Consider the following 111044-nt stretch of genomic DNA (forward strand, 5'->3'; position numbering starts at 1 on the left):
TGCGTTGCAGCACTCATGCTGTTCTGGCAGTTCCTGCCCGCCATCGAAGCCTGGTTCAGCCCGCGCCAAGCCGCTGAGCGCACCGTCACGCCGCGTGGCGATCTGGCCGCTGACGAACAGGCCACCATCGAACTGTTCGAGAAATCGCGCGGGTCGGTGGTTTACATCACCACGGCACAACTAGTGCGTGACGTCTGGTCGCGCAATGTCTTTTCCGTGCCGCGCGGCACCGGCTCCGGCTTCATCTGGGACGATGCCGGCCACGTGGTGACCAACTTCCACGTGATCCAGGGGGCATCGTCTGCCACGGTCAAACTGGCCGACGGTCGCGATTATCAGGCTGCGCTCGTTGGCGCCAGTCCTGCGCACGACATCGCGGTACTCAAGATTGGCGTCGGCTTCAAGCGCCCGCCGGCGGTGCCGGTGGGCACCAGTGCCGATCTCAAGGTGGGGCAAAAGGTCTTTGCCATTGGCAATCCCTTCGGGCTCGACTGGACGCTCACCACCGGCATCGTCTCGGCGCTTGACCGCACCCTTTCCGGCGACGCCAGTGGCCCGGCCATTGACCACCTGATCCAGACCGACGCCGCTATCAACCCCGGCAATTCCGGTGGCCCGTTGCTCGATTCGGCTGGGCGGCTGATCGGCATCAATACCGCCATCTACAGTCCGTCTGGCGCCTCGGCCGGCATCGGCTTTGCGGTGCCGGTCGATACCGTCATGCGCGTGGTGCCGCAACTCATAAAGACCGGCAAGTACATCCGTCCGGCGCTGGGCATCGAGGTGGATGAGCAGCTCAACGCGCGTCTGCAGGCGCTGACCGGCAGCCACCGGACTGAAGGTGTTCGGTGAAGGCGAATGGAAACAACGCAAGCATGGCAAGGATAAACGCCGGGTCTGGCGCAAGTTGCACCTAGCCGTGGATGCCCGGACTCACGAAGTCATCGCCGCCGAGGTCAGCCTGGAGAATGTGGCCGATAACGAGGTCTTGCCTTGCTCAACCCGTTGCGGCGTCAGTTACATCATGTGTCGGGCGACGGCGCTTACGATACTCGGGAATGTCATCAACTCCTGCTCAAAAAAGGCAGCAAAGCGACCATCCCACCGCGCAAAAATGCGGGCTACTGGGAAGAAGGACATCCAAGAAACGAGGTGGTCACGGCACTGAAATCAGGGAGTCTGTCCGAATGGAAAAGCACATCAGGCTACCATCAGCGTTCGCTGGCAGAAACGGCGATGTCCCGTTACAAGCAGCTGGTGAGCCCCAAGCTCAGCCTGCGTAAATACAACGGTCAGGTCGGCGAAATCCTTGCCGGGGTGAAGGTTATGAACAAAGTCATCGGGCTCGGTATGCCTGTTCGCCAACCGGTCAGTTAAGGGCACAAAATCCTGTAGGAACAGGCTGCCCCAGCTCTGATTTGATCAACAGCGCCGGGGAGAGGTTAACATTACCGTGGAAAAGCTGTATCAGCTTGCTCAGACGCTGGAATGTGATCCTGCTTCATTGCTACCTGACTTGATAGAATCATAGTAGGTTTCAGCTAAGCCACTGAACTATCTGTTTAAATTTCAGTGGCTTATGATTTAGTGTGCAAACTTTATTGTCACAATCGTCATTAGTGTACAAACTTTATTGTCAGTGCACATGTGAGTGGTATCGGGCCGGACGTCGATCAGGCCGTAGCCCCGCTGCGTCCGCAGGCTCAGTGACTCCAGCCCGACCAGCATGCCGCCCTCGATCAGGTGGTCGACCAGGCCCTTCCAGCCCATGCCGACCCCGATGCCGCCTGGATTCGGGGCGTGGTGCTGTTCATTCATTATGCTTTTGATTGCATCCCTGCCCCGCTCGCCCCTATGATATAGGCAGTCCATAACCATAGGTTTTAACTCGCTTTATGAGTTTATTGATAGCTTTTGCTATACTTTCAATCGGTGTTTCCTTCCTCTGTTCCATCCTTGAAGCCGCGCTCCTGTCGATAACCCCCAGTTACATCGCCCAGCTCAAGCTCTCCAATCCGAAGCTGCACGAGAGCATGAAGGTGCTCAAGGACAGGATCGACCAGCCCCTGGCGGCCATCCTGACCCTCAACACCGTCGCGCACACCGTGGGCGCCACCGGGGTCGGTGCCCAGGTCACAGTCGTCTTTGGCGACGGCTATCTTGGGGCGGCCTCGGCGATCATGACGGTGTTGATCCTGGTGTTGTCGGAGATACTGCCGAAATCGATCGGTGCCCGCTACTGGCGCACGCTGGCGCCCGTACTGCCGCGGTTGCTGAACGGCATGATCTTTGTCCTGAAGCCCTTTATCTGGGTCTCGGACCAGATCATGAAGCTGTTCGGCGGCCATGCACCCGAGCATGACTTGCGGCAGGAGATCAAGGCCCTCTCGGTGCTGGGCCGTGAACTGAACAAGCTGGACGAAGACGAGCAGCGGGTCATCGCCAATATCCTGGATCTGCACGATATCACCGTCCGCAGCATCATGACCCCCAGGACGGTGTGTGAAGTGGTCGCACCCGGCGCCAGGGTGGCCGACTTTGCCGAGCAGGTGAAATCCGGACAATTTTCCCGTTACCCGGTGATCGACAAGGATGAAACCCCGCTGGGACTGCTGTTCCGCTACGATATCATCCACGCCGACCCGGAACAGCCGGTCACTTCGCTGATCAAGCCGGTCACCATAGTGTCGGACAAGCTCAACGCCGAGAACCTGATGAGCCAGTTCATGCACGAGCGTCAGCACATGTTCCTGGTGTATGACGAATATGGCAGCTGGCTGGGCCTGGTGACCATGGAGGACGTGATCGAGACCATCATCGGTAAGCCGATCATGGACGAGACCGACGATATTCCGAATATGCGCCGGTACGCCAAGCGGCGCTGGAAACACCGCCTGAAGAACCTGGCGGAAGACTGAGCTAGCAGGTCCGGTCATCGGGCGGGCTCCTTGCCCGGCCGATTCGGTCATATCTCCGCCAGAACCGATTAATCTTGAGAAACATGAACAATGGAAAGACTGATTGAAAAACTGATGTATTCGTCGCGCTGGATCATGGCGCCGATCTACCTGGGGCTGAGCCTGGTGCTGGTGGCACTGGGCATCAAGTTCTTCCAGGAAATCCTGCATATCCTGCCCAATATCCTGGCGATGAAGGAAGTGGATCTGATCCTGGTGACCCTGTCGCTGATCGACATCGCCCTGGTGGGCGGCCTGATCGTGATGGTGATGTTCTCCGGCTACGAAAACTTCGTGTCCCGGCTGGACGTGGAGGAGAGCGACGACAAGCTGGGCTGGCTGGGCAAGCTCGACGCCGGTTCGCTGAAAAACAAGGTGGCGGCCTCCATAGTGGCGATTTCCTCCATCCACCTGCTGAAAATTTTCATGAACACCGAGAATATCCCCAACGACAAGCTCAAGTGGTACCTGCTGATCCACATCACCTTCGTGCTGTCGGCCTTCGCCATGGGCTACCTGGACAAGATCACCAGAAGTAAATGAGGCGGGCGGGCTGGCGTCTTGGCCCGCCCGTGGCTATGCTGCCGGACACCCGAGGCTGTTGAGTCGATACCCTTGAGAACCTTGCCCGACAACCTGATTTCCCGCTGGCTGTTGATCTTCCTGCTGCTGGTGGCGGTCTATTTTTTCCATGACTTCCTGGTCCCTGTGCTCGGCGCCCTGATCATCGGTTTTGCGAGCTGGCCCTTCTATCGCCGGTTGCTGCGGCTGTGCGGCGAACGGGAGCTACTGGCCGCCAGCATTGCCGTGCTGACGGTGATGACGGTGCTGGTCGTACCCCTGTCGTTCGCCTTCACCTATGCCTTCGGTGAAATCAAGCACTGGGTGGAGTGGTTGATCGAGGTGAACCGGGAAGGGGCAGCCATGCCGGGCTGGCTGCACTCGCTGCCCGCGCTGGGAGAATGGCTGGAGCCTTACTGGCAGCAGTATGTGGCCGAACCCCATGCCCTGAGCGAACTGGTACAGTTATTCAGCGGCGAGCAGCTGGGCAATATCTACCGCTGGTTGCTGGCGCTGGGCAGCAGGGCCTTCCATCTGTTTCTGATCCTGGTCTTCCTGCTGATCACCCTGTTCTTCGTGTACAAGGACGGTCATGCCCTTGCCGTCCAGCTGGATCGGGTGGGGGAGTCCGTGCTGGGCGGGCATTGGGCCCGGTTTTCCCGCATGGTGCCGGCCACCGTCAGCTCCACCGTCACCGGCATGGGGCTGATCGCCCTGGGCGAGGGGGTGGTGCTGGGCATCGCCTACTGGGTTGCCGGCGTGCCGTCCCCGGTAGCGCTGGGGGTGTTGACCGGTTTTATGGCCCTGATCCCCGGCGGCGCGCCGCTGTCCTTTACCCTGGTTTCGCTCTACCTGGCCGGCACCGGAGAGATGGTGATGGCGACGGGCCTGTTCCTGTGGGGGGCGATCGAGCTGTTCATCGTCGACAAGACCATCAGGCCGCGGCTGGTGGGCGGGCCCATCAAGCTGCCTTTTCTGCCGACCTTCTTCGGCCTTGTCGGCGGGGTGACCACCATGGGCATTGTCGGACTTTTTGTCGGTCCGGTGCTGATGGCGTTGCTGGTGGCGATCTGGCGTGAATGGCTGCACAGCCTGGACCCGGTCGCGCAGCCATGAGGAGCAAGGCGCTTCCCGAGCGACCAGGATGATGAAGCGGGGCGTTTCAGACCGGCTTTTTCAACGGCGTGCTCGCGATTGAGCCGGCCTCCCGGCGGCAGCGGCTCCCCGGCTCAGAGGGACTCGTCGCCGGCCGGTGCCTGCCCGGTGGCGTCGGCCAGCGGACTGGCCAGCACCTTGTCGATGCGGTTGCCGTCGAGATCCACCACTTCCAGCCGCCAGCCCTCCCAGTCCAGGTATTCACCGGTGTCGGGAATGCGCCCCCACAGCCACAGCAGCATGCCGCCCAGGGTGTGGTAGCGGCCGCGTCCGTCTCCCGGCAGCCGCTTGAGGCCGAGCCGGTCCTGCAGCTCGTGCACAGGAAGCAGGCCGTCCAGCAGCCAGGAGCCGTCTTCCCGTTGCACGGCCCAGAACTCCCCGGGCTCCGGCGAGTGGAATTCCCCCGCCAGGGCTTCCAGCAGATCCTGCTGGGTCACCAGCCCCAGGACGTCGCCGTATTCATCCACCACGAACACCATGCGGATGCCGGAGCGGCGGAACTGCGCCAGCAGCTGCATGCCGGTCTGGGACTCGGGCACGAACACCGCGGGTTGCAGCAGCTCGTCCAGCGCCGGTGGCGAGGTACTGAGCTGCTGGCGCAGCAACTGCTTGGCGGTGACCACGCCCAGCACCTCCTGGATGCCGCCCCGGCACACCGGGAAGCAGGAATGCTCGGAGTCGTTGACCCGCGCCAGCATGAGCTCCCGGGGATGGTCGATGTCCAGGAAGACGATGTCGCTGCGCGGCGTCATCAGCGAGAGGATCCGTCGGTCGTCGAGGCGGAAAATCTTGCGCACCATGTCGTGTTCATAGGGTTCGATCACCCCGCTGAGGGAGCCTTCCACCAGCATGGCGTCGATGTCCTCCTCGGTCAGGTGGCTGCCGCTCGGCGCCTGCTGGCCGATCAGCCGCAGCAGGCCGTCGGTCGAGACGGACAGCAGCCAGACGAAGGGACGCGACAGCTGCGCCAGCCAGGACACGGGCCGGGCCACGCGCCGGGCGATGCCCTCGGCATTGAACTGGGCGAGCCGCTTGGGCACCAGTTCGCCGACGACGATGGAGACATAGGTGATGCCGGCCACCACCATCACGGTGGCCGCGATGGCGCTGGCGCCCGGGCTCAGGCCGGACTCCCGCAACAGCCCGGCGAGGGGACCGGCCAGGACCGCTTCCCCCACTATGCCGTTGAGCAGGCCGATGGCGGTGATGCCGATCTGCACGGTGGACAGAAACTGGGTCGGCTCCCGGCCGAGGCGGACCGCCACCGCCGCCGCCCGGTCGCCCTCGTCGGCCAGCCGTTGCAGGCGGCTCTTGCGGGCGGTGACCAGGGCGATCTCCGCCATGGCGAAGAGGCCGTTGCACAGGATCAGGACGATTAACAGAACGAGCTCCATACGGCCTCCTCGGCGTTCCGGCTCAGCCGGCGGTGGAAGAACGGTAGCGGGCCCAGAGCCGCAGGATCAGCTTGGCTGCCTCGTCCAGCAGCAGCACGCTGGACGCCACCAGGGCGCAGCGCAGCCAGTCGCCCGGGCCGAGGGCGACGGTGGCGAACACCTGCTGCAGCGGCGGCCAGTGCACCACCAGCAGTTGCAGCAGCAGCACGGCCGCCAGCGCCAGCCACAGCTTGCCGTTGGCCAGGAAATGGCGGTTGAAGGCCGAACCCTGCTCCGCCCGGGCGTTGAACACGTTGAAGAACTGGTACAGCACGAAGGTGGTGAAGGCCAGGGTACCGGCCCGCTCCGGCGCGTCCTGCACCAGGCCGTAGACGAACATCGCCAGGGTGCCCGCCGTCATGGTCAGGCCATACAGCGCCAGCCGGCCCAGGCGCCGGCCGGACAGGATCTGCGCCCCGGGCGGGCGCGGTGGCTCCCGCATCAGGCCGGGCCGGGGCGGCTCCACCCCCAGGGTCATGGCGGGCGGGCCGTCCATGATGATGTTGATCCACAGCAGCTGGATGGCGGTAAAGGGCATCGGCAGGCTCAGCAGGGTGGCGGTGAGCACGGTGAGGATGGCGGCGATGTTGGTGGACAGCTGGAAGCGCACGAACTTGACGATGTTGTCGTAGATGGTGCGGCCTTCCTCCACCGCCTGCACTATGGTGGCGAAGTTGTCGTCGGTCAGCACCAGGGTCGCCGCCTCCCGGGTCACGGCGGTGCCGGTGATGCCCATGGCGACGCCGATGTCCGCCGCCTTGAGGGCGGGGGCGTCGTTGACCCCGTCGCCGGTCATGGCGGTGACATGGCCGTCGGCCCGCAGCGCCCGGACGATCTTGACCTTGTGCTGGGGAGAGACCCGGGCGAATACCGTGATGTCGTCGATGCGGCGGGCCAGCTCGGCGTCGTCCATGCGTTCCAGCTCGGCACCGGACAGTACCCCGCCCGGCAGCCCCAGCTCCCGGGCGATGGCCGCCGCCGTGGTCTTGTGATCGCCGGTGATCATCTTCACCTGGATGCCCGCGGCCCGGCAGTGGGCGATGGCCTCGGCCGCCTCGGGGCGCGGCGGATCCATCAGCCCCACCAGTCCCAGGAAGGTCCAGTCGCCGACCCAGCGCCAGAGATCCTCGCCCGGATCGAAATCGCGGGCGGGGATCTCCCGCTGGGCCACGGCCAGCACCCGCAGCGCCTGGCCGGCGAGGTGGTCGTTTTCCCGGGAGATGGCGCGGGCGGCGGCGGCGTCCAGCGGGCGGGGGCCGTCGCCGTGCTGCCAGTGGCCGGCGTGGCCGAGCAGGATGTCCGGCGCCCCCTTGATGTACATCAGCACCCGGTCGCCCCGGTGGTGGAAGGTGGCCATGAACTTGTGGGCCGAATCGAAGGGGATCTCGGCGAGGCGAGGTGCGCGCTCCTGCTCCCGCTGGGGATCCAGGCCGCCCTTCTGGGCCAGCACATAGAGGGCACCCTCGGTCGGATCGCCGATGAGCTTGCCGTCGCGCACCCGCGATTCGGTGCACAGCGCCATGGGCGGCAGCATGGCCGCCGGCCCGGGGCCGCCCTCGCTGTGGATCCGGCCGTCGCTGCCATAGCCCTGGCCGCTGGCGCTGAAGCGGTGGCCCGCGTGCCAGCCGGCCCGGGCGGTCATCTGGTTGAGGGTGAGGGTACCGGTCTTGTCGGTGCAGATCACCGTGGTGGCGCCGAGGGTTTCCACCGCCGCCAGTTTCTTCAGGATGGCCTTCTTGCGCGCCATGCGCCACATGCCGATGGCCAGGGTCACGGTGACCACGGCGGGCAGGCCTTCGGGCACGGCGGCCACCGCCAGGGCGACCGAGGTCATCGCCGCTTCGGCCCAGGGCGTGCCGCGCAGCAGGGTCATGGCGAAGATGGCCACCACCACCACCCCGGCGATGGCCGCCAGCCGCTTGCCCAGCCGATCCAGCTGCCGCTGCAGCGGGGTTTCCCCTTCCGGGGCTTGGGCGATCAGCGTCGCTATGCCGCCCATTTCGGTGTTCATGCCGGTGGCCACCACCAGCATTTCGCCCCGTCCCCGGGTGACGGTGGTGTTCATGTACAGCATGTTGCAGCGTTCGCCCAGAGGCAGCTCGTCCTCCGCCAGCGGCGGGGCGAGCTTGCCGACCGGCTGGGACTCCCCGGTCAGCGCCGCCTCCTGCACTTCCAGGGCGTGGGCGGCCAGCACCCGGCCGTCGGCCGGCACCTGGTCGCCCGCCTCCAGCAACACCAGGTCGCCGGGCACCAGCTCGGCGGCGGCCAGTTCCTGTACCTGGCCGTTGCGCCTGACCCTGGCCCTGGGCACCAGCATGCCCTTGAGCGCGGCCAGGGTGCGTTCCGCCCGGTGCTCCTGGTAAAAGCCGAGGGCGGCGTTGAACAGCACCACCAGCAGGATGACCACCGCATCCTTCAGATCGCCGATGGCCCAGGCCAGCCCGGCGGCGAACAGCAGCACCAGCACCAGGACGGCCTTGAACTGGTCCAGGAACCGGAGCCAGGGGGGGCGGGGCGCCGTTTCGGCCAGGCGGTTCTCACCGTGCTCGGCCAGCCGTTGCCGGGCGGCCCGGTCGCTCAGGCCACGGCTGGCGTCGGTGCCCAGCGCCGAGGCGGTTTGCTCCGTGGTCAACCGGTGCCAGCGTGGTGCCGGTGTCTGCATGATGGTGTTCCCTCCCGTGGTCGGCTCCGCCAGCCGCTACCCCTTCCACCATAGGGCCGGAAGGGGCGGGATGGCAACCACAAATAATGATAACCATCTGTTTTCAAATGGTTAAATGGGAGGGCCAGAGCACCGATCAGTTTGGAAGTTAACCAACCGGTGGCTTGTCTGTTGCAACCTAGATGAAGAGGCAACAGGGCCGCCTCCGCCGACACGCTTCAAGTACATCCCTGTGATGCTCGTCACATGCCATCCTTGGCATGTGACGGTCGGCGGAGGCAATCCCTGTTGTCTCTTTACAAGTCCCGGCGCCGCCTGATGGTGGTGCCGGCAGCCTGACGGTGCAGCTCCCCGAGCAGGGTGACCGCCTCCCGGCTGAGGCGGGTCACCCGTTCCCAGTCGCCGGCCGCGATGGCGTCGGCGGGCAGCATCCAGCTGCCGCCCACCGTGGCCACGCAGCCGAGGCGGGCGTAGCCGGCCAGGTTGTCCGGGCTGATGCCGCCGGTGGGGCAGAAGCGTATCTGGGGCAGGGGGGCGGACATGGCCTTGAGCGCCGCCGCCCCGCCGTTGGCTTCGGCGGGAAAGAACTTGAGCCTGCTGTAGCCGAGCTCGAGTGCCTGCATGATCTCCGAGGGGGTACTGACCCCGGGGATCAGGGGGGCGCTGCCCCGGGCGGCGTGCTGCAGCAGGCGGGGAGTGCAGCCCGGCGAGATCACGAAACGGGCGCCGGCGGCCACAGCGGTATCGTATTGCTCGGGGGTCAGCACGGTACCGGCCCCCACTAACGCCTCGGGCAGGGCTTCGGCGATAGCGGTGATGGCGGCCAGGGCCGCATCGGTGCGCAGGGTTACCTCGAACACGTCGATACCGCCGGCCAACAGGGCGCGGGCCAGGGGCACCGCCTGCTCGGGCCGGTCGACGACCATCACCGGCATCAGGGGGGAAGCGGCGAAGACCGCGTCGGGTTGGAGTTGCCACGTCATCTTGGTTCTTCCTCTTGTGAGCGGGCCGGTCGTGCCGGCGCCGGGGGTGAAAACAGGCTGGCGCCGTGCTCCGCGTCGGACACCAGCGCCCGCAGGGGGGCGAACAGCTCCCGGCCACAGCCGGCGTCGTTGTCGCTCAGGTCCGGGGTGGCGGACGGGCGCTCCTGGAGGGGGGCGTCCACCGTCAGGGTGCCGCGCTCCGCGTCCAGGGTGATCAGATCCCCGTCGCGCAGCCGGGCCAGGGGGCCGCCCCGGGCGGCTTCCGGGGTAAGGTGCAGGGCTGCCGGTATCTTGCCCGAGGCGCCCGACAGGCGCCCGTCGGTGACCAGGGCCACCCGGTGGCCGGCCTGTTGCAGGTTGCCGAGCAGCGGCATCAGCTGGTGCAGTTCGGGCATGCCGTTGGCCGCCGGACCGTTGAAGCGCACCACTATCACCCCATTCTGATGCAGTTCGCCCGCCTGGTAAGCCTCGACCACCGCCTGCTGGCTGTCGAATATCCGGGCCGGCGCCTGGATCAGGCGATGTTCCGGCGCCACGGCACTGACCTTGATGACAGCGCGGCCCAGATTACCATCGAGTACCCTGAGGCCGCCGCTGGCGCTGAAGGCCTGGCCGCGGGGGGCGATCACCGTCGGATCCCGGGTCTCGGTACGGGGTCGCCATAGCAGGCGGCCGTCCGCATCCAGGGCGGGGGCGCTGAGGTAGTCCCGGTAGTCGCCGTAGACCGGCAGGGCGTTGGTGTGCAGCAGCCCCCGTTCGGCCAACAGGCGCAGCAGCAGCGGCACGCCGCCCGCCTCCTGGAAGGCATTGATATCGGCCGGTCCGTTGGGATAGATCCGCGCCAGCAGGGGTACCACTGCCGAGAGTTCACTGAAGTCGTCCCAGTTCAGTATCCAGCCCGCTGCCCGGGCGATGGCTACCAGATGCAGGGTGTGGTTGCTGCTGCCGCCGGAGGCGAGCAGAGCCACCACCCCGTTGACCACCGCTTTTTCATCCAGCACCCGATACAGGGGGCGGCTCGCCACCCCCGTCGCCTGGGCCGCCAGGCGCAGCGTCGCCTCCGCCGTCAGCGCTTGGCGCAGCGGGGTGCCCGGGGCGATAAAGGAGGCGCCCGGCAGCATCAGGCCCATGGCTTCAAAGACCAGCTGGTTGCTGTTGGCGGTGCCGTAGAAGGTGCAGGTGCCGGGGGCGTGGTAGGCCCGGTTTTCCATTTCCTGCAGTGCCTCGCGCCCGACCTGGCCGGCGGCATATTGCTGGCGGACGCGGACCTTCTCCTCGTTGCCGATGCCGGTGGGCATGGGGCCGGCGGGGATAAAGGCGGTGGGCAGTTGGCCGAAGCTGAGCGCGCCGATCAGTTGGCCGGGGGCGATTTTGTCGCAGATGCCGAGCAGCAGGGTGGCATCGAAGGCGTTGTGGCTGAGCGACACGGCGGTGGCCTGGGCGATCAGATCCCGTGAAAACAGGGATAGCTCCATTCCCGGCTGGCCCTGAGTGATGCCATCGCACATGGCCGGCACGCCGCCGGCCACCTGAGCGCTGTGGCCGTGCTCGGCCAGCGCCGCCTTGATGGCGGCGGGGTAGGCATCGTAGGGCTGATGTGCGCTCAGCATGTCGTTGTAGGCGGTAACGATGGCCAGGTTGGCCCGGGTCATGTCCAGCAGCCGTGCCTTCTGCGCCGAGCAGGCGGCGGCCACCACATGGGCCAGGTTGCCGCAGGCCAGGCCGGCCCTGGCCTTGCCCTGTGCGGCTTGGTGTTCCATACGCTGCAGGTAGGCGGCCCGGCTGGCGCGGCTGCGGGCCAGGATCCGCGCAGTGACGTGTTCAAGGGTATGATGCATGGCTGACTTCCTGTTCGGTTGTTTTGGTTGCCGTTCTGTTTTTAGTGATGGGTGATTACGCAACTCAGGCGGTCGGGATGCGCAGTCGGTTCACATAGCCGCGGGTAACTGCAGCCAGATCGTCCCCCAGCAGCGGCGACTCGATGCCGCGCGGCACCGTCGTCGGCAACAGGGGCAGCAGCGGGGCCCAGGTATCCGGCGCCTCGTCGAGGGCCACGGCATGCACCTTGCCGTCGCGCTCCCGGCTGGCTTTGACGTGGATATATTCGACAAAAGACGCCAACTGCGCGGCGGCCTGGGCCTTGTCCTCCCCCAGCCAGTGCCAGTTGGCCATGTCGAAGGTCATGCCGATGGGGGCGCCTTGCTGCTGTACCGCCTGGAAGAAACGGAGCAGGGGGGCCGGGGTACCACCCTCGGAGGTCTGGTCGTTTTCAATTAACAGCCGGATGTCGCCGGCGCGCAGCAGGCCCTCGAGGCCGGCCAGTCCGGGGTTGTCCGGAGCATGGCCGAGGGGCAGCTTGAGCAGCCGGGCGCCCAGCTGGGCGGCCTCGTCCAGCCGTTCCGTCAGCCCGTGCAGATCCGGCGTGCCGGTGGGGTCGAACAGGGGCGTGGGAGAGGAATAGACACAGCTCAGGTGGCATGCGCGGATCTGCTCCGCCAGGCCGGGGAGCGATTCGTCCCGGTTGAGCAGTTCGCGGCGTATTTCCACGCCGTCCGCGCCGCTGGCGGCGATGATCGGCAGCAATGCCGCCTGGCCGCCCATGGCGCGCACGGTGTCGTAGCCGTAGGCGGAAGTAACGACGATAACCTCTGCTTGCATGTGGTGATTCCTGTAGTCGGATACGGCAGCCGTATCCGGGATAAAAGTGGTATCGGTGCCGTTGTCGGACGAAAAAGGTCCCCGGCTGTCAGCCCTGTGGGGGGAACACGGCCGCCGCATTGGCGCAGTTGCGGCCGAGATCCCCGTCGAGGGCGGCGATCAGGTTGTCGACGGCGCAGCGCACCATGGCCAGCCGGGTTTCGTGGGTGGCGGAGCCGATATGTGGCAGCAGCACGGCATTGTCCAGCCGGCACAGGGGCGAGCTGCCCGGCAGCGGCTCGACCTCGAACACGTCCAGGCCGGCGGCGCGGATGCGGCGCTCCTGCAGGGCCTGGATCAGCGCCGGTTCGTCGACCACCTTGCCGCGCGAGCCGTTGATAAAGATGGCGTCGGGCTTCATCAGCGCGAACTGCTCCCGGCCGATGAAGCGCTCGGTCCCGGGCGTGAGCGGCAGCACCAGGCAGACGAAGTCGGCCTCGGCCAGCAGGGCGTCCAGCGACATCCGGGTGGCGTCCAGCTGCGCTTCCGCCTGTTGGTGCGGGCTGCGGTTGTAGTAGTTGATCTTCATGTCGAAGCCGAGTCGGGCGCGCTTCGCCAGGGCGTAGCCGATGCGGCCCATGCCGATGATGCCCATGGTCTTGCCGTGCACGTCCACGCCGAAATGCTCGGGCCCTATGCTGCCCTGCCAGCGGCCGTCACGCACCAGGTTCGACAGCTCCACCACCCGTCGGGCGGTGGCGATGACCAGGGCGAAGAGGGTGTCTGCCGTGGTTTCGGTCAGCACCGAGGGGGTATGCATCAGCGCGATGCGGCGTTGGTTGAGGGTGGCGAGATCGAACTGATCGATGCCCACCGAAATGGTGGACACCGCCCGCAGCCGGGGCGCCTGCGCCAGCATTTCAGTGGTGACCGGGGCGCTGGCGCCGATCAGCCCCTCTGCCTCGGTAAGGGCTGCCATAAAGTCGGCCCTGTTGTGGGGGCCGATGCCGTCGAAGGCGCTGACCTCGAACCGGTCCCGCAAGCGGGCCAGCTCCGCCTCGGGAAGGGCTTTGTACAACACGATTTTCGGTTTCATGCGCTTTCCTTGTCGGCGAGCAGCCGGTCGAGGGTGGAACGGTCGGGCAGGCCTTCGCTGTCGCCGGCCACCTGGACCGCCAGCGAGCCCAGCAGGTTGCCCCGCCGCGCAGCCCGGGCCAGGGGCAAGCCTTCCAGCAGGGCGGAGATCACGCCCACGGCGAAGCTGTCGCCGGCACCGACGGTGTCGACCACCCTGGCCACCGGGAAGGGCGCCGCCGTGCCCTGCTCGCCGCGAGCGGTCTTGTAGTAGGCGCCTGCGGGGCCCAGCTTGATCACCACGACGCCGACCCCGCGCTCCAGGTAGAAGTCGGCGATGCGCGCCGGCTCCCGCTGACCGGTGAGAATTTCGCCTTCCTCGATGCCCGGCAGCACCCAGTCGGCCTTGCCGGCCAGGGCGTTCACTTCGCCCACCATGGTCTGCGGATCCGGCCACAGGCCGGGGCGCAGGTTGGTGTCGAACGATACGGTGCGTCCGGCCTGCTTCATGCCGTCGAGCGCGGTATGGCACAGGGCGCGCAGGCTGTCGGACACCGCCGCCGCCACCCCGCTCAGGTGCAGGTGCCGGCCGGCGGTGAAGAAGCCGGCGTCGTAGTCGCCGGTTGACAGGGTGCTGGCCGCCGAGCCCCGGCGAAAATACTCCACCCGGGGATCGCTGCCGTCGTCCGTTCTGGCCTTCAGTTGAAAGCCGCTGGGAAAGCGTGGATCCGTGATCACCTTGTCGGTATTGATCCCTTCCCCGGCGATCTCGCGACGAATGTACTCGCCGAAGGCGTCGGCCCCAACCTTGGTGACGTAGCCCACGCCGAAGCCGAGCCGGGCCAGGCCGATGGCCACGTTCAGCTCGGCCCCCGCCAGGCGGCGGATGTAGCTGCTGGCATCCGCCAGGGCGCCGCGCTGCTGGGCCGTGAACATGGCCATGGCTTCGCCGATGGTCACCACATCCAGATTCTGTACCGATGTCATGGCATCCTCTCGCTTGTGAGGTTGAAGTTCGCGTCCGGCCGGTCAGCCGGTCGACGGGAAATGATTATGGGACCGGTTCCATAACGTGTTAAAGTCGCTTGGCCCAATTTTGTGAAACGGCGCAGAAAAAAAGCATAATATGACAGTGTCACGGCGGGGACTGCCGAAGCCGGGGGCAAGCACGGCGCAAGGCCTCCGTCACTATGGTTGCCGTGCCCGAACAGGATGGTATTGATTTGAAAAAAAGCATTAAAAAACAATCTCATGCAACTATATCCGACGTGGCCCGGCAGGCCGGGGCCGGCAAGACCAGCGTGTCCCGCTACCTCAACGGCGAGCTGGGCCTGCTGTCGGAGGATCTGCGCACCCGCATCGGCGCGGCGATCAAGGCGCTGGATTATCGTCCCAGCCAGTCCGCCCGGGCGCTCAAGGCCGGCCGTTCCAGGCTGATCGGCCTGGTGCTGGCGGACATCACCAATCCCTACTCCATCAGCGTGTTGCGGGGGGTGGAAAGGGTCTGCAACGAGGCCGGCTATATGCTGATGGTGTGCAACACCAACAACGAGCCCGAGCAGCAGAACCGCTATCTTGCCCTGCTGAGCAGCCACCGGGTCGACGGTGTGATCATCAATTCCGTGGGCATGTCCGACGAGTCGCTGGGGGCCTTCGCCGACATCGATTGCCCCTTCGTCTTCGTGGACCGGAAGGGGGCCGGCATCGAGTGCGACGTGGTCGGCCTGGACAACCGCCAGGCCATGAACATCGCCGCGCGGCACCTGGTTGAACAGGGGTATGAGTCCATCCTGTTCCTCACCCAGTCGCTGGCCATCGATACGCGGCTCGAGCGGTTGCGGGCGCTGCAGGAATACGTGGGCGAGGTGGCGGGCATGAGCTGTGATTTCTTTGAACTGACCCGGGATGAACAGAGCCTGGAACAGGCGATTACTGACTTTGTGGCCAGCCACCGTGGCCTCAAGAAGGCGATCGTCACGGGGAACGGGGTGGTCACCATGAGCACCGCCAAGGCGCTGAAGCGGCTGCGCATCGACTGGGGCGCCCAGATCGGCCTGCTCAGCGTGGACGACCCGGACTGGGCGGAACTGCCGGGTTCGGGCATTACCTCGGTGCGCCAACCCAGCCTGCTTATCGGCGAGACCGCCTGCCGCATCCTGCTCCGGCGCATTGAGGGCGACAGCGATGCGCCCCGGCATCACCGGTATCCCGCCGAACTGGTGATCCGCGGCTCTACTGGCATGTAGTGGCGAGAGTCCTCAGCCCCAAAGCATAAAAAATCGCCGCGAGGCGATTTTTTATTCAACCTCCCCCTTTTTTATGATCTTTGTCACATGTCGTTTACCAATATGCAGGCAGCATCACAAAAACCACGAGATCCCATTTCTTTTTTTGGGAACCGGTTCCATTATTCTTTCGTGCCACATGGCGGTGCCTTGCACACGGAACATGACTCAGGATATTGGAGGACGGAATGAAAAAGGTATTGGCGTTATTGGTAGCGGCGGCATTGGCGGGATGTGGCGAGCAGGAGGCGGACTCCGGCGCCATCAGCATCATCGCCGCGCACAACCAGACCAACATCTCCAGCCCCTATCAGACAGGGATGTTGAAGCTGAAAGAGGTGGCCGAGCAGGGCGGGGAGTTCAGCGTGGAGGTGCATGCGGGCACCATCGGCACCAACGAAAACGAACTGATGGAAAAACTGGTGCTGGGAGGGGCCGACCTGGTGCTGGTGTCGCCGGGCTTCATGACTTCCGCCGGCATCGATGAGGTGGACCTCTTCTCCCTGCTGTATCTGTTCGACGACTACGAGCACTGGGAAGCGGTGGTCGATGGCGAGGTCGGCGACAAGATGGCGGACATCATCTTCGCCAAGTCCGGCGAAAAATATCGCGTCGTCGGTTATTGGTCGGCCGGGGTGCGCCACTGGTATGGTAAAAAGCCGGTCAACAGCCTGGAGGACCTGAAGCAGATGAAGATCCGCACCCAGACCGCCGGGGTGGTGTCCCAGTTCTGGCTCGACGCGGGGGCGGTTCCCACCTCCGTGGCCTGGGCCGAGCTGTATCAGGCACTGTCCAGCAACGTGGTCGATGCCTCCGAGAACGCCTACCCCTACCTGGTGCCGATGGAGCATCACAGGACCGCCAACGGCAAGTACATCTCGGAAACCGGCCACGACTACACCACCCGGCTGCTGCTGCTGCGCAACACCACCTGGGAAAAGCTGGGCGACGAGCAGCGCGAACGCTTTATGGCGGCGGTGCACCAGGCGACCCGGGCCGAGCGCCAGGCCATCTATACCGAGGAAAGCCAGTACAAGCAGCAGGCCATCGAGGGCGGCGCCATCGTCAACACCCCGGACCGCCAGCCGTTCATGGCGGTGGCACAGCGAATCCAGCAGCAATGGGCCGAACAGCACGGCATGAGCGAGCTGGTCGAGCAGATCCGGCAGGCCCGGTAACGGCCGCCGGGGCGTGAAACTTCAAGGAATCGGCTGCACTCCGGGTGCAGCCCCATACAACGGGTAGTGACGATGGAACGATTTATCACCTGGCTGGCCAGGCTCCAGCTCGCGATCGGGACCCTGGCGCTGGTCATCTTTGTGGCCGCCACCCTGCTGCAGGTGTTGGCGCGCTACATGAACATCTCGGTGCTGTGGACCGAGGAAGTGGCGGTCAACGCCTTTATCTGGGCGATATTTTCCGGCGCCGCCGTCATGGTGCGGGAGAAAAAGCACTTCAGCTTCAACGCCCTGGCGATGAAACTGAGCGGTCGGGCCCGCCTGGCGCTGGTGCTGTTCGAACAGTCGGTCATGCTGGTGTTCTGCGTGCTGTGCACCTTCTACAGCGTGGAGATTACCGACACCTTCTGGCATTCCAAGTGGGTCACCCTGCCGTCGTTGCAGCAGGGTTATGTCTGGCTGGTACTGCCGATTACGTTTGCGACTTCTTCGCTTTACCTGCTCGAGGGCATGTTGAAGGAGATCCGGGTCTGCATTAAAAGGGAGAAGCCGGCATGGAGCTAGGGCTGATAGTGGTACTGTTCGTCGCCTTGATTATTCTCGGCATTCCGATTGCCTTCGCCATCGGCATCGCCGCCCTGGCCGGGGTGGCCAGCATCGGTGGTATTCCCAATACCATGATACCGATGAAGATGTTCTACGGGCTGAACTCCTATGTGCTGCTGGCGGTCCCCTTGTTCATTTTGACCGCCAACCTGATGAACAGCGGCAGGATTTCACGCAAGCTGATCGACTTTTCCATCGCCCTGGTCGGGCGCAAGCCGGGCGGCCTGGCCCATGCCAACGTGATGGTGTCGATGATGTTCGCCGGGGTCAGCGGCTCGTCCACCGCCGACACCGCCGGGGTGGGCAAGATCCTGATCCCCAGCATGACCAAGAAGGGCTACAGCCCTGAGATGTCGGTGGGGGTGACGGCGGCCTCGTCCACCATCGGCAGCATTATACCGCCCAGCATCACCATGGTGATCTACGGCGGACTGACCAACACTTCCGTCGGCCAGCTGTTTATCGGCGGCCTGCTCCCCGGGCTGCTGATCGGCTTCGGCATGATGGCGATGATCAGCTACTTCGCCAGGAAAGACGGGCTGCCGGTGGCGGACAAGGTATCGCGCGGCGAATTCATGGCGCTGCTGAAGGACGCCCTTCCGGCGATGATCACCCCGCTGATCATCATCGGCGGCATCGTCGGGGGCATCTATACCCCCACCGAGGCAGCGGCGTTCTCGGCGGTGTACGCCTACCTGATCAGCGCCTTCTACTACAAGACCATCAGGTTGAGCGATCTGCCCGAGATCTTTATCGACACCCTCAAGCTGAGCTGCCTGTCGCTGTTCGCCCTGGCGGCGGCCTCGGCCCTGGGCGAGTTCCTCGGTTACTACCAGATCAACAGTCTGGTGGCCGAGTTTTTCGCCGGGCTGGGCGGCAACAAGTACCTGTTCATGTTTGTGGTGGTGCTGCTCTTCCTGTTCATCGGCACTTTCATGGACGCGATACCGGCCATGGTGCTGTTCGTGCCGGTGGTCTACCCGACCGCCCTGCTGCTTGGGGTGGAGCCGGTGCAGATGGGGATCATCGTCATCATCACCCTGTCCATCGGCCTGATCACGCCACCCTACGGCCTGTGCCTGCTGATCGCCGGCACCATAGGAGGTTTGCCGCTGAACAGGTCGTTCAGCTCGGTACTGCCCTATATCTCGGTGATCATCCTGGTGCTGCTGGCGGTGATCGCCTTCCCCATCCTGCTGCTGGTGTAGCGTTACACGATATCCAGCGGTTCCTTGCGCCGGGGCGGCGGGAAGGCGGCGTCCAGCCGGGCCAGGACCTCGTCGTCCAGCCGCAAGTACAGCGCCCCGGCGTTCTGTTGCACATGTTCGGGCTGCACCGCCTTGGGGATGGCGATGACGTCGCGCCGGCCGTTTATCGGGCGGATGGCCCAGGCCAGCAGCACCTGGGCCGGGGTGGCGCCGAGCTCGGCGGCGATGGCCTGCAGCTCCGGATGGCCGAGCAGCTCCCGGCGCAGCCGGCCGCCCTGGGCCAGGGGGCAGTAGGCCATGGTCGGCATGCGCTGTTGGCGCTGCCAGGGCAGCAGCGAATGTTCAATGCCCCGGGAGTCCAGGTGGTAGAGCACCTGGTTGACCGCGCAGCGCTCGCCGCCGGGCAGGGACGCCAGTTCCTGCATCTCGTCGATATCGAAGTTGGACACCCCGAAGCGCCGGATCTTGCCCTGCGCTTGCAGCCGCTCGAAGGCCTCGAGGGTTTCGTCCAGGGGCACGCTGCCCGGCCAGTGCAGCAGGTAGAGATCCAGGTAGTCGGTGCCCAGGCGTTTGAGGCTGCGCTCGCAGGCCTGGATCGCGCTCTGCCGGCCGGCGTTCCAGGGGTAGACCTTGGACACCAGGAACGCCTGCTCCCGGCGGCCCTTCAGTGCCTGGCCCACCACTTCCTCGGCACCGCCGTCGGCGTACATCTCGGCGGTGTCGATAAGCCGCAGCCCCAGCTCCAGCCCCTGTTGCAGGGCCCGGACCTCGTCCTGCCGCGGGGCCAGTCCTTCGCCCATGTACCAGGTGCCCTGGCCGATGGCGGGCAGCTCGATGGCCGGCTGGCCGGCCATGGCCTTGAGTGTGACGGTGGCGTCCATCTGTACCTCTCACTTTTTGGAAATTAATTCCGCATTATGGTGGCGCAGCGGGCCGGGCTTTGCAACGGTTGTCGCTGGCCCTGGCCGGTGGCGGCAAGGCTTGCTTTTGGCGGTCCTTTGCTCTTAACTCGGTCAGGAACGGAACGACTAGAATAAGAGCAGAGCACAGGAGCAGGCCATGACATCACCGACCTCACCGGCCCAGGACGAGCGCGCCCTGGTCCGACGGCACCTTAAACTCGACCATATGAACCAGCTGCAGATAGAGCGGCTGGCGGAGGTGTTCGGCGCCGAGCCGGGCGTGGTCAAGGTGGTGGTGCGCAAGCACTGGCTGGATATCGACTACGACGCCGCCGTGCTGACCCTGGATCGGGTGATCGCCCTGCTGGAGGCTCACGGCGGCGAGCTGTCCCACGACTGGTGGACGGCATTCAAGGCCCACTGGTATCGCCGCCGGGAAGAGAAGCTGCGCGCCCGTCTGGCCCAGGACGACGAGTCGTCCTCCGGTGAACCCTAATCCTCCAGCGCCCGGCGCAGCACGCCCTGGCCCCGTTGCAGCCGGGCCCGGGCCTCGGCCTTGCCCAGCCCCGACAGCAGCATCAGTATCGCCAGCTTGACCTCACGTTCGGCGTCGTCCAGCGCCCGGGCGGCGGTACTTTCGTCCGTGCCGGTGGCCTGCATCACGATGCGGATGGCCCTGGCCTCAAGCTTCTTGTTGCTGGCGTTCAAATCCACCATCAGGTTCTGGTACACCTTGCCCAGGCGGATCATGCTGGCGGTGCTCAGCATGTTGAGCACCAGCTTCTGGGCGGTGCCGGACTTGAGCCGGGTGGAGCCGGTGATCACCTCGGGCCCTACCTCGGGCTCGATGGCGATGGCCGCCTCCCGGCCGATGAGGGAGCCCGGATTGCACGCCAGCGCGACGGTGCCGGCACCCAGGGCACGGGCGTAGCGCAGGCCGCCGAGCACATAGGGGGTGCGGCCGCTGGCGGCGATGCCCACCACCACGTCTTTATCGGACAGGTCGATGTCCCGCAGATCCTGCTCGCCCCGGGCGGCGTCGTCCTCCGCCCCCTCCTGGGCGCGGAACATGGCCGCCTCGCCGCCGGCGATGAGCCCCACCACCATGCCCGCCGGCACGCTGAAGGTGGGTGGGCATTCGGACGCATCCAGCACCCCCAGCCGGCCGCTGGTGCCGGCGCCCAGGTAGACCAGGCGGCCGCCCCGGCGCAAGGCCGCGACGATGAGATCCACGGCGGCGGCGATCTCGGGCAGCACCCGGGCCACCGCCTCCGGCACCCGTTGGTCCTGGGCGTTGATGGTGGTGACGATGTCGAGGGTGCTCTTCAGATCGATATCCAGGGTGTCCGGGTTGCGCCCTTCCGAGGCCAGCCGGGCCAGATCGTTGAGCAGGTCGTGGTGTTGCATGGGGATACCTTCGGGTTCAGCCGGGCAGATGGATGGCGCCCAGTATGGCGGGCCGGCGGGCGCCGGTCACCGCCGGCAGGTTGCCGGCCAGGCCGTGCAGGGTCTGGTGGGCCAGCCAGGCGAAGGCCATGGCTTCCATGGCGTCCATGTCCACCCCGGCGGCGTTGGTGGTGTCCACCCGCCAGCCGGGCAGCTGGGAGGCCAGCCGTTCCAGCAGCAGGGGATTGTGGCCGCCGCCGCCGCACACCAGCAGCTCGCCTGCAGGCCACCGTTGTGCCTCGCGGGCGATGGCGGTGGCGGTGAACTCGGCCAGGGTGGCCTGCACGTCGGCCACCGCCTCGTCGCCGGCGAGGTGCCGGTCCAGCCAGGCTTGGTTGAACAGCTCCCGCCCGGTGCTCTTGGGGGCGGGCAGGGCCAGCCAGGGCTCGGCCATAAAGCGCGACAACAGCTCGGGCAAGACCCGGCCGCGGCGGGCGAGGGCGGCGTCCCGGTCGAAGGGGGCGCCGGTGTGGCGCCGGCACCAGAGATCCATCAGCATGTTGCCGGGGCCGACATCGTAGCCCAGCACCGGCGCCTCGGGCGCCAGCACCGTGATATTGGCGATGCCGCCGATGTTCACCACCAGCCGCACCTTGTCGGTGCCGCCCAGCACCTTCTGATGGAAGGCGGGCACCAGGGGCGCGCCCTGGCCGCCCAGGGCCATGTCCTTGCGGCGAAAGTCGTTGACGGTGGTGATGCCGGTTTCGGCCGCCAGCCGGTTGCCGTCGCCCAGCTGCAGGGAGAAGGGCAGGGGGCCGCCGGGCTGGTGCCAGACGGTCTGGCCGTGGCAGCCGATGGCGCGGATGTCGGCGGCCTGCCGGCCGGATGACGCCAGCAGTTGCAGCACCACGCCGGCATAGGCCCGGCCCAGTTCGGCATCGAGCTCGCCCCATTGCCGGGCGGTGACGGCGCCACCGCCGGCCAGGGCCAGCAGCCGGTCGCGCAGCCCGGGATCGAAGGGGGCCGTGGTGCGTTCAAGCAGGCGGACTCGTTCGCCGTCGGTCTCGACCAGCACGGCGTCGATGCCGTCCAGGCTGGTGCCGGACATGATGCCGATGTAGTTGTCCATGATCACCAGGTGCCGGGAAGCTCTTGCACCGGGCTGACCGGTACGCTGATCACCCCGTTTTCAAAGGGTTGCGGCTCGGGCTCGGCTTCCACCACCGGGGTGGGTTCGGGGGCGGGAGGCGGGGGCGTGGGACTGCCGCCACAGGCGGTAAGCAGCAGCGCCAGGCCGAGCCACAGCGGTTTGTGCATTGCGTATTTCTCCGTGAAAGGCCACTATTTTCAACCCACAAGGTTGCCATAGACCTGCAATAGCCGCCAGCGGGCGGCACAAATAAATGACGAGGGAGCACCATGGCCTACTGGCTGTTCAAGACCGAGCCCGACACCTTTTCCATCGACGATCTGGCCCGGGCCAATACCATCTGGGAGGGGGTGCGCAATTACCAGGCGCGCAACTTCCTGCGTGACGAGGTACAGGAAGGTGACGAAGTGTTCATCTACCATTCCAGCTGCAAGCAGGTGGGCATCGCCGGCATCGGCCGGGTGGTGCGGGCCGGCTTTCCCGACCCCTTCGCCTTCGATCCCGACAGCGCCTATTTCGACCCCAAGTCGAGCCCGGACCAGCCTACCTGGTATGCGGTGGAGCTGACCTTCGAACGCCGCCTGCCGCTGCTGCCGCTGGCGGCGCTGAAGGCCAACCCGGCCCTGGCCGGGATGCCGCTGGTGCAGAAGGGCAGCCGGCTGTCGGTGATGCCGGTCACCCCGGCGCAGTGGCGGGCGATACTGGCGATGGCCTGAGTCAGAGTCCGAACACCCCGGCCAGGTAACGGGCCACGCCGTCTTCGTCGGCGCTCAGGGTGCGTTCGTGGCGGGGCAGGGCGTCCTGCAGCCGGGAATGGGCGTTGGCCATGACCACGCCGCGGCCCACGCCGGACAGCATCTCGTAGTCGTTCATGCCGTCGCCGAAGGCGATCACCCGCTGTAGTGGCATGCCCTTGAGGCCCATCAGCGAGGCCACCGCCGAGCCCTTGTTGACCTCGCCGTGCATCACCTCCAGGCATTGGGGCAGGGAAAAGGTGATGTTGAGCCGGTCGCCGAAGTGGTCCAGCAGCAGTTCTTCCATTTTCAGCAACTGCTGGTGATCGCCGGCGTAGAACACCTTTTCCACCCCCTGCTTGGCGGTGGCGCGCAGATCGGTGAGCCGGTAGCGGAAGTCGCTGTCGGGGCTGAAGTCGAGCATGCCCGGCATTTCTTCCTCCACCAGCCAGTGCTCGCCCCGGTACACGTTGAGGTGTACCCCGGGCAGGCGGAAGCGGCCGACCAGATCCTCCACCATTTCGGCGGGAATGGTCTGGTTGTAGATAAGCTTGTCGTCCGGGTTGTGCACCATGGCGCCGTTGCTGGTGATCAGGCTGACGTTCAGCCCCAGCTTGTCGCGGATGGAGCGTACGTCCACGTAATGGCGGCCGGTGGCGACGATGAATTCGATATCCCGGGCCACCAGCTGGTGCAGCACCTCCCGGGTGTAGTCGGAAACCTGGTGATGGCTGTTGAGCAGGGTGCCGTCGAGATCCGACACTATCACGTTGTACATAGGACTGTCCTGTTGGCTGGGAACGGGCGACCCGTTCAGGAATGTTGTTCGAAGAACGACAATGCCGCTTCCAGTGCTTGCCGGCGCAGCGGGTCCTGCTCGATAAAGAGCTCGTGGGACGCGCCCTCGATCACCAGGGGATGGTCGTCCCGGCAGGATCCCAGGGCCTGGCAGAAGGCCCGCTGCGCCTCGTTGTCGACCACCACGTCGGCGCCGGCCTGCAGGACCAGCAGCGGCGTGGTGATGCGATCGGCCTTGGCAATGGCGTCGTCTCCCGCCATCAGTCCCTGCCGCAGCCATTGCAGGCTGGCCCCGCCCAGCTGCAGGGCCGGTTGTTGCCGGTACAGCTCGCGGAACAGCCGGTAACGGATTTTGCTGTGGGTCAGATCGTTGTCGGCGAAGGCCACCTCCATGTAATCCCCCTGGCCCGGCGCGTAGCAGACCGCCTTGCCCAGCCAGCGGCAGCCGGTCTGCAGCACCGCCACCAGGGCGTCGGCCAGCCAGCGCGGCAGGGGGCCGAGGAAGATGCCCATCATGGGGGAGGAGAGCACTGCCGCCTCCAGCTGCACCCGGGTTTCCGCCAGCCAGAGGGCGGAGACGGTGCCGCCCATGGAGTGGGCCAGCAGGTAGAGGCGCTGCGGTTGCTCCGGCAGCACCTGTTGCTGCACGAACTGCTCCAGATCCTGCACATAGTCGTTGAAATCGCCTACATGGCCCATGTGCCTGTCGGTCAGCAGCCGCGGCGCCAGGCCCTGGCCCCGGTGATCGTAGAGGTAGACATTGTAGCCGTTGCCGAACAGATCCCGCGCCAGCTCCTGGTATTTGAGGTAGGCCTCGGTACGGCCGTTGACCAGGATCACCGCCTTGCCGTGCTCCGCCTTTACCAGCTTGGCGTAGGGCAGGCGCAGGCCGTCGTCGGTGCGGAAGTGGCCTTCGCTCGCGTGTGTCCGCCAGAAGGCCTGCAGGCCGGCCAGCCCCAGCCGGTTCAGTTCGGCTTCGGTGGTCAGGTGCGGCGAGGCGGCGGTGGCGACATTCATAACGAGGCAGATCCCGAGCAAGAGCAGACGAGCGAGCATGGTGGTTGAGGGCAGTTTCCGGGTGGATGGAATGCCGCCCAGTTTATCGTGAAAGCCGGGCAGATAACATCTCTGGCGTGAGGCGTGGCGGCAGGCCGCCCCCAAGCCCCGCACGGTATTCATTTGCGCTGGCGGTGAACCTTGAGCACATTGGGGGTGACCCGGATCTTGCGCATGATGTTGGCCAGGTGGATCCGACTCTTGGTGGTGATCAGCAGCTCTACCACATAGACCCGGCCGTCCTTCTCCTCGGTGCTGATGCTGTGGATATTGGCGCCGGTGGCGGCGATCACGTTGGCCAGCTCGGCCAGGGCCCCTTGGTGGTTGACGATCTCGATGCCGATCTCGGTCTTGAACTCGAAATCGAAGTCCTGCTCCAGATCCCACTGCACCGGCAGGTACTTGTCCGGCTCCTTGGCGTAGCCGCGGATGTTCTTGCACGACTCCAGGTGCACCACCAGGCCCTTGCCCGGGCTGATGTGGGCGACGATGGGATCGCCGGGGATGGGACGGCAGCAGTTGGCGAAGTTGAGCAGCATGTCGTCGGCGCCGCGGATCGGCATCTTCTTCACCGCCCTGTTGCGTTCGGCGGGGATCTCGTCCAACTTGCCCAGCAACCGGCGGGCCACCACCACGCTCATGGCGTTGCCCAGGCCGATGTCGGCCAGCAGGTTGTTGAGGGAACCGTGCTTGGTGTCTTTCAGCACCTGTTCGACGCGTTCGACCGGAATGTCTTCCAGGTTTTTGGCGCCCAGGGCGTGGTTGAGCAGCCGCTTGCCCAGCAGCACCGATTCTTCGGTGCGCAGGTTCTTGAGGAACTGGCGGATCTTGGTGCGGGCGCGGGAGGTGACCACGAAGTTGAGCCAGGCGGCGTTGGGACGGGCGCTGGGGGCGGTGATGATCTCCACGCTCTGGCCCGAATGCAGCGGCTGGCTGAGCGGAAAGGGCTGGCGGTCCACCCGGGCGCCGACGCAGGCGTGGCCGATGTCGGTGTGCACCGCGTAGGCGAAGTCGACCGGGGTGGCGCCGGAGGGCAGCTCCAGGATGCGCCCTTCCGGGGTGAACACGTAGATCTCCTCGGGGAAGAGATCGGTCTTGACCCCTTCGATAAACTCGAAGGAGGAGCCGGCGCTCTGCTGCAGCTCCAGCAGGCTCTGCATCCAGCGCTGGGCCCGCACCTGGGCGGTGGTGCCGGAGATCTCGCCGTCCTGCTTGTAGGCCCAGTGGGCCGCCACCCCCTTGTCGGCCATCTGATCCATGTACTCGGTGCGGATCTGCACTTCTACCGGCACCCCGTGCGGCCCCACCAGGGAAGTGTGCAGCGACTGGTAGCCGTTGGTCTTGGGAATGGCGATGTAGTCCTTGAACCGGCCGGGACGGGGCTTGTACAGGGTGTGCATCTGGCCCAGCACCCGGTAGCAGGTGTCGATGTCCTTGACGATCACCCGGAAGGCGTAGATGTCCATCACCTCGTGGAACTGCAGCTCCTTCTTCACCATCTTGTTGTAGATGGAGAACAGGTTTTTCTCCCGGCCCTTGACCAGGGCCTCGATGCGGGCGTCGTCCAGCCGGCCCTTGATCTCCTCCAGAATGGACTGGATGATCTCGCGCCGGTTGCCCCTGGCCCGGCGCACCGACTCGCGCAGCACCCGGGTGCGCATGGGATAGAGGGCTTCCAGGCCCAGCTCTTCCAGCTCGTTCTTGATGCTGTGGATGCCGAGACGGTTGGCGATGGGGGCGTAGATCTCGAGGGTTTCCCGCGCGATGCGGCGGCGCTTGTCCGGGCGCAGGGCGCCCAGGGTGCGCATGTTGTGGGTGCGGTCGGCCAGCTTGATCAGGATGACCCTGATGTCCTGGGTCATGGCCAGCACCATCTTGCGGAAGTTCTCGGTCTGGGCTTCCTTGCGATCCCGGAACTTGAGCTTGTCGAGCTTGGAGACCCCTTCCACCAGGTCCGCCACCGGCTTGCCGAACTGGTGTTCGAGCAGCTCCTTGGTGACCGGGGTGTCTTCGATCACGTCGTGCAGCAGGGCGGCCATCAGGGTTTCGTGGTCCAGGTGCATCTCGCCCAGGATGCGGGCCACCGCCACCGGGTGGGTGATATAGGGCTCGCCGCTGGAACGGGTCTGGCCCTGGTGGGCATCCCGGGCCAGGATATAGGCGGCCTTCAGCTGTTCAACCTGCTCGGCCGGCAGGTAGCTGGAGGCCAACTCCTTGAGTGATTCAAACAGATACAATCTATCTATACCCCGACAGTCAACGCCGTTTACGCAGTCCAGAGATGAGGCCCGCTCAGGCCGGGAACGGGCCCGCGGCGCGGGCCTGAAAGGCAAAGCTGCGTGTTAGCTGCGGCCTTCGGCGATGGCAGCCACGGCGGCCAGTTCGGCGGCTTCCAGCTCCTGCTGCTCCTGGCGGTCCTGCACGTCCATCACGGCGTGGTTGACCAGGCCGTCTTCGATTTCGCGCAGGGCGATCACGGTAGGCTTGTCGTTCTCTTCATCGACCAGCGGCTCCTTGCCCTGGGTGGCCAGTTGGCGGGCGCGGCGGGCGGCAACCAGGACCAGATCGAAGCGGTTGCCAATCTGTTCTACAGCATCTTCAACAGTAACGCGGGCCATAACGGACTCCAATGATTAAAAAAGGTGCAAAATTCTAATGGATCTTAGCTTATTCCGCCAGTAGCCGGGAAAGCAAGTCCTGGTAACGGGCCGCCTGCTTGCCGGTGTTGGCGCGCTCGGCCTCGATGATGGCACTGAGCTGGTTCAGGGCGTGCTCGAAGGTGTCGTTGACCAGCAGGTAGTCGTATTCGTCGTAATGGGACATTTCCGATACCGCCTTGGCCATGCGCGCCTGGATCACCTCGGCGCTGTCCTGCTGGCGGGCGTTGAGCCGGCGCTCCAGCTCTTCCCGGCTGGGCGGCAGGATGAAGATGGACTTGGCGCTGGGGGACTGCTCCCGGATCTGGCGGGCGCCCTGCCAGTCGATGTCGAGCAGGATATCGATGCCCTGGGCCAGTTGCTGATCTATCCACTCGCGGGAGGTGCCGTAGTAGTTGCCGAACACTTCGGCCCATTCGTAGAAGGCGCCCCGGGCGATCAGCTGTTCGAACCTGACCCTGTCCACGAAGTGGTAGTGCACTCCGTCTTCTTCGCCCGGGCGCATGGTTCTGGTGGTGTGGGAGACCGATACCTGCAGCCGGCCGTCGGCGCTGGGGCGCTCGAGCAGGGCCTTGATCAGGCTGGACTTGCCCGCGCCGCTAGGGGAGGAAATGATAAAGAGGGTACCGATGTGCGCCATAGTCTCTGCCCGTTCGAGGTTGTCTGCCAGCGCCGAGCATGGCGGCTGGAATCAGGGGCGGCAAAGCTTACCAGAAGCCGGCGGATAAAAAAATGGCCGTTGTAAACACAACGGCCAGTCAAAAATAACTATAGCTTGCTGCGGAAGTGCCCTCCACGCAGATTTCATTATGATCAGGTGACCGCTTCGGCTCTATCAGTTTTTACCTGCCAAAAACATCGTAAATACCGAATTATTATGCGTGCCAGCCGGGGCCGGGGCTCGGCTGTTGCCGCTGCTTGACCGGCACCCGGACTCAGCACTGGAACACCATTACCTTGTCCCGCAGCCGGCCGACCTGTTGGCTCAGGTGCTGGCTGGCGACGGCGGCCTGCTGCGCCATGGTGCTGGCCCGGGCGCCCTGTTCGGCCAGGTGCTGCAGCCCCTCGTGGATCTGGCCGATGGCGTCCTGCTGGGCCCGGGTGCCGGTGCTCATGCTGCTGTTGATGGCGAACACTTCCTCCAGGCGCCGGCTCATCTGCCGCAACTGCTCCCGGGTGCTGGTCAGGCTGGCCAGGCCGTGCTGGCTGCTGCCGGCGCTGATCTCCATCTGCTCGGCCACCTGGGCGCCGGCGTTGCGCAGGTTGTCGATCATGTTCTGGATCTCGGTGGTGGAGCTCTGGGTGCGCTGGGCCAGCTGGCGCACCTCGTCGGCGACCACGGCGAAGCCCCGGCCGTGCTCGCCGGCCCGCGCCGCCTCGATGGCGGCGTTGAGCGCCAGCAGGTTGGTCTGATCCGAGATGCTGCGGATCACCTCCAGCACGTGCAGTATGTCGTCGCTGTGGCGGCGCAGGGCTTCCATCCGTGCCTTGGCATCCAGCATGTCCTGCTCCAGCCGGCCGATGGCGCCGTAGCTCTGCTCCAGCTGCCGCTCCGCCGCATCCAGCACGGCGCTGCCTTCTTCCGAGTAACGGCCGGCCTCGCCGGCGTTGGCGGCGATGTCGGCCACCTGGGTGGTGATGCCGTGCATGACCCGGGTGATCTGCTCGAGTGCCGACTGCTGCTGATGGAAGGAGTCACTCGCTTCCCGGGCCCCGCCGTGCAACTGCTCCACCACCACTTCGGTTTCGTCGCTGACATGGCGGACTTCGCTCAGGGTCTGGCGCAGCTTGTCCATCAGCAGGTTCAGCTGCCGGCACAGGTGGCCGATTTCGGCCTGATCCCGGGTTTCGAAGCGTACCCGCAGGTCCAGGCTGTCGGCGGTGTCGCTGATCTGGCGGCGCAACGAGGCCAGGGGGGCAATCAGGGCACCGGCCATGGGATAGAGCAGCACCAGCCCGAGGCACAGCAGCAGGCCGGCGATGCCCAGGGTGGTCAGCTGGTTGCGGCGGATTTCGCCCAGGATGTCGGCGGTGGGCACTTCGGCCACCAGGAAACGTTGCAGGGCGGGCATCCAGATGGCGCCGATGAATTTTTCTTCCCCTTGCCAGTGCAGGCGGAGGATACGGCCCTGCTCGCTCTTGCCGGACAGCAGCCCGGCCAACTCGGGCTGGCTGCCCAGGTCGAGCCTTCCGGCCTGGCTCATGTCCGGATGGATGTCGACCAGACCGGAAGGCTGCACCAGCATCACCTGGCCGCCGGCCCCGATGCGAAACTCCCGGATAAGGGCGCCGAGCTGACTCATGTTCATGGCGCCGCCGGCCACGTTCAGCGGTTGTCCCGCCGAATTGGTGCGGCGGCTGCGCAAGTTGACGAACATCAGCAATTGCTCGTCGCTGAAGGCGTTGGTATCCAGGTTCAGCTCGAAGGGCCGACCGCCGTTCAGGTAACTGAAGTACCAGGCGTCGTCGGGATTGTCGGCGGACATCCGTCGCCAGTCGAGCTTGCCGTCTTCGTAGTGGTGGTAACGCACCTCCCGGCCGTCGTTGGTGGCCATGAACACCGCCGTGGCCTGCAGCGAGTCCTGCACCTGGGCCAGGACCGCCTGCATCTGCGGCAGTTGCTCCACAGGGGCGCCGGCGGCAATCCAGTCCAGGACAAAGGGGCTTTTGGCCAGGGCTTCGGAGCCGGCGATGACGGTATTCAGCCGGGCCTGAACCTGGGCCGCGATGGCCGAGAGCGCGGTGGGCAGTTCGTCGTGCTGCAGCCGGGACAGCCGGTCCCGGCCGTTGAGGGTGGACTGCAGTATCACCACCAGCAGGACGAGAACGGCCAGCAGCAGGGCCGTGGCGATAAACAGGCGGGTGCGCATGCCGAGGCGATGCCAGCGGTTCATATTCTTCTCCCTAAGATGCGCCGGCCTGCGTTCGTTGCCGGCGGTGCTCTACGTTATTGGTTGTTAGTTTTTTTTTGGTGCGTGCGGTGACGGTTCGGGTAAGGGCGTCGTGCTCCGGCGAGACTGGGATGGAATCAGCTTAATGCCGTTTTGAGTCCCTTTGCCAGCGTCGGCGAGGCCTTCACCGATAAATAGCAGGAAATGTTGAAGATATTGTGTCGTACACCAATAAATCGCGGGATATATGGAAAATATCATGGCGAATGGCGGGCGCGAGGGGCCGTGATATTTTAAATGCACCTTATCCGTGATCCCGATCAAGGGCGAACCCGGGGCTTTATGCGGCAATGGATGCCTGTCTGGCGCTTGATACCGGCATGCTGCCGCCGGTGGTGACAAGAAGGAGCCACAATGGCCGATAAACCCCAAAGTGACTGGGATCCCAGGGCCGAAGCCGTGCTGCAGGATCAGATCGCCGCCTATGATGAGTTGCGCCGGCGATGTCCCGTTGCCTACAGCGACTATCTGCAATGGTCGGTGTTCGGCCACCGGGAGGTGCGTCGCATCCTCGAGGAGCACCACGGTTTCAGCAATGCCGTATCCCGCCATCTGTCCGTGCCAAACGGCATGGATCCGCCGGAGCATGGCCGGTACCGGCGGCTGATCGAGCCTTACTTCGATGAAAACCGCATGGCGGCCTTCGAGCCGGCCTGCCGGGCACTGGCCCGTCGTCTGGTCGCTGCCCTGCCCTGGGGGGAGTGCGAGATGGTAGCAGGCCTGGCCCAGCCGTTCTCGCTGCAGGTACAATGCGCCTTTCTCGGCTGGCCGACCTCGTTGCACGAGCCGCTGCGTCAGTGGACCCTGAACCACCAGCGGGCGACCCTGGCCGGCGACCGGGCCCAACTGGCGGCGGTGGCAACCGAGTTCGACGGTTATATCCGCACCCTGCTGGCGGAGCGCAGAGCGCTGGGCGCCGAGGCCCCGGACGATCTGACCACCGCCCTGCTGCGGGAGCGGGTATCGGGGCGGCCGCTGACCGACGAGGAACTGGTCAGCCTGCTGCGTAACTGGACGGTGGGCGAACTCGGCACCATCACCGCCAGCATCGGCATCCTGATCCACTATCTGGCCGAGCATGGCGAGGTGCAGCGGCAATTGCGCCAGGATGCCTCGCTGCTGCCCGCCGCCATCGACGAGATCCTGCGCATTCATGCACCCTTGATCAGCAACCGCCGGGTGACCACCAGGGAAGTCGAGGTGGGGGGCCGAACGCTGGCGGCGGGCGAGCGGATTTCCATCATCTGGGCGTCGGCCAACCGGGATGAGGCGGTGTTCGGCGATCCGGACGAGTTCCGCCTGGATCGGGATCCGGCGGACAACCTGCTCTATGGCGCCGGCATCCACGTCTGCCCGGGGGCGCCCCTGGCCAGGCTGGAATTGCGGCTGGTACTGGAGGCGCTGCTGCAGGCGAGCGACGGGTGGTTTTTGCCTTCCGGACGAGAGCCGGTCAGGGCCCGCTACCCGGGCAGCGGTTTCAGCACCCTTTGGGTCGGACTGGAATAAGCCGCTCCGGGCGACCGGAGCGGGGGGTTACTGTTGCGGGGGCTCCTGGCGGACCACGCTCACCTTGTGCTGCTCCTTGGTCCACTTGCCCTGGGGCTTGTCGATGTACTGGAAATACTCGTTGGTGAAACTGCCCTGGCTGCAGGTGTAGCGATAGAAGGTGGTGGGCACCTGACGGTGATCCAGTACTTGGTTGAATACCCCCGGTCCGGTCAGGTTGTAGACCCCTTCGATGGTGTTTTCCCGAATGTTTTGCAGCACTCGGGCGATCAGCCTTTCCATGTTGGGGTTGTCCGGCCGGCTGGCGATAAAGTAATTGGTCAGTTCGTCACCCTTGCGGATGATGTACAGCTCCTGATGATCCGGCTTGATGATAAAACCGAGCGGCCACACCGCGTGGGCGTCGATATCCAGGTAGACGCCACCGTGTTTTTGCAGTACCAACAGCCGCCAGAAGTCGGCCTGGGCGGCCCCGATCTGCAGCCTGGAATACTGCTCAAAAATCTCTTCCGGGTAATTGGCCCTGATAAAGTCGGCCCGGGCTTCGGTGATCATGAAGCGGTACTCGAAGGTGGGCGAGATCAGCCGGTTGAACAGGTAGTTGAGGTAGACCGGCAGGGTCACCTTGTTGGTGAAGTTGGTCTGCCAGATGATGCGCGGTATCGGCCTGTCCTTGCCCTTCAGCAGGGCACCGGCGCGCTCCGGCAGGGTAAAGCGTTGGTCGGGGAAAAGGGCATGGAAGCCGTAGCACAGCACCTTGGTGATGTTGGCGAACAGCTTGATCAGGCGGCTGGTCAGCAGGATATGGGCCTTCACGGAGACTCCTTTAGTGGATCGGGTAGAGTGCCGAACCCATAGTAGCATGGCTTGATGAGCGGACCGAAGCCGATGAGTGGCGGTGGAGAGCGCCATATTCGGCGCAGCCAATTTTGGTTGAGTTGCCGCCAGTTCGGGCGGTGGGCTGCATAGCGGAGCCAAGGCGGGTTATCAGGAGGCTTCTGCTGCTAGATCAGAGAGTTGGACGATATTAATTATCATTTATTAAAGACGTTAGACTCATTTGTTTCTCTTGGTTGAATATCCTTTTTTATTTTTAATTCCTGAATTTACATTCCTTTTTCTTCCTGGTTTATAGGTTTTTTGTCCAGTTCTCTGCCGTTTGTGCATTCTTGTTTGTTGCGGCGCAAAAAAGAGCCGCTAGCACAAAGTGCGAAGAAAGCACGGATTAAATTGTATCGACGGCCAAGCCCCACTTTCTTGCCGACTCTACTAGACTAGTTTTACACAAGTTCGATAAGGATTTCGACTTGAATGAACAATATAACCTTGGCCATCCGCCACCTGCCTCGGGAGCTCCGGCTGCTCAGCCATGGTGGCCTGTACTGGCTGGCGGTTGAACATACCGCCGATGCCGAAATGCTGGCCAGGCAGTGCTTGGAAGCGCTGCCTGCCGGCCAGCCCAGCACCCTGATCTGTGCCGATATGCCGGTAGCGGGGCTGCTGGCGCCGCTGGCGTCGGACGCGGGCCCGGCACAACTGCGGTTGTTTGAGCTGGAAACGGGCCAGATCACCCTGGCACTGCGGCACTTTGTCTCCGAGCTCAAGCGGCTGGGCGGCGTGCGCGACGGGGTTATCCTGTTCATGCTGCCCGCCTCGGCCTGGCGTGTGTTCGGCCCCGATGCGGTGATCCGCTGGGCCACGGAGCTCAACGAGTGGCTGCGCAAACAGCATGCCAAGCTGCTCCTGCTCAGCCACGGACCCGGCTGGGAAGAGCAGCACGCCGCGCTGCCGGCGATGGCTCGACACGTCACCGGCCTGAGCCGTCTCTACCGCCGGGAGGGCGATGTCTTCTTTCATCTCTACCATCTGCACAATGCGCTGGGCATGCACCTTGCCCAGTGTCATAAGCTCGATCTCCGGCAGAGGGCTTTTGCCGTGGACGATGCTTCCCCGTTCGTTCCCGAATTCGTCCAGGCCGAGGACAGGGAGCGCTGCCTGATCCTGCGCACCGCCCTGGAGGGACTGCCGCGGCTGTCCCCTAACTGGTCGATATTCGATACCCCGGCGGCGCTATGGTCGGCGGCGGCCGATGCCAGGGCAGCCACGCTGGTCCTGGCCATCGACGACAACCGGCAGGTCGAGGCGCTGGCACGGCAGCTCCATGCCGCGCGCTCCAGCTGCGGCAAGGCCCTGAAAATCGCGGTCCGCGAGCTGAGTGCCTGTTTGCGCCATAACGAGCGGCAGCTGCTGCTGGCCTGCGGCGCCAATATGATCATTCCCAGCCGGACGCCCGCGGAGCACTTCCTTATTTTGATCGACGGCCTACAAGGCCAGCTCTGGTTCAGGACGAGCGCTGCCGACGTCGAGAGCCTGGTGGGGCGCCTGCGAACCCCCCGGGTTCGTGGTCTGCTCAGCCCGCGGGATTTCCTGCGCCAGGTCGACGAGTTGTACCAGACCCGGGTGACGGAAATCTGCCACCAGCTGCTCGAGCTGCCCATCCGGCGCATGCTGACCGTGGAGCAGTGCCTGGGGCAGTTGAGCCTGAGCCGTTTTGGGGACATGGCCTGTGTCCTGGACGACCATCTCTACCTGCTCCTGTTTACCTGCCGGAGCGACGGGCTGGACGCGGCGCTGGCGCACATCTGCCGGCTGCCCTGGCAGGATCTGTTCAGCGATCGCCGGTCGCTGGAGAGTCCCGATGCCTTGCCGAGGGCCGCCCTGGAGCAGGCCACGGCGGTGCCCGTTTTCGATGACAATGGCGATGCGAATGAATCCGCATCCTTTGCATACAGTCCGGTAACGAAGCTCACTCCCAAGCGCGTCACCCTCAAAAGAGCGATCTAACAGCATGATGTACCAGGAAATCATCCAAGTCGCCGCCCTCAGTAGCCTGCTGACCCTGGCACTGGTTGTGGTGCTGTGGTGGGGGGGGAGGCGGCTCCTGAACTGGTGCCGCCGCCGCCTCTCCCCCCGCTACCTGAAGGCGCGCGGCGTCAGGGTGACTCGCGGCGGCACGGCAGTGAAAGGGGGGCAGGATGCACCACGGTGAGCCCGCTGCGGCACCGGGCCGGCCAGGTGGCTGGAGCGGTCTCGGCGCCTGGAATCTCTATTTCTTGCTCAAGCTGGCGCTGTTCTGGCTGGGTTACCTGAATCTGCAGCCGCTTCCCAACCTGGTGCTTGCCGCCGTGTTGTTGTTCCCCCTGGGCCCTCGGTCGCTGCGGATGCTGCGCAATCTGATCGCCATCCCCGTCGCGATAGCCCTGCTCTACCAGGACACCTGGTTCCCCCCCTTCACCCGGCTGCTTAACCAGCCCGGAGTGCTCGATTTCAGCGGCCTCTATCTGCTGGAGCTGCTGGGGCGTTTTATCAACTGGCAGCTGTGCGGCCTGCTGTTGTTGCTGCTGCTGGCCTATATCTACCTCCGACAGTGGCTGCGGCTGACCACCCTCAGCCTGCTCGGCCTGGCCTGGCTGGGGATCCAGCCGGTACTGGAGATGGCGCAACCGGTGGCCGTGGCGCAGGTGGGTACAGAGGCGTCCGAGCCCGTGGTGCGGGCGAATGCCGAGCCGGACAGCCCGATGCTCGACGGCTACCTGCAGGACTTCTATCGCCGGGAAGCGGAACGGAGCGTGGATTTGGGGACGACAACGGCACCGCAAGCCCCTTTTGATCTGGTGATTATCAATATCTGCTCCATGGCCTGGGACGATCTCGAGGCCGTGGGGCTCAGGGATAACCGTTTGCTGCAGCAGATGGACGTGGTGTTCGATAATTTCAACTCGGCGACCTCTTACAGCGGCCCGGCCGCCATTCGCCTGTTGCGTGCCAGCTGTGGACAAGGCGCGCACGACAGCCTGTATAAAGAGGCCCCCGCCCAGTGCCTGCTGATGGATCAGCTGCAGAGCCTGGGCTATAGCAGCGAGGCGCTGCTCAATCATAACGGGCAGTTCGACAACTTCATCGGCGATATTCGGTCTCAGGGCCGGCTGCCGGTGGCGGCGCTCGATACCAGGGGACTGCAACGTTCGGTGATAGGATTCGACAGCTCGCCGATCTGGCGTGATCGAGACGTGCTCGGTGGCTGGTGGCAACGACGGCTCGACAGGGAAGATGCCAGGGTAGCCATGTTCTACAACACCACCACCCTGCACGATGGCAACCGCACCGTATTGCCGGACGGCGGCACTCGCCGGGGTGATTACGGGGAACTGGCGAGCCGGCTCATCGATGACTTGACGGCCTTCTTCGAGCAACTGGAGCGCAGCCAGCGCCGGGTGGTGGTGGTGGTGGTGCCCGAACACGGTGCCGGTCTGCACGGCGACCGGATGCAGATAGCCGGCATGCGTGAAATTCCCAGTCCCTCCATTACCCATGTTCCCGTTGGCATCAGGCTGTTTGGCATGGGTGTAGAACGTGGCCCTGCGCCGCTGCGGGTGAGCGAGCCCAGCAGCTACCTGGCCCTGTCGGCCTTTATTGCCCGGCTGCATGAACGGCCGCATGGCGTCGCCGACGACCCCGCGCTGCCCGTATTGCTCGCCGACCTGCCCGTGACGCCCTGGGTGGCGGAGAACGCCGGTACCGTGGTCCTCGACTATGACGGCACACCCTATGTCCGCCTGAAGGAGAAAGGAATATGGCTACCCTATCCGGCCCGTTTCAAGTAACCCCGCGCAGCCGTGCGCGGGCTCGAGATGTGGATGATACCACCCTGCTGAGCCTCGAATTGCAAGGGCTGGCCTATGTCGATACCGCCCGGGAGCGGCAGTGGCTGCAGGCGTTGAACCGCTGGCCCTTGCTGGCCGAACTGGAGCAGCCGGCTGCCGAGGAGCCCGGGATGCTGGGGAGGGTATCTTGATTTCGCTGAGCCTGTGCGGAATACGGGGCGGAGTGGGCACTACCTCCTTGCTGGCGGCCATGGGGCATGCGCTCAACCGCCTGAACCAGCGGGTACTGCTGGTGGAGTTGTGCCCCGAAAACGTGCTGGGCCTGCATTTCAATCTGGCCGCCCGCGAGACCGAAGGCTGGGCCCGAGCCATGCTGGATGGGCAGGACTGGCACCGGCAGGCCTGGCAGCTGTCGCCGGGCTTGTGCCTGTTGCCCTATGGCCGGCTGGATGAGGCCGAACAGCTGAGGGTGGAGCAACGGTTGTTGGCCAACCCGTGGGAGTGGAACAAGCGACAGGCGCAGCTGGCCGGCCAGTTCGACTGGGTGCTGTTCGACCTGCCCCAGCGCCTGCCCGGGCATGTCGGCAGCATTCGGGGCGATTTCTCGATCCGGGTGCTGGCTCCCGATATGGCCTGCCATGTTCTGCTGCAGCGGCAAGGGAGAGAGGGCTTCCTGTTGGTGAATGGTTACGACTCCGCCAGCCGTTTGCAGCAGGATCTGCTGTTGGTGTGGCGGCGGCATCATGGTGAACGGGTGGTGCCCGTGGTGGTACACCAGGATGAAGCCATGGGGGAAGCCCTGGCCTGCAAGCAAAGCGTCATCGGCTATGCGCCCCAGAGCCTGGTGACGGAAGATGCCATCAGCCTGGCTACCTGGTGCCTGAGCCGACGGCGGGAGGTGGCATGTTAGCCCGGTATTTCCCTTATGGCGATTTGCGACGGCAGCGGGGCGCCGGGCCCGCCACGGCCCTGTTATTGGCCGGCTGTCATGCCTTGGCCTGGCTGTTTTTGCGCCTGGAACAACCGGGGTGGCGCCAGGTGAGGGAGCAAATGAGCCTGTGGTTTCCGCATCTGAGCCGGCAGCGGCCCCGGCCGGGCGATCCCCTGCGCTATCTGATCCAGGGGATCTGGTTGCTGCTGGTGGCGCCGGGGCCGGAGCGGCGCCACTGGCCGTTCCGCCCCGGCTGGCGTCGGCTGACGGCGCTGTACGGGCGCCTGGCGACGGCCGTGCGCACAGGGATGACATCCATTCCTACGCCTGCCGCCGGCCATCTGCCGCGGCGAGGTGACCGGTACGGATGGCCCGAGTTACCCCCCAGGATGCGGCCCTGGCTTTACGGCGCTCTGGGCATGGTCGCCGTGCTGCTGGCCGGGCTCTGCGTGACCCAGCCGCTCGGTTATGCCGCCCAGTTGCTCTTCGTGGTGCTGTTGTGGGGGATGGCCATGCTGGTACGGCATCTGCCCGGTCGTTTCCCGACTCTGCTGATGATAGTGCTGTCGACGCTGATCTCCTGCCGCTACCTGTGGTGGCGCTACAGCTCGACCCTGAACTGGAACAGCTCCCTGGACTTGACGCTGGGTCTGATCCTGCTGGCGGCGGAAACCTATTCCTGGCTGTTGCTGGTGCTCGGCTATGTGCAGACCTGCTGGCCGTTGCGGCGCAAACCGGCGCCGCTGCCGAGTGATACCCGCCGCTGGCCCAGCGTCGACGTGATGATCCCGACCTACAACGAGCCTCTGGCGGTGGTGCGTACCACGGTGTACGCCGCGCTGGGGATCGACTGGCCCGGGGACAAGCTGCGCATCCACATCCTGGATGATGGCCGGCGTGAGGAATTCCGCCGTTTCGCCGCCGAGGTCGGCGTGGGCTACATCACCCGGCCCGACAACCGTCATGCCAAGGCGGGTAACCTCAACCATGCCCTGGGCTGTACCGACGGTGAACTGGTGGCGATATTCGACTGTGATCACGTGCCGGTACGCTCCTTTCTCCAGCTGACGGTGGGCTGGTTTTTGCGTGATCCTCGGTTGGCGCTGGTGCAGACGCCCCACCATTTTCTGTCGCCGGACCCCTTCGAGCGCAACCTCGGGCTGTTCCGGCGGTCGCCCAACGAAGGGGAGCTGTTTTACGGTCTGGTACAGGACGGCAATGACATGTGGAACGCCACCTTTTTCTGTGGCTCCTGCGCCGTGTTGCGCCGTACCGCCCTGGAGGAGGTCGGCGGGGTGGCGGTGGAAACCGTGACCGAGGATGCCCATACCGCCCTGCGCATGCATCGGCGGGGCTGGAATTCGGCCTATATCCGCATCCCCCAGGCAGCGGGACTGGCGACCGAGAGCCTCTCTGCCCATGTGGGCCAGCGCATCCGCTGGGCCCGCGGCATGGCCCAGATTTTCCGGATCGACAACCCGTTGCTGGGGCGGGGCCTGAGCCTGTTCCAGCGACTGTGCTATGCCAATGCCATGCTGCATTTTTTGGCGGGCCTGCCGCGCCTGGTGTTTCTGCTCGCCCCCTTGGCGTTCCTGCTGCTGCACTCCTACATCATCTACGCTCCGGCGTGGATGATAGTGCTCTACGTATTGCCGCACATGCTCCACTCCAGTCTGACCAGCGCCCGGATGCAGGGCCAGTACCGCCGGACCTTCTGGGGCGAGGTCTACGAGACGGTGCTGGCCTGGTACATCGCCCGGCCGACCACGGTGGCCCTGTTCAACCCATCCAAAGGCAAGTTCAACGTCACCGCCAAGGGCGGGCTGATGGAACACAACCAGTTCGACTGGGTGATTGCCCGGCCTTATCTGGTACTGGCGATGCTCAACCTGTTCGGCCTGGGATTCGCCGTCTGGCGATTCTATAGCGGACCCCAGAACGAACAGGGAACGGTGCTGCTCGCCTCGCTCTGGGTGCTGTATAACCTGCTGATCATCGGCGCGGCCATGGCCATTGCCGCCGAGGTCAAGCAAGTCAGGCAAAGCCACAGGGTGCAGATCAGGCTGCCCGCCGGGATAAGGCTGACCAGTGGCCACCTTTATCCCGGGGTGCTGCTCGATTACTCCGACGGTGGCGTGGCCGTGGAACTCCCTTCCGCCCTGCTGTTGCCGGTGGGCTCGGTGGTGTCGCTGCTGCTGTATCGGGGCGAGCAGGAATTCCAGTTTCCCGGCGTGGTGAGCCGGGAGCGGGGCGGGGTGGCCGGGATCAGCCTGGGAAGCCTGAGCCGACAACAGAAGATCGATTTCGTCCAGTGTACCTTCGCCCGGGCCGATGCCTGGCTTAACTGGCTGGACGACAGGGGGCCGGAACGCCCGCTGCAGAGCTTTATGGCGATGATCCGGGTCGGTGGCCAAGGCTACTGCCGTCTCTACCAGTTCATGCCGTCCTGGCTGCACCTGCTGCTCAGCCCGTTGCTGCGGCTGTTGGCCTGGCTGGGGAGCTACCTGCCGCGCTGGCCCGTGCCCATGCCGTCATCATCCACCTCATCAAGGGAAAGCCACTCATGAGCCGATATCGTCACGCTTCGCTCCTGCTCCTTGGCCTGCTGGCCATGGGCCGCCTGAATGCCAGTGACACTTCCGCCGGCGTCGAGCCGCCGGCCCCGGGAACGGTACCCAGCTGGACGGTATCGCGCACCTTCGGGCAGTTGGATCAACCGAAAGACCAACTGCTGTTCGGGCACCAGAACAGCCGGCAGATAGAGTTCACCCTGCGCCGGGATCGCATCGCCAGCGAGGCCCAGTTGACACTCGATTATACTCCGTCCCCCGCCTTGCTGCCGAACCTGTCGCACCTGCGCGTTTACCTGAACGAGGTGCTGATGGGAACGGTGACGATTGAAAGCGAGCAGCTGGGAACCCGGAACCGTCACCAGATGGCGCTGGATCCCCGGCTGATCAGTGATTTCAACCGGGTGCGGATAGAGTTTGTCGGCCATTATCAGGACCTCTGTGAAGATCCGGGACACAGTGCCCTGTGGTTGAACCTGGCGCAGGACAGCCACATCAGCCTGCGTGAGCAGGCCCTGGTATTGAGCAACGATCTGGCGTTCTTCCCGCGGCCCTTCTTCGATGAATGGGACGGCGACAAGACCAGGGTCAATATGGTGTTTGCCGCCGATCCCAGCCTGGGGGAGCAACGGGCGGCCGGGATCCTGGCCTCCTACTTCGGCAGCCTGGCGGGCTGGCGGGGGACCGAGTTCCCGGTGTGGTTCGATGATCTGCCGGGCGCCGGCCCGGAGCCCGGGGTGACCCCTTCGGTGGTGTTTGCGACCAACGACCGGCGACCCGCCGCGGTGGCGGTGCTGGAGCGCTTCCTGCCGGTGACGGCGCCGGAAGTGGCACTGATCGATCATCCGGCCGATCCCTTCAGCAAGGTATTGCTGGTACTGGGCCGCCACGACGAGGATCTGGCCGTGGCGGCCAGGGCCCTGGCGCTGGGCGGCAAGCTGTTGCGCGGTGACCGGGTGAGGGTGCATGAAGCCCAGCCGTTGCAGCCTCGCCGGCCTTATGACGCGCCGAACTGGATAGCCACCGACCGGCCGGTGAGCTTTGCCGAGCTGATTTCCTATCCGGAGCAATTGCAGGCCCATGGCCCTCGGCCCCGGCCGATCACCCTGGAGGTCAACTTGCCGCCGGATCTGTTCGTCTGGCGCAACCAGGGGATACCGCTGGAGACCAAATATCGTTACACCCCGCCTACGGTGGAGGACGAGTCACGCCTGAGCATCAGCCTCAATGAACAATTCATCACCAGCCTGCCGCTGTCGGACAACAGCCACGGCCGGCTGGAGAGCCTGGGCCTGGCGGTCGCCGCCCGGGAAACGGCCAATGCCAGCAACAAGCTGCTGGTGCCGGCGCAGAACATGGGGGCGAAGAATCGACTCCGTTACGACTTCAGCTTTGCCAGCACCTTCGGCGGCGCCCAGCCGGATCGCTGCCAGACGGTGCTGGCGGTCGATACCCGGGTGCTGATCGACGAAAGCTCGACCATCGATCTGTCCGGTTACCATCATTTTATCGCCATGCCGGATCTGGCGGCCTTCGCCCGTGGCGGCTTTCCGTTCAGCCGCATGGCGGATCTGTCGGAGACCCTGGTGCTGATGCCGGCAACAACGACCGCGACCCGGCTCGGTACCTTGCTGGAGACCCTGGCCGGGATCGCCGCCGAAACCGGCTACCCGGCCCTGGCGCTCAGGCTCAGCGACGACTGGAACGAGGCGCGGGAAGCCGATGCGGACCTGCTGGTATTCGGGGCCCTGCCGGAGGCGCAGGGGGCCGACGTCGAGCTGGCCGACGTGCTGCAAAAGCCCGGTGCCTGGCTGTTGCAGGGCGCGACATCGGCCCCGCAGGCAAGACAGCAGGGAAGGGGACGCCTGGAGCAGGATGGGTTTCCGCCCGAAGCCCGAGTGGAGGTCAGCGCCCGGGGGCCCCTGGCGGCCATCGTCGGTATGCAATCCCCCTATGCGGCGCAGCGCAGCATAGTGGCCCTGCTGGCCAACGACGAAGCGGATTTCCGGTTGTTGCGTGCCACCCTGGGCGACAGCAGCCGCCTGGCGGCGGTGTCGGGCTCGGTGGCGCTGATCCGCGCGAGTGGGGTGGAGAGCCAGCTGGTGGGGGGGCAGTACTATGTGGGCTATCTGCCCTGGTGGCTTAAGATCTGGTTCCTGCTGTCCAATCACCCGGTGCTGTTGGCCGGTTTGACGGTGCTGTGCACCCTGCTGGCGGCCTTCCTGCTGTGGCGAGCCCTGCGCTGGGCGGCGCACCGCCGTCGGCATGAGGCGTAAGTCATGAAAGCGGCGCTGCTCCTGCTCATGCTGCTGGCGATGCCGGTCTCGGCACAGGAGCCGCGATGCGTCTGGCCGGCCTGGGAGCGGTACAAGGCGGCCATGATGACCGAGGATGGCCGCATCATCGACCATTCCTCACCTCGGGCCATCACCACTTCCGAAGGGCAGAGCTATGCCATGTTCTTTGCCCTGGTGGCCGATGACCGGCACAGCTTCCGGCGGTTGCTTGACTGGACCATCGACAACCTGGCCGGCGGCAACTTGAGCCGGCGATTACCGGCCTGGCTGTGGGGCCGGGACGAAGCGGGACGGTGGAGGGTGCTGGATGACAACAATGCCAGCGACTCCGATCTGTGGATAGCCTACAACCTGCTGGAAGCCGGTCGCCTCTGGCAGGAGCCGGAATACAGCCGGTTGGGCACCGAGTTGTTGTGGCGTTCGGCCGCCCAGAGCCTGCGCATGCTGCCCGGACTGGGCCTGGCATTGCTGCCCGGCACCCTCGGCTTCGAGTCGGCGGAGGGCTGGCGGCTCAATCCCAGCTACCTTCCTCCGCAGTTGCTACAGCGCTTTGCCGCCCAGTCCCGGATCTGGGCGGAACTGGCAGAGACCAGCCGCCGGCTGCTGCTGGAGGGGGCTCCCCGGGGCCTGGCGCCGGACTGGCTGCGGTGGCAGGCCGGCGGGGGAGTGGCGGAGGCCGCCGATCTGGCCGTCGGCAGCTATGATGCCATCCGGGTTTACCTGTGGCTGGGCATGCTGGATGAACGCACCCGCGGCGCGAGCGAGTTGCTGGCGCATTTCACGCCGATGCTGGAGCACACCACCGCCGCCGGGTGGCCACCCGAGCGGGTGGACCGGCTGAGCGGCCGGGCCAGCGGTACCGGCCCGGCGGGGTTTTCCGCCGCCCTGTTGCCGATGCTCAGCCGCGACGGGCGTTTCGAGTCGGTATTGCAACGCCAACTCGAGCGGCTGCGTACCGCACCGCCGGAAGCCGATGCCTACTATAACCAGTCGTTGCTGCTGTTCGGCCTGGGCTGGTACCAAGGACGTTACCGTTTCGACCAGGAGGGCCGGCTGCAGCCGGCGTGGGACAGCCTATGCGAACAATAGCCCTATTCCCCGCTTGTTTGGTACTGCTCAACACCCTGGCGGTGGCGCAGCCCGTTTCACCGGAACAGCAGCGGGACTGGCTGCTTGAGCGGCTGCGCACCGGCCAGGCGATCTATCGGGACGACATAGTGCGCGATGCCCTCGGGCGGCTCGAGCTGATTGCCCCGGACCATCCCGACGTGGTGCTGACCCGGCTGTCGATGCTGTTGCAGGCCGGAAACCGGCAGGAAGCCGAGCAACTGCTGCATGATCTGCGCCGGAGGGGCGCGGATGGCCGCCTGCTGAGCCGGGGCGAGGCGCTCCTGACGCTGCACGACCGGGATGGCCAGCTCCAGTTGCAGCAGGCGCGCCTGCTGGCGGCCAGCGGCCAGACGGACAAGGCCGTGGCACAGTATCAGGCCTTGTTCGGGGGCGAGCCGCCCGACTTTGCGCTAGCGCTGGAGTATTGGGGGGTATGGAGCGCCGTGGAAGGTCGGCGGTCCGCTGCCGTGGCCGAGTTGCAGGCACTGGAGCAGCGTTATCCGGGCAACATAGAGCTGCGTAAGTTGTTGGTCAGACTTCTTTTTTCTGAAGAGCGACCCGACGAGGCCCTGGCCCTGCTGGGGAAACTGGCGACGAATCCGGATGCCCGCGACAGTGCGGCGGAAACCGAGTTCGGTTACCTGCAAGAGTTACCGATCGGCCAGGAAAGCGTGCAGGGGTGGGAACGCTTTCTGCGGCGTTATCCCGATTCCCCCCTGGTGTCCTCGGCCAGCGAGCGGCTGCAGCAGCAACAACGCCTGCTGGCCGATCCGGCCTGGCAGGCTGGCCTGCGGGGAAGGACACTGGTGGAGGCCGGGCGCCATGCCCAGGCCGAGGCGCCGTTGCGCCAGGCCCTGCGTCGCTACCCCGAGGAGGCCGGTCTGCACGGCGTCCTGGGACAGGTGCTGATCCAGCAAGGCGACTATCAGGCGGCCGCCAGCGCCCTGGCCGAGGCGCTGCGGCTGGAACAGGACGGCTCTCTGATCAGCAAATGGCAGGATCTGCACAACTATAGCCAGAGCCTGATCTGGCTGCAGCGGGGGGATGCGGCGCTGGCCGCGGGCCAGCATGAGGAGGCCCGGCAGGCCTACCAGCGGGCCCGTGGACTCAGGCCCGGGGATATCGAGGGCCTGCTCGGCCTGGCCGATATCGCCCTGGCCCAGGGCGACGACCGGGCGGCGGAGCGATGGCTGCAGCAGGCGCGGCGGGAGCGGCCCGACCATGACAAGCTGCTTTATGCCCTGGTCGACTTTTACCGGGAACGAGCGCCCGAGCAGGCGCTGGCGGTGCTCGATGCCTTGCCGCCGGCACGGCGCCAGGATTTTGCCGAGTTACGCAATCGCGTACAGCTGGACTGGCTGGAGCGGCAGATAGCGGCCGCGCTGGCCGGTGATGACCGGAAAGCGGCCATCGCCTTGCTGCAACAGGCGGTGGCACGGGCCCCGTCCGACCCCTGGCTGACCTATCGCCTGGCGAATCTGCTGGTGGAGCAGGGTCGGGTGAGCAGCGCCGACGATCAGTTTGTCCGGTTGCTGACCTGGTCGGGCGGCGGACCGGAGGTGCGCTATGCGCATGGCCTCTACCTCTCCGCACAGGAGCGGGATCCGGAGGCGCTGGCGACGCTGCGGGCGGTTCCCGGGGAAGAATGGGATCAGGCCATGCGGGATCTGGCCGCACGGCTGGAAGGCCGGCAGCGCCGTACCCGGGCCCAGGCCCTGCGCGATGCCGGCGACGGCGAGGCGGCCGAGGCGTTGCTGCTGGCGCAGCCGGGGTCGGAAGAGCGGCTCATGCTGGCCGACTGGGCTTACCAGGATCGCCGCTACCCGGACGCCATGCGGCACTATCGGGAAGCCCAGCAACTGGCGCCCGGCAGCGTGGAGGCGGTTCTGGGACAGGCCGAAACCCACTGGGCGCAGGGCCAGACCGACGCGGCCCGGCTGCTGCTGGCGCGGCTGGAATGGCCGGCCGATGCCGGCCTTAACGCCCGTCGCCGCCATGCCAACCTGCTGGCGGCGACCGGAGACGGGGAGCAAGCGGAGCAGGTATTTGCGCAACTGCTTGCCACCGAGCCGGACGAGCCCCTGCTGTATCGGGACGCGGCCCGCTGGCGGGCGAGCCGGGATCCGCAGCAGGCCCTCGATATGTATGCGCGCGGCCTGGTCGCCGCCGGGCTGTTGGCGCCGACGCAGGCCGATTCCCGTGACGATCGGGCCTTGACCCGGGCAAGCCGGCCCCGGGACCAGGACGGTTGGCTCGAATCCAGCCTGAGGGCGGACGTGGAGCGGTTATACCTGCAGCAGTCCCCGACCGTCCAACTGCAGCACAACCTGGGCTGGCGCACCGACAACAATCCCTCCGGGGTGTCCGATCTGCGTCTGCAGACCAGCATGCTGCGTATCGAAGTCCCCCGGGGGACGGGGCGCTGGTTGATGCAGGCCGAGCGGGTCCAGCTGGAGCCGGGCCGTCCGGAGGCGCGCGACAAGTTCGGCAGCTGCAACTACAGCCTGGCCGGCTGTCGATTCGACGGACTCGACACGACCGGCGCCGGGCTGGCGGTGGGGTGGGAAGGGGAGCGCTGGTCCTGGGACATCGGCCATACCCCCTTTGGCTTTGAGCTCGCCAGCTGGCTGGGCGGGGTGAATTACCAGGGCGACTGGCGCGACTGGGGATACCGCTGGACCCTGTCGCGCCGGCCCATGAGCAATTCGCTCGTTTCCTATGCGGGGGCGGTGGATCCCGTGACCGGCACCGCCTGGGGGGGGGTGACCGCCAACGGCGTGACGCTGGGGCTCAGCCGGGATAAGGGCGAGGCCGACGGCATCTGGTCCAGCCTGGGTGCCCACAGCCTGCGTGGCCAGAACGTGGACTCCAATTATCGGCTGAGCGCCATGGGCGGCTATTATTACCGCCTGGTCGACAAGGCGGACGAACGGCTGAGGGCCGGCGCCTCCCTGATGTATTGGCATTATGACAAGGACTTGAGCGAAGACACCCTGGGACAGGGTGGCTACTACAGCCCCCAGCAGTATCTGTCATTCGGCCTGCCGCTCGGGTATGCCCGGCGTGGCGATGACTGGTCGGTGGCGCTGGAAGGCACCCTGAGCTGGTCGTATGCCAAGTCCGACGGCGGGGATGCGCTCTATCTGGGCGATACCGCCGCCCGGATACTGCAGGCCGGCGCCAGCCCCGATCCGCAGGCGGATCAGTTCAATGACGCCGCCAGCAGCAGTGGCCTGGGAGTGCGGCTGCAGGGGCGGGCGGAGCGCAGGTTGAGCGACCACTGGATACTGGGGGGCGGCATCAGCTGGCAGCACAGCCGCAACTATGCGCCGGGCCAGGCCTTTCTCTACCTGCGCTACAGCTTCACCCCCTGGCAGGGCGGCCTGCCGCTGCCGGTAGAGCCCGCCACGCCCTACGCCGACTGGCGTTAGGTGCTCCGTCCGGCGGAACGAGCCGGTGACAGGCGGGGATCCGGGGTTGGAGTAACGGCTGAGCCGCCGCTCGACGGCTATACCGCAACACCCGCCGGCGCCGTCCGCGCGGCCTGACTCAGACCGCGGTAGCTGCGCCGGGCGGCCTGCGGTGACAAGCCTGGTCCGGTTCGCGGTCCCACCACCTCATGGGGAAAGCAGACCTTGTCCTCATTTGATGGGTGACCCGCCGGCTCATCGGCACGCTGGTCACGATTCAATCTTCCCACGGGCCGTGCCAGACATCGCTCAGCTCGCCACAACGGATGCAGGTAAACCCCGGCTGGCTCTCGAGCCACTCGCGGGCGCATTCGCGATCTGCCTCACCGAGCGTACCCCGCGCAAAGCGGGAGAGATATCCCGACAGGATATCGGAGCCTTCGCCCCCGCCCCCGCCAAAACCCCAGTCCCGGGACTCGACAAATTCAATCCAACGATCAAGGGCTTCATCCAGGGTGTAACGCTGACTATCGAAGCGGAAGGTGATGGCAAAGCCAAGCTCCCGAAACTCACCCACGCGCAGTTTTTTGCGCAGGCGACGGGAGCGTTTTTTATGTAGGTCGGATTGCTGCAATGTCATGTTAATAGCCTTGTTCCTGTGTAGTCCGGCTCCGCCGAACTGAGGCAGTAGTGGTATTCGAGGGGGATTATTGCCCTCATTGTGTTTGAAGGTAAAGAGCATGGCAGTCGGATGATGACTGGGGGAAACTCAATGGGAAACCAAGAGAGTAGCAATAAAAAGCCCTTGTAAAACAAGGGCCGGATTGAGCAGATAACGCTTGGCGAGGCATCACTCGATATTCTGGATCTGCTCCCGCATCTGCTCGATAAGCACCTTCAATTCTACCGCCGAGGCGGTGATGTCGGCGTTGATCGACTTGGAGCCCAGGGTGTTGGACTCTCGGTTGAACTCCTGCATCATAAAGTCCAGCCGCCGGCCGCAGGCGCCGCCTTTCTTGAGGATCTTGCGGGTTTCGGCGATGTGGGCGCCGAGGCGGTCCAGCTCTTCGGCCACGTCCACCTTCTGCGCCAGCAGCACCATTTCCTGCTCCAGCCGCTGCGGATCCAGCTCGAGTCTGGCCTCTTCGAAGCGCTCCTGCAGGCGCTGGCGTTGCCAGGCGAGCACGTCGGGCATATGGGTCTTCACCTTGGCCACTTCCTGCTCGATGCCGTCAAGCCGCTGCTCGATCAGCGCTCTCAGCTTGTCGCCTTCGCTGGCCCGGGCGGCGAGGAAGTCGTCGATGACCTGGTCAAGGCAGGCGAGCAGGGCGTTGCTGAGCGCGTCCATGTCCTGGGCCTGAGCTTCCATCACCCCGGGCCAGCGCAGTATGTCCAAGGGGTTCATGCTGCCGTGGCCGGCTTTTTCCATCACCCAGGTGGCGCCTTCGATCAACTGCTCGGCCAGGGCCTTGTTCATCTGCAACTGGCCCTGGTTGGCCAGGTTGGATTCGAAGCGCAGGCCGCATTCCACCTTGCCCCGTTGCAGCCGGGCCCGCAGTTTTTCCCGCACCAGGGGCTCCAGGCCGCGGAACTGCTCGGGCAGGCGGGTGTAGGTTTCCAGGTAGCGCTGGTTGACCGAGCGGATTTCCCACACGGCGGTGCCCCAGTCTTGCTTGAATTCCTGACGGGCATAGGCGGTCATGCTGTGGATCATGGGGTTCTCATCTGGTAATTGGGCCTCATACCCAGAGTGTGACACAGGGTGGGGCCGGCGCCAATGGCGGACGGCATGCAATGGCCGCCCGCTTTCTCTATAATGGCGCCACTTCGCCCGCCGGGCGAGGCCCGCTTTTCACCCCACTTGGAGGATCCCATGTCAACACGAGCCTGCGGACGCGCGCCCGATCAAATCCGGCCGGTCACCATCACCACCAACTATACCCGTCACGCGGAAGGCTCTGTGCTGGTGGAGTTCGGCCATACCAAGGTGCTGTGCACCGCCACCGTGGAAACCGGGGTGCCCCGCTTCCTCAAGGGCAAGGGCCAGGGCTGGGTGACGGCGGAATACGGCATGCTGCCCCGCTCTACCCACAGCCGGATGCAGCGGGAGGCGGCCAAGGGCAAGCAGGGGGGACGCACCATGGAAATCCAGCGGCTGATCGCCCGCTCCCTGCGGGCGGCGGTGGATCTCAAGGCCCTGGGCGAGTACACCATCACCGTGGACTGCGACGTGCTCCAGGCCGACGGCGGCACCCGTACTGCCTCCATCACCGGCGCCTGCGTGGCCCTGGCCAACGCCCTGCAATGGATGCAGGAAAAGGGCATGATCGCCACCCATCCCCTCAAGACCCTGGTGGCCGCCGTGTCGGTGGGCATCGTCGACGGTCTGGCGGTGACGGATCTGGAATACACCGAGGACGCGGCGGCGGAAACCGACATGAACGTGGTGATGACCGCCGAGGGCAAGATGATAGAGGTGCAGGGCACGGCGGAAGGCGAGCCCTTCAGCCACGAAGAGCTGCTGGCCATGCTGGCCCTGGCCCGACAGAGCATTGACGAGCTGGTGGAGCACCAGCGCCGGGCCATTGCCGGTTAAACCGCGGGTCTTTACGACACTGATGTCAGGGGGGCGGGCTCGATAAGCAGACCCTCTGTAAACAACCCATATTGCGGAGAGCAGAATGAAAGCCTACCAGCGTGAGTTTATCGAGTTCGCCATGAGCAAGTCCGTGCTCAAGTTCGGCGAATTCACCCTCAAGTCCGGGCGCAAGAGCCCCTATTTCTTCAATGCCGGCCTGTTCAACAGCGGCCGGGATCTGGCCCGGCTGGGCCGTTTCTACGCCGCGGCCCTGGTGGATGCGGGGGTGGAATTCGACGTCTTGTTCGGTCCCGCCTACAAGGGCATTCCCATCGCCAGCGCCACCGCGGTGCAACTGGCGGAGGTGCACGACCTGGACGTGCCCTATTGCTTCAACCGCAAGGAAGCCAAGGATCACGGCGAAGGCGGCAACCTGGTGGGCAGCCCGCTTGCCGGGCGCATCATGCTGGTGGACGACGTGATCACCGCCGGCACCGCCATCCGCGAGTCCATGGACATCATCCAGGCCAACGGCGCCACCCTGGCCGGGGTGCTGATCGCCCTGGACCGCCAGGAAAAGGGCAAGGGCGAGCTGTCCGCCATCCAGGAAGTGGAGCGGGACTACCAGGCCCGGGTCACCGCCATCATCACCCTGGCGGATCTGATCGACTACCTGGGTGAAAAGCCGGAGATGGCGGAGCACCTGGAGCGGGTCCGGGCCTACCGGGAGCAGTACGGGATCTAATAAAAAAGCCGCTGAAAAGCGGCTTTTTTGTGGCTGAAGGCGGCGGAGTCAGGCAACTTCCCGCTTCAGCCGCTGGGGTTCCTTCTGGTGCAGGTGCACGTCCATCTGCGGGAAGGGGATGCCGATGTCGTTGGCGTCCAGCTCGTTCTTGATCTTTTCCAGCAGATCGAAGCGGGTGTTCCAGTAATCCTCCGCCTGCACCCAGGGGCGCACGATAAAGTCGACGGAGGAGGCGCCCAGGTTGTTCACCGCGATGCGGCACTCGGGCTCTTTCAGGATACGGCTGTCCTCGTTGACGATGCGGGTGAGCACTTCCTTGGTCTTCTTCAGGTCGGCGCTGTAGGAGACGCCGATCACCAGGTCGATGCGGCGGGTTTTTTCCTTGGAATAGTTGATGATGTTGTCGTTGAGGATCTTGGAGTTGGGCACCACTATCATGCGGTTGTCCGGGGTCAGCAGTATGGTGGTGAAGATCTGTACCGAGTGCACGGTGCCGGCGGTGCCGGCCGCCTCCACGTAGTCGCCGGCCTTGAAGAAGCGGAAGCCGATCAGCAGCACGCCGGCGGCGAAGTTGGACAGCGAACCCTGCAGCGCCAGGCCCACGGCCAGACCGGCGGCACCGACGATGGCCACGAAGGAGGCGGTCTGCACTCCCACCCGGCTCATGGCGGCGATGATCACGAAGGCGAGCAGGCCGTACTTGAGCAGGCTGGTGACGAAGTCGGAGATGGTGCTGTCGACCTTGCGCGCCTTGAGTACCCTGTTCAGGCCGCCGGTCAGCATGCCGACCGCCATGAAACCGATGAGCAGGGTGAGCAGGGCGGCGGCGATATTCACCGAATACTCGATGATCAGCCCCTGGTTGTTGACGATCCAGCTCTGGGCCTCGTTCAGCATGTCGGTATTGAGCAATTCTGTATCCATAAACGTGCCTCTCTCGTTATTGTTGCTGTGGTCGCGCCCTTGCCGGTGATGGTGGCGGCAAGGGCGGGGGAGCAGTGACGGCGGGCGTCAGGCGGCCACGGCCAGCTGCCGGTGCAGCAATTGCCAGTGACTGTCGAAGTTGTGGGTGGGTTTGACGCGGAACTGGCTGCGAACATACTGGTTGATGCGACCTTCCGCATAGGCCAGCAGCAGGTTGGCCAGCACCGTCTCGTTTTCGGCGAAGCCTTCGCCCTCGTACAGCCGGCGCTCGCGCATCACCTGCTTGAGCTGGGTTTCCAGCCGATCGAACAACTGGTTGATGCGCACCAGCAGCCGCTCATGCTCGCCCTGCAGGGCGTCGCCGTTGAGCAGGCGGGTGATGCCGGGGTTGCGTTCACAAAAGCCCAGTACCAGTTGCAGTATGTAGCGCAGGCGCAGGGCGCTGTCCTTTTCATCCTGAAGAATGAGATTGATCCGGGAAAACAGGGTTTCCTCAATGAAGTCGATCAATCCCTCAAACATCCGGGCCTTGCTCGGAAAGTGGCGGTAAAGCGCCGCTTCCGACACGCCCACCGCCGCCGCCAGCTTGGCGGTGGTGATCCGCTGCCCCGGACTGGTTTCCAGCATGTGGGCCAGGGCCTGCAGGATTTGTTCACGACGGTTTTTCTTGTTCTGGGTATTGGCCATAGGCGCACTCAACTTGGTTAGTGGCGACCGGAAGAGCCGAAACCGCCTTCTCCCCGCTCGCTTTGGTCAAATTCGTCAACTACCGTAAATTGGGCCTGTACCACGGGCAGGATCACCAACTGGGCGATGCGCTCCCCCGGCTGGATGGTGAAATGATCCTTTCCGCGGTTCCAGCAGGATACCATTAACTGGCCCTGGTAGTCAGAGTCAATCAGGCCAACCAGGTTGCCCAGCACGATGCCGTGCTTATGGCCCAGGCCGGAGCGGGGCAGTATGGTGGCGCACAGGCCGGGATCCTGGATATGGATGGCGATGCCGGTGGGGAGCAGGGTGGTGTCGCCCGGGGCCAGCTCCAGGGGCGCGTCCAGGCAGGCGCGCAGGTCCAGGCCGGCGGAACCCGGGGTGGCGTAGGCCGGCAGCGGGAAGTCGGTGCCCACGCGGGGGTCGAGGATCTTCAGTTCAATGGTGTTCATGGTATCGGTCTGCAATCAGGGTCATCAGGTGCCTGGCGAGCTGGGTCTTGCCGGCCAGGGGTAAATCGGCCCGGCCTTGCGGCCAGAACACGGTGAGGGCATTGTCGTCGCTGTTAAAGCCTTGTCCGGCCTTGGCCACGTCGTTGGCCGCGATCATGTCCAGCCCCTTGCGGCTGAGCTTGTCCCGGGCGTATTTTTCCACATCCCGGGTTTCCGCCGCAAATCCCACGGTAAAGGGCTTGCTCGGCAAGGCCGCCACCTCGGCGACGATATCGGGGTTTTTGGTCAGTTCGATGACCAGGGTGTCGCTGGCGGTTTTCTTGATTTTCTGCTCGGCCACCGTCCTGGGGGCATAGTCGGCGACGGCGGCGCAGGCGATGAAGATCTGCTGCTCGGCGATGCGCGCCATCACCGCCTGGTGCATCTGGCGGGCGCTTTCCACCTCGATGCGGGTCACGCCGGTCGGGGTGGCCAGGCCGACGGGGCCGCTCACCAGGGTTACCTCGGCACCCAGCTCCCGTGCCGCCGCCGCCAGGGCGAAGCCCATCTTGCCGGAGCTGTGGTTGGAGATGAACCGCACCGGGTCCAGCGCCTCGCGGGTGGGACCGGCGGTGAGCATCAGTTTGATGCTCGCCAGGGGCCGGGCTTGGGGAGCGAAATGATGCTCCACCTCGGCCACCAGCGCCATCGGCTCCAGCATCCGGCCCGGTCCCACGTCGCCGCAGGCCTGCTCGCCGCGGGCCGGACCCCAGATGGCCAGTCCGCGGCCGGCCAGGGTCGCCAGGTTGGCCTGGGTGGCGGCGTGGCGGTACATCTGCTGGTTCATGGCCGGGGCCACCGCCACCGCGGCCGGGGTGGCCAGGCAGAGGGTGGTGAGCAGATCATCGGCCAGGCCGGCGGCCAGCCGGGCCAGAGTGTTGGCGCTGGCCGGGGCGATCAGCAGCAGCTCGGCCCAGCGGGCCAGCTCGATATGGCCCATGCCGGCTTCGGCGGCCGGGTCCAGCAGGGAGTCGGATACTGGCTCGCCCGACACCGCCTGCAGGGTGAGCGGGGTGATAAAGGCCTTGGCGGACTCGGTCATCACCACCCGGACCTCGGCACCCCGCTCCTTGAGGCGGCGCACCAGCTCGGCGCTCTTGTAGGCCGCGATCCCGCCGGTGATGCCGATAACTATGCGTTTTCCCGTTAATGACATGGCTGCGTTCCCTAACTGGACAGGCCGGCAAGATTACCACAAACGGGTGAATTGTGCGGCCCGGGCGGAGTCTGGGCTAGGCTTTAACGGTTGGGCAGGGGGGAGCGTCAATGAGCATCAAGGACTGGCCGGAGGGGGAGCGCCCCCGGGAAAAACTGCTGAGCCGGGGGCCGGCCAGCCTGTCGGATGCGGAACTGCTGGCGATTTTTCTGCGCACCGGCAGCCGGGGCATGGACGCGGTGACCCTGGCGCGTACCCTGCTGAGCCAGTTCGGCTCCCTGCGCCAGTTGCTGCTGGCGGATCAGCACCGTTTCTGCGAGGGGCCCGGCCTGGGGTTGGCCAAGTTCGTGCAGTTGCAGGCCAGCCTGGAGCTGATGCGCCGCTTTCTCGACGAAAAGCTGGTGCGCGAGCATGCCCTCACCAGCCCCGAGCTGACCCGGCAGTATTTGCAGGCGCAACTGCGGGACCGGGGCCGGGAGGTGTTCGCCCTGCTGCTGCTCGACAACCAGCACCGGGTGATCCGCTTCCACGAGCTGTTTTTCGGCACCCTGGACGCGGCGGCGGTGTACCCGCGGGAAATCGTGGCCCTGGCCCTGAAACTGGGTGCCGCCGCGGTCATTTTGGTGCATAATCATCCGTCCGGAGTGGCCGAGCCCAGCCGGGCGGATCGCATGATCACCGAACGCATTCAGGCCGCCCTGGGGCTGCTGGATATCCGGGTGTTGGATCATCTGGTGGTTGGTGACGGTGAAACCGTATCTTTTGCCGAGCGTGGCTGGCTTTAGTGCCGGACGCTCGGCTTTTAGTTGATCTCGGGCGCGGTATGCTGTATAAATTGCCGCCTTATTTTGCCCCGACAGACGGCCAACGGGGTGATTGATTGCTCGAGCAAAAGTAAGTTTTGGAGAAGACTGACATGTCTAAAGTATGCCAAGTAACTGGTAAGCGGCCAGCCGTTGGTAACAACCGCTCTCACGCCAACAACGCCACCAAGCGTCGCTTCCTGCCCAACCTGCAGACCCACCGTTTCTGGGTTGAAAGCGAGAAGCGTTTTGTAAAACTGCGCATCACCACCAAGGGTATGCGTATCATCGACAAAAAAGGTATCGACAGTGTCCTGGCTGACCTGCGTGCCCGTGGCGAAAAGGTCTAAGGAGATAACCCATGGCTAAAGGTATTCGCGAGAAGATCCGCCTGAACTCCAGCGCTGGTACTGGTCACTTCTACACCACTACCAAGAACAAGCGCAACATGCCCGAGAAAATGGAGATCAAAAAGTTTGATCCCGTGATCCGTCAGCATGTGATCTACAAAGAAGGCAAGATCAAGTAAGGTCCTGCCCTCGAAAAAACCCGGCCCCGGCCGGGTTTTTTTATGGCCGCCACCTTGGCTATACTGCCGCCTCACTGTAGCAGGAGGGCGAGATGCCGGAGTTACCAGAAGTCGAAGTCAGCCGTTTGGGCATAACCCCTCATCTGCTGGGGGAGTCGGTGATGCGGGTGGTGGTGCGCAACCCCAGCCTGCGCTGGCCGGTGCCGGCGGAAATCCAGGAGCTGGCGGGGCTCACCATCGTCGGCATCCGCCGCCGGGCCAAGTACCTGCTGCTGGAAACCGACTGGGGCACCGCCATTCTGCACCTGGGCATGTCCGGCAACCTCAAGGTGCTGCCCCAGGGCACGCCGGCGGGCAAGCACGATCATGTGGATATCGAGCTGGCCAACGGCAAGCTGCTGCGGCTCAACGATCCGCGCCGCTTCGGCTGCCTGCTGTGGACCCGGGCGCCGGCGGAGCAGCACCCGCTGCTGGCCGGGCTGGGGCCCGAGCCGCTCACCGAGGCCTTCGACGGCGACTACCTCTACCAGCGCAGCCGGGGCCGCAAGACGGCCATCAAGCAGTTCATCATGGACAACCATATCGTGGTGGGGGTGGGCAATATCTACGCCAACGAGTCGCTGTTCGGCGCCGGCATCAGCCCCAAACGGGAGGCGGGCAACATCGGCCGGGAGCGCTACCTGACACTGGCCGGGGAGATCAAGGCGGTGCTGGCGCGGGCCATCGGCCAGGGCGGCACCACCCTGAAGGACTTTACCGGCAGCGACGGCAAGCCCGGCTACTTCGTGCAGGAACTGCAGGTGTACGGCCGGGCCGGGCAGCCCTGCACCCGCTGCGGCACCCTGCTGCGCGAGGTACGCATGAACGGCCGCAGCACCGTGTTCTGCCCGCTCTGCCAGCGGTGACTACCCGGTGGTAAGGGGGGAAGCGTAAGGGGTAAGGCGAGAGAGGTATCATACTGACGCCTCACGCCTCACGCCTCACGCCTCACGCCTCACGCCTCACGCCTTCAGCCCAGTTTGGTGGCCACCGCCTCGGCCACGGCGGCGGGCACGAACTGGCTGATATCACCGCCGTGGATCGCCACTTCCTTCACCAGGGTGGAGGAGATAAAGGAGTTCTCCTCCGCCGGGGTGAGGAAGACGCTTTCCAGCTCCGGCATCAGCCGCCGGTTCATGTTGGCGAGCTGGAACTCGTACTCGAAATCGGATACGGCGCGCAGGCCGCGGATCAGCACATTGGCCCGGTGTGCCCGGGCGAAGTCCACCAGCAGGCCGGAAAAGCCCACTACCGTGACGTTGCCCAGTTGGCCGGTGACCTCCTTCACCAGTTCAACCCGCTCGTCCAGCGAGAACATGGGCCGCTTGCTGGGGCTGAAGGCCACCCCCACGACCACTTCGTTGAACAGTCGGGAGGCGCGCTCTATCAGATCCAGATGACCGTTGGTGATGGGATCGAAGGTGCCGGGGTAGATGACCCTGATGCTCATGGGATGTCCTTATTGGCAAACGCAGCTGAAGAGTTTGGGGTAGAATACCGCAGCACAGGAACAAGGTGGAGCGCGATATGAAACGGGTACTGGTGGTTCGCAACGACAAGATAGGCGACTTTATGCTGGCCTGGCCGGCCTTTGCCATGCTCAAGGCCTCGCTCGGCTGCGAGGTGGTCGCCCTAGTCCCCGCCTATACCCGAGAGCTGGCCGAACTTTGCCCGAGCATCGACCGGGTGCTGCTGGATCCGGGCAAGGACGGGGCACCGGCCGCGCAACAGGCCCTGCTGGATCAGCTGAGAAGCGGCCGGTTCGATGCGGTTATCTGCCTGTTCTCCAACTTTCGCAACGCCAGGCTGATGTGGCAGGCGGGCATCCCACAACGCTGGGCGCCGGCCACCAAGCTGGCCCAGTTGCTCTACAACCACAGGGTGACCCAGCGCCGTTCCCGCTCCGCCAAGCCCGAGTACGAGTACAACCTGGATCTGGTGCGGGCCTTCCTGCGTCATCATGGGGTGACGCCGGTCGAGCCCGCGCCGCCCTACCTGGGTTTCGAGGCCGCCGAGCTGGCCCCTTTCCGGGCGGAGCTGGCGGCGGCGTTGGGGCTGGTGGCCGACCGACCCTGGCTGCTGGTGCACGCGGGCAGCGGCGGTTCGGCCAACAACCTCTCGGCCGGCCAGTATGCACAACTGATGCAGGCACTATGCAGCCAGTTCCCCGCCGTCCAGCCGGTGCTCACCGCCGGACCCGGGGAGTCGGCGCTGGCGGAGCAGGTCGCGGCCGAGGCCGGGGTGGGGGCGGTGGTGGCCCGGGATCTGCCCCTGCCGGCCTTCTGCCGGCTGCTGGCCTGCGGCAGCCTGTTCGTGGCCGGCAGCACCGGCCCCCTGCATATCGCCGCCGCCCTGGACGTCCCCACGGTGGGCTTTTTCCCGTTGCGCCGCTCGGCCACGCCGCTGCGCTGGCGGCCGCTGAACAGCGAGGGGCGGCACCTGGCCTTTCATCCTCCCGGCGAGGCCGGGGAGCAGGTGGAGGACATGAGCCGGGTGGACGTGACTGCGGTAGCGGCGGCGGTTACTCCCTGGGCCCGGACGTTTCTGTCCTGACCCAGAGGTCGGCATACTTCACGAAGGTGGAATGGGCCGACAGCAGGCACAGCAGCAGGCCCGGCCGGCCGTCCAGGAAGCCCGCCTTCAGCAGGTACATCTTGAGGAAGCAGCCCACCCCGTGCAGCAGCCCCTGGGCCAGGGAACCCTTTTTGCCCCGCTCGGCCCGCTGCCGGGCCCAGGCGGCGGCGTAGCCGGCCGACTTGACCAGGTAGTGCTCCAGATCCCGGTAGGTGTAGTGCAGCAGATCCCCCCGCAGGCGGGCGGTTCTGATGCCCGGCTTCAGCTCCACCTTTTCGTGTACCAGGGCGTCGTTGTAGCCGGTGAGGGCCCTGGGGTAGAGCCGCAGCACCCGATCCGGGTACCAGCCGCAATGGCGGATAAAGCGGCCGAACACCCAGGACAGGCGGGAAATCGCGTAGACGGTGTCATCGGTGGGCCGGGCCAGCACCGCCTCGATGCTGGCCCTGAGTTCGGGGGTGACCCGCTCGTCCGCGTCCACCCACAGCACCCAGTCGGATTGCACCCTGCCCTGGGCCAGTTGCCGCTGGCGGCCGAAGCCGGGCCAATCGGTGTTTTCGAAGAAGCGGGCACCGGCGGCCTCGGCCACCTCCCGGGTGCGGTCGGTGCTGCCCGAGTCCAGAACCACGATTTCGTCCACCCAGTCCAGGGTGGCCAGGCAGTCGGCCAGGTTGTCCGCCTCGTTCTTGACGATCAGGACGGCGGCGAGGGTGGGGCGCTGGCTCATGAAGGCTCCTGCAACAGATTGAAATCCCGGGTGATGCGGTCGAACTGGATAATCACCTGCTCGAGGGTGATGCGCTGCATGGCGTGCGGATCCCTGACCCGGGTACGCCAGGGCAACTGCTCGGGGGTCTTGCCGGTTTCCGCCAGCAAGGCCTTTTCGTAGACGCTGACCACGTAGTCCCGGCAGCGGTAAGGGCCGGTACGTCGGGGGTTGTGGTGGGCGTAGAGGCCGATGACGGGGGTGCCGACCAGGGTCGCCATGTGGGTGGGACCGGTATCCGGCGCGACCACCAGGCTGGCGGTTTCGATCAGCGCCAGCAGTTGCGGCAGGCTGGTCTTGCCCACCAGGTTTTCATCGATGTTGTCGCTAATATTGCAGATTTTCTCCGCCAGATCCCGCTCCATCTTGGCGGGGCTGCCAATCAGGATCACCTTCATGCCGCGCTCGTGGGCATGATCGGCGAGGGCGGCGTAACCGTCGGCGGTCCAGTTTTTGTATGCCTTGCTGGCGGCGGGGCAGATCAGCAGCAGTGGACGTTGGTCCCGGTGCGGGCGGGCCCACTCCAGCTCGGCTGCCGGCAGGGGCAGGGACCAGCTCGGGGAGACATCGTCCAGCCCCAGTGCCCGGCCGAAGCCCATAAAGCCGTCCACCACATGGTCGCCGGTGGCGGCCACCCTGAGGTTAGTGAACAGCCACTGCCCGTCCTTGGCCCGCTCCCGCTCGAAACCCAGCCGGTATCGGGCCCGGATCCCCATGCTGGCCAGGCTGGCGCGCAGGGCCGCCTGCATATGCAGCAGGGCGTCGAAGCGGCGTCCCCGCAGTTGCCGCCACAGGGCGAGGTAGCCTTTCCAGCCGGCGTTCTTGTCGAAGGGGATCACCTCCACCCCGGGCAGCAGTTGCAGCAGGCCGGCTTCCACCCTGCCGGTGACCCAGGTGATGCGGGTCTGGGGCCACTGGCGCTGGATGGCCTGCACCAAAGCCACCGCATGGCAGCAGTCGCCGATGGCGGATAAGCGCAATACACAAAGGGACTCGGGAGCCGTGGAGAACAGTGCCATAGGTGAACTCTCGTTAAACTGAGTCCGGCATTATGCAAAGGCTTTCGGGCCATGTAAAATCCGTGTTTTCGCTGGGGGGATGGCAATGGAACGAATTGAGCACGGCTCCGAGATTATTTGGTACGACCCGGAGTGTTTTGGGGACTTTAACCGGGACTTTTTTGAGATTGACTACTGGCGCGAGCAGAACGCCATCCGCGGCAAGGCGGTAGGGCGCAACACCACCTGGTTCGTGGAGGACGAAGTGGGCCACAAGGTGCTGCGCCATTACTACAGAGGCGGCATGATAGGTCGGGTGATGGAGGATACCTTCCTGCACGTGGCCGAGTCCAAGAGCCGGGCCATGGCGGAATTCACCGTGCTGGCCAAGCTGCACCGCCGCGGCCTGCCGGTGCCCCGGCCCTGCGCCGCCCGCATGGTGCGCTCCAACCTGGTGTACCGGGCCGACATCATCCTTACCCGTATCAACAACGCCCGTGATCTGGTGGCTATCCTCAAGGAACAGGCATTGAACAAGCAGGAATGGCAGGGTATCGGCAGGACCATCCGCCAGTTCCACGATGCCGGCCTCTACCATGCGGATCTCAACAGCCACAATGTGCTGCTGGACGAGGGCGGCAAGAGCTGGCTGATCGACTTCGACAAGTGCCACTTCCGCCAGCCCGGTAGCTGGTCCCGGGAGAACATGGAGCGGCTGCTGCGCTCCTTCCGCAAGGAGCAGGGCCTGCATCCCGATTTTAACTGGAGTGAGCAGGACTGGCAGGCGCTGCTGAGCGGTTACAGATCCAGTTGAGACTTGATCAGGGCCTGGGTCCTGGCCAGGGCGCCCCGGTTGGCGCCGACCACCGCCAGGGCCTGTCGGCCCATGGCCCGGGCCCGTTCCGTTTCGGCGAACAATGACTCCAGGGTGGTGGCCAGTTCGTTGCCATCGGCGACGATGCGGGTACCACCGGCCGCCACCAACTGACGGGTGATATCGCTGAAATTGAAGGTGGAAGGGCCGGTCAGCACCGGCTTGCCCAGGGCGGCGGGCTCCAGCAGGTTGTGCCCGCCCCGCTCGATCAGGCTGCCGCCGACAAAGGCGATGTCGGCCGCCGCCAGCATGACGGGCAGCTCGCCCATGGTATCACCCAGATAGACCTGGGTCTGCGGGCCGGGATTGTCATCGGTACGGCGACAGAGCGCGAAGTTCTGCCGCGTCACCAGCTCCGCTACCTGATCAAATCGCTGGGGATGGCGCGGCACCAACAGCAACAGGGCATCGGGATGCCGTTGCAGCAACCGGCGATGGGCGGCGAGTAGCTGCTCATCTTCGCCTTCATGAGTGGAGGCGGCAATCCAGAGCGGGCGTTGGGCGCCCAGCTGTTGCCTTAACTGCCGGCCCTGCTCGATGATACCCTCGCCGTACTCGATATCGAACTTCACAGAGCCGGTGACGCTGAGTCGATCGCGGGGAATGCCCAGCCCGGCGAAGCGCTCGGCGTCGTCCCGGTGCTGGCAGGCGAGATGAGCGATATCGGCGGACAGCAGCCGGAATATGCCGTGAAAACGCCGGTATCTGGCGGCCGAACGGGCCGACAACCGGGCATTGAGCACCAGCACCGGCAACCGGCGCCGGCCACAGGCGTGGAGCAGGTTGGGCCAGAGCTCGGTTTCCATGATCAGCAGGGCCCTGGGCCGGATCCGGCGCAGAAAGAGGCCCACCGCCCAGGGAAAATCCAGCGGCGCATAGCGGTGCTCCACCAGGACGCCGAGTTTGGCCACCTGATCGGCCCCGGTGCGGGTGGTGGTGGTCACCACTATGGGGAGTGTGGGATGCGCGGCCTTCAGCACCTTGATCAGGGGGGTGGCGGCCACTACTTCGCCTACGCTGACCGCATGCAGCCAGAGCGGCGCCTCGGTTGACGTGGGTCTGACCCGTCCCAGATGTTCCGGCCAGCGCCGGCCGAACCCCGGTTTGCCCCGTTTGGGCCAGTAGAGCACGGCCAGCAGGGCGGGGCTGAACAGATGGATAAGCAGGTTGTAGATAAGGCGATAGAGCATGGGGCTACCGGGCCACGGTGGGGATGAGTTCGTTGCCGAGCAATTGCTCAAGCGCGGTAATCACCCGTTCGGCGGGCAGTTCCTTCAGGCACTTCAGGTGTCCCAGCGGGCATTCCCGCTTGAAGCAGGGACGGCATTCGATATCGGTATGGACCACGGCGACCCGCTCGGCCAGCGGCGGGGTGTATTGGGGCGAGGTGGAGCCGTAGATGCCGACCAGGGGGCGTTGCAGGGCCGCGGCGATATGCATCAGCCCCGAGTCGTTGGAAATTACGGCGGTGCTGAGCGCCATCAGGTCGATGGCCTGGTGCAGCGAGGTCCTGCCCGCCAGTATCTGGCAGTGTTCCTGTAATCTCTGCGGCAGAGAATGCCTGATGGCTTCCGCCACCGCTATATCCTTGGCCGAACCGAAAATCCACACCTGCTGGCCCTGTTCGATCTGGTGTCGGGCAACCTCGGCGTAGTGCTGCTCCGGCCAGCGCTTGGCCGGCCCGAACTCGGCGCCGGGGCAGAGGCTCAGGACCGGCCTGCCGGTATTCAGGCCCAGTTCGGTCAGGGCTTGTTGCTGGTTGGGCAAGTCAACCTGTAACGCAGGCCAGGGCAATTCCGGGATACAGTGGTTATCCTTCATCTGTGCCCTGGGGTAGGCCAGCGACACATAGCGTTCCACCATCAGCGGAAAATCGACCTTGTTGCTGCGCAAATCGTTCAGCAGGCCGTAGCGGGACTCGCCCTTCCAGCCGGTACGCCGCTTGATACCGGCAAACAACGGTATCAGGGCCGACTTGAGCGAGTTGGGCTGGACGATGGCCCAGTCATACCCTTCTTGCGCCAGCTCCCGACCGAGACGATAGCGCTCGGCCAGCCGGAAGTCGCCATGGCCCAACGGCATCACTATGGCCTTGTCCACCTCCGGCATCCGCTCCAGCAGGGCACAGCACCAGGCCGGCGCCATCACATGCAGCTCGGCGTCGGGATGCCGTCGTTTCAGGGTGATATAGAGGCTCTGGGACATCACCATGTCGCCCACCCAGGAGGGACCAATCGTCAATATTTTCATCTATGCTCTGCCCCTGAAAGAGAGTGGTTCATTGCACCACCGGTCAGCACAGCCAGTAACGGCCATCGTCTTTGCCAATGGCGGTGTGAAAATGCTCACCGAATTCGGCGTTTCCTTCTGTGGATATGGTTGAGCTTCTTCCTCTGAAATGAACGGTGTCGGTAATCTGCGGTAGGGTGCGCTGACAATGGTACTTGCAGGTCCCGACAAGGCTAAACGACCCCTGACCAACCTGGCTTTGATTCGCCCACATGTGTCATGTCCGGCAAGACTGCTCAACTTAGTGTGGTACGAGAGCGTTATGGGTAACCGTAGCGCATGGTTAAATGAACGATCCTTCGGATGTGCATAGGTATGCTGGGGGAGCCGGACCAAATAATGTAGGTTTTTCATTCCTTCCTTCATGCCTAATGCTCCCATGCGATATTTTCTTTTATTGATTTGGCGGGGGAGCCGGCAACGATGGTTCCGGGGGAAACTTCTCTGGTTACAATGGAGCCAAAAGCAACTATGCTGCCATCATGCACGGTAACACCTTTCAAAATAGTGGCATTGGCGGCAACCCAGACTTTGTTCCCGATCACAATATCTTTTGGTGCGTTCAGAATGACCTTTGTGTCTGCATCGAAAATAGGGTGGCCATCGTAGGTCATCACATTGATGTTGCGTGAGAGCATGCAATGATCGCCTATGGTCAATGAGGTTCCTTCTCCTTTGGAGGAAAGGTAGGCACCACCAATATCGGTATGCCTACCGATCTTTATCGAGCAGTTGTTGCCAACAATCTCAAGGTTGCTGAAGCTGATATTGGCGCCGTCTTCGATCTCGATAATATTATTGCTGCCTTTAATGCTGATGGTATTTCGCCGTAGTTTCCCATTGCCAAGGATGTTTATTCTGTTGTTTTTGCCGGAAATTTTTATTTTGTTCCAGATGAGATAGGTGTTGCGGGTGGTGCTGATTTCACCACCCTTGCTTTTTATGATGTTCAGCAGCCTCAGTGTCAGTCTCGTTGTCATGGAATATTAAGCCCAACAGGATGATCCGTTAATGGTTGTGTTTTCGGAAAACATAATCGCCTTTGATCTTCCGCCACAATCCGAACACGTCGGTGCGGGGAAAGATGGCGATGCGTCGGATCTGGTAGGGGTCTTCGTGCATGGCCAGGGGGCCGCTGTTGGTGGCCACGGCAAAGGGATAACCCAGTGCTTGGGCCAGTGCCTTGCTGTCTTCGTTATGGCTGCCGAAGGGGTAGGCAAAGGAGGCGAGGGGGCGGCCCAGCAGCTGTTCCAGCTGTGCCTTGTTATCGGCGATTTCCCGGTGTTGTGCATCCCGCCCCAGTCGGTTCAGGTGCGGATGGGTCAGGGTATGGCCACCGAATTCCACCAGGCCGGAATCGGCCATTTCCCGGATCTGCTCCGGCGTCATCAGCTCCACCCGCTTTTCCGGGTTGTCGGGGTGTTCCACGTCCCAGCGATTGAAACGCTCGCCGGTCACCAGGTAGATCACCGCTTTGAAACCGTATTTTTTCAGCAGGGGGAACAGCAACTCGTAGTTGTCCCGGTAGCCGTCGTCCACCGTGATGATGATGTACTTTTTGCCCGGTTCCAGTCGGCTGGCCAGGCCCTTGTTGGCCAGCTCGGCAAAGGTGAGGGTCTGGTAGCCGAGGCGTTTGAGTAACTTGAAGTGCTTTTCCAGCATGGCAACGTGCAGATAGGTACCATGTACGCCTTTTTCACTGTCATCACGGATAAAGCGGTGATACATGACGATGGGCACTTCCCGCTGCAGCCGGTGCACATAGACGCTCTGGTAGTGTTGCTCCAGCTCGTCGGCCACGGCGACGAGATCATAGCTGCTCCGCACCTTCTCCATGACCTCGGGAGCCGTGCCCCTGTACGCCAGCGATGCCGCTATCTGGCCCGGCAGGGTGGCGAAGTCGATATCCAGATCCTTGGGTCCGATATCGCCGAAGTTGCTGGCCATGGCGGCGTCGATATTGTGTTGGGTCACCAGCCCAGGGGCGCTGGCCTCGCCGATGGCGAAGGTAGGCCGCCCCATCAGGATGGACTCCATGGCCACCCGGCCGGCGCCGACCACCAGATCGGATTGGGCCATCAGTGCCGGCACGTCCTGCACATAGCCGAGAAACTCCACCTTGTCCTTGAAGCGCAGGAAGCGTTCGGGAAGCTCGGAGCCGGAGGCCACCTGCACCCGGTAGCGGTCGGCATCCAGGCACTGATCCAGCAGCCGGTAGCAGAGCTCGCCCTTGGGGCCGGTGAGCCGGCCGACGATGCTGATCACCGGGCGCTCGTTGGCCGGTGGGGCTACCTGCTGGTAATGGCGGGTATCGATACCGTTGCGGCCGATGGCGATCAATCCGGGATCGACGCCAAGGGCGCTGATCAACTGGTCCCGCACCGCCTCGCATACCGCCAGGGCACGGTCGCCCATGGCGTGGAACTTCTTGCGCGAGGCGTGTACAGGCTGACGGCCGTGCACCGAGGTGATCATGGGTGTGCCGGTCAGCTTGCAGGCCAGGTAACAGCTCCAGCTGGAGGCACGGCTGTGGGCATGCACCAGCTGGATGCGGTGCTTGCGGATGAGGCAGATCAGGTAGCCGACATGCCAGAAGCGGCGGGGGATGCTGCGCTTGTTGAAGCGCAGCCGGAAGTATTTACCCTGGTGAGGCTTGGTCAGGGTGTCGGATACATAAAACACCCTGTGCCCACGTCGGCTCAACTCGTCGCCCAGAGTGGTGGCATAGACCTCGGCTCCGGTCACCTCCAACTGGGACAACGCCATCAGTATATTCATGAGAGGCCCGGGTGTTATTTGTTCAGCCAGGCCATGTATTCCGTTACCCCTTCGGCCACCGTCCTGAATTCGTGGGGGTAGCCGGCGGCACGCAGCTTGGTCAGATCGGCCTGGGTAAAGCTCTGGTAGCGGCCCTTCAGCTGGTCGGGGAAGGGGATGAATTCAATCTGGCCTTTGCCATGATATTTGATCACCGCCTCGGCCACGTTCCGGAAGGGTTCGGCGCGGCCGGTGCCGCAGTTGAAAATGCCGGAAACCTGCGAGTTCTGCCAGAACCAGAAGTTGACCTTGCAGACATCGTCCACGTAGATGAAGTCGCGCATCTGGCCACCGTCCGGGTAGCCGTCGCAGCCCCTGAACAACTTGGGGTTTTCCCCCTTGTGCAACTGGGTGTTGAGGTGGAAGGCCACGCTCGACATGCTGCCCTTGTGCTGCTCACGCGGGCCGTAGACGTTGAAGTACTTGAGGCCGACCACCTGGGAGCGGATGTCCGGCAGCAGACGACGCACGTACTGGTCGAACAGCTGCTTGGAATAGCCGTAAACGTTGAGCGGCTGCTCGTAGCGGGGCTCTTCGATGAAGTTGTCGTTGCGGCCACCATAGGTGGCGGCGGAGGAGGCGTAGATAAAGGGGATTTCCCGCTCCAGGCAGTAGTGCAGCAGATCCTTGGAGTACTCGTAATTGTTCTCCATCATGAACTTGCCGTTCCACTCGGTGGTGGCGGAGCAGGCGCCCTGGTGGAAGATCACTTCGATGCCGCCCCACTCCTCGAATTCGTCGCCGGAGACGATGCGGTGCAGGAATTCGTCCTTGTCCAGGTAATCGGCGATGGTCAGGTCGACCAGGTTCACGAACTTGGTGCCGTCGGTCAGATCATCGATCACCACCACGTCGGTCCGCCCCTGCGCGTTCAGGGCCTTCACCAGGTTACTGCCGATAAAGCCGGCGCCGCCAGTCACAATGATCATCGCTGTCTGCCTCTTGCTGGCCGGAAACCTGTCCGGCAAAACGGGAAAAGTAGGGCAGAAGTTTATCACGGTTCGGCGGTAGAAAACTAACTCGCCCGCCTGTGTTACTATTCAGTCATGTCAGTAAGTATTGGTTAACAGGATGAAAACCAAGGACCGTATTGTTGCCGCCGCCCTGCAGTTGTTCAACGAACAGGGGGAGGCGAATGTTACCACCAACCATATCGCCGCCCATTTGGGCATCAGTCCAGGCAATCTTTACTATCACTTTCGCAATAAAAACGACATTATTCATCGTATTTTTCAGCAATATGCCGAGCATTTACGCAAGAGCTTCACTCCGGTCACCGGCCCGGCCAGCGCCAGCCCGGCGGTGTGGTTTCACTACCTGGACGCCATCTTCTATGTGATGTGGGAGTTCCGTTTCTTCTACGCCAACCTCAACGATATCCTCCACCGGGACCCGGAACTGCACAAGAAGTACCTGGCGGTGCAGCGGGAGTTGGAAGTCAACCTGCAGGCCCTGCTGCGGGAGCTGAATGCGCAGCAGGTGCTGGCCATCCCCGACGAGGAGATAGAGCCCCTGAGCCAGACCCTGAAGATGGTCGTTTCCTTCTGGGTCAGCTATCAGTCGGCCCAGTCGCTCAACCCCCGCATCAGTCAGGCGGTGCTCTATGAAGGCGTGGCCCGGGTGTTGCTGCTGCTCAAGCCTTATTTTCACCCGGAGAAGGGAGCCGAGCTGGCCACGTTGTCGGGGCATTATCAGGCCCTGGCCCGTACGCCCAGTGATCCCTTTCACAAATAGCCAGTTTGATCAGAATATATTGTGTCAAAGTGGGTTGCTGGCAGTAAAATGACCTGAAATCAACCCAGTCAGCCAGATTGATAACGGGAGTTCAGTATGTCGTTGGCATTTTATGCTCATATCAGCGAGCAATTGGCGCAAACCAAGGCCGAAGGGCTCTACAAGCAGGAGCGGGTGATCACCTCGCCCCAGAGTGCGGCCATCGAGGTTGGTCAGCGGGAAGTGATTAACTTCTGTGCCAACAACTACCTGGGACTCGCCAACCATCCCGCATTGATCAAGGCGGCCCAGCAGGGACTGGACAGCCACGGTTTCGGCATGGCCTCGGTGCGCTTTATCTGCGGCACCCAGGATCTGCATAAGCAGCTGGAAGCGGAGCTGTCCGCCTTCCTCGGCATGGAAGACACCATCCTCTACACCTCCTGCTTCGACGCCAATGCCGGCCTGTTCGAAACCCTGCTGGGGCCGGAAGATGCCATCATCTCCGATGCCCTCAACCACGCCTCCATCATCGACGGGGTGCGGCTGTGCAAGGCCAAGCGCTACCGCTATGCCAACAACGACATGGCCGAGCTGGAGGCCTGCCTGCAACAGGCCTCTGCCGACGGTGCCCGCTTCAAGCTGATCGCCACCGACGGTGTCTTCTCCATGGATGGCGTCATCGCCAACCTCAAGGCCATCTGCGACCTGGCGGACAAGTACGACGCCCTGGTGATGGTGGACGACTCCCACGCCGTGGGCTTCGTCGGCGAGCAGGGACGGGGCACCCCCGAATACTGCGAGGTGATGGGCCGGATCGACATCATCACCGGCACCCTGGGCAAGGCCCTGGGTGGTGCTTCCGGTGGTTATACCTCCGGCAAGAAAGAAATGATCGACTGGCTGCGCCAGCGCTCCCGTCCCTACCTGTTTTCCAACTCGGTGGCGCCGGCCATCGTCGCCGCCTCCATCAAGGTGCTGGAAATGCTGAAAGACGGGGATGGGCTGCGTCGTAAGGTGCGGGAAAACAGCGACTACTTCCGGGAGAAGATGACTGCCGCCGGCTTTACCCTGGCAGGCAAGGATCACGCCATTATTCCGGTGATGCTGGGCGACGCCGCCCTGGCCGCCAACATGGCCGACAGGCTGCTGGAGCGGGGCATCTACGTCATCGGCTTCTCCTTCCCGGTGGTACCCAAGGGCCAGGCCCGCATCCGCACCCAGATGTCGGCGGCCCACAGCCGCGAACAGCTGGACCGGGCCATCGCCGCCTTCACCGAAGTCGGTCGGGAACTGGGCGTGATCTAAGGGGGCATGACGATGAAAGCACTGGCAAAACTCAAAGCGGAACCCGGCATCTGGATGACGGAAGTGCCCGAACCCGAGCTGGGTCACAACGATCTGTTGATCAAGATCCGCAAGACCGCCATTTGCGGCACCGATATCCACATCTACAACTGGGACGACTGGTCCCGGAAGACCATCCCCGTACCCATGGTGGTCGGCCACGAATACGTGGGCGAGGTGGTGGCCATCGGCCAGGAAGTACGTGGCTTTGACATTGGCGACCGGGTGTCCGGCGAGGGCCATATCACCTGCGGCCACTGCCGCAACTGCCGCGCCGGCCGCACCCACCTGTGCCGCAACACCGTGGGGGTGGGGGTGAACCGGGAGGGGGCCTTCGCCGAGTACCTGGTGATCCCGGCCTTCAACGCCTTCAAGCTGCCGGACGAGATTTCCGACGACCTGGCCTCCATCTTCGACCCCTTCGGCAATGCGGTGCACACCGCCCTGTCCTTCGATCTGGTGGGCGAGGACGTGCTGATCACCGGCGCCGGCCCCATCGGCATCATGGCCGCCGCCGTGGCCCGCCATGTGGGTGCCCGTCACGTGGTGATCACCGACGTCAACGAATACCGGCTCGAGCTGGCCCGCAAGATGGGCGTGACCCGGGCGGTCAACGTGGCCAAGGAGAAACTGGACGACGTCATGGCCGAGCTGGGCATGACCGAGGGCTTCGACGTGGGCCTGGAAATGTCCGGGGTGCCGGCGGCCTTCCGCGACATGCTGGACAAGCTGAACCACGGCGGCAAGGTGGCCATGCTGGGCATACCGCCCTCCGACATGGCCATCGACTGGAACAAGGTGATCTTCAAGGGCCTGGTGCTTAAGGGCATCTATGGCCGAGAGATGTTCGAAACCTGGTACAAGATGGCCAGCCTGATCCAGTCCGGCCTGGATCTGACCCCCATCATCACCCACCATTTCAAGGTGGACGACTTCCAGCAGGGCTTCGACGTGATGCGCTCGGGCCAGTCCGGCAAGGTGATACTGGACTGGCAGTAAGCCGCCCCACCTGGCTAAACAAGGGCCCGCCTCGGCGGGCCCTGTTCTTTGGGAAATCCGGGGATATGGCATCCTCTGTCGGCTTCCGGCTTCCGGCTTCCGGCTTCCGGCTTTCAGTTCCTACTCCCTGCTCCCGGGCGGGCATACCGATTCCCGCACCACCAGCCGGGGCTGGAGCTCCAGCTGCTCGGGCCGGTGATCCTTCCCCTTGATCCGCTTCAGCAGCAGCTCCAGGGCCCAGCGGCCCAGGGTGCGTTTGGGATGGGAGATGGTGGTCAGCGGCGGACTGGTAAAGCGCGCCATATTGACATCGTCATAGCCGATCACCGAGATATCCTGGGGCACCCTGAGCCCGGCCTGGGTGATGGCGCAGATGGCGCCGAAGGCCATGGTGTCGCAGAAGGCGAATATGGCCGAGGCCCTGCTCCCCTGCTGCAGCAACCGCTGCATGGCTCGGTAGCCGCTTTCGCTCTCGAAATCTCCCTCGATAATCTGTTCGGGCGGTAAGCCAAGGCCGGCTTCGGTCAACGCCCGGGTGAAGCCGTCCAGCCGCAGCTGGCTGGTGCCCTTGTGCAGATGGCCGGTGATGCAGGCGAAATCCCGGTGTCCTTGTTCTATAAGGTATTTGGCAGCAAGATAGCCGCCAATGTCGGCGTTATCATGGATGATGTCGGCGAAATCATTGTCCCGGCTCCAGTCCAGCATCACCAGCGGCAGGTTGGGGTGCTGCTGCAACAGCTCGGTGAGGGACGGGGGGGTATCGGTGCAGATCACCAGCAGGCCGTCCACCCGTTTCTCGAGCAGCATGCGCAGGTGCATCAACTGCCGCTCGGGCTGGTTCTCGGTATTACACAGGATCAGGCTGTAACCCAGTTCGAAGCAGAGGTCTTCCACCGCCTGCACCACTTCCGCGAAGAAGGGGTGGACGCTGGTGGTCACCAGCATGCCGATGGTGCGGGTGTTGTTGACCTTGAGGCTGCGCGCCACCGAGTTGGGGGCGTAGTTGAGCTCCCGTACCGCCTGCTCCACCCGGGCCCGGGCGGCCTCGCTTACCTTGCGAGTCCGGTTGAGGACATGGGAGACGGTGGAGATGGACACTCCCGCCTGTGCTGCCACATCTTTGATGGTCGCCATGCTGACACCTCGAGCTGAGAAAGGCCACATAGTAACAAATGTCGTCGCCACATGGTGTTTTTGTACTCACTGCCCGGAGGGAGGTACCGCTGCAAACGGGTACATGCCGGGGAGATGCCGTCGTTCTGCCCGTTTTTTATACAAAGCCATGTGATGGCTGCCGTCCAGATGGGATCCGGCTTCACAATCTTTGTTTTTATTTTGTAACCAGCCCCATCTGAAGCATTTTTCTCTTGTGGAAATGGCGCACTAGGGTTAGAAAAAAGGGCAGACCGGATCATCTCCGGCAAGACCAATATCAGGACAGAGGGAATTTACATGGTCATATGGAACAAGAAGGCGGTAGCGGCCGCGGTGTTCGCCGCCCTGGGTTATGGGGCGGCCTTTTCCACCTCGGCGGAAACCGTAAAGATTGCCATCGCCGGTCCGGTAACCGGTGCCGTGGCCCAATACGGCGACATGCAGTTCACCGGTGGACGCATGGCGGTCGAGCTGCTCAACCAGTCCGGTACTCTGGGTGAGTACAGCCTGGAGGCGGTGGAATACGACGATGCCTGCGATCCCAAGCAGGCGGTGGCGGTGGCCAACCGCATCGTCAACGACGGTGTCCAGTTTGTGGTGGGTCACCTGTGCTCCGACAGCACCCTGCCGGCGTCGGACGTTTACGACGACGAAGGCATACTGATGGTGACCCCGGCCTCCACCAACCCCGCCATTACCGAACGCGACCTCGAATTCGTGATGCGTACCATCGGTCTCGACAGTGACCAGGGGCCGACCGCCGCCCGTTATATCCTGGAGCATGCCAAGCCCGAGCGGATCGCGGTGATCCACGACAAGAAGCAGTACGGCGAAGGCCTGGCCTCCAGCGTGCGTGACGCGCTGAAGAGTGCCGGCGTCGAGGTGGTCGCCTACGAGGGGATCACCTCGGGTGACAAGGACTTCTCGGCACTGATCGCCAAGCTGCAGCGGGAGCAGGTGGACTTCGTCTATTACGGCGGCTATCACCCGGAGTTGGGGCTGATCCTGCGGCAATCCGCCGAGAAAGGCTTCAAGGCCCGCTTTATGGGACCGGAAGGGGTCGGCCACAAGGACATCACCTCCATCGCCGGCGACGCCTCCGAAGGCCTGCTGGTCACCCTGCCCAAGAAATACGACCTGGATCCGGCCAACGCCGCCGTGGTGGAGGCGATCAAGGCCAAGGGCGAGGATCCCACCGGACCTTTTGTATGGACCACCTATGCGGCGGTGGAAGCCATCGCCGAGGGGCTCAAGCGGGCCGGTACCGAGCCGGAAGCGGTGGCCGAGGCGCTGCGTGCCGAGCCGGTGAATACCGTGATGGGCCCCCTGTCCTGGGATGACAAGGGCGACCTGCTCGGTTTCGAGTTCGGCGTATTCGAATGGCACAAGGACGGCTCCTCCACCCAGCTGTAAGGGGAGCACCTCCTGACGCAAGCGGGGCCTGCCGGCCCCGCTTTGGTATCACCCCGATTTTCCCGACCGCTCTTACGACAAGGACAAGGTTGTATGTCTGAGCCCGTGCTTTATTTCGTCCAGCAGCTGCTCAATGGCCTGACCATCGGCAGCACCTATGCCCTGATCGCCATCGGCTACACCATGGTGTACGGCATCATCGGCATGATCAACTTCGCCCACGGCGAGGTCTACATGATCGGCGCCTATGCCGCCTTCATGGTGATGACCGGCCTGATGATGGCGGGCATCGACAGCAGCTTCCTGCTGCTGACTTCCGCCTTCCTGGTGAGCATCACCCTGACCAGCGTCTACGGCTATTCCATCGAGCGGGTGGCCTACCGGCCGCTGCGCAACAGCAAGCGGCTGATCGCCCTGATCTCCGCCATCGGGATGTCCATCTTTCTGCAGAACATGATGCGCCTCAGCCAGGGCTCGCGGGACGTCGCCATGCCCAGCCTGATCCCCGGCGGCTGGAGCTTCGGCGAGGGAGGGTTCCAGGCCTCCCTGTCCTACATGCAACTGATCATCTTCCTGGTGACCTTCGTCGCCATGACGCTGTTGTCCCTGTTCATCTCCCGCTCGCGCATGGGCCGCGCCTGCCGCGCCTGCGCCGAGGACCTGAAGATGGCCAACCTGCTCGGCATCAACAGCAACACCATCATCGCGCTCACCTTCGTGATCGGCGCCGCCCTGGCGGCGGTGGCCGGGGTGCTGCTGGGCTCCTACTACGGCGTCATCAACCCTTACATCGGCTTTATGGCGGGGCTCAAGGCCTTTACCGCCGCGGTGCTCGGCGGCATCGGCAGCATTCCCGGCGCCGTGCTCGGCGGCCTGCTGCTGGGCGTGACCGAGGCCATGACCGGCGCCTACTTCAGCACCGAATACAAGGACGTGGTGTCCTTCGGCCTGCTGATCGCGGTGCTGCTGTTCATGCCCACCGGCATACTGGGCAAACCGGAGGTGGAAAAAGTATGAACAAGCTCAAACCCGCCCTCATCGCTGCCGTCCTGTTCCTGGTGCTGGCCGGCTGGCTGCTCGGCTTCCGGCTGGAAACCGCCGGTACCCGGCTGGTGGTCACCAACCGCCTGGATGCGGCCTGGGAATGGCTGGCCCTGGGCGCGGCCCTGGTGTTGCTGGCGCAGCTGTTCCAGACCCAACTGCGCCAGCCTTTCCGCTACCTGTCCGACCGCAAGGGCCACTTTGCCCTGCCGGCCCCGGAAGAGCAGCCCTGGCTGTACCGCATCGTCACCGTGCTGGTGCTGAGCGCCCTCATCATCTGGCCCTTCGTCGGCTCCCGCGGCGCCGTCGACCTGGCCACCCTGACCCTGATCTACGTGATGCTGGGGCTGGGGCTGAACGTGGTGGTAGGCCTGGCCGGCCTGCTGGACCTGGGCTATGTCGGCTTCTACGCGGTGGGTGCCTATACCTATGCCCTGCTCAACGCCTACCTGGGACTGGATTTCTGGACCTGCCTGTTGATCGCCGGCGGCATGGCGGCCCTGTTCGGCTTTCTGCTCGGTTTTCCGGTGCTGCGCCTGCGCGGGGACTACCTGGCCATCGTCACCCTTGGCTTCGGCGAGATCATCCGCATCCTGCTCAACAACATGACGGAATTGACCGGTGGTCCCAACGGCATCGCCGGTATTCCCAAGCCGACCCTGTTCGGGCTGGAGTTCGAACGCCGGGGCGAGAACCTTTTCCACGAGTTCTTCGGCATTGCCTACAACTCGGGGCACAAGGTGATCTTCCTCTACCTGCTGGCACTGGTGCTGGTGGTGTTCACCATCTTCATCATCAACCGGCTGCTGCGCATGCCGCTCGGCCGGGCCTGGGAGGCGCTGCGCGAGGACGAAATCGCCTGCCGCTCGCTCGGCCTCAACCCGACGCTTATCAAGCTGAGCGCCTTCACCATCGGGGCCGCCTTCGCCGGTTTTGCCGGCAGCTTCTTCGCCGCCCGCCAGGGCTTTATCAGCCCCGAGTCCTTCGTGTTCATCGAGTCGGCCATCATCCTTGCCATCGTGGTGCTGGGCGGCATGGGCTCGCAGATTGGGGTGGTGCTGGCGGCCATCGTCATGACCATACTGCCGGAGCTGACCCGGGAGTTTAACGAATACCGCATGCTGTTGTTCGGCCTGCTGATGGTATTGATGATGATCTGGCGACCCCAGGGCCTGCTGCCGATGCACAGACCCCACATGGAGCTGAAATCATGACCGAGCTGTTAAGGGTATCCGGCCTGACCATGCGCTTCGGCGGCCTGGTGGCCGTGGACGGGGTGGCGCTGTCCCTGGGAGAGCGGCAGATCGTCTCGGTGATCGGCCCCAACGGGGCCGGCAAGACCACGGTGTTCAACTGCCTGTCCGGCTTCTACCGGCCGAGCGGCGGTACCGTCAATTTCAAGGGGCAGGAGATCCAGGGCATGCCCGGCCACAAAATCGCCCGCCTCGGCATGGTGCGTACCTTCCAGCACGTACGCCTGTTCAAGGAGATGACGGTGCTGGAAAACCTGCTGGTGGCCCAGCATCGTCATCTCAATACCAACTTCCTCTCTGGCCTGTTCAAGACCCCCGGCTTCCGCCGGGCGGAGCGGGAAGGGCTGGAGCGGGCCCACTACTGGCTGGAAAAGGTGAGGCTGACCGAGTTTGCCAACCGTACCGCCGGCAACCTGGCCTACGGCCAGCAGCGCCGGCTGGAGATCGCCCGCTGCATGGCGGCCCGGCCGCAACTGCTGATGCTGGACGAGCCGGCGGCGGGGCTTAATCCGAACGAGACCCATGAGCTGGATCGACTGATCTGCGATCTGCGCGACAACGAGGGGGTCAGCATACTGTTGATCGAGCACGACATGAAACTGGTGATGGGCATCTCCGACCATATCTACGTGGTCAACCAGGGCCGGCCCCTGGCCGACGGCACCCCGGAGCGGGTGCGCAACAACCCCGACGTGATCAAAGCCTACCTGGGAGAAGCCTGACCATGCTGCAAGTGGAGAATGTGAGCGCCAGCTACGGCAAGATCCAGGCGCTGGAGGAGGTGTCCGTCCATATCGACAAGGGGGAGATAGTCACGCTGATCGGCGCCAACGGGGCGGGCAAGACCACCCTGATGATGGCCATCTGTGGCGACCCCAAGCCGACCCAGGGGCGGGTGCTGTTCGAGGGGCAGGACATGAGCGCCCTGGACACTGCCACCATCATGCGCAAGGACATCGCCATCGTACCCGAGGGGCGGCGGATCTTTTCCCGGCTGACGGTGGAGGAAAACCTGCACATGGGTGCCTTCTTCGTGGACAAGCACGAGCACGAGGGCCTGCTGGCGGAGGTGTACCAGATGTTCCCCCGGCTCAAGGAGCGCATGCACCAGCGGGCCGGGACCATGTCCGGTGGCGAGCAGCAAATGCTGGCCATCGGCAGGGCACTGATGAGCAAGCCGCGGCTGCTGCTGCTGGATGAGCCGTCGCTGGGTCTGGCTCCCATCATCATCGCTCAGATCTTCGACATCATCGCCCGTCTACGCGAGGAGCGGGGCATGACCATCTTCCTGGTGGAGCAGAATGCCAACCAGGCACTGAAGTTGGCGGACCGCGGCTATGTGCTGGAAAACGGCCGTATCGTGCTGGCCGACACCGGTGCCGCCCTGCTGGTCAACGAGCAGGTGCAGCGGGCCTACCTGGGCGGGTGATGCCAAGGCCGCCGCTATTGGGTAAACTGCCCTAAATTCATGCGAGGAGTGAGTGATGGAGCAGTTTGCCCATATTTCGGTGGCGGAAGCGCACACCCTGCTGGCCGAGGGTCGCGCCCGGCTGGTCGATATCCGCGATCCCCAGTCTTTTGCCCTGGCGCACGCCGAAGGGGCCTTCCACCTGACCAACGACAGCCTGGTGCGGTTCACCAACGAGGTGGACTTCGACACTCCGGTCATCGTGATGTGCTACCACGGCATCAGCAGCCAGGGCGCGGCCCAATACCTGATCCACCAGGGCTTCGAGGAAGTCTATAGCCTGGATGGCGGCTTCGAGGCCTGGCGCCGCACCCAGGCGGTGGTCGGGGCCGGATGAAGCTGCTGCTGGTGCTCGATGATCCGCGCCGGGCCCAGGCCTTTGTGGATTATTTGGCCGATATCGGGCTCAAATGCGAACTGACCCTGGACGACGACAACAACGTCAGCATCTGGCTGGTCAACGAGTCCCGCTACCAGGAGGCGCTGCAGGAGGTGAAACGCTTTCTGGCCGAGCCCCTGCATCCTCGTTACCAGGACGCCTCCTGGCGTCAGGGCGACACCCATGTCCGCTTTAGCCATGATCGCCAGGCGGCGGGTTGGCTGAGCGATCTGCTGCGCCAGACCGGACCGGTGAACCTGCTGGTGCTGCTGGCCTGCCTGCTGGTCTACGGCCTGAGCTGGCTGGGACTGCCGATGTTCGGCTTGCTGTCCTTTCCGCCCCGCTGGGAACAACTGCTGGGGCTGGAGTTCTGGCGCGCCTTCACCCCGGCGCTGCTGCATTTCTCCCTGATGCACCTGGTGTTCAACCTGTTCTGGTGGTGGTATCTGGGGGGCATGGTGGAACGGCGCCTGGGACACGGCAAACTGTTGTCCCTCTTGCTGGTGGCGGCGGTGTTGCCCAACCTGATGCAATACTGGGCCAGCGGCCCCCGCTTCGGCGGCCTGTCCGGGGTGGTCTACGCCCTGTTGGCCTATGTCTGGCTCAGCGGGCGGCTCAACCCGCTGCGGGGCATCGGCCTGCCGGATGGCATGGCGGTGTTCATGGTGGTGTGGCTGGTGCTGGGCTTTGCCGGCGTGCTGGGACCGGTGGCCAATCTGGCCCACCTTGGCGGCGGCCTGATCGGCCTGGCGCAGGCCCGGCTAGACAACAGCTCCCGGCGTTACTGATAGAGGAAGTTGGTGAACAGCAGGCGGCGGATGGGTGCCTGGCCGGTTTCCTTCAGCAGCAGGTCGTTCAGTCGGCGCAGGCCTTCGCTGGCCAATTCGGTGCGGGCGGCCAGGGAGCGGATCTCCTGCTGGTTCTTTTCTGCCAGCAGGTTGTTGACGGCGTCCCGCAGCAGCGGCATATGCTGCTCCACCAGCGGCATCTGGTCGGCCTGCTCCAGCATCAGCTCGATGGACACGCGGATATAGCCCAGGGTCTGGCCGGAGTTCTGGTAGTTGGTAATAATGTCCGGCGTCATGGTGTAGTATAGGGGCCCTTCGGAAGTCGGGGGTGCTTCCTGTGCCTGGGCGCGGCCCGTCGCCGCCAGCAAGATGCACAGCGCAGCGATGCGTAGCATAAACAATGTCTCCAGCCTTGGTTTCTGGAGCGCATTGTTTAAACAAATACCGGGCCGGTCAAGTAAATACGTGATTTTTAAAGCAACTGAGTCGTGTCTTTTTATATGTGTATCCGTTATTTCAGGAATCAGCCGTGACGCCCTCTGTCGATCATCTCTGGCACTGGACGGCGGCGCTGCCGCAGCGGCGGCCCACCCTGTGCGATTGGCTGCGGGATCCCGGTTCCCTGACCGAGCGTTTGCGCCGGCACAGTCGTGACTTCCGGGTGGAGGTGCTGGCCAGCGATGTCCTGTTACCCCTGAGCCCGGAACAGATGGCCCTGCTGGACACCGAACTGGCCTATTGCCGGGAAGTCTTGTTGTATTGCGACGGCCGGCCTTGGGTCTATGCCAGTTCCCTCTATTCCCCGGCCACCCGGGCCGCCATGCCGGAGCTGACCGGCCTGGGACGGCGTGCCCTGGGGGAGCTGTTGTTCGATGCCCCGGACCTGCAGCGTTCCTCCTTCGAGTTCACCGAACTGGCGCCCGTCGACTATGAACGGCTGGTGGCGCGGGCAGGGGCGACTGGCACCCTCTGGGGCCGGCGGTCCGTGCTGGCCACCGGGCGAGCCCGGGTGCTGGTGACCGAGCTGTTCCTTCCCGCCGTGCCCGCCTATCAGGAGCCTGTAACATGACCACCCTGACTTCGCCTTCCCGCCCGCGCTGGCGTGCCTACATGGCGCTGGCCCGCATGGACAAGCCCATCGGCAGCCTGCTGCTGCTCTGGCCCACCCTCTGGGCCCTGTGGATCGCTGCCGACGGCCTGCCTTCCCCCTGGGTGCTGCTGGTGTTCGTCGCCGGGGTGTTTTTCATGCGCTCCGCCGGCTGCGTGATTAACGACTATGCGGACCGCCATATCGACGGCCACGTCAAGCGCACCCAGGCCCGGCCGTTGCCCGCCGGCGAGCTGACCGAACGCCAGGCGCTGGGCTTTTTCGCCCTGCTGGTGGGCCTTTCCTTTGTGCTGGTGCTGACCACCAACGCCCTCACCATCGGCCTGGCCTTTGCCGGCCTGTTCTGGGCCGCGCTCTATCCCTTTATGAAGCGGTTTACCCATCTGCCCCAGCTGTTTCTGGGTATCGCCTTCTCCTGGGCCATTCCCATGGCCTTCTCCGCCCAGGCAGACAGCCTGCCGGCCGGGCTCTGGTTGTTGTTTGCCGCCAACCTGTGTTGGACGGTAGCCTACGACACCATGTACGCCATGGTGGACAGGGATGACGATCTCAGGATTGGGGTCAAGTCCACCGCCATCCTGTTCGGCCGGCGTGACAAGCTGATCGTCGGCCTGCTGCAACTGGCCACCCTGCTGCTGCTGGTGGCGGCCGGTCAGGTGTTCGCCCTGGCTGCGTCTTTCTACTGGGGGCTGTTGGCCGCCGCCGCGTTGTTCGTGTACCAGCAGCGACTGATCCGGGACCGGGAGCGGGCGGCCTGCTTCCAGGCTTTCCTCAACAATAACCATGCGGGCATGGCGGTGTTTGCCGGCCTGGCCTTGGCGCAGTGGTAACCCTATCGCCGCCCTTGGCTACAAGGAAAGGCCGGCCGGGAGGAGCGACACCGTGGTTTATTGTGCTTGCCCTGCGGGATTTACTGGATATACTGACAGTTAGCTGTATAAAAAAACAGGTTTCCTATGAAAGCGCTAACCCCTCGCCAGTCCCAGGTGCTGGAGATCATCAAGGAGCATATCCAGCAGACCGGTATGCCGCCCACCCGTGCCGAGATCGCCCAGTCCCTGGGCTTCAAGTCCGCCAATGCCGCCGAGGAACATTTGAAGGCCCTGGCCAAGAAGGGGGTGATCGAGATGATGCCCGGCACCTCCCGGGGGATCCGCCTGGCGCAAGAGGAGGAAGCGGGAGAAGAGCCGGGTCTGCCGCTGATCGGGCGGGTAGCCGCCGGTGAGCCCATCCTGGCACAGCAGCATATAGAGAGCCATTACCGGTTGGATCCGGCCCTGTTCCATCCGCCGGCAGATTTCCTGCTACGGGTCAAGGGAATGAGTATGAAGGACATCGGCATCATGGACGGCGACCTGCTGGCGGTGCACAAGACCGGTGAGGTGCGCAACGGCCAGGTGGTGGTGGCCCGGCTCGACGACGAGGTCACGGTCAAGCGCTTCCGGCGTCAGGGCAGCAGGGTCAGCCTGCTGCCGGAGAACGAGGAGCTGTCGCCCATCGAGGTTGACCTGCGGAGCCAGGAGCTGATCATCGAAGGCCTGGCGGTGGGCGTGATCCGCAACAGCGATTTTTAAGAACCTGTTGGCAATCTTTTGTTCTAGGCCAACGGGCACTACTCCGCCGACACGCCGTGGGATCCGATACTCATCACTTCGACCTGCTGCGAACATTCACTGGATGTTCGGTCAGGCCGAAATGGCTCGTCACGGCGGACAAGCTCGCCCCATGGGGGCTCCACCGCGCCTTCCCTGGCGCGGTGGGTCGGTGCAGCCGCAGCCTTTGTCCCCCAAAGCTCAGCGGCGCCTATTGCCTCTTCGCTGGGTGGCCACAGGCCGCCTAACAAAAATCATAAACAGGTTTTAAGCCACTTGCTTCCCTGGGGATGGGGGCCTAAGATGCGCTTCCCGCTTCCCGCTTCCCGCTTCCCGCTTCCCGCTTCCCGCTTCCCGCTTCCCGCTTCCCGCTTCCCGCTTCCCGCTTCCCGCTTCCCGCTTCCCGCTTCCCGCTTCCCGCTTCCCGCTTCCCGCTTCCCGCTTCTTTTTCATTTTTTTACTTTTTCATAATCAATGCTTTACTTAGTGTGTGCCGGACCGATGGACGCGGTGGTTCGGTAAGCACTGACTCTCTTTCGAGTGCGCCAAAATAAAGGACTAAGACTTTTGGGGGTGCGTGTGAAGCCGATTTTTCTGCTGCTGTCGCTAGTGGCACCGCTGCCCGTGTGGGCGCAAAGCCGTCTCAATATGACCCAGGGGGTCACCGATATCAGCCAGAAGGTGTATGGCCTGCACATGACCATACTCATCATCTGCGCGCTGATCGGCCTGGTGGTGTTCGGGGCCATGTTCTGGGCCCTGCTCCATCACCGCAAGTCCAAGGGGGCCAAGGCCGCCCAGTTCCATGAAAGCACCAAGGTGGAAATCCTCTGGACCATCATCCCCTTCCTGATCCTGGTGGCCATGGCCATTCCCGCCACCCGTACCCTGATCGCCATGGAGGACGCCAGCCAGTCGGATCTGACGGTGCAGATCACCGCCTCCCAGTGGAAATGGCACTACCGCTACTTCGATGAGGACGTCGAATTCTTCAGCCTGCTCGCCACCCTGCCCCAGGAAATCGACGGCAGCCTGCGTAAGCGCGACAACTACCTGCTGGAAGTGGACCGGCCCCTGGTGTTGCCCACGGATCGCAAGGTGCGCTTCCTGATCACCGCCGATGACGTCATCCATTCCTGGTGGGTGCCGGCCTTCGCGGTCAAGAAGGACGCCATTCCCGGCTTTATCAACGAGGCCTGGACCCGCATCAACCAGCCCGGTCTCTACCGCGGCCAGTGCGCCGAGCTGTGCGGCAAGGATCACGCCTTTATGCCGATAGTGGTGGATGTCCGCCCGCCCGGCGAGTTCGACGGCTGGCTGGCCCGGGTGAAGGCGGAGCAGGCCGAGGCCCGGGCCGCCGAGCAGGAATTGCTGGCGATGGAAATGACCATGGAAGAGATGATGACCCTGGGCGAGCAGGTGTATCAGCGCAGCTGCGCCGCCTGCCACCAGGCCAATGGCGAGGGTATACCCGGCGCCTTCCCCGCGCTCAGGGGCAGCAACATGGTGCTGAACGACAGGGCGTCCCATATCGATATCGTGCTCTACGGCAAGGAGGGCACCGCCATGCAGAGCTTCGACCGGCAGCTGGCGCTGAAGGAGCTGGCCGCCGTGATCACTTACGAGCGCAACGCCTGGGGCAACGACACCGGTGATCTGGTGCAGCCCAAGGACATCCATCAAGCCAGGCAGGGACAATAGGGGGCAGGGATGACGCAGTTAGACCGGACACAAACCGCGGACGACCAGCTGGACGTGGCGGATGACCATCACCACCAGGGCCCGGCCAGGGGCATCATGCGCTGGCTGTTGACCACCAACCACAAGGACATCGGCAGCCTCTACCTGCTGTTCAGCCTGGCCATGTTCCTGCTGGGCGGCAGCATGGCCATGGTCATCCGCGCCGAGCTGTTCCAGCCCGGCCTGCAGCTGGTGGATCCCAATTTCTTCAACCAGATGACCACCATGCACGGCCTCATCATGGTGTTCGGTGCCGTCATGCCCGCCTTTGTCGGCCTGGCCAACTGGATGATCCCGATGATGATAGGCGCTCCCGACATGGCGCTGCCGCGCATGAACAACTGGAGCTTCTGGATCCTGCCCTTCGCCTTCCTGCTGATGCTGAGCTCGTTGTTCATGCCCGGCGGCGGCCCCAACTTCGGCTGGACCTTCTACGCCCCCCTGTCCACCACCTATGCCCCGGACAGCACCGCTCTGTTCGTGTTCGCCATCCATATCATGGGCATCAGCTCGATCATGGGGGCGATCAACGTCATCGTTACCATCTGGAACCTGAGAGCGCCAGGCATGACCTGGATGAAACTGCCCCTGTTCTGCTGGACCTGGCTGATCACCGCCTTCCTGCTGATCGCGGTGATGCCGGTGCTGGCGGGGGCGGTGACCATGGTGCTCACCGACAAGTATTTCGGCACCAGCTTCTTCGAGGCGGCCGGCGGCGGCGACCCCGTGCTGTTCCAGCATATCTTCTGGTTCTTCGGCCACCCCGAGGTGTACATCATGATCTTGCCGAGTTTCGGCATCATTTCGGCCATCGTGCCCACCTTCAGTCGCAAGCGGCTGTTCGGTTATGCCTCCATGGTGTATGCCACCGCCTCCATCGCCGGGCTGAGCTTCCTGGTGTGGGCGCACCATATGTTTACCGTGGGCATGCCGGTGGCGGCGGAGCTGTTCTTCATGTACTGCACCATGCTGATCTCGGTGCCCACCGGGGTCAAGGTGTTCAACTGGGTGGCCACCATGTGGCGCGGCGCCATCAGTTTCGAGGTGCCCATGCTGTTCGCCCTGGCCTTTATCGTGCTGTTCACCATCGGCGGCTTCAGCGGCCTGATGCTGGCCATCACCCCGGCCGACTTCCAGTACCACGACACCTATTTCGTGGTGGCCCACTTCCACTACGTGCTGGTGTCCGGCGCCATCTTCTCGATCATGGCGGCGGCCTACTACTGGATGCCAAAATGGACCGGCCACATGTTCGACGAGCGACTGGCCAAGTGGCATTTCTGGTGCTCGGTGATTTCGGTCAACATCCTCTTCTTCCCCATGCACTTCCTCGGGCTGGCCGGCATGCCCCGGCGCATCCCCGACTATTCGCTGCAGTTTGCCGACATCAACGGCTTGGTCAGTATCGGCGGCTTTGCCTTCGGCCTGTCCCAGCTGATCTTCGTGGCGGTGCTGGTGAAATGCATCCGCGGCGGCGAAAAGGCGGCGGCCAGCCCCTGGGAAGGGGCTCACGGTCTGGAGTGGACGGTGCCCTCGCCGGCGCCCTACCACACGTTCAGCACCCCCCCGGAGATCGAAGGCAATGGATCACGGTAAAAAAGCACTCAGACTCGGCCTGATGGCGGTCGTCATGTTCGGCTTCGGCTTCGCCCTGGTACCGCTGTATGACGTGTTCTGCGATCTTACCGGCCTGAACGGCAAAACCGCCACCACGGCGGCGGCGGAGTCCAGGGCCATGGACGAGCAGCGGCTGGTGACGGTGGAGTTCGTCACCTACAAGGCCAAGGGCCTTAACGGCGATTTCGAATCCTCGGTGCGGCGGCTGCAGGTGCATCCGGGCGAGATGCACCAGGTAGACTTCACCGTGACCAGTCATGCGGCGGAGGACAGGGTGCTGCGGGCCATTCCGTCGGTCTCGCCAGGAGTGGCGGCGGGCTATCTGCGCAAGACCGAGTGCTTCTGTTTTCAGGAGCAGCCCCTGGCGGCACGAGAGCAGGCGGTGATGCCGATGCGCTTCTATGTGGATGAGGCCTTGCCCGGCAATATCGAGGTATTCACCCTGTCCTATACCCTTTACGACATCAGCGAGCAGGTTGCCACGCGCAGCTAGCAAGGAGGCAGTCATGGAGGTCAAGACCCAACAGTATTATGTGCCGGCCCAGAGCCCATGGCCGATAGTCGGCGCCATCGGTTTGTTTCTGCTGGCCTCGGGAGCCGGCATGTGGGCCGCGGGTATCGCCGGCATCACCGGCCCCCTGGTGTTTACCGCCGGCACCCTGGTGATGACCTTTATGCTGTTCGGTTGGTTCGGCAACGTGATCGATGAGTCCCATTCCGGGCTGTACAGCGAACAGATGGACCGCTCTTTCCGCCAGGGTATGAGCTGGTTCATCTTTTCGGAGGTGATGTTCTTCGGTGCCTTCTTCGGTGCTCTGTTTTACGCCCGGGTGCTGGCGGTGCCCTGGCTGGGTGGGGCCGGCAACAACGCCATGACCAATGAGGTGCTGTGGCCCGACTTTACCGCCAGCTGGCCCCTGCTGCTGACCCCGGGCGGGATGGAAACCACCGCCATGGGCTGGTTCGGCCTGCCGCTGGTCAACACCGTCATCCTGCTGAGTTCTTCCGTGACCGCCCATCTCGCCCATCTGGCGTTGCTGCGGGAGCGGCGCACCCGGCTGAAGCAGTGGTTGGGACTGACCGTGCTGTTGGGGATGCTGTTCCTGGCGCTGCAGGCCTGGGAATACGTGCATGCCTACCGGGATCTGGGCCTGCGGCTGGACTCCGGCATCTACGGCAACACCTTCTTCCTGCTCACCGGTTTTCACGGGGCCCACGTCACCCTGGGTACCCTGATGCTGCTCATCATGTGGCTGCGGGTCAACAAGGGGCATTTCACCCCGGCCCAGCATTTCGGCTTTCAGGCCAGCAGCTGGTATTGGCACTTCGTGGATGTGGTCTGGCTCTGCCTGTTCGTCTTTGTCTATATTTTATAGTGGGTTTCGTTTGGTGCTCTATCCAGGGGTGGGGTTGGGCACCAGCAGGCCGGTGGCCATCGCCAGGATCAGCAGCAGCAGGATAATGGCGGCAAACAGCAGCCGGCGGCCGATGTAACGGCTCATCAGCACCGGGTCCCGGTTGGAGAGCATGGCTTTCAGGCCCAGCAACAGGTTGCCGATCATCATCAGCAACAACAGCACAATCAACAGTTTGAGCAGCATTAATCGTTTCCTGGAGAGGGCGACTCTTGAGTATAGGAAAAAGTTGGGGATTGCTGGCGCTGACCCTGCTGATGACCATGCTGATGGTCACCATGGGCGTCTGGCAGCTGTCCCGTGCCGATGACAAGCGCCAATTGTTGCAGGAATGGCAGCAACGGCGCGACATTGTCCTGGATCTGGATGAAGCCTTGGTTATCGATGCTCCTTTCGGCTACCGCCTGGAACTGGGCGGTGTCTACCTGGCCGGCGGCGATCTCTTCCTCGACAACCAAATCCACGAGGGGCGGGCGGGCTACCGCCTGATCCGCCCGCTGCAGACCCCCTATGGCCTGCTGGCGGTGGATACCGGTTGGTGGCCGGCTGATCCGGACCGGCGCCGGCTGCCGGTGGTGACGTTACCGGAAGGGCCGGTGCGGTTGAGCGGGTCCCTGGTCCGGCCCTATCGGCCGCCCCTGTCCCTGGGCGGCGCCCCGACCCCCCAGGCACGGCGCATCAGCGGGCTGGATCCCACCCTGCTGCAGGTCCGTTGGGGTCAGCGGGTGCTGCCGTTCGTGTTACGGCTGGAAGAGGGATCCGACTGGCAACCGGTGGCGATGGGGCCGGAGCGGCACCTGGGCTATGCGGTACAGTGGTTTGCCATGGCCCTGGCGGTGGGGGTGACGGCGTTGGTGTTCTATCGGAGGCGGCATGAAACATAAACCTGTGTTGGCGCTGGTGGGGGTATTCCTGCTGCCGGTGGCCCTGGCCTGGCTCACCCTGCAGCAGGGCTGGTTCGCCCCCGGGGTCAAGGGCCAGGGTGAGTGGGTGGAAGGACGGATCGACGGGGCGCGCCAGTGGCGGCTGGTGCTGCCACTGGCGCCGGAGTGCAGCCACTGCGCCGATGCTGGCCCCTTGCTGCACAACATCGACCTCGCCCTGGGACGGGATGAAGAGCGGGTGGCGGTGGTTCGAGTGCCGGCCGGGCCCGGACTGGAGGCCGGTTTTGTCTATATCGCGGATCCGCCCGGCCAGCTTGTCATGCGTTATGCCCTGAGCGGCGACGTGCAGCGGGACCGACTGACCGGCAAGGCGCTGCTCGGCGATTTGCGTCGTCTGCTCAAGTTTTCCCGGGCCGGATAGGAGGCCGCATGCGCAAACTCGGTATTTTTGCCTTTGCCCTGACCCTGGTGGTGGTGGTGCTGGGTGCCTATACCCGTCTCACCGATGCCGGCCTGGGTTGTCCCGACTGGCCCGGCTGCTACGGCTTCCACGGCGTTCCCAGCTCGGAGCAGGCCCAGCGGCTGGCGGCGGAGCGCTTTCCCGACCGCCCGCTGGAGCCGGTCAAGGCGCGCAACGAAATGGTGCATCGTTACGCGGCGGGCTTGCTGGGGGTGACCATACTGCTGATGGCGCTGTGGTCGCTCAAGGCGGCGCACCGGGCCTATCGGCTGCCCGCCTGGCTGCTGCTGGCGCTGGTGGCCGGCCAGGCGACCCTGGGCATGCTGACGGTGACCCTCAACCTGCTGCCTTTCGTGGTGATGGGCCACCTGCTGGGCGGTTTTACCATACTGGCGCTGTTGTTCCTGGCCGTCTGCCGGGGGCGGCGAACGGCGCCCGAGCCGCCCCGGGTTGTCGGCCTGGGCGGCTGGTACCTGGCGGGGCTGGGGGCCCTGGTGCTGCAGATCGCCCTGGGCGGCTGGACCGCGGCCAACTATGCCGCCCTGGCCTGCCTGGAGCTGCCGGTGTGCCAGGGAGACTGGTTGGGCCAGTGGCAATGGAGCGCCTTTCACCCCCATGGCGTGCCGGCCGAAACCTATCAATACGGGGTGCTCAGCCAGGAGGAAAGGGTCACCATCCATGCCGCCCACCGGCTGTGGGCCCTGGTGACCGCGCTGCTGCTGCTGGCACTGGCCTGGCGGCTGTGGCTGCGGCGCGGCATGAAGGGCTGGGGGGCCTGCCTGGCACTGGGGGTGGCTGGCCAACTGGCCCTGGGCGTGGCCAATGTGGTGCTGCACCTGCCGCTGGCGGTGGCAGTGGCCCACAATGCCGGGGCGGCGGCGCTATTGCTGATTTTAACGGGAACGGGTGAACGCCTCTGGCGTTACAGGGAGGAAGCATGGCACGAAGCGCATTATTGCCCAGACGCTGGGAATTGACCTGGCGGGATTATTTCGCCCTCACCAAACCCAAGGTGGTGCTGCTGATCCTGCTGACCGCCGTGGTGGGGATGTTTCTCACCGGCATGCTGCCGAGTCCGCAGCTGGTGGTGGCCGCGACCCTGGGGATAGGGTTGATGGCGGGCGGGGCGGCGGCCATCAACCATGTGCTGGACAGGCGCATCGACATCAAGATGGCCCGCACCTACCACCGGCCGGTGGCCCAGGGGCGGGTACAGACGGCACCCGCCCTGGCCTTTGCCTTCGCCTTGTCGGTGGCCGGGCTGGCGGTGCTGCTGCTGTGGGTCAATGCCCTGACCGCCTGGTTGACCCTGGCATCCCTGCTCGGTTATGCGGTGGTCTATACCGTCTGGCTGAAGCGGGCCACGCCCCAGAACATCGTCATCGGCGGCCTGGCCGGGGCCATGCCGCCGCTGCTGGGCTGGACCGCGGTGACCGGGGACTTCCACGGCCATGCCCTGTTGTTGGTGATGATCATCTTCGCCTGGACTCCCCCCCATTTCTGGGCGCTGGCCATCCACCGCCGGGATGACTACGCCAAGGCCGCCATTCCCATGCTGCCGGTCACCCATGGTATCGAGTTCACCAAGACCTGCGTGCTGCTTTATACCCTGTTGCTCACCCTGGTATGCCTGCTGCCCTGGGTCGTCGGCATGTCGGGTCCGCTCTACCTGCTGGGGGCGCTGCTGCTCAACCTGCGCTTCATCCAATGGGCCTGGCGGCTGAAATTTAGACCTGAGCCACAAACCGCACTACAATGTTTCCGCTTTTCAATCAGCCACCTGATGTGGCTGTTCGTGCTGATACTGGCGGATCACTGGATAGACTATGGCTAATACGAGCAAGCTGATATGGGTAGTGGCGATCACCTTACTGATAGCGGGCAGCCTGAGCGGCGTTGCCTGGTACAACAACAGGGAGAACAGCCTGACCGAGGCGGTGGTGGTCTACCCCGAGCCTCGGCCGCTCAAGGGCATCAGCCTGCTCGATGCCGACGGCGAGCCCTTCACCGAGCAGCGGTTTGCCGGCCGCTGGAGCCTGGTGTTTGTCGGCTATACCTTCTGCCCCGATATCTGTCCCACCACCCTGGCGGATCTGGCGCGCATCTATCCCGAGCTGCAACAGCCGAACGAGCCGGTGCAGGTGGTGTTTGTGTCGGTGGATCCCGAGCGGGATACCCCCGAGCGGCTCAAGGCCTACACCGCCTATTTCAATCCCGACTTCGTGGCGGCGACCGCCGACCACGAGCTGCTGATGCCGGCGGTGCAGCAGCTGGGGCTGATCTACGGTATCCACGAGCGGGAAGAGCGGGATTACTTGGTGGATCATTCCGCCTCCATCGCCCTGGTCAACCCCAGGGGAGAGTTGCACGCTTCTTTCCGCCCCGGTTTCGACGAGCAGAGCATGATGCCGCTGGTCGACGGGGATGAACTGGTCCGGGATCTGGCCCGTATCCGCAGGCAATGGGGCGGCTAGGCCGACCCTCTTTCCAGTTGCCATCCGAGTTATTGATGGGGTCTTCCTGCCTGAATGGGACCAGACACCGCCAGGTGTTCGCCCTGGCCCTGCCCATGGTGCTGTCCAACATTACCGTGCCCCTGCTCGGCCTGGTGGACACCCTCGTCATCGGTCACCTGGAGCAGGCCTACTACCTGGGTGGGGTGGCGGTGGGCGCCACCGTCATCAGCCTGATCTTCTGGCTGCTCGGTTTTCTGCGCATGTCGACCACTGGGCTCAGCGCCCAGGCCGTCGGTGCCGGCAATGGCGAGCTTCTGTTGCAGGTGCTGGTACGGGCCCTGGTGTTGGCCTGGGGCCTGGCACTGCTGATATTGGCGCTGCAGCACCCCTTGATCGAGTTGGCCTTCTGGTTGGCCGGCGGCAGTGCCGAGGTGCAGCACTACGGCCGTGAATACGTCAGTGTGCGCATCTGGAGTGCACCGGCGGCCTTGACCAACCTGGTGCTGCTGGGCTGGTTGCTGGGCAACCAGAACGCCCAGGCGCCCATGTGGCTGCTGATCCTGGGCAACAGTGCCAATATCCTGCTCGACCTCTGGTTCGTGCTGGACCTGGGCTGGCAGGTGAAGGGGGCGGCGGCAGCCTCGGTGCTGGCCGATTATCTGACCATGGGACTGGGGGCCTGGCTGGTCTGGCGTACCCTGCGCGTCCGCGGGCTCAGGCCCGCCGCCGGCTTCTGGCGGTGCTGTCTGAACCGCGTGGCCTTCGGCCGTCTGCTGGGGCTGAACCGGGACATTTTTATCCGTGCCCTCTGCCTGCAATTGACCTTTGCCTTTATGACCTTCCAGGGCGCCCGGCTGGGGGATGGGGTGGTGGCGGCCAATGCCGTGCTGATGAATTTCCTGATGTTCATCTCCTACGGCCTCGATGGCTTCGCCTACGCGGTGGAGGCCATGGTGGGCAAGGCGGTGGGAGAGCGCAGCCGGGAGCGATTCCGCCAGGCCTGCGCCCTCAACCTGTTCTGGGGCGCCCTGGTGGCGGTGGTGTTCACCCTGGTGTTCGCCCTGGCCGGCGAATGCCTGGTCGGTCTGATCACCAGCATTCCGGAGGTCCGGGCCCAGGCGGAGCTCTACCTGCCCTGGCTGGTGCTGATGCCGCTGGCCGCCTGCTGGTGCTTTATCCTCGACGGCATCTTTATCGGCACGACCCGCGGTCGGGAAATGCGCGACATGATGCTGGTCTCCACCCTGGTCGTGTTCTTCCCGGTGTGGTGGTTGGCCCGGGAGCTGGGCAACCATGGCCTCTGGCTGGCCATGTTCTGTTTTATGTTGGCCCGGGGCCTGACCCTGGCCTGGGCCTGGTGGCGGCTCGACCGTCGGCAGGGGTTTACCGGCGAGGCCGTATAGATGAGAGAAACGAAAGATGTTTGAGATTGCCCTCTATGAGCCGGAAATCGCCCCCAATACCGGCAACATCATGCGCCTGGTGCGCAACAACGGCTGCCGGCTGCACCTGATAGAGCCGCTCGGCTTCAACCTGGAAGAGAAGAAACTGCGTCGGGCCGGGCTGGATTATGCGGATTTTGGCCGGATCCAACTGCATTCCAACTACGCGGCGTTTCTGGCGGCCATGGCCGGGCGGCGCCTGTTCGCCTGTTCTACCAAGGGCAGCCGGCATCACCACGAGCCGGCCTACCAGCCCGGCGACGTACTGCTGTTCGGGCCCGAGACCCGGGGCCTGCCGGATGCCGTGCTGGCGGCGGTGGCGCCCGAGTTCCGTATCCGCATCCCCATGCAGCCCGACAGCCGCAGCCTGAACCTGTCCAACGCGGTGGCGGTGATCAGCTACGAGGCCTGGCGCCAGCAGGGCTTTGCCGGTGCGGTATGAAACCATTTAGACTGCCTGGTTATTAAGGCATAACCATGGAACTCCATTGATTATTTATCGATCATTCCACGCCTGTTCTACAATAGTGGAGCAATTTTTCAGGCAGAAGGAGACGGAGATGTTGGCAAGGCAATGTAGCTATACCCTACAGGGCACAGAACCACTTCATGCCCATATAGTGGTCAATCCGACCGGCTTGCTGGAAGTTGATATTATCGAGCACAATCAGCATTTTACCAGCGAGTTTGAACACGTTTACTTCAAGCGGGGCGAACAGGGCATGGAACTGGTCTGCGAACAGTGCGAAGAAGCCCCGCAACAGCAGGTCAGCCTTACTTTGCAGCGGCAGGATGCCTTCGAGTTGTATCAGATGATTGATGATGCCAAGCAGGAGCTGGAATGCCTGCTATGTGATTTGTAGCAGTCCCACACGACGACAAACGGTTCTATCAATACCCTCATGCCCCGCATTCGCGGGGCATCTTACTTTAGGCCGGGCTCTTCGGGGTCACGTTCGGCGGTCGGCGGGGGTATACTAAACCAAATCCCCTTGTCCGGCTGAACGATGAAGCACTCCACCTCCTATTCCCGCCTGGTGACCACGGCCGCCATTGCCGCCGCGGTGGTGGCCGGCGTCATGATACTGGCCAAGTTGCTGGCCTGGTTCTATACCGGCTCCGCCAGCATGCTCGCCTCCCTGACCGACTCCCTGCTGGACATCAGCGCTTCACTCATCAACCTGATGGCCATCCGCTATGCCCTGGTGCCGCCGGATCAGGACCACCGCTTCGGCCACGGCAAGGCCGAATCCCTGGCGGGGCTGGCCCAGTCGGCCTTTATCAGCGGCTCGGCCATCTTTTTGATCATCAACGGCGTTTCCCGGTTGCTGAATGCCCAGGAGGTGACCCATGCGGAGCTTGGACTTGGGGTGATGCTGTTTTCATTGGCGCTGACCATCGGCCTGGTGTTGTTCCAGGGCTATGTGATCCGGCGCACCGGCTCCGTGGCCATCCGCGCCGATCAGCTGCATTACCGCTCGGACATACTGCTCAATGTCGGGGTGCTGCTGGCCATCGCCCTGGCCTGGTACGGCTGGCACTGGACCGATGGTGTCTTCGCGGTGTTGATCGGTGGCTACATACTGCGGGGGGCGCTGAAGATAGGCTACGACTCGGTGCAGATGCTGCTCGACAGACGGTTGCCGGAAGAGGAGCAAAAGCGCATTATTGATACCTGTTTGGCGGTGGAAGGGGTGCATGGCCTGCATGAGCTGCGCACCCGGCAGTCGGGCCAGACCCGGTTTATCCAGTTGCACCTGGAGCTGGACGATCAACTGCCCCTGGTCCGGGCCCATCGTATCGCCGACAGGGCAGAGCGGGAACTGCGCACCCTGTTTCCCGATACCGACGTCATCATTCATATGGACCCTATCTCGGTCTTGCCCCGTGAGGCCCATTCCCAGGATATGAGTGAACATCAATTTATAGAAAACAAGGTCTAATCCATGGAAGACGGCATTCAATCCCGAACCTGGCTGTGTATCCGCGAAGAAGCCCAGCGGATGATCGCGGAAGAGCCGATGCTCGGCAGCTTTTTTTATTCCACTATCCTCAATCACGACACGCTGAAGTGTGCCCTGAGTTTTATTCTGGCCAACAAGCTGGAAAGCTCGGTGATGCCGGCCATCAGCCTGCGGGAAGTGATAGAGGTGGCACTGGACGAAGAGCCGGCCATCCTGGACATGGTGGCCACGGACATCTGTGCGGTGCAGGAACGGGATCCGGCGGTATCGCTGTTTTCCACCCCCTTGCTGTATCTCAAGGGCTTCCATGCGCTGCAGGGCTATCGTATTTCCAACTGGTTGTGGCGCCACGGCCGCCGCTCCCTGGCCACCTATCTGCAGAACCAGATTTCGGTGGTGTTCGGGGTCGATGTGCACCCGGCGGCCCGCATCGGCAAGGGCATCATGTTCGACCACGCCACCGGCATAGTGGTGGGGGAGACGGCGGTGATCGAGGACGATGTGTCCATACTGCAGAACGTGACCCTGGGCGGCACCGGCAAGGAGGGGGGCGATCGCCATCCCAAGATCCGGGAAGGCGTGATGATCGGTGCCGGGGCCAAGATACTGGGCAATATCGAGGTGGGCGAGGGGGCCAAGATCGGTGCCGGCAGCGTAGTGCTGGAGCCGGTGCCGGCCCATACCACCGTCGCCGGGGTGCCGGCCCGGATCGTGGGTCGGCCCGGCTCCGACAAGCCGTCACTGGACATGAGCCAGAATATCTGAGACCGCCGTTGACGCGGCCGGCACAAATTAACCGCAAACGGCATCCTTATGCTCGGGGCCGCTTGTTGTCTTGGGTTGGCCGGGGTATGCTCGGGCGTGAGGGGCCTGCGGGCCGGATAACGATGATTAGGGGTTAGTGCATGTCTTTTGATGTATTGGAAAAACTGGAAGCCAAAATCCAGGCGGCGGTAGACACCATTTCCCTGTTGCAGATGGAAGTGGACGAGCTGAAAGAGCAGAACGGCCGCCTGGGCGAAGAGAACCAGCAGCTGAAACAGCAGCACGATGCCTGGCAGGAACGCCTGCGGGTGTTGCTGGGCAAGATCGACCAGGTGGAAGAAAGCGCCTGAGTACCGAACGCCGGCTACGCCGGCGTTGTCTTTATCACACCAAAGGACGGCGCCGGTAGAGCAGCAGTCCCGGCATCGCCAGTCCGATGGCCAGCCCGGCCACGATGAACATCGCCTTGAGAAAGTTGGCCACCAGGCTGCCCCACAGCTCCGGGGTGTAGCCGTGCTGGCTGATCTCCACCAGGGCGATCATTGCCTTGTAGGCATAGACCCCCGGTATCATGGGGATCACCGCCGCCACCGTGAACACCTTGGGGTGGGCCAGGAAGCGGCGGGCCCAGTAGACCCCCAGCATGCCCACCAATGTGGCGGCGAGAAAGCTGGCCCATTCTATCGGCATGCCGGCCGCCAGCAGCAGGTAGCGGCTACCATGGCCCAAGGCACCGCCCTGGGCGCAGTATTTGAGTGCCCTGGACGGCACGTTGAACAGCAGGGCGAAGCCCAGCGCCGGTATCGTGGCGAACAGCATGTCGTTGGCCAGTCCTGTCAACAGTTCCATCACCACCCCCGTAGTCCAAGCAGGTTCATTGCCGAGATAATGCCGATGCTGGTGGCCAGAGTCAGCAGGGTGGCCATGGTCCAGCGCGCCAGGCCGGTGTTGATGTAGCCCTGGACCATGTCGGCGGCGGCATTGATCAGCGGAAAGCCCGGCACCAGCATCAGCACCGAGCAAGGGATGGCCAGGAAGGGTTGCTCGCCCCAGCGGTGCAGCAGCCCCTGGCTGGCAATCAGGGTGGTGATGAAGGCGGTCAGGGCAAAGTTGAGCAGGGGATTGAAGTGACGCAGGGCCAGCTCCTGGCGCACCCAGAGGCCGCTGGTCGAGGCCGCCAGGGTCAGGGCGAATACCGGCCAGTCGGCGCCGGCCAGGCGGGCAAAGGAAGCGCAGGAGAGTCCCACCATCAGGATCACCAGGGGGCGGGGATAGCGCAGCGGCTTGAGCCGGGCCAGACGGCGAGCCGCAGTCCGGCCGTCGAGCAACCCTTTCTCGGCCATGATGCAGAGCCGCTGCACCTCCGACACCATCTGCATGTTGATGCCCTTGTCGGGACAGCGTCGACAGGTGGTGAGGCAATGGCCCTGGAGCAGGGTGGTGACGATCAGTGCATCGTTGGCCAGGCTGACCTCGACCCCGTCCAGTCCCAGGGCCAGGCCGAGACGCCGGGTCAGGCTTTCGATCAGGGCGCTTTCGGCGCCGTGCTGCATCAGCAACTGGCCGGCCTGGATGACCTGCCGTGAAACCTGACGCTGCGCTGCGTCGGTTGCGGGAGCGAGCCTGTCCTGCATAACACCACCTCCTTAGAAATGATGTATTTTTACTCCGTTTTTAGCTTGGTGGTCTTGTCGTCTATCAATTTTTAGGTAATAAAACGAAAAAGCCTGTCCGGAGACAGGCTTCTGAAAGGAGATGGGCTTTATTCTATATCCAGGGGCTCGGGCGAGAGGATGATGCCGGTGGTATCGGCATAGAGGTGATCCTCGGGCAGAAAGGTGACTCCGCCGAAATTGACCGGGACGTCCTGCTCGCCGATGTCGCTGTCGTCGGCGCCCACCGGAATGGAGGCCAGCGCCTGAATGCCGATGTCCAGCTCTTCCAGGGCGTCGACTTCCCGCACGCAGCCATAGCAGACAATGCCTTCCCAGCCGTTTTCCGCCGCTATCTCGGCGATTTCGGCATCGATCAACGCCCGGCGCAGGGAGCCACCACCGTCGATCAGCAATACCCGGCCCACGCCGCTCGCCTTGACCGCTTCCATGATCAGGCCGTTGGCCTCGAAGCACTTGATGGTGGAAACGGTGCCGCCGAAGGAACTCCGGCCGCCGAAACTGGAAAACATGGGCTCGACCACGTCGACCATGTCCATGTAGGTATCGCACAATTCAGAAGTATTGTATTCCATGGAATCAGCCACATCTGGAAACAAGGTAACTTCAGTATAAAGAGGCGGGAGCGGTTTTCAATCACAATAATGTGACCGCTCCCGTTATTGGTGGGATCAGAGGATAAAACGGCTCAGGTCTTCGTCTTCGACCAGGTTTTTGAGGTAACGATCCACATAGTCTGCGTCTATGGTGATGGTTTCGCCGGGTTTGTCGGACGCCTCAAAGGACAGCTCGTCGAGCAGTCGCTCCATCACCGTATGCAGACGACGGGCGCCGATGTTCTCGGTAGTTTCATTGACCCGCCAGGCCGCTTCCGCCAGCCGGCGGATGCCTTCCTTGGTAAAGTCGACGGTGACGCTCTCGGTGGCCAGCAGTGCCTTGTACTGCTCGGTGAGCGAGGCGCTGGGCTCGGTGAGGATGCGTTCGAAGTCGTCGGTGGTCAGGGAATTCAGTTCCACCCGGATCGGCAGCCGGCCCTGCAGCTCGGGGATCAGATCCGAGGGTCTGGCCACCTGGAAAGCGCCGGAGGCGATGAACAGCATGTGATCGGTGCGCACCATGCCGTGCTTGGTGTTGACGGTGCAGCCCTCCACCAGCGGCAGCAGATCCCGCTGCACCCCTTCCCGGGACACGTCCGGACCCGAGCTTTCACCGCGCTTGCAGATCTTGTCGATCTCGTCGATGAACACGATGCCCTGGTTTTCCACCGCGGCGATGGCCTGCTCCTTCAGCTCTTCCGGGTTCAGCAGCTTGGCGGCTTCTTCCTCTACCAGCAGCTTGAGTGCATCCTTGATCTTCATCTTGCGTTGCTTGCTGGTGTTGCCGGACAGGTTCTGGAACATGCTCTGCAACTGGCTGGTCATCTCTTCCATGCCGGGCGGCGCCATGATCTCCACCCCCATCTGCGGGGTGGAGACGTTGATTTCAATCTCCTTGTCGTCGAGCCGACCTTCGCGCAGCTTCTTGCGGAAGATCTGCCGGCTGTTGCTGTTGTCGGCCTTTTCTTCTTCGCCCCAGGTATTGCGCGGGTTGGGCAGCAGGGCATCCAGCACCCGCTCTTCCGCCGCTTCTTCGGCCCGGTGACGGAACTTCTCCAGCTGCTGCTCGCGGGTCATCTTCATCGCGATGTCGGTGAGATCACGGATGATGGTGTCCACTTCCTTGCCGACATAGCCCACTTCGGTGAATTTGGTCGCCTCTACCTTGATGAAGGGCGCATTGGCCAGCTTGGCCAGGCGGCGGGCGATTTCGGTCTTGCCCACCCCGGTCGGACCTATCATCAGGATGTTCTTGGGGGTGACCTCCACGCGCAGCTCCGGGGGGAGCTGCATGCGGCGCCAGCGGTTGCGCAGGGCGATGGCCACGGCGCGCTTGGCCTCGGACTGGCCGACGATATGGCGGTCCAGTTCGTGGACGATTTCTCTCGGGGTCATTTCGGACATAATCTATTCCTGTAGTACGGGCACGGGGGCCGGCCGGCCCGGGCCAAAATCAGTGGCTGTAGTCGAGCTCTTCAATGGTCTGGTTGCTGTTGGTATAGACGCAGATGTCGCCGGCGATGGTCAGTGCCTTTTCGACGATGTCGCGGGCTTCCAGCTCGGTATTTTCCAGCAGGGCTCGGGCGGCGGATTGGGCGAAGGCGCCGCCGGAGCCGATGGCGATCAGATCCTGCTCGGGCTGCACCACGTCGCCGTTGCCGGTGATGATGAAGGAATGTTTGTCGTCGGCCACCGCCAGCAGCGCTTCGAGCCGGCGCAAGGTGCGGTCGGTACGCCAGTCCTTGGCCAGGGCCACAGCGGCGCGCTCCAGATTGCCCTGATGGGCCTGCAGCTTGGCCTCGAAACGTTCCAGCAGGGTGAAGGCGTCGGCGGTGCCGCCGGCGAAGCCGGCCAGTACCTTGCCATTGAACAGGCGGTGTACCTTGCGGGCGTTGCCTTTCATCACCGTATTGCCGAGGGAAACCTGGCCATCGCCCCCGATGACCACCTTGCCGTTACGGCGAACTGAAACGATTGTTGTCACTGTGAACCTCACTTGACGGTATGGCCAGCCGGACTGGCGGAAATGTCATGCTCACAGTAATGGGGGCGGCAGGGAGAGAGTTCAACCCTCCCAGTTCCAGATAGCGCAATGATTGACGTTGGTCCGCAGCAGCTTGTGCTTGTCCTGTTCGGCCTGGCGTTTGCGCTCGTAAGGGCCGAGGATGACCCGGTACCACACCCCGTTGCTGCCTTCGGAACGACGCACCTGGGCCACCATGCCCTGAAAGGCGATGCGGGCCTTGAGCTGCTCGGCCTGGGCGGCGGAACGGAAGGATCCGCACTGCATCAGGTAGCGTTGGCTGGACTCCTCCACCTGGGGTACGTCCACGACCACTTCCTTGTTTTCCAGCTGCTCGATATAGCGCCATTTTTCTACCGGACGCTGGTCGATGGGATTGACCGGTGCCGGCGGCGGGCTTTGGGTGCTCTGGGCGGCCTTGGTGGCCGTGCGGGCATCGGCCGAGCCCTTGACCAGGTAGATCAGGTAGCCCAGGCTGGCGGCGAGCAATACCACCAGAGTCAAGGCCAGCCAGGGGATCCGCCGCTCCGGCGCACGACCGCGCCCGCCGGAGCGGGGACTGCGGCTGTTTCTCTTGGGTTTGCTGCGCCGGACGTAGTCCCTGGGCATGGGTTACATGCGCTCCATGGTGTCGATGCCGAGCAGCGACAGACCCTGCTGCAGGACCTTGGCGGTAGCGGCACAGAGGCGCAGCCGGCTGGCGCGCTCTGCGGCGGACACTCCCTCTTTGTTGACGGGGCAGGCCTCGTAGAAGCTCATGAAGGCACCGGCCAGCTCGAAAAGGTAGAGACACAGCAGGTGCGGCATGCCCTTGTCAGCCACCGACCTGACGGTGTCGTTGAACTGCACCAGTTTCTGGGCCAGGGCCTCTTCCGCCGGGGCCTGGATAAGAATGGCGCCGTCCAACTGGCTCGGGGTGATCCCGGCCTTGCGGAAGATGGACTGCACCCGGGTGTAGGCATACTGCAGGTAGGGGGCGGTGTTGCCTTCGAAGGACAGCATGTTGTCCCAGTCGAAGATGTAGTCGGTGGTACGGCTCTTGGAGAGATCGGCGTATTTCACCGCCCCCATCGCGACCCGGCTGACCACCTGGGTCTTTTCCTCGGCGCTGAGTTCGGTCTGCTTCTGCTCCAGCAGGGCTGCGGCGCGCTCCTCCGCCTCCTCGAGCAACTCCACCAGCTTGATGGTGCCGCCGGAGCGGGTTTTGAAGGGGCGGCCGTCCTTGCCCAGCATCATGCCGAAGGCGTGATGCTCCAGGCTGACCGACTCCGGCACATAGCCGGCCTTGCGCACTATGCTCCAGGCCTGCATCAGGTGCTGGTGTTGGCGGGAGTCGATGAAATAGAGCACCCGATCGGCGCCCAGCCGCTCGTAGCGGTACTTGGCGCAGGCGATGTCGGTAGTGGTGTAGAGATAGCCGCCATCCTTCTTGCGGATGATGACCCCCATGGGATCGCCGTCCTTGTTCTTATACTCGTCCAGGTAGACGACGATGGCGCCGTCGTCTTCCACCGCCAGGCCCTGCTGCTGCAGATCGGCCACGATGTCCGCCAGCATGGGGTTGTACATGCTCTCGCCCATCACGTCCGCCGGGCTCAGCGATACCTTGAGCCGGTCGTAGACCTGCTGGTTGTGCTGCAGGGTGATGTCCACCAGCTTTTGCCACATGTTCAGGCAGTAGTCATCGCCACCCTGCAGCCGTACCACGTAGCTGCGGGCGCGCTCGGCAAAGTCTGCATCTGCGTCGTACTGCTGTTTGGACTCCCGGTAGAACTGCTCCAGGTCGGACAGGCCGGAGGACAGCACTTCGGGGTTTTGTTTTTCCAGCTCTTCCAGGTGGGCTATCAGCATGCCGAACTGGGTACCCCAGTCGCCGATATGGTTGGCGCGGATCACCTTGTGACCGAGGAATTCCAGGGTGCGCACCACGGCGTCGCCGATGATGGTGGAGCGCAGGTGGCCCACGTGCATCTCCTTGGCCACGTTGGGGGCGGAGTAGTCCACCACCACCGTCTGGCACTGTTCGGCCAAGGGCACGTTGGCACGAGCGTCGGCCACCATGGCGTCCACCTGCCGGGCCAGCCAGCCGCTGTCGAGGAAGAAGTTGATGAAGCCGGGGCCGGCCAGTTCGGTTTTGGCCACCAGTTCGGAGGCGGGCAGGTGGTCCACCAGCAGCTGGGCCAGGGCGCGAGGATTCTGCCCGGCAGGCTTGGCCAGCAGCAGGGCCAGGTTAGTGGCGAGGTCTCCGTGGGCCTTGTCTTTGGTTCGGTCTACCTGGATGCGGGGTTCCAGCTCGGCGGGCAGCTTGCCCTGCTGTTTCAGGATTGAGACCGTCTGCTCAAGCAGCGCTTGAATATGTTCTTTCATTATCAGTTCACCAAAATTAAGACAAGGTCGGAAGAAACCTGGGGGGAGAAATTCTACTCATAACGGTCACAGAAAACTACCGTCCAGGGCGTGGGATGAGGCTCCCTGAAAGCGGGAGCGGTAAAAAAGGGTCTTTATGGCTACTTGTTGATAGTTGCTCCGAGTGATTGTTCGTTGGCAACAACGGGACCACCCACGGCCTGTCGGCGTACGGTGACCGCCCCGAGGTGGCAGGAGCAGGCATTCAAGGTTTAAAGGTGGGGGAGAATGTATGAAACTGGCGTTATTACCGCTGACCCTCCACCTTATGCCCGGCGGCAAGTTGCCCTTGCGCATCTTCGAGTCCAGGTACATAAGGATGGTCAGCGAAGCGAGCCGCAGTGGTGCCGGCTTCGGCATCGGCATGCTCGATGAGCTGGACGAAGATGGCAGCAGCGACCTCTTTATGCTGGGTACCCGGGTGCAGATCGTCGATTTCTATACCCTGGCGGATGGCCTGCTGGGCATTACCGCCGAGGCGACGGAGCGGTTCTGCATCCGCAACCTGGAACGGGAGTCGGATGGACTGCTGCGGGCCGAGGTCGACTTGCTCGACAACTGGCAGTCCTGCGCCCTGTCGCCCTTCGAGTTGGTGTTGTCCGACAAGTTGCAGGAAGTCTTCGCCGAATACCCCGAACTGGCCGATCTGCATCCGGCGCCCCGCTGGCGGGATGCGGCCTGGGTGACCCAGCGCTGGCTGGAGGTGCTGCCGCTCAAAGGCCAGTTGGCGCAGTTGCTGATGGCGGAAGACAGCTGCCGCCGGGCCCTGGCCTTTTTAATGTCGATGCTCAAGCCCGAGCCCAAGCCGGGCCGTCGGCACTGAGCGCTACCACAACTCCACCGGATCGATATCCAGCGACCAGCGCACCTTGCGGGCCGAGGTCAGGGTATCGATCAAGGCCAATGCCTGCCGGCAGGCGCCGGCCAGCTCGCGTCGGCCGACGGCCTGCAACAGCATCTGGTAGCGGTACTGGCCGGCCTTTCGTTCCATCTGCGCACTCATGGGCCCCAGACAGAGCACCTCCGGCGGCAGGCCGGGGGCCAGCTGTCCGGCCAGTTGCTGCAGGAACTCCTGGCAATACTGGGCGCGGGTGGCCTGCACCCGGAACAGGGCCTGGAAACTGAAGGGTGGCAAGGCTGCGGCCTGGCGTTCCCGCAGGGCGCCGTGGGCAAAATGGCGATAGCCCTGGTTGGCCAGGTCCTGCAGCAGGGCATGTTCAGGGTGGTGGCTTTGCAGCACTACCCGGCCCGGCTTGCTGGCCCGTCCGGCCCGGCCCGCCACCTGGATATAGAGCTGGGCGAAGCGCTCGGTGGCACGGAAGTCGCTGGCGAACAGGGCACCGTCCACGTCCAGCATGGCCACCAGGGTAACATCGGGAAAATGATGTCCTTTGGCCAGCATCTGGGTGCCGATCAGGATCTGGTACTTGCCGGCGCGGATGCCGTCCAGGTGCTGCTGGAAACTGCCCTTGCGGCGGGTGTTGTCCCGGTCGATACGGATGCTGGTGTACTGGGGAAAAAGCCCGGCCAGGGCCTGTTCCACCTGCTCGGTGCCCAGCCCGGTGCCCATCAACTGCTGGCTGCCGCACTGGGGGCAGCGGGGGGGCAGCGGGCGCTGGTGATCGCAGTGGTGGCAGTGCAGACGGGCCTGCTGCCGGTGCCAGGTGTAGTGGGCGTCGCAGCGCTCGCAGTCGGCCAGCCAGCCGCAGTCGTGGCAGAGCAGTGCCGGGGCATAACCGCGGCGGTTGAGGAACAGCATCACCTGGTTGCCCTGGGCCAGTTCCTGCTCCATCAATTGCAGCAGCTGGGGAGAGAGGCCGGCCTGCAGCTGTACGTGCTTGCTGTCCAGCAGCAGGTGTCGGGCGACGGTGGCGGTGCCGGGACGTTGGCTCAGGGTCAGATGGCGGTACTTGCCGGTGGCAGCGTTATGCAGGCTTTCGAAGCTGGGGGTGGCCGAGCCGAGCAGGATGGGGATGTCCAGCTGGCGGGCGCGCAGCAGGGCCAGGTCCCTGGCATGATAGCGAAAGCCATCCTGCTGCTTGAACGAGGTGTCGTGCTCTTCGTCGATGATGATGAGGCCCAGTTGCCGGAAGGGGGTGAGCAGCGCCGATCGGGTCCCTATCAGGATGGCGGTGCCGCCGTCCCGGCAGGACAGCCAGGTATCCAGCCGCTCCCGTTCGCTCATGCCCGAATGCAGGGTGCTGACCGGCACCCGGAACCGGTGCTGAAAACGCGCTATGGTCTGGGGGGTCAGGCCGATCTCCGGCACCAGCACCAGCACCTGCCGGCCGGCTGCGAGCACCGGCTCCATCGCCTGCAGGTAGACCTCGGTCTTGCCGGAGCCGGTGATCCCTTCCAACAGAAAAGGTGCGAACCCCTCGGCCTGGTGCAGCAGGCCGACCGCCAGGGCCTGCTCACGGTTCAGTTGGGGCTTGTCGTCCTGGTTGATGGCCAGAGCAGGCCGCCAGTCGTCCCGTGCCGGCAATTCTTCCCGCTTTTCTATCACTCCCTTCCTGGTCAGGGCCTGGAGGATGGCGCTGCCGATGCCCCTGGCGTCCAGCTCGCCGCTGGTCAAGGGGCCCTGGCGCAGCAGGGCCAGCGCCTGCCGCTGTTTTACCGCCTGGGCGGAAACCCGGGCGTCCGGCTCGAGCAGGTGCCAGTAGTCCATGTGGCGGTAGCCGGCCGCCTCCCCCTTGCGCAGCAGGGTGGGCAGGGCCTGGAAGTAGACCTCGCCGGGTGCATGCAGGTAATACTGGGTTGCCCAGGCCAGCAGCCGGAGCTCGGCGCCGGCCAGCACCGGTTCCTCATCCAGTACCGACACCAGGGCCTTGAGCTTGTCGGGGGGCACCTCCGACTTGGAAGGGTGATCGAGTACCAGGGCCACCATGGTTCGATTGCCGAACGGAACCCTTACCCGACAACCCCTGGCCGGCAGGGGGAGGGGGCAGAGGTAGTCGAATTCCCGCCGCAGCGGAACGGGCAGGACAACCCTGAGCAAGCCGTGCTGGGCCGGTGTCGCCATTGGTGATTTTTCCCCCTGTTACCCTTGCCTGTAAAAAGGCGATCCTATATTATTCGCACCCTTCACAAAACGTGTATCACTCGTGTGGTGTCTGGCTCAGGATCAGATAGCGACACGGCCTACAGACAGAGGTTGTCCATGAAACAAGGTATCCACCCGGAATACAAAGAAATTGTTGCCAAATGTTCTTGCGGTAACGAGATCAAGACCCGCTCCACCCTGGGCCATGATCTGAACCTGGACGTTTGCTCCGCCTGCCACCCCTTCTACACCGGCAAGCAGAAGATCGTTGACACCGGCGGCCGTGTTGATCGCTTCAACAAGCGCTTCGGCGCCCTGTCCAGCAAGAAGTAAGCACTTCCTGCTCAAAAAAGGCGCCCCGGGCGCCTTTTTTTGTACCTCCTGGCTTGCGCCGGAGCCCTCTTCTTTCCATGGTTACTCCTGATACCCGGGAGGAAGCGCCATGTCCCGCTGGAAATACATCCTTGTCCTGCTGTATTGGCCGCTCGTGGTCGTGGCCGGCTGCCCGCGACTGCAGCCGGAGGAAATGGTGTCCGTTCGCTATGTTATAGATGGTGACACTGTAATATTGCATGACGGCAGGGTCATTCGCTTTATTGGCGTAGACACTCCAGAATTAAACAAACGCAACAACGGTTTGCCGGAATTCGGCGCCGAGGCGGCGCGGGACTGGCTTGTAAATAAAATTATAAAACGGAGTCATTTGAAACTGGTTTTTGGGGTCAAAAGACGTGATGATTATGGCCGTTGGCTGGTCCATCCGCTCACGTCCGAGGGCGACCTACTGGTCACGCAGATGCTGAACCAGGGGCTGGGCCGGCTGATGCTGTTTCCGCCCAATCACGACTACTGGCCCTGCTGGCTGGAGGCGGAGCGGCAGGCTCGACACGACCGCCGGGGTATCTGGTCGATACCGCTTGCCGCGACGCCCGTCACGGCCGGCTGGCAGCAGCTTTCAGGCCTTGTGGTCCGGGGCATTTCGGGACGAGGAAGGTTGGAACTCGTGCTGGAGGGCGGGCTCAGGGTCAGGGCTGGCAAGCGGCTGCCGTCCGAAGCCCGCCGTCGATTGGCGGCGCTCGGGCCAGGGGACCGCTTGTTCGTCCGGGGATGGGTCAGGCCCGCCGGGAATGGTTGGCAGCTGTGGCTAAATCATTCCTGGCAGTTTTACCAGGAACAAGTTAGTGATTGTGCTGGGCAGTGTTGAATAAGTTGACTACTATCACATTGTATAAACATTGTGGTAAACTTGTTCACACTTTTAAAGCACAAATGTCAACAATCGCATCAGGGTAATCGCAGAATGACCGACTTTCGTCAAAAAGCGCTCGACTATCATGCCTTCCCCAAGCCGGGCAAGATCTCCGTCGAAATCAGTAAACCGGCAGAAACCGCCAAGGATCTCGCCCTCGCCTACAGCCCGGGTGTGGCCGAGCCGGTGCGCGAAATCGCCGCCGATCCCGAGAACGCTTACAAGTACACTGCCAAGGGCAACCTGGTGGCGGTGATCAGTAACGGTACCGCCATCCTCGGCCTGGGCAACCTGGGCCCGCTGGCCTCCAAGCCGGTGATGGAAGGCAAGGCCCTGCTGTTCAAGCGGTTCGCCGGCCTCGACTCCATCGACATTGAAGTCAAGCACCGCACCACCGAAGAGTTCATCCAGACAGTGGCGGCCATCGCCGATACCTTCGGCGGCATCAACCTGGAAGACATCAAGGCGCCCGAGTGCTTCGAGATCGAAAAGGCGCTGATCGAGCGCTGCAACGTGCCCGTGTTCCACGATGATCAGCACGGGACCGCCATCGTCACCGCCGCCGGTATGCTCAACGCCCTCGAGATCCAGGGCAAAGACATCCACGACGTGCGCATCGTCTGCATGGGCGCCGGTGCCGCCGCCGTGGCCTGTATGGAGTTGCTGATCAAGTGCGGCGCCCAGCGCGAGAACATCTACATGCTGGACCGCAAGGGTGTGATCCACACCCGCCGCGATGACCTGAATGAGTACAAGGAGTTGTTCGCCAACAACACCGACAAGCGTACCCTGGAAGACGTGATCACCGACGCCGACGTATTTGTGGGCGTGTCCGGTCCGGACGTGCTGCCGGCGGAAGCGGTGGCCATGATGGCGGAAAAGCCGGTGATCTTCGCCTGCTCCAACCCGGATCCGGAAATCAAGCCCGAGCTGGCTCATTCCGTGCGCCAGGATCTGGTGATGGGGACCGGCCGTTCCGACTATCCCAACCAGGTCAACAACGTGCTGTGCTTCCCCTTCATCTTCCGCGGTGCCCTGGACGTGCGTGCGTCCCGCATCAACGACGAGATGAAAGTGGCGGCGGTGGAAGCCATCCGCAGTCTGGCCAAAGAGCCGGTGCCCCAGGAAGTGCTGGCCGCCGCCGGCGTGGAAGCCCTGGAATTCGGCAAGGACTACGTGATCCCGAAGCCGATGGATCCGCGCCTGCTGCCGCGCGTGGCCCGCGCCGTGGCCGTGGCTGCGGTCGAGTCCGGCGTGGCCGGCATCGAGCTGCCTGCCAACTATATGCTGGACTGAGCACTGGTCCGGTAACAGAAAAAGGGGAGCTTCGGCTCCCCTTTTTGCTTGATGACAAAGTCGTCTGTTTCACTGATATGAGCCGGCCAAAGGGCCAACTCCGCCTACATGCCGCAAGTACGTCCATGTAGGCTCGCACATGCCGAATGTCGCGGAAACCGTCGGTATCGCCGCGCTGCGACTTGTCACTGGCAACTCGGTCGCGGCGATACCTCCGGTGCAAGGCGCTCCGCGCCCCCTGGCGGGTGACGGTCGGCGGAGCAGTTCCCTTTGTCCGCCTGTTTTGGCATAACCGTTGCTTGCGTAAGCCAGCCTGAAGGTTTGTCAGCAATCTGAAAGGGACTTCGGCTCCCCTTCTGCATTACGGCTTGCGGGTCAGGTAAACCCCCGCTTCCATATGGTGGGTGTAGGGGAACTGGTCGAACAGGGCGAAGCGGCTGATCCTGTGCGTGTCGGCCAGGGTATCCAGGTTCTGCCGCAGGGTCTCCGGGTTGCAGGAAATATAGACGATATTGTCGTATTCCTGCACCAGGCGTACGGTATCCTCGTCCAGGCCGGCCCGGGGCGGGTCCACCAGTATGGTGTTGCAGTGGTACCCTTGCAGGTCGATGCCCTGCAGGCGGCGGAACTCGCGCACACCGCGCATGGCCTGGGTGAATTCTTCCGCCGACATCCGCAGTATGGTGACGTTGTCGATGCCGTTGGCGGCGATGTTGTATTGGGCCGATTTGACCGAGGAGCTGGAGATCTCGGTGGCCAGCACCCGGCGGAAGTTGGCCGCCAGGGCCAGGGAGAAGTTGCCGTTGCCGCAGTAGAGCTCGAGCAGATCACCCGCGGCACCCCGGGTGACATCCAGGGCCCAGGCCAGCATCTGCTCGTTCATCCGGCCGTTGGGCTGGGTGAAGCTGTTTTCCACCTGCTGGTAGACCAGCTCCCGGCCCGCCACCTGCAGTTTCTCGACCACATAGTCGCGCTCCACCACCCACTTCTGCTTCTTGGCCCGGCCGATGATGTCGGCCTCGAGACCCAGTTCACGCAACTGCGTGCGCAAGTCCCGCGCCGCCTGGTGCCAGCCTTCATCCAGCTGGCGGTGGTAGAGCAGGCTGATCACCAGCTCACCGCTGAGCGACGACAGAAAGTCCACCTGGAACAGCTTGCGGCGCAGTACCGGAGAGGGGCGCAGGGCTTCCAGCAACAGTGGCATGGCCCTGTTGATCAGCAGCGAGGCGGCGGGGAACTGTTCGACCCGGTATTTCTGCCTGCTGGCCTGATCGAACATGATGTAGTAGAGATCGTCCCCCTGATGCCACACCCGAAACTCGGCCCGCATCCGGTAATGCTCCGGGGCGGAGGCGAACACCTCCAGCGCCGGCGGGGCAAAGCCGGCAAACTCCTGCCGCAGGCGCTCGGCCTTTTCGTCCAGCTGGCGGGGGTAATGGGTGGTATCGAGGTGGGTCATGAGCGGGCTCCTGTGCAGCGAGCCGCCGATTCTAAGGACTCTGGCTCATTTGTCCAGTTTGTGGCCGATGGAAGCGCGGGCGGGCGCTCCGTTGTAGCCATCCAGCATTCTTTATGGCTGTTTTTGATATACAGCCGGGGGGGCTTTCCCTATAATGCCCACCGCTTTGGTGCCGAACAGGCGTAAACGGGAATCCGGTGTAAATCCGGAGCTGGCGCGCAGCGGTAATAAGGAACGAAAGCGACGAGGGGGAACGCCCCGAGCACTGCCCGGCATGGGCGGGAAGCTGTCGTCTAGGTGGATGCCATGCATCTGTGCCTTTAAGCCCGAATACCTGCCAAGGCGGCTGTCCAGGAAGGGCCTGGCAGCCGATGCTACGCGTTCTAGGGAAGCACAAGATGTCTAAACAATGGCTGGCAGCCGCCTTGCTGCCGTGGGCGGCCTTCGCCCAGAATTCCTCCGATACCACCGATATCACCATCTACAACAGGGTCAAACAGCCCGCCACCTCGGTGCTGGCCCCCGTCGAAGTCATTACCAAGGCCGAGATCGAGCGGCGACAGCCCCGCTCCCTGGTCGATCTGCTGGAAACCCTGCCGGGCATGCAGTTTGGCACTCAGACCGGGGGGATCGGCCAACAGTCCAGTTTGTTTTTACGTGGCACCAACTCGGATCATGTGCTGGTATTGCTCAACGGTCGCCCTATGGCACAGATGGTCACCAGTAACGTAGATTTCAGCCAGTTGCCGGTCTCCAATGTGGAGCGCATTGAGTATATCCGCGGTCCCCGTGCCGCCATCTATGGCTCCAAGGCCCTCGGTGGCGTGGTCAATATCATCACTACATCTGAAGTGAACACTACTCAGGTTGGTGCCACCACCGGCAGCAACGATTACTATGCCGCCGATCTGTCCATCAACCAGTGGGTGACCGATGCGACCCGGCTGCAACTGGCCACCGGCTACCGGGAAACCCGCGGTTATGATGTGCAGCCGGGTAATACACAGACAGACCGGGATGGCTTCGACAGCAAAAACCTGACACTGGGGATAGAGCAGCGGCTCAGCCAGGCCTGGAGCTGGGATGCTAACTTGAATGCTTGGGAGAACAACCTTGAGTATGATTATTTCGAGCCGGTATGGTTTTCTCCCGGTACTGACACCAACAATACAGAGGTTTATCAGATTGATACGGGATTGCGCTATCAGGATGAGCAACTGGTTGGCCAACTGAATGCCAGCTATGGTGAATACGAAGCGGAAGACTGGAATAAAAGGTCTGGTCGCCAGACTGCTTCCAATACCAGCACTGTCACTACCCGTCTCGATGGCTTGACCCAGTACCACTACTCCGAACAGGGCTATGTACAGATGGGAATGGACTGGCAGCGGGATCGGCTGTTGGCTAAGTCAACAGGTATATCTGCACCAGACAGAGACAACACCGGTGTGTACGCCTCAGTGTTCCATACTTGGTCACCACTGTCTTTCGAGTTTGCTGCGCGTATCGATGATAACGAGCAGTTTGGCACACAGGATACTTGGCAAAGTGCCCTTTCTCTGGCGTTGCCACAACAGCATAAAGTTACCTTGAGCTACGGTACCGCTTTCAAAGCGCCGGCTTTTAACCATCTTTATGGTTTTGGTGGCAATGCCATGTTGAAGCCAGAAGAATCCGAAAACTGGGAGCTGGGCCTGGCCGGGGATTACTCACTGCTGGATTGGCAACTGAACCTGTACCGCAACAAAGTGGATAACCTGATTGTCTTCGAAGGTGGTTTTATTAACTCAGCGAGGAATACTGATGCCCTGATTAAAGGTATCGAGTTCTTGACCAAAGTTAATACAGGTCCTTTGGGCCATACTCTGAGTTACGACTATACAGATGCGGTAAATGAAAATAACGAAGGCCGGCAATTGGCGCGACGGGCGAAGCACAAGGTGAGTTGGACCAGTGACATTGATGTAGCTAATGTAAACCTGTTTGCTCAGGTATTGTATGTTGGTAAGCGTAATGACAGTGACTTTTCTGATGTGGTCATGCCTTCCTACACCATCTGGAATATCGGAGCTCGCTATCCGCTGACCGAACAGCTGACCCTGAACGGCAAGATCAACAACCTGTTCGACAAGGACTACCAGGTGGTCTCCGGCTACGACGCCCCCGGCATGGAGTTCTATGTCGGCGCCGACTACCGCTTCTGACCCTCAAGCCGGCCTCTGCGCCGGCTTTTTCATCCCCGCTTTTGGCGTTATCATGGCGGCCTTGCATAGCGAGGGCAGTCAGTGGCATCCATTCTTCTCTTCGACTCCGGCATGGGCGGCCTGTCCGTCTACCGCGAGGTACGGCGGGCCTTGCCCCGTCATCGCTACCTGTACCTGTTCGACAATGCCTGCTTTCCCTACGGTGAGCTGAGCGAACAGCGACTGGTCAGCCGGGTAGTAGAGCTGTTCGACGCCTTCGTGAGCCGCCATCATGTCGATATCGTGGTCATCGCCTGCAACACCGCCAGCACCTATGTGTTGCCGGCGTTGCGTCAGCGATTGCAGATCCCCGTGGTAGGGGTGGTGCCCGCCATCAAACCGGCTGCCGAGCACAGTCGTGCCCACGGGCGTGGCCGGGTCGGCTTGCTGGCCACTCCCGGTACCGTTTCCCGGCAATATACCGCCGACCTTATCCGCAACTTCGCCGCCGGGCTCGATGTTTCCGCTATCGGCACCACCGAACTGGTCAAAATGGCCGAAGACAAGCTCTCCGGTCAGGTGGTTGACCGGCAACGGCTGGGACAGGTATTGGCGCCCTGGCTGGGCGAGTGGCAGCCGGATACGGTGGTGCTGGGCTGTACCCACTTTCCGCTGCTGGCCGAAGAGTTGCGCCTCTGGCTGCCCGATGCCAAGCTGATCGACTCGGGAGAGGCTATCGCCCGTCGGGTGGCCAGCCTGCTGTCACCAGAAGCCCCCCCCGGGCAGGAAGAGAGTGCCAAGCTGTTTTGCACCGAATGGACAACCCAGGCCCGGCTGCAGGCCCCGGCTTTTGCCAGGGAAGGGTTTGGTGAACTGCAATGCTTCCTTCCCTAGGGGGAGCAAACTCAGGACGGTGTCTGCTCGCCGTCTTCCTCGTCGTCCTTGCGTTCATTCGCCTCTCTGACTTTCAGGGTGCGTTGCTGAAACTCCGAATCATTCAGCGCCTGTTGGGCTGCCAGCGCCGCTTCTTTCGGCATTTCGACAAAGCCGAAACCACGCCGTTTGCCGGTGTGCTTGTCCTTCATCAGCCGTACCGACAGCACCTGGCCGTAGTTTTCGAACAAGGTCCTGACAGAGGCTTCATTGGCCCTGTAGGGCAGATTACCCACATAAAGGGTAATGGTCGGTATGACCTCCGGCGCCGGGGCTCGGACCAGCAAAGGAACTATCAGGCCGCCGAGCAGCAGGCCGAGCGAAAAAAGAAGGGAAGGGGAAAGATTCGATGCTGTCCAACTGACGGCCAGGTAGCCGAGCAGGGCCAGCACAAGAGCGAAAAGGGCAGACTGAACATAAATGGGATACTGGAATAGCTTCATCGGCAATCTAATCTCAAGCTGGATGAACGGATACGGCGTATCGAAAATCGGGGCAACGAAGTCTACGCCATTACTAAACAGCATAGTCTCAATTGGAGTTCAGCGGCCAACGGCGCCACAGAAAAGGAGGTAGAAATGTGCTCTCTCAAGATGAAGGTCGGTGTGGTCGAACAAAATAGCATCAGTTAGTGAGGCCCCGGCGTAGCCAGATGTGCATAACCCTGTGGTTAAGTTGTGTTTTTGCTGGGTTAATCAGCGATTGGTGGCGAAAGTGATGTTTTTCACAAAAAAGCCCTTGCGCAAAAACCGCGGCTGCCTATAATGCGCATCCACTGACACGGCGCAACGCGCCACGGTCAACAGGCAGCGGGAACTTCGGTGAAAACTGCTTGACGAATCAAACGGACGGCGTAGAATACGCAGCCCTGACCCGCTAACGGTCAACGCTCTTTAACAACTTATCAAGCAAACTGTGTGGGCACTCGCAGTGGTTGGGAAACAAAAAGATATTGTTTTTCAATGATTGTCGAAGTGCACAAACACTTCAGTAATTCATTGAGCATCAAACTTAAATTGAAGAGTTTGATCATGGCTCAGATTGAACGCTGGCGGCAGGCCTAACACATGCAAGTCGAGCGGTAACAGGGGGTAGCTTGCTACTCTGCTGACGAGCGGCGGACGGGTGAGTAAGGCTTGGGTATCTGCCCAGTCGAGGGGGATAACCGTTGGAAACGACGGCTAATACCGCATACGCCCTACGGGGGAAAGCAGGGGACCTTCGGGCCTTGCGCGATTGGATGAGCCCAAGTGAGATTAGCTAGTTGGTAGGGTAATGGCCTACCAAGGCGACGATCTCTAGCTGGTCTGAGAGGATGACCAGCCACACTGGGACTGAGACACGGCCCAGACTCCTACGGGAGGCAGCAGTGGGGAATATTGCACAATGGGGGAAACCCTGATGCAGCCATGCCGCGTGTGTGAAGAAGGCCTTCGGGTTGTAAAGCACTTTCAGTGGGGAGGAAAGGTGAGTGGCGAATACCCACTTACTGTGACGTTACCCACAGAAGAAGCACCGGCTAACTCCGTGCCAGCAGCCGCGGTAATACGGAGGGTGCAAGCGTTAATCGGAATGACTGGGCGTAAAGCGCACGCAGGCGGTCTGCTAAGCCAGATGTGAAAGCCCCGGGCTCAACCTGGGAACTGCATTTGGAACTGGCAGGCTAGAGTCTTGGAGAGGGGGGTAGAATTTCCGGTGTAGCGGTGAAATGCGTAGAGATCGGAAGGAATACCAGTGGCGAAGGCGGCCCCCTGGCCAAAGACTGACGCTCAGGTGCGAAAGCGTGGGGAGCAAACAGGATTAGATACCCTGGTAGTCCACGCTGTAAACGATGTCAACTTGGAGTCTGTGCCATTTGAGCGCGGGTTCCGGAGCTAACGCGTTAAGTTGACCGCCTGGGGAGTACGGCCGCAAGGTTAAAACTCAAATGAATTGACGGGGGCCCGCACAAGCGGTGGAGCATGTGGTTTAATTCGATGCAACGCGAAGAACCTTACCTACCCTTGACATAGTAAGAACTTGGCAGAGATGC

At 63.6% G+C, this 111044-nt stretch carries 108 protein-coding genes, 1 rRNA gene, 1 pseudogene and 1 riboswitch (1 of these 111 cut by a window edge); of the genes and pseudogenes, 64 read left to right on the top strand and 46 right to left on the bottom strand.

Translation table 11 applies throughout. The features are described from left to right. Positions 1-15 precede the first annotated feature (15 nt). Together ACT7DK_RS00995 and ACT7DK_RS01000 are read left to right on the top strand one after the other, a co-directional pair. A complete protein-coding gene (locus ACT7DK_RS00995) occupies positions 16-852 on the top strand; it encodes a S1C family serine protease (RefSeq protein WP_445402245.1) in 837 nt (278 codons plus the stop codon). Then, positions 827-1377: pseudogene (locus ACT7DK_RS01000) on the top strand (IS5 family transposase); the annotation flags it as partial. The gene ACT7DK_RS00995 and the pseudogene ACT7DK_RS01000, both read left to right, overlap by 26 nt. A 207-nt stretch (positions 1378-1584) precedes the next feature. Here ACT7DK_RS01000 and ACT7DK_RS01005 read toward each other — a convergent pair. Continuing rightward, positions 1585-1818 (bottom strand): hypothetical protein, encoded by a 234-nt coding sequence (locus ACT7DK_RS01005; protein WP_445395440.1) that lies wholly within the window; start codon positions 1816-1818, stop codon positions 1585-1587. Between the two features lie 77 nt (positions 1819-1895). On the opposite strand from ACT7DK_RS01005, the gene ACT7DK_RS01010 reads away from it, so the two are divergent. The 3 genes from ACT7DK_RS01010 (at position 1896) to ACT7DK_RS01020 (ending at position 4634) form a co-directional block, all read left to right on the top strand. Further along, positions 1896-2918 carry a CNNM domain-containing protein gene (locus tag ACT7DK_RS01010; RefSeq protein WP_445395442.1) on the top strand — a complete coding sequence of 341 codons (1023 nt, stop codon included), beginning with the start codon at positions 1896-1898 and terminating at the stop codon, positions 2916-2918. Positions 2919-3008: 90 nt separating this feature from the next. Further along, complete coding sequence (locus ACT7DK_RS01015; RefSeq protein ID WP_445395445.1) at positions 3009-3500, top strand: TIGR00645 family protein; 492 nt, start codon at positions 3009-3011, stop codon at positions 3498-3500. 72 nt (positions 3501-3572) lie between these two features. Continuing rightward, entirely contained in the window at positions 3573-4634 is a 1062-nt protein-coding gene (locus ACT7DK_RS01020) for an AI-2E family transporter (protein ID WP_445395447.1), read from the top strand. A 113-nt stretch (positions 4635-4747) separates the two neighbouring features. On the opposite strand, the gene ACT7DK_RS01025 is transcribed toward ACT7DK_RS01020, so the two are convergent. From ACT7DK_RS01025 to ACT7DK_RS01055, 7 genes are all read right to left on the bottom strand, one after another. Beyond that, positions 4748-6067 carry a hemolysin family protein gene (locus ACT7DK_RS01025; protein ID WP_445395449.1) on the bottom strand — a complete coding sequence of 440 codons (1320 nt, stop codon included), beginning with the start codon at positions 6065-6067 and terminating at the stop codon, positions 4748-4750. Positions 6068-6089: 22 nt separating this feature from the next. Then, the gene (locus ACT7DK_RS01030; RefSeq protein ID WP_445395451.1) at positions 6090-8768 is read right to left on the bottom strand and encodes a cation-translocating P-type ATPase; all 2679 of its coding nucleotides are present in this window, start codon (positions 8766-8768) and stop codon (positions 6090-6092) included. Between the two features lie 296 nt (positions 8769-9064). Then, entirely contained in the window at positions 9065-9751 is a 687-nt protein-coding gene (locus ACT7DK_RS01035; RefSeq protein ID WP_445395453.1) for a bifunctional 4-hydroxy-2-oxoglutarate aldolase/2-dehydro-3-deoxy-phosphogluconate aldolase, read from the bottom strand. Beyond that, positions 9748-11589, bottom strand: coding sequence for a phosphogluconate dehydratase (gene edd, locus ACT7DK_RS01040; RefSeq protein WP_445395455.1), 1842 nt, complete (start codon positions 11587-11589; stop codon positions 9748-9750). Before edd ends, ACT7DK_RS01035 begins: the two co-directional genes overlap by 4 nt. 64 nt (positions 11590-11653) lie before the next feature. Beyond that, complete coding sequence (locus tag ACT7DK_RS01045; RefSeq protein ID WP_445395457.1) at positions 11654-12409, bottom strand: sugar phosphate isomerase/epimerase family protein; 756 nt, start codon at positions 12407-12409, stop codon at positions 11654-11656. Positions 12410-12497: 88 nt separating this feature from the next. Further along, the gene (locus ACT7DK_RS01050; RefSeq protein WP_445395459.1) at positions 12498-13484 is read right to left on the bottom strand and encodes an NAD(P)-dependent oxidoreductase; all 987 of its coding nucleotides are present in this window, start codon (positions 13482-13484) and stop codon (positions 12498-12500) included. Then, positions 13481-14449, bottom strand: a complete 969-nt coding sequence (locus tag ACT7DK_RS01055; protein ID WP_445395461.1) for a sugar kinase — start codon at positions 14447-14449, stop codon at positions 13481-13483. The genes ACT7DK_RS01050 and ACT7DK_RS01055 overlap by 4 nt, the downstream gene beginning before the upstream one ends. Positions 14450-14685: 236 nt before the next feature. Between ACT7DK_RS01055 and ACT7DK_RS01060 the strand changes: the two genes are divergently transcribed. From ACT7DK_RS01060 to ACT7DK_RS01075, 4 genes are all read left to right on the top strand, one after another. Further along, a complete protein-coding gene (locus ACT7DK_RS01060) occupies positions 14686-15708 on the top strand; it encodes a LacI family DNA-binding transcriptional regulator (protein ID WP_445395463.1) in 1023 nt (340 codons plus the stop codon). A 227-nt stretch (positions 15709-15935) separates the two neighbouring features. After that, entirely contained in the window at positions 15936-16925 is a 990-nt protein-coding gene (locus ACT7DK_RS01065; protein WP_445395465.1) for a TRAP transporter substrate-binding protein, read from the top strand. A 72-nt stretch (positions 16926-16997) separates the two neighbouring features. Then, the gene (locus ACT7DK_RS01070) at positions 16998-17489 is read left to right on the top strand and encodes a TRAP transporter small permease (RefSeq protein ID WP_445395467.1); all 492 of its coding nucleotides are present in this window, start codon (positions 16998-17000) and stop codon (positions 17487-17489) included. Further along, positions 17480-18739, top strand: coding sequence for a TRAP transporter large permease (locus ACT7DK_RS01075; RefSeq protein WP_445395469.1), 1260 nt, complete (start codon positions 17480-17482; stop codon positions 18737-18739). The genes ACT7DK_RS01070 and ACT7DK_RS01075 overlap by 10 nt, the downstream gene beginning before the upstream one ends. Positions 18740-18741: 2 nt before the next feature. Here the strand turns inward: ACT7DK_RS01075 and ACT7DK_RS01080 are convergent, their stop codons facing one another. Continuing rightward, complete coding sequence (locus tag ACT7DK_RS01080) at positions 18742-19620, bottom strand: aldo/keto reductase (RefSeq protein WP_445395471.1); 879 nt, start codon at positions 19618-19620, stop codon at positions 18742-18744. A gap of 178 nt (positions 19621-19798) precedes the next feature. Between ACT7DK_RS01080 and ACT7DK_RS01085 the strand changes: the two genes are divergently transcribed. Next, positions 19799-20137, top strand: a complete 339-nt coding sequence (locus ACT7DK_RS01085; protein ID WP_445395473.1) for a hypothetical protein — start codon at positions 19799-19801, stop codon at positions 20135-20137. On the opposite strand, the gene murQ is transcribed toward ACT7DK_RS01085, so the two are convergent. Genes murQ through ACT7DK_RS01100 form a run of 3 tightly spaced genes read right to left on the bottom strand, consistent with a single transcriptional unit; the run spans position 20134 to position 22344 of the window. After that, positions 20134-21048 (bottom strand): N-acetylmuramic acid 6-phosphate etherase, encoded by a 915-nt coding sequence (murQ, locus tag ACT7DK_RS01090; protein WP_445395475.1) that lies wholly within the window; start codon positions 21046-21048, stop codon positions 20134-20136. The genes ACT7DK_RS01085 and murQ overlap by 4 nt on opposite strands. 16 nt (positions 21049-21064) lie before the next feature. Then, complete coding sequence (locus ACT7DK_RS01095; protein WP_445395477.1) at positions 21065-22156, bottom strand: anhydro-N-acetylmuramic acid kinase; 1092 nt, start codon at positions 22154-22156, stop codon at positions 21065-21067. A gap of 2 nt (positions 22157-22158) precedes the next feature. After that, a complete protein-coding gene (locus ACT7DK_RS01100) occupies positions 22159-22344 on the bottom strand; it encodes a hypothetical protein (protein WP_445395479.1) in 186 nt (61 codons plus the stop codon). Between the two features lie 102 nt (positions 22345-22446). Here ACT7DK_RS01100 and ACT7DK_RS01105 point away from each other — a divergent pair, with 102 nt between their 5' ends. Then, positions 22447-22893: an EVE domain-containing protein gene (locus ACT7DK_RS01105; protein WP_445395481.1), complete on the top strand. Its 447-nt coding sequence runs from the start codon at positions 22447-22449 to the stop codon at positions 22891-22893. Position 22894: 1 nt separating this feature from the next. Here the strand turns inward: ACT7DK_RS01105 and ACT7DK_RS01110 are convergent, their stop codons facing one another. The 6 genes from ACT7DK_RS01110 to ACT7DK_RS01135 form a co-directional block, all read right to left on the bottom strand. Beyond that, positions 22895-23689, bottom strand: coding sequence for a Cof-type HAD-IIB family hydrolase (locus tag ACT7DK_RS01110; protein WP_445395483.1), 795 nt, complete (start codon positions 23687-23689; stop codon positions 22895-22897). A 35-nt stretch (positions 23690-23724) separates the two neighbouring features. Then, positions 23725-24726, bottom strand: coding sequence for an alpha/beta fold hydrolase (locus ACT7DK_RS01115; RefSeq protein WP_445395485.1), 1002 nt, complete (start codon positions 24724-24726; stop codon positions 23725-23727). A gap of 158 nt (positions 24727-24884) precedes the next feature. Continuing rightward, on the bottom strand, positions 24885-27002 hold the full coding sequence (gene spoT, locus ACT7DK_RS01120; protein ID WP_445395487.1) for a bifunctional GTP diphosphokinase/guanosine-3',5'-bis pyrophosphate 3'-pyrophosphohydrolase: 2118 nt from the start codon (positions 27000-27002) through the stop codon (positions 24885-24887). A 105-nt stretch (positions 27003-27107) separates the two neighbouring features. After that, on the bottom strand, positions 27108-27383 hold the full coding sequence (gene rpoZ / locus ACT7DK_RS01125) for a DNA-directed RNA polymerase subunit omega (RefSeq protein ID WP_445395489.1): 276 nt from the start codon (positions 27381-27383) through the stop codon (positions 27108-27110). Between the two features lie 49 nt (positions 27384-27432). Beyond that, positions 27433-28062 carry a guanylate kinase gene (gene gmk, locus ACT7DK_RS01130; protein WP_445395491.1) on the bottom strand — a complete coding sequence of 210 codons (630 nt, stop codon included), beginning with the start codon at positions 28060-28062 and terminating at the stop codon, positions 27433-27435. A 295-nt stretch (positions 28063-28357) separates the two neighbouring features. After that, a complete protein-coding gene (locus tag ACT7DK_RS01135) occupies positions 28358-30316 on the bottom strand; it encodes a methyl-accepting chemotaxis protein (RefSeq protein ID WP_445395493.1) in 1959 nt (652 codons plus the stop codon). A 411-nt stretch (positions 30317-30727) separates the two neighbouring features. Between ACT7DK_RS01135 and ACT7DK_RS01140 the strand changes: the two genes are divergently transcribed. Beyond that, positions 30728-31879, top strand: a complete 1152-nt coding sequence (locus ACT7DK_RS01140; protein WP_445395495.1) for a cytochrome P450 — start codon at positions 30728-30730, stop codon at positions 31877-31879. A 27-nt stretch (positions 31880-31906) separates the two neighbouring features. Here ACT7DK_RS01140 and ACT7DK_RS01145 read toward each other — a convergent pair whose 3' ends face one another. Further along, positions 31907-32695: a glycosyltransferase family 32 protein gene (locus ACT7DK_RS01145; protein WP_445395497.1), complete on the bottom strand. Its 789-nt coding sequence runs from the start codon at positions 32693-32695 to the stop codon at positions 31907-31909. Positions 32696-33190: 495 nt separating this feature from the next. On the opposite strand from ACT7DK_RS01145, the gene ACT7DK_RS01150 reads away from it, so the two are divergent. Genes ACT7DK_RS01150 through bcsC form a run of 9 tightly spaced genes read left to right on the top strand, consistent with a single transcriptional unit; the run spans position 33191 to position 46882 of the window. Beyond that, positions 33191-34723 (top strand): BcsE family c-di-GMP-binding protein, encoded by a 1533-nt coding sequence (locus ACT7DK_RS01150; protein WP_445395499.1) that lies wholly within the window; start codon positions 33191-33193, stop codon positions 34721-34723. Positions 34724-34730: 7 nt separating this feature from the next. Continuing rightward, positions 34731-34928 carry a cellulose biosynthesis protein BcsF gene (gene bcsF / locus ACT7DK_RS01155; protein ID WP_445402247.1) on the top strand — a complete coding sequence of 66 codons (198 nt, stop codon included), beginning with the start codon at positions 34731-34733 and terminating at the stop codon, positions 34926-34928. Further along, positions 34915-36543 carry a cellulose biosynthesis protein BcsG gene (gene bcsG, locus ACT7DK_RS01160; RefSeq protein ID WP_445395501.1) on the top strand — a complete coding sequence of 543 codons (1629 nt, stop codon included), beginning with the start codon at positions 34915-34917 and terminating at the stop codon, positions 36541-36543. Before bcsF ends, bcsG begins: the two co-directional genes overlap by 14 nt. A gap of 29 nt (positions 36544-36572) precedes the next feature. After that, positions 36573-36734 (top strand): hypothetical protein, encoded by a 162-nt coding sequence (locus ACT7DK_RS01165; RefSeq protein WP_445395503.1) that lies wholly within the window; start codon positions 36573-36575, stop codon positions 36732-36734. Continuing rightward, a complete protein-coding gene (gene bcsQ / locus ACT7DK_RS01170) occupies positions 36731-37453 on the top strand; it encodes a cellulose biosynthesis protein BcsQ (protein ID WP_445395505.1) in 723 nt (240 codons plus the stop codon). The genes ACT7DK_RS01165 and bcsQ overlap by 4 nt, the downstream gene beginning before the upstream one ends. Then, on the top strand, positions 37447-40041 hold the full coding sequence (gene bcsA / locus ACT7DK_RS01175; RefSeq protein WP_445395507.1) for a UDP-forming cellulose synthase catalytic subunit: 2595 nt from the start codon (positions 37447-37449) through the stop codon (positions 40039-40041). Before bcsQ ends, bcsA begins: the two co-directional genes overlap by 7 nt. After that, positions 40038-42320: a cellulose biosynthesis cyclic di-GMP-binding regulatory protein BcsB gene (bcsB, locus tag ACT7DK_RS01180; protein WP_445395509.1), complete on the top strand. Its 2283-nt coding sequence runs from the start codon at positions 40038-40040 to the stop codon at positions 42318-42320. The genes bcsA and bcsB overlap by 4 nt, the downstream gene beginning before the upstream one ends. 3 nt (positions 42321-42323) lie before the next feature. Beyond that, positions 42324-43430, top strand: coding sequence for a cellulose synthase complex periplasmic endoglucanase BcsZ (gene bcsZ, locus ACT7DK_RS01185; protein ID WP_445395511.1), 1107 nt, complete (start codon positions 42324-42326; stop codon positions 43428-43430). After that, positions 43418-46882, top strand: coding sequence for a cellulose synthase complex outer membrane protein BcsC (gene bcsC, locus ACT7DK_RS01190; protein WP_445395513.1), 3465 nt, complete (start codon positions 43418-43420; stop codon positions 46880-46882). Before bcsZ ends, bcsC begins: the two co-directional genes overlap by 13 nt. 256 nt (positions 46883-47138) lie before the next feature. On the opposite strand, the gene ACT7DK_RS01195 is transcribed toward bcsC, so the two are convergent. Next, on the bottom strand, positions 47139-47501 hold the full coding sequence (locus ACT7DK_RS01195; RefSeq protein WP_445395515.1) for a 50S ribosome-binding protein YggL: 363 nt from the start codon (positions 47499-47501) through the stop codon (positions 47139-47141). A 210-nt stretch (positions 47502-47711) separates the two neighbouring features. Then, on the bottom strand, positions 47712-48575 hold the full coding sequence (locus ACT7DK_RS01200; RefSeq protein ID WP_445395517.1) for a YicC/YloC family endoribonuclease: 864 nt from the start codon (positions 48573-48575) through the stop codon (positions 47712-47714). A 159-nt stretch (positions 48576-48734) separates the two neighbouring features. Here ACT7DK_RS01200 and rph point away from each other — a divergent pair, with 159 nt between their 5' ends. Both rph and pyrE read left to right on the top strand, forming a co-directional pair. Further along, on the top strand, positions 48735-49457 hold the full coding sequence (gene rph, locus ACT7DK_RS01205; protein ID WP_445395519.1) for a ribonuclease PH: 723 nt from the start codon (positions 48735-48737) through the stop codon (positions 49455-49457). Positions 49458-49542: 85 nt separating this feature from the next. Continuing rightward, positions 49543-50184, top strand: coding sequence for an orotate phosphoribosyltransferase (gene pyrE / locus ACT7DK_RS01210; protein WP_445395521.1), 642 nt, complete (start codon positions 49543-49545; stop codon positions 50182-50184). 48 nt (positions 50185-50232) lie between these two features. Here pyrE and mscS read toward each other — a convergent pair whose 3' ends face one another. The 4 genes from mscS to coaBC form a co-directional block, all read right to left on the bottom strand. After that, positions 50233-51108, bottom strand: coding sequence for a small-conductance mechanosensitive channel MscS (gene mscS / locus ACT7DK_RS01215; protein WP_445395523.1), 876 nt, complete (start codon positions 51106-51108; stop codon positions 50233-50235). 87 nt (positions 51109-51195) lie between these two features. Beyond that, positions 51196-51795 (bottom strand): nucleoid occlusion factor SlmA, encoded by a 600-nt coding sequence (gene slmA, locus ACT7DK_RS01220; RefSeq protein ID WP_445395525.1) that lies wholly within the window; start codon positions 51793-51795, stop codon positions 51196-51198. Between the two features lie 17 nt (positions 51796-51812). Further along, on the bottom strand, positions 51813-52268 hold the full coding sequence (dut, locus tag ACT7DK_RS01225) for a dUTP diphosphatase (protein ID WP_445395527.1): 456 nt from the start codon (positions 52266-52268) through the stop codon (positions 51813-51815). Next, positions 52255-53463, bottom strand: coding sequence for a bifunctional phosphopantothenoylcysteine decarboxylase/phosphopantothenate--cysteine ligase CoaBC (gene coaBC / locus ACT7DK_RS01230; RefSeq protein ID WP_445395529.1), 1209 nt, complete (start codon positions 53461-53463; stop codon positions 52255-52257). The genes dut and coaBC overlap by 14 nt, the downstream gene beginning before the upstream one ends. A gap of 110 nt (positions 53464-53573) precedes the next feature. On the opposite strand from coaBC, the gene radC reads away from it, so the two are divergent. The 4 genes from radC to mutM all read left to right on the top strand — a co-directional run bounded on the left by radC (position 53574) and on the right by mutM (position 55700). After that, the gene (radC, locus tag ACT7DK_RS01235; protein WP_445395532.1) at positions 53574-54248 is read left to right on the top strand and encodes a RadC family protein; all 675 of its coding nucleotides are present in this window, start codon (positions 53574-53576) and stop codon (positions 54246-54248) included. A 131-nt stretch (positions 54249-54379) separates the two neighbouring features. Further along, positions 54380-54616 (top strand): 50S ribosomal protein L28, encoded by a 237-nt coding sequence (gene rpmB / locus ACT7DK_RS01240; RefSeq protein WP_014291125.1) that lies wholly within the window; start codon positions 54380-54382, stop codon positions 54614-54616. An 11-nt stretch (positions 54617-54627) separates the two neighbouring features. Next, positions 54628-54795, top strand: coding sequence for a 50S ribosomal protein L33 (gene rpmG, locus ACT7DK_RS01245; RefSeq protein WP_094040656.1), 168 nt, complete (start codon positions 54628-54630; stop codon positions 54793-54795). A 92-nt stretch (positions 54796-54887) separates the two neighbouring features. Beyond that, a complete protein-coding gene (gene mutM / locus ACT7DK_RS01250; protein WP_445395535.1) occupies positions 54888-55700 on the top strand; it encodes a bifunctional DNA-formamidopyrimidine glycosylase/DNA-(apurinic or apyrimidinic site) lyase in 813 nt (270 codons plus the stop codon). A gap of 104 nt (positions 55701-55804) precedes the next feature. On the opposite strand, the gene coaD is transcribed toward mutM, so the two are convergent. After that, positions 55805-56284 carry a pantetheine-phosphate adenylyltransferase gene (coaD, locus tag ACT7DK_RS01255; protein WP_094040654.1) on the bottom strand — a complete coding sequence of 160 codons (480 nt, stop codon included), beginning with the start codon at positions 56282-56284 and terminating at the stop codon, positions 55805-55807. Positions 56285-56361: 77 nt separating this feature from the next. Between coaD and ACT7DK_RS01260 the strand changes: the two genes are divergently transcribed. Beyond that, positions 56362-57387 (top strand): glycosyltransferase family 9 protein, encoded by a 1026-nt coding sequence (locus tag ACT7DK_RS01260; RefSeq protein WP_445395538.1) that lies wholly within the window; start codon positions 56362-56364, stop codon positions 57385-57387. On the opposite strand, the gene ACT7DK_RS01265 is transcribed toward ACT7DK_RS01260, so the two are convergent. Both ACT7DK_RS01265 and ACT7DK_RS01270 read right to left on the bottom strand, forming a co-directional pair. Further along, complete coding sequence (locus ACT7DK_RS01265) at positions 57356-58135, bottom strand: glycosyltransferase family 2 protein (RefSeq protein ID WP_445395540.1); 780 nt, start codon at positions 58133-58135, stop codon at positions 57356-57358. The genes ACT7DK_RS01260 and ACT7DK_RS01265 overlap by 32 nt on opposite strands. Further along, positions 58132-59193, bottom strand: coding sequence for a glycosyltransferase family 9 protein (locus tag ACT7DK_RS01270; protein ID WP_445395542.1), 1062 nt, complete (start codon positions 59191-59193; stop codon positions 58132-58134). The genes ACT7DK_RS01265 and ACT7DK_RS01270 overlap by 4 nt, the downstream gene beginning before the upstream one ends. A gap of 85 nt (positions 59194-59278) precedes the next feature. Between ACT7DK_RS01270 and ACT7DK_RS01275 the strand changes: the two genes are divergently transcribed. Next, positions 59279-59986, top strand: a complete 708-nt coding sequence (locus tag ACT7DK_RS01275) for a 3-deoxy-D-manno-octulosonic acid kinase (RefSeq protein WP_445395544.1) — start codon at positions 59279-59281, stop codon at positions 59984-59986. Here ACT7DK_RS01275 and waaA read toward each other — a convergent pair. The 5 genes from waaA to rfaD all read right to left on the bottom strand — a co-directional run bounded on the left by waaA (position 59971) and on the right by rfaD (position 66081). Beyond that, positions 59971-61236 (bottom strand): lipid IV(A) 3-deoxy-D-manno-octulosonic acid transferase, encoded by a 1266-nt coding sequence (gene waaA / locus ACT7DK_RS01280; protein WP_445395546.1) that lies wholly within the window; start codon positions 61234-61236, stop codon positions 59971-59973. The genes ACT7DK_RS01275 and waaA overlap by 16 nt on opposite strands. A gap of 4 nt (positions 61237-61240) precedes the next feature. After that, positions 61241-62296, bottom strand: a complete 1056-nt coding sequence (waaF, locus tag ACT7DK_RS01285) for a lipopolysaccharide heptosyltransferase II (RefSeq protein ID WP_445395548.1) — start codon at positions 62294-62296, stop codon at positions 61241-61243. A gap of 407 nt (positions 62297-62703) precedes the next feature. Further along, complete coding sequence (locus ACT7DK_RS01290) at positions 62704-63315, bottom strand: acyltransferase (protein ID WP_445395550.1); 612 nt, start codon at positions 63313-63315, stop codon at positions 62704-62706. A gap of 28 nt (positions 63316-63343) precedes the next feature. After that, a complete protein-coding gene (locus ACT7DK_RS01295) occupies positions 63344-65113 on the bottom strand; it encodes a polysaccharide deacetylase family protein (RefSeq protein ID WP_445395552.1) in 1770 nt (589 codons plus the stop codon). A gap of 14 nt (positions 65114-65127) precedes the next feature. Next, on the bottom strand, positions 65128-66081 hold the full coding sequence (gene rfaD / locus ACT7DK_RS01300) for an ADP-glyceromanno-heptose 6-epimerase (RefSeq protein ID WP_445395554.1): 954 nt from the start codon (positions 66079-66081) through the stop codon (positions 65128-65130). Positions 66082-66223: 142 nt separating this feature from the next. On the opposite strand from rfaD, the gene ACT7DK_RS01305 reads away from it, so the two are divergent. The 3 genes from ACT7DK_RS01305 (at position 66224) to tdh (ending at position 69211) form a co-directional block, all read left to right on the top strand. Continuing rightward, entirely contained in the window at positions 66224-66886 is a 663-nt protein-coding gene (locus tag ACT7DK_RS01305; protein ID WP_445395556.1) for a TetR/AcrR family transcriptional regulator, read from the top strand. 96 nt (positions 66887-66982) lie between these two features. Then, complete coding sequence (locus tag ACT7DK_RS01310; RefSeq protein ID WP_445395558.1) at positions 66983-68173, top strand: glycine C-acetyltransferase; 1191 nt, start codon at positions 66983-66985, stop codon at positions 68171-68173. 12 nt (positions 68174-68185) lie between these two features. Further along, the gene (tdh, locus tag ACT7DK_RS01315; protein ID WP_445395560.1) at positions 68186-69211 is read left to right on the top strand and encodes an L-threonine 3-dehydrogenase; all 1026 of its coding nucleotides are present in this window, start codon (positions 68186-68188) and stop codon (positions 69209-69211) included. Positions 69212-69331: 120 nt separating this feature from the next. On the opposite strand, the gene ACT7DK_RS01320 is transcribed toward tdh, so the two are convergent. Next, positions 69332-70345 (bottom strand): substrate-binding domain-containing protein, encoded by a 1014-nt coding sequence (locus ACT7DK_RS01320; RefSeq protein ID WP_445395562.1) that lies wholly within the window; start codon positions 70343-70345, stop codon positions 69332-69334. 318 nt (positions 70346-70663) lie between these two features. On the opposite strand from ACT7DK_RS01320, the gene ACT7DK_RS01325 reads away from it, so the two are divergent. The 7 genes from ACT7DK_RS01325 (at position 70664) to glpG (ending at position 76708) form a co-directional block, all read left to right on the top strand. After that, positions 70664-71779, top strand: a complete 1116-nt coding sequence (locus ACT7DK_RS01325; protein WP_445395564.1) for a branched-chain amino acid ABC transporter substrate-binding protein — start codon at positions 70664-70666, stop codon at positions 71777-71779. Between the two features lie 93 nt (positions 71780-71872). Beyond that, on the top strand, positions 71873-72796 hold the full coding sequence (gene livH, locus ACT7DK_RS01330) for a high-affinity branched-chain amino acid ABC transporter permease LivH (RefSeq protein ID WP_445395566.1): 924 nt from the start codon (positions 71873-71875) through the stop codon (positions 72794-72796). Continuing rightward, positions 72793-74034, top strand: coding sequence for a high-affinity branched-chain amino acid ABC transporter permease LivM (locus ACT7DK_RS01335; RefSeq protein ID WP_445395568.1), 1242 nt, complete (start codon positions 72793-72795; stop codon positions 74032-74034). The genes livH and ACT7DK_RS01335 overlap by 4 nt, the downstream gene beginning before the upstream one ends. Continuing rightward, positions 74031-74795 (top strand): high-affinity branched-chain amino acid ABC transporter ATP-binding protein LivG, encoded by a 765-nt coding sequence (gene livG, locus ACT7DK_RS01340; protein ID WP_445395570.1) that lies wholly within the window; start codon positions 74031-74033, stop codon positions 74793-74795. Before ACT7DK_RS01335 ends, livG begins: the two co-directional genes overlap by 4 nt. 2 nt (positions 74796-74797) lie before the next feature. Continuing rightward, positions 74798-75502, top strand: a complete 705-nt coding sequence (locus ACT7DK_RS01345; protein ID WP_445395572.1) for an ABC transporter ATP-binding protein — start codon at positions 74798-74800, stop codon at positions 75500-75502. A 55-nt stretch (positions 75503-75557) separates the two neighbouring features. After that, positions 75558-75878: a thiosulfate sulfurtransferase GlpE gene (gene glpE, locus ACT7DK_RS01350; protein ID WP_445395574.1), complete on the top strand. Its 321-nt coding sequence runs from the start codon at positions 75558-75560 to the stop codon at positions 75876-75878. Then, entirely contained in the window at positions 75875-76708 is an 834-nt protein-coding gene (glpG, locus tag ACT7DK_RS01355) for a rhomboid family intramembrane serine protease GlpG (RefSeq protein ID WP_445395576.1), read from the top strand. The genes glpE and glpG overlap by 4 nt, the downstream gene beginning before the upstream one ends. Here the strand turns inward: glpG and ACT7DK_RS01360 are convergent. Beyond that, positions 76702-77103: a flagellar basal body-associated FliL family protein gene (locus tag ACT7DK_RS01360; RefSeq protein ID WP_445395578.1), complete on the bottom strand. Its 402-nt coding sequence runs from the start codon at positions 77101-77103 to the stop codon at positions 76702-76704. The genes glpG and ACT7DK_RS01360 overlap by 7 nt on opposite strands. A 134-nt stretch (positions 77104-77237) precedes the next feature. Between ACT7DK_RS01360 and ACT7DK_RS01365 the strand changes: the two genes are divergently transcribed. The 7 genes from ACT7DK_RS01365 (at position 77238) to ACT7DK_RS01395 (ending at position 84141) form a co-directional block, all read left to right on the top strand. Further along, a complete protein-coding gene (locus ACT7DK_RS01365; protein WP_445395580.1) occupies positions 77238-77777 on the top strand; it encodes a chorismate--pyruvate lyase family protein in 540 nt (179 codons plus the stop codon). Further along, on the top strand, positions 77774-78646 hold the full coding sequence (gene ubiA, locus ACT7DK_RS01370; protein ID WP_445395582.1) for a 4-hydroxybenzoate octaprenyltransferase: 873 nt from the start codon (positions 77774-77776) through the stop codon (positions 78644-78646). The genes ACT7DK_RS01365 and ubiA overlap by 4 nt, the downstream gene beginning before the upstream one ends. Positions 78647-78772: 126 nt before the next feature. Further along, positions 78773-79390: a transcriptional repressor LexA gene (lexA, locus tag ACT7DK_RS01375; protein ID WP_445395584.1), complete on the top strand. Its 618-nt coding sequence runs from the start codon at positions 78773-78775 to the stop codon at positions 79388-79390. 597 nt (positions 79391-79987) lie between these two features. Beyond that, positions 79988-81109 (top strand): cytochrome c oxidase subunit II, encoded by a 1122-nt coding sequence (gene coxB / locus ACT7DK_RS01380; protein ID WP_445395586.1) that lies wholly within the window; start codon positions 79988-79990, stop codon positions 81107-81109. A gap of 9 nt (positions 81110-81118) precedes the next feature. Continuing rightward, positions 81119-82744 carry a cytochrome c oxidase subunit I gene (gene ctaD / locus ACT7DK_RS01385; RefSeq protein WP_445395588.1) on the top strand — a complete coding sequence of 542 codons (1626 nt, stop codon included), beginning with the start codon at positions 81119-81121 and terminating at the stop codon, positions 82742-82744. After that, a complete protein-coding gene (locus ACT7DK_RS01390) occupies positions 82731-83258 on the top strand; it encodes a cytochrome c oxidase assembly protein (protein WP_445395590.1) in 528 nt (175 codons plus the stop codon). Before ctaD ends, ACT7DK_RS01390 begins: the two co-directional genes overlap by 14 nt. A 13-nt stretch (positions 83259-83271) precedes the next feature. Continuing rightward, on the top strand, positions 83272-84141 hold the full coding sequence (locus ACT7DK_RS01395; protein WP_445395592.1) for a cytochrome c oxidase subunit 3: 870 nt from the start codon (positions 83272-83274) through the stop codon (positions 84139-84141). A gap of 18 nt (positions 84142-84159) precedes the next feature. On the opposite strand, the gene ACT7DK_RS01400 is transcribed toward ACT7DK_RS01395, so the two are convergent. Beyond that, positions 84160-84366, bottom strand: coding sequence for a DUF2909 family protein (locus ACT7DK_RS01400; protein ID WP_445395594.1), 207 nt, complete (start codon positions 84364-84366; stop codon positions 84160-84162). A gap of 26 nt (positions 84367-84392) precedes the next feature. Between ACT7DK_RS01400 and ACT7DK_RS01405 the strand changes: the two genes are divergently transcribed. The 11 genes from ACT7DK_RS01405 to ACT7DK_RS01455 all read left to right on the top strand — a co-directional run bounded on the left by ACT7DK_RS01405 (position 84393) and on the right by ACT7DK_RS01455 (position 92501). Beyond that, entirely contained in the window at positions 84393-85064 is a 672-nt protein-coding gene (locus tag ACT7DK_RS01405; RefSeq protein WP_445395596.1) for an SURF1 family protein, read from the top strand. After that, entirely contained in the window at positions 85054-85485 is a 432-nt protein-coding gene (locus ACT7DK_RS01410; protein ID WP_445395598.1) for a hypothetical protein, read from the top strand. Before ACT7DK_RS01405 ends, ACT7DK_RS01410 begins: the two co-directional genes overlap by 11 nt. 8 nt (positions 85486-85493) lie before the next feature. Beyond that, positions 85494-86501, top strand: coding sequence for a COX15/CtaA family protein (locus tag ACT7DK_RS01415; RefSeq protein ID WP_445395600.1), 1008 nt, complete (start codon positions 85494-85496; stop codon positions 86499-86501). Beyond that, positions 86462-87358, top strand: coding sequence for a heme o synthase (gene cyoE / locus ACT7DK_RS01420; RefSeq protein WP_445395602.1), 897 nt, complete (start codon positions 86462-86464; stop codon positions 87356-87358). Before ACT7DK_RS01415 ends, cyoE begins: the two co-directional genes overlap by 40 nt. Then, positions 87351-87998 carry an SCO family protein gene (locus tag ACT7DK_RS01425; protein WP_445395604.1) on the top strand — a complete coding sequence of 216 codons (648 nt, stop codon included), beginning with the start codon at positions 87351-87353 and terminating at the stop codon, positions 87996-87998. The genes cyoE and ACT7DK_RS01425 overlap by 8 nt, the downstream gene beginning before the upstream one ends. A 35-nt stretch (positions 87999-88033) precedes the next feature. Next, on the top strand, positions 88034-89383 hold the full coding sequence (dinF, locus tag ACT7DK_RS01430) for an MATE family efflux transporter DinF (RefSeq protein ID WP_445395606.1): 1350 nt from the start codon (positions 88034-88036) through the stop codon (positions 89381-89383). Positions 89384-89399: 16 nt separating this feature from the next. Next, positions 89400-89864: a tRNA (cytidine(34)-2'-O)-methyltransferase gene (locus ACT7DK_RS01435; protein WP_445395608.1), complete on the top strand. Its 465-nt coding sequence runs from the start codon at positions 89400-89402 to the stop codon at positions 89862-89864. 118 nt (positions 89865-89982) lie between these two features. After that, positions 89983-90285 (top strand): hypothetical protein, encoded by a 303-nt coding sequence (locus ACT7DK_RS01440; RefSeq protein ID WP_445395610.1) that lies wholly within the window; start codon positions 89983-89985, stop codon positions 90283-90285. A gap of 144 nt (positions 90286-90429) precedes the next feature. Continuing rightward, the gene (gene fieF / locus ACT7DK_RS01445) at positions 90430-91365 is read left to right on the top strand and encodes a cation efflux pump FieF (RefSeq protein WP_445395612.1); all 936 of its coding nucleotides are present in this window, start codon (positions 90430-90432) and stop codon (positions 91363-91365) included. A gap of 3 nt (positions 91366-91368) precedes the next feature. Then, positions 91369-92151, top strand: a complete 783-nt coding sequence (gene cysE, locus ACT7DK_RS01450; protein WP_445395614.1) for a serine O-acetyltransferase — start codon at positions 91369-91371, stop codon at positions 92149-92151. Between the two features lie 140 nt (positions 92152-92291). Next, positions 92292-92501 (top strand): cell division protein ZapB, encoded by a 210-nt coding sequence (locus ACT7DK_RS01455; RefSeq protein ID WP_445395616.1) that lies wholly within the window; start codon positions 92292-92294, stop codon positions 92499-92501. A 34-nt stretch (positions 92502-92535) separates the two neighbouring features. Here ACT7DK_RS01455 and ACT7DK_RS01460 read toward each other — a convergent pair whose 3' ends face one another. The 7 genes from ACT7DK_RS01460 to argS form a co-directional block, all read right to left on the bottom strand. Then, positions 92536-93003 (bottom strand): threonine/serine exporter family protein, encoded by a 468-nt coding sequence (locus tag ACT7DK_RS01460; protein WP_445395618.1) that lies wholly within the window; start codon positions 93001-93003, stop codon positions 92536-92538. Next, the gene (locus ACT7DK_RS01465) at positions 93000-93785 is read right to left on the bottom strand and encodes a threonine/serine exporter family protein (protein ID WP_445395620.1); all 786 of its coding nucleotides are present in this window, start codon (positions 93783-93785) and stop codon (positions 93000-93002) included. The genes ACT7DK_RS01460 and ACT7DK_RS01465 overlap by 4 nt, the downstream gene beginning before the upstream one ends. 128 nt (positions 93786-93913) lie before the next feature. Beyond that, positions 93914-94399 carry a ribonuclease E activity regulator RraA gene (gene rraA, locus ACT7DK_RS01470; protein WP_445395622.1) on the bottom strand — a complete coding sequence of 162 codons (486 nt, stop codon included), beginning with the start codon at positions 94397-94399 and terminating at the stop codon, positions 93914-93916. A gap of 96 nt (positions 94400-94495) precedes the next feature. Further along, positions 94496-95824: an HslU--HslV peptidase ATPase subunit gene (gene hslU / locus ACT7DK_RS01475; protein WP_445395624.1), complete on the bottom strand. Its 1329-nt coding sequence runs from the start codon at positions 95822-95824 to the stop codon at positions 94496-94498. 49 nt (positions 95825-95873) lie between these two features. Next, positions 95874-96404, bottom strand: a complete 531-nt coding sequence (gene hslV / locus ACT7DK_RS01480; protein ID WP_445395626.1) for an ATP-dependent protease subunit HslV — start codon at positions 96402-96404, stop codon at positions 95874-95876. 81 nt (positions 96405-96485) lie between these two features. Then, positions 96486-97052 carry an SPOR domain-containing protein gene (locus ACT7DK_RS01485; RefSeq protein ID WP_445395628.1) on the bottom strand — a complete coding sequence of 189 codons (567 nt, stop codon included), beginning with the start codon at positions 97050-97052 and terminating at the stop codon, positions 96486-96488. Between the two features lie 3 nt (positions 97053-97055). Then, the gene (gene argS, locus ACT7DK_RS01490; RefSeq protein ID WP_445395630.1) at positions 97056-98810 is read right to left on the bottom strand and encodes an arginine--tRNA ligase; all 1755 of its coding nucleotides are present in this window, start codon (positions 98808-98810) and stop codon (positions 97056-97058) included. A gap of 271 nt (positions 98811-99081) precedes the next feature. On the opposite strand from argS, the gene ACT7DK_RS01495 reads away from it, so the two are divergent. After that, positions 99082-99672, top strand: a complete 591-nt coding sequence (locus tag ACT7DK_RS01495) for an LON peptidase substrate-binding domain-containing protein (protein ID WP_445395632.1) — start codon at positions 99082-99084, stop codon at positions 99670-99672. 3 nt (positions 99673-99675) lie between these two features. Here the strand turns inward: ACT7DK_RS01495 and priA are convergent, their stop codons facing one another. Then, the gene (gene priA, locus ACT7DK_RS01500; RefSeq protein ID WP_445395634.1) at positions 99676-101871 is read right to left on the bottom strand and encodes a primosomal protein N'; all 2196 of its coding nucleotides are present in this window, start codon (positions 101869-101871) and stop codon (positions 99676-99678) included. A gap of 138 nt (positions 101872-102009) precedes the next feature. Here priA and rpmE point away from each other — a divergent pair, with 138 nt between their 5' ends. The 3 genes from rpmE to ACT7DK_RS01515 all read left to right on the top strand — a co-directional run bounded on the left by rpmE (position 102010) and on the right by ACT7DK_RS01515 (position 104437). Beyond that, positions 102010-102225, top strand: coding sequence for a 50S ribosomal protein L31 (rpmE, locus tag ACT7DK_RS01505; protein ID WP_094038744.1), 216 nt, complete (start codon positions 102010-102012; stop codon positions 102223-102225). Positions 102226-102334: 109 nt separating this feature from the next. Beyond that, positions 102335-103096 carry a thermonuclease family protein gene (locus ACT7DK_RS01510; RefSeq protein ID WP_445395637.1) on the top strand — a complete coding sequence of 254 codons (762 nt, stop codon included), beginning with the start codon at positions 102335-102337 and terminating at the stop codon, positions 103094-103096. Between the two features lie 96 nt (positions 103097-103192). Continuing rightward, positions 103193-104437: a malic enzyme-like NAD(P)-binding protein gene (locus tag ACT7DK_RS01515; protein WP_445395639.1), complete on the top strand. Its 1245-nt coding sequence runs from the start codon at positions 103193-103195 to the stop codon at positions 104435-104437. Between the two features lie 361 nt (positions 104438-104798). Here ACT7DK_RS01515 and trmA read toward each other — a convergent pair whose 3' ends face one another. Further along, a complete protein-coding gene (trmA, locus tag ACT7DK_RS01520) occupies positions 104799-105896 on the bottom strand; it encodes a tRNA (uridine(54)-C5)-methyltransferase TrmA (protein WP_445395641.1) in 1098 nt (365 codons plus the stop codon). Between the two features lie 150 nt (positions 105897-106046). Beyond that, positions 106047-106252: riboswitch (cobalamin riboswitch) on the top strand. Positions 106253-106294: 42 nt separating this feature from the next. Between trmA and ACT7DK_RS01525 the strand changes: the two genes are divergently transcribed. Together ACT7DK_RS01525 and murI are read left to right on the top strand one after the other, a co-directional pair. Further along, positions 106295-108100, top strand: a complete 1806-nt coding sequence (locus tag ACT7DK_RS01525) for a TonB-dependent receptor domain-containing protein (RefSeq protein ID WP_445395643.1) — start codon at positions 106295-106297, stop codon at positions 108098-108100. A gap of 81 nt (positions 108101-108181) precedes the next feature. After that, the gene (murI, locus tag ACT7DK_RS01530) at positions 108182-108973 is read left to right on the top strand and encodes a glutamate racemase (RefSeq protein ID WP_445395645.1); all 792 of its coding nucleotides are present in this window, start codon (positions 108182-108184) and stop codon (positions 108971-108973) included. Between the two features lie 11 nt (positions 108974-108984). On the opposite strand, the gene ACT7DK_RS01535 is transcribed toward murI, so the two are convergent. Further along, positions 108985-109455 (bottom strand): RNA recognition motif domain-containing protein, encoded by a 471-nt coding sequence (locus ACT7DK_RS01535; RefSeq protein WP_445402249.1) that lies wholly within the window; start codon positions 109453-109455, stop codon positions 108985-108987. 570 nt (positions 109456-110025) lie between these two features. Between ACT7DK_RS01535 and ACT7DK_RS01540 the strand changes: the two genes are divergently transcribed. After that, positions 110026-111044 (top strand): 16S ribosomal RNA (locus ACT7DK_RS01540) (it continues 523 nt past the right edge of the window).

This window comes from Zobellella sp. An-6 (assembly GCF_052487945.1).

Coding starts and splice junctions, on each gene's coding strand:
- ACT7DK_RS00995 (WP_445402245.1), top strand. CDS start 16: ATGCTGTTCTGGCAGTTCCTGCCCGCCATCGAAGCCTGGTTCAGCCCG.
- ACT7DK_RS01005 (WP_445395440.1), bottom strand. CDS start 1,818: ATGAATGAACAGCACCACGCCCCGAATCCAGGCGGCATCGGGGTCGGC.
- ACT7DK_RS01010 (WP_445395442.1), top strand. CDS start 1,896: ATGAGTTTATTGATAGCTTTTGCTATACTTTCAATCGGTGTTTCCTTC.
- ACT7DK_RS01015 (WP_445395445.1), top strand. CDS start 3,009: ATGGAAAGACTGATTGAAAAACTGATGTATTCGTCGCGCTGGATCATG.
- ACT7DK_RS01025 (WP_445395449.1), bottom strand. CDS start 6,067: ATGGAGCTCGTTCTGTTAATCGTCCTGATCCTGTGCAACGGCCTCTTC.
- ACT7DK_RS01030 (WP_445395451.1), bottom strand. CDS start 8,768: ATGCAGACACCGGCACCACGCTGGCACCGGTTGACCACGGAGCAAACC.
- ACT7DK_RS01035 (WP_445395453.1), bottom strand. CDS start 9,751: ATGACGTGGCAACTCCAACCCGACGCGGTCTTCGCCGCTTCCCCCCTG.
- edd (WP_445395455.1), bottom strand. CDS start 11,589: ATGCATCATACCCTTGAACACGTCACTGCGCGGATCCTGGCCCGCAGC.
- ACT7DK_RS01045 (WP_445395457.1), bottom strand. CDS start 12,409: ATGCAAGCAGAGGTTATCGTCGTTACTTCCGCCTACGGCTACGACACC.
- ACT7DK_RS01050 (WP_445395459.1), bottom strand. CDS start 13,484: ATGAAACCGAAAATCGTGTTGTACAAAGCCCTTCCCGAGGCGGAGCTG.
- ACT7DK_RS01055 (WP_445395461.1), bottom strand. CDS start 14,449: ATGACATCGGTACAGAATCTGGATGTGGTGACCATCGGCGAAGCCATG.
- ACT7DK_RS01065 (WP_445395465.1), top strand. CDS start 15,936: ATGAAAAAGGTATTGGCGTTATTGGTAGCGGCGGCATTGGCGGGATGT.
- ACT7DK_RS01070 (WP_445395467.1), top strand. CDS start 16,998: ATGGAACGATTTATCACCTGGCTGGCCAGGCTCCAGCTCGCGATCGGG.
- ACT7DK_RS01075 (WP_445395469.1), top strand. CDS start 17,480: ATGGAGCTAGGGCTGATAGTGGTACTGTTCGTCGCCTTGATTATTCTC.
- ACT7DK_RS01080 (WP_445395471.1), bottom strand. CDS start 19,620: ATGGACGCCACCGTCACACTCAAGGCCATGGCCGGCCAGCCGGCCATC.
- ACT7DK_RS01085 (WP_445395473.1), top strand. CDS start 19,799: ATGACATCACCGACCTCACCGGCCCAGGACGAGCGCGCCCTGGTCCGA.
- murQ (WP_445395475.1), bottom strand. CDS start 21,048: ATGCAACACCACGACCTGCTCAACGATCTGGCCCGGCTGGCCTCGGAA.
- ACT7DK_RS01095 (WP_445395477.1), bottom strand. CDS start 22,156: ATGGACAACTACATCGGCATCATGTCCGGCACCAGCCTGGACGGCATC.
- ACT7DK_RS01100 (WP_445395479.1), bottom strand. CDS start 22,344: ATGCACAAACCGCTGTGGCTCGGCCTGGCGCTGCTGCTTACCGCCTGT.
- ACT7DK_RS01105 (WP_445395481.1), top strand. CDS start 22,447: ATGGCCTACTGGCTGTTCAAGACCGAGCCCGACACCTTTTCCATCGAC.
- ACT7DK_RS01110 (WP_445395483.1), bottom strand. CDS start 23,689: ATGTACAACGTGATAGTGTCGGATCTCGACGGCACCCTGCTCAACAGC.
- ACT7DK_RS01115 (WP_445395485.1), bottom strand. CDS start 24,726: ATGAATGTCGCCACCGCCGCCTCGCCGCACCTGACCACCGAAGCCGAA.
- rpoZ (WP_445395489.1), bottom strand. CDS start 27,383: ATGGCCCGCGTTACTGTTGAAGATGCTGTAGAACAGATTGGCAACCGC.
- gmk (WP_445395491.1), bottom strand. CDS start 28,062: ATGGCGCACATCGGTACCCTCTTTATCATTTCCTCCCCTAGCGGCGCG.
- ACT7DK_RS01135 (WP_445395493.1), bottom strand. CDS start 30,316: ATGAACCGCTGGCATCGCCTCGGCATGCGCACCCGCCTGTTTATCGCC.
- ACT7DK_RS01140 (WP_445395495.1), top strand. CDS start 30,728: ATGGCCGATAAACCCCAAAGTGACTGGGATCCCAGGGCCGAAGCCGTG.
- ACT7DK_RS01150 (WP_445395499.1), top strand. CDS start 33,191: ATGAACAATATAACCTTGGCCATCCGCCACCTGCCTCGGGAGCTCCGG.
- bcsF (WP_445402247.1), top strand. CDS start 34,731: ATGTACCAGGAAATCATCCAAGTCGCCGCCCTCAGTAGCCTGCTGACC.
- bcsG (WP_445395501.1), top strand. CDS start 34,915: ATGCACCACGGTGAGCCCGCTGCGGCACCGGGCCGGCCAGGTGGCTGG.
- bcsA (WP_445395507.1), top strand. CDS start 37,447: ATGTTAGCCCGGTATTTCCCTTATGGCGATTTGCGACGGCAGCGGGGC.
- bcsB (WP_445395509.1), top strand. CDS start 40,038: ATGAGCCGATATCGTCACGCTTCGCTCCTGCTCCTTGGCCTGCTGGCC.
- bcsZ (WP_445395511.1), top strand. CDS start 42,324: ATGAAAGCGGCGCTGCTCCTGCTCATGCTGCTGGCGATGCCGGTCTCG.
- bcsC (WP_445395513.1), top strand. CDS start 43,418: ATGCGAACAATAGCCCTATTCCCCGCTTGTTTGGTACTGCTCAACACC.
- ACT7DK_RS01195 (WP_445395515.1), bottom strand. CDS start 47,501: ATGACATTGCAGCAATCCGACCTACATAAAAAACGCTCCCGTCGCCTG.
- ACT7DK_RS01200 (WP_445395517.1), bottom strand. CDS start 48,575: ATGATCCACAGCATGACCGCCTATGCCCGTCAGGAATTCAAGCAAGAC.
- rph (WP_445395519.1), top strand. CDS start 48,735: ATGTCAACACGAGCCTGCGGACGCGCGCCCGATCAAATCCGGCCGGTC.
- pyrE (WP_445395521.1), top strand. CDS start 49,543: ATGAAAGCCTACCAGCGTGAGTTTATCGAGTTCGCCATGAGCAAGTCC.
- mscS (WP_445395523.1), bottom strand. CDS start 51,108: ATGGATACAGAATTGCTCAATACCGACATGCTGAACGAGGCCCAGAGC.
- slmA (WP_445395525.1), bottom strand. CDS start 51,795: ATGGCCAATACCCAGAACAAGAAAAACCGTCGTGAACAAATCCTGCAG.
- dut (WP_445395527.1), bottom strand. CDS start 52,268: ATGAACACCATTGAACTGAAGATCCTCGACCCCCGCGTGGGCACCGAC.
- coaBC (WP_445395529.1), bottom strand. CDS start 53,463: ATGTCATTAACGGGAAAACGCATAGTTATCGGCATCACCGGCGGGATC.
- radC (WP_445395532.1), top strand. CDS start 53,574: ATGAGCATCAAGGACTGGCCGGAGGGGGAGCGCCCCCGGGAAAAACTG.
- rpmB (WP_014291125.1), top strand. CDS start 54,380: ATGTCTAAAGTATGCCAAGTAACTGGTAAGCGGCCAGCCGTTGGTAAC.
- rpmG (WP_094040656.1), top strand. CDS start 54,628: ATGGCTAAAGGTATTCGCGAGAAGATCCGCCTGAACTCCAGCGCTGGT.
- mutM (WP_445395535.1), top strand. CDS start 54,888: ATGCCGGAGTTACCAGAAGTCGAAGTCAGCCGTTTGGGCATAACCCCT.
- coaD (WP_094040654.1), bottom strand. CDS start 56,284: ATGAGCATCAGGGTCATCTACCCCGGCACCTTCGATCCCATCACCAAC.
- ACT7DK_RS01260 (WP_445395538.1), top strand. CDS start 56,362: ATGAAACGGGTACTGGTGGTTCGCAACGACAAGATAGGCGACTTTATG.
- ACT7DK_RS01265 (WP_445395540.1), bottom strand. CDS start 58,135: ATGAGCCAGCGCCCCACCCTCGCCGCCGTCCTGATCGTCAAGAACGAG.
- ACT7DK_RS01270 (WP_445395542.1), bottom strand. CDS start 59,193: ATGGCACTGTTCTCCACGGCTCCCGAGTCCCTTTGTGTATTGCGCTTA.
- ACT7DK_RS01275 (WP_445395544.1), top strand. CDS start 59,279: ATGGAACGAATTGAGCACGGCTCCGAGATTATTTGGTACGACCCGGAG.
- waaA (WP_445395546.1), bottom strand. CDS start 61,236: ATGCTCTATCGCCTTATCTACAACCTGCTTATCCATCTGTTCAGCCCC.
- waaF (WP_445395548.1), bottom strand. CDS start 62,296: ATGAAAATATTGACGATTGGTCCCTCCTGGGTGGGCGACATGGTGATG.
- ACT7DK_RS01290 (WP_445395550.1), bottom strand. CDS start 63,315: ATGACAACGAGACTGACACTGAGGCTGCTGAACATCATAAAAAGCAAG.
- ACT7DK_RS01295 (WP_445395552.1), bottom strand. CDS start 65,113: ATGAATATACTGATGGCGTTGTCCCAGTTGGAGGTGACCGGAGCCGAG.
- rfaD (WP_445395554.1), bottom strand. CDS start 66,081: ATGATCATTGTGACTGGCGGCGCCGGCTTTATCGGCAGTAACCTGGTG.
- ACT7DK_RS01305 (WP_445395556.1), top strand. CDS start 66,224: ATGAAAACCAAGGACCGTATTGTTGCCGCCGCCCTGCAGTTGTTCAAC.
- ACT7DK_RS01310 (WP_445395558.1), top strand. CDS start 66,983: ATGTCGTTGGCATTTTATGCTCATATCAGCGAGCAATTGGCGCAAACC.
- tdh (WP_445395560.1), top strand. CDS start 68,186: ATGAAAGCACTGGCAAAACTCAAAGCGGAACCCGGCATCTGGATGACG.
- ACT7DK_RS01320 (WP_445395562.1), bottom strand. CDS start 70,345: ATGGCGACCATCAAAGATGTGGCAGCACAGGCGGGAGTGTCCATCTCC.
- ACT7DK_RS01325 (WP_445395564.1), top strand. CDS start 70,664: ATGGTCATATGGAACAAGAAGGCGGTAGCGGCCGCGGTGTTCGCCGCC.
- livH (WP_445395566.1), top strand. CDS start 71,873: ATGTCTGAGCCCGTGCTTTATTTCGTCCAGCAGCTGCTCAATGGCCTG.
- ACT7DK_RS01335 (WP_445395568.1), top strand. CDS start 72,793: ATGAACAAGCTCAAACCCGCCCTCATCGCTGCCGTCCTGTTCCTGGTG.
- livG (WP_445395570.1), top strand. CDS start 74,031: ATGACCGAGCTGTTAAGGGTATCCGGCCTGACCATGCGCTTCGGCGGC.
- ACT7DK_RS01345 (WP_445395572.1), top strand. CDS start 74,798: ATGCTGCAAGTGGAGAATGTGAGCGCCAGCTACGGCAAGATCCAGGCG.
- glpE (WP_445395574.1), top strand. CDS start 75,558: ATGGAGCAGTTTGCCCATATTTCGGTGGCGGAAGCGCACACCCTGCTG.
- glpG (WP_445395576.1), top strand. CDS start 75,875: ATGAAGCTGCTGCTGGTGCTCGATGATCCGCGCCGGGCCCAGGCCTTT.
- ACT7DK_RS01360 (WP_445395578.1), bottom strand. CDS start 77,103: ATGCTACGCATCGCTGCGCTGTGCATCTTGCTGGCGGCGACGGGCCGC.
- ubiA (WP_445395582.1), top strand. CDS start 77,774: ATGACCACCCTGACTTCGCCTTCCCGCCCGCGCTGGCGTGCCTACATG.
- lexA (WP_445395584.1), top strand. CDS start 78,773: ATGAAAGCGCTAACCCCTCGCCAGTCCCAGGTGCTGGAGATCATCAAG.
- ctaD (WP_445395588.1), top strand. CDS start 81,119: ATGACGCAGTTAGACCGGACACAAACCGCGGACGACCAGCTGGACGTG.
- ACT7DK_RS01390 (WP_445395590.1), top strand. CDS start 82,731: ATGGATCACGGTAAAAAAGCACTCAGACTCGGCCTGATGGCGGTCGTC.
- ACT7DK_RS01395 (WP_445395592.1), top strand. CDS start 83,272: ATGGAGGTCAAGACCCAACAGTATTATGTGCCGGCCCAGAGCCCATGG.
- ACT7DK_RS01400 (WP_445395594.1), bottom strand. CDS start 84,366: ATGCTGCTCAAACTGTTGATTGTGCTGTTGTTGCTGATGATGATCGGC.
- ACT7DK_RS01410 (WP_445395598.1), top strand. CDS start 85,054: ATGAAACATAAACCTGTGTTGGCGCTGGTGGGGGTATTCCTGCTGCCG.
- ACT7DK_RS01415 (WP_445395600.1), top strand. CDS start 85,494: ATGCGCAAACTCGGTATTTTTGCCTTTGCCCTGACCCTGGTGGTGGTG.
- cyoE (WP_445395602.1), top strand. CDS start 86,462: ATGGCACGAAGCGCATTATTGCCCAGACGCTGGGAATTGACCTGGCGG.
- ACT7DK_RS01425 (WP_445395604.1), top strand. CDS start 87,351: ATGGCTAATACGAGCAAGCTGATATGGGTAGTGGCGATCACCTTACTG.
- dinF (WP_445395606.1), top strand. CDS start 88,034: ATGGGGTCTTCCTGCCTGAATGGGACCAGACACCGCCAGGTGTTCGCC.
- ACT7DK_RS01435 (WP_445395608.1), top strand. CDS start 89,400: ATGTTTGAGATTGCCCTCTATGAGCCGGAAATCGCCCCCAATACCGGC.
- ACT7DK_RS01440 (WP_445395610.1), top strand. CDS start 89,983: ATGTTGGCAAGGCAATGTAGCTATACCCTACAGGGCACAGAACCACTT.
- fieF (WP_445395612.1), top strand. CDS start 90,430: ATGAAGCACTCCACCTCCTATTCCCGCCTGGTGACCACGGCCGCCATT.
- cysE (WP_445395614.1), top strand. CDS start 91,369: ATGGAAGACGGCATTCAATCCCGAACCTGGCTGTGTATCCGCGAAGAA.
- ACT7DK_RS01455 (WP_445395616.1), top strand. CDS start 92,292: ATGTCTTTTGATGTATTGGAAAAACTGGAAGCCAAAATCCAGGCGGCG.
- ACT7DK_RS01465 (WP_445395620.1), bottom strand. CDS start 93,785: ATGCAGGACAGGCTCGCTCCCGCAACCGACGCAGCGCAGCGTCAGGTT.
- rraA (WP_445395622.1), bottom strand. CDS start 94,399: ATGGAATACAATACTTCTGAATTGTGCGATACCTACATGGACATGGTC.
- hslU (WP_445395624.1), bottom strand. CDS start 95,824: ATGTCCGAAATGACCCCGAGAGAAATCGTCCACGAACTGGACCGCCAT.
- ACT7DK_RS01485 (WP_445395628.1), bottom strand. CDS start 97,052: ATGCCCAGGGACTACGTCCGGCGCAGCAAACCCAAGAGAAACAGCCGC.
- argS (WP_445395630.1), bottom strand. CDS start 98,810: ATGAAAGAACATATTCAAGCGCTGCTTGAGCAGACGGTCTCAATCCTG.
- ACT7DK_RS01495 (WP_445395632.1), top strand. CDS start 99,082: ATGAAACTGGCGTTATTACCGCTGACCCTCCACCTTATGCCCGGCGGC.
- priA (WP_445395634.1), bottom strand. CDS start 101,871: ATGGCGACACCGGCCCAGCACGGCTTGCTCAGGGTTGTCCTGCCCGTT.
- rpmE (WP_094038744.1), top strand. CDS start 102,010: ATGAAACAAGGTATCCACCCGGAATACAAAGAAATTGTTGCCAAATGT.
- ACT7DK_RS01510 (WP_445395637.1), top strand. CDS start 102,335: ATGTCCCGCTGGAAATACATCCTTGTCCTGCTGTATTGGCCGCTCGTG.
- ACT7DK_RS01515 (WP_445395639.1), top strand. CDS start 103,193: ATGACCGACTTTCGTCAAAAAGCGCTCGACTATCATGCCTTCCCCAAG.
- trmA (WP_445395641.1), bottom strand. CDS start 105,896: ATGACCCACCTCGATACCACCCATTACCCCCGCCAGCTGGACGAAAAG.
- ACT7DK_RS01525 (WP_445395643.1), top strand. CDS start 106,295: ATGTCTAAACAATGGCTGGCAGCCGCCTTGCTGCCGTGGGCGGCCTTC.
- ACT7DK_RS01535 (WP_445402249.1), bottom strand. CDS start 109,455: ATGAAGCTATTCCAGTATCCCATTTATGTTCAGTCTGCCCTTTTCGCT.